This window comes from Thermosynechococcus sp. PP555, from assembly GCF_031583225.1.
Classification (GTDB): Bacteria; Cyanobacteriota; Cyanobacteriia; order Thermosynechococcales; family Thermosynechococcaceae; genus Thermosynechococcus.
Genome location: NZ_CP134168.1, coordinates 1,482,206 through 1,594,602 on the forward strand (window position 1 = coordinate 1,482,206; position 112,397 = coordinate 1,594,602).

Annotated in this window: 117 protein-coding genes, 1 tRNA gene, 3 pseudogenes and 1 riboswitch (2 of these 122 running past the window's edge); of the genes and pseudogenes, 60 read left to right on the plus strand and 61 right to left on the minus strand. The window is 53.8% G+C overall.

The features are described 5' to 3' along the window. The 4 genes in view from rimP to bioA are tightly spaced (at most 40 nt apart) and all read left to right on the plus strand, a layout consistent with a single transcriptional unit that may run on beyond the window. Positions 1 to 368 carry the 3' portion of a ribosome maturation factor RimP gene (gene rimP / locus RHH27_RS07200; RefSeq protein ID WP_302677906.1) on the plus strand. 94 nt of this gene lie to the left of the window's left edge, so the window shows 368 of its 462 coding nt (coding positions 95–462); its start codon lies beyond the left edge, outside the window; the stop codon is at positions 366 to 368. 40 nt (positions 369 to 408) lie between these two features. Next, on the plus strand, positions 409 to 1,596 hold the full coding sequence (gene nusA, locus RHH27_RS07205) for a transcription termination factor NusA (RefSeq protein WP_149818240.1): 1,188 nt from the start codon (positions 409 to 411) through the stop codon (positions 1,594 to 1,596). A gap of 2 nt (positions 1,597 to 1,598) precedes the next feature. Further along, the gene (locus RHH27_RS07210; protein WP_149818242.1) at positions 1,599 to 1,865 is read left to right on the plus strand and encodes a YlxR family protein; all 267 of its coding nucleotides are present in this window, start codon (positions 1,599 to 1,601) and stop codon (positions 1,863 to 1,865) included. Further along, positions 1,858 to 3,168 carry an adenosylmethionine--8-amino-7-oxononanoate transaminase gene (gene bioA / locus RHH27_RS07215; RefSeq protein ID WP_310742716.1) on the plus strand — a complete coding sequence of 437 codons (1,311 nt, stop codon included), beginning with the start codon at positions 1,858 to 1,860 and terminating at the stop codon, positions 3,166 to 3,168. The genes RHH27_RS07210 and bioA overlap by 8 nt, the downstream gene beginning before the upstream one ends. On the opposite strand, the gene RHH27_RS07220 is transcribed toward bioA, so the two are convergent. Beyond that, complete coding sequence (locus tag RHH27_RS07220; protein WP_206199574.1) at positions 3,144 to 3,536, minus strand: DUF1823 family protein; 393 nt, start codon at positions 3,534 to 3,536, stop codon at positions 3,144 to 3,146. The two genes, bioA and RHH27_RS07220, sit on opposite strands and share 25 nt — an antisense overlap. Positions 3,537 to 3,611: 75 nt before the next feature. Between RHH27_RS07220 and lepB the strand changes: the two genes are divergently transcribed. Further along, entirely contained in the window at positions 3,612 to 4,181 is a 570-nt protein-coding gene (gene lepB, locus RHH27_RS07225; protein ID WP_302677908.1) for a signal peptidase I, read from the plus strand. Here the strand turns inward: lepB and RHH27_RS07230 are convergent. Next, complete coding sequence (locus tag RHH27_RS07230; RefSeq protein ID WP_302677909.1) at positions 4,178 to 4,492, minus strand: hypothetical protein; 315 nt, start codon at positions 4,490 to 4,492, stop codon at positions 4,178 to 4,180. The two genes, lepB and RHH27_RS07230, sit on opposite strands and share 4 nt — an antisense overlap. A 405-nt stretch (positions 4,493 to 4,897) precedes the next feature. Here RHH27_RS07230 and RHH27_RS07235 point away from each other — a divergent pair. Further along, positions 4,898 to 5,672, plus strand: a pseudogene (locus RHH27_RS07235) (transposase). 303 nt (positions 5,673 to 5,975) lie between these two features. Here RHH27_RS07235 and RHH27_RS07240 read toward each other — a convergent pair. The 13 genes from RHH27_RS07240 to RHH27_RS07300 form a co-directional block, all read right to left on the minus strand. Continuing rightward, positions 5,976 to 6,092: a glycosyltransferase gene (locus tag RHH27_RS07240; protein WP_302677910.1), complete on the minus strand. Its 117-nt coding sequence runs from the start codon at positions 6,090 to 6,092 to the stop codon at positions 5,976 to 5,978. A gap of 4 nt (positions 6,093 to 6,096) precedes the next feature. Continuing rightward, complete coding sequence (locus RHH27_RS07245) at positions 6,097 to 6,867, minus strand: cephalosporin hydroxylase family protein (RefSeq protein ID WP_302677911.1); 771 nt, start codon at positions 6,865 to 6,867, stop codon at positions 6,097 to 6,099. Further along, positions 6,860 to 7,924, minus strand: a complete 1,065-nt coding sequence (locus RHH27_RS07250) for a class I SAM-dependent methyltransferase (RefSeq protein WP_302677912.1) — start codon at positions 7,922 to 7,924, stop codon at positions 6,860 to 6,862. Before RHH27_RS07250 ends, RHH27_RS07245 begins: the two co-directional genes overlap by 8 nt. Before the next feature lie 2 nt (positions 7,925 to 7,926). After that, complete coding sequence (locus RHH27_RS07255; protein WP_302677913.1) at positions 7,927 to 8,766, minus strand: NAD(P)-dependent oxidoreductase; 840 nt, start codon at positions 8,764 to 8,766, stop codon at positions 7,927 to 7,929. Beyond that, entirely contained in the window at positions 8,763 to 9,992 is a 1,230-nt protein-coding gene (locus tag RHH27_RS07260) for a class I SAM-dependent methyltransferase (RefSeq protein ID WP_315862883.1), read from the minus strand. The genes RHH27_RS07255 and RHH27_RS07260 overlap by 4 nt, the downstream gene beginning before the upstream one ends. After that, positions 9,989 to 10,549, minus strand: coding sequence for a dTDP-4-dehydrorhamnose 3,5-epimerase (gene rfbC / locus RHH27_RS07265; protein ID WP_302677915.1), 561 nt, complete (start codon positions 10,547 to 10,549; stop codon positions 9,989 to 9,991). Before rfbC ends, RHH27_RS07260 begins: the two co-directional genes overlap by 4 nt. Continuing rightward, positions 10,546 to 11,634, minus strand: a complete 1,089-nt coding sequence (gene rfbG / locus RHH27_RS07270) for a CDP-glucose 4,6-dehydratase (RefSeq protein ID WP_315862925.1) — start codon at positions 11,632 to 11,634, stop codon at positions 10,546 to 10,548. The genes rfbC and rfbG overlap by 4 nt, the downstream gene beginning before the upstream one ends. Then, on the minus strand, positions 11,634 to 12,404 hold the full coding sequence (gene rfbF, locus RHH27_RS07275; protein ID WP_302677917.1) for a glucose-1-phosphate cytidylyltransferase: 771 nt from the start codon (positions 12,402 to 12,404) through the stop codon (positions 11,634 to 11,636). The genes rfbG and rfbF overlap by 1 nt, the downstream gene beginning before the upstream one ends. Positions 12,405 to 13,157: 753 nt before the next feature. Continuing rightward, positions 13,158 to 13,523: an alpha-1,2-fucosyltransferase gene (locus RHH27_RS07280; RefSeq protein WP_302677918.1), complete on the minus strand. Its 366-nt coding sequence runs from the start codon at positions 13,521 to 13,523 to the stop codon at positions 13,158 to 13,160. Positions 13,524 to 13,592: 69 nt separating this feature from the next. Beyond that, on the minus strand, positions 13,593 to 13,805 hold the full coding sequence (locus RHH27_RS07285; RefSeq protein ID WP_302677919.1) for a hypothetical protein: 213 nt from the start codon (positions 13,803 to 13,805) through the stop codon (positions 13,593 to 13,595). Positions 13,806 to 13,980: 175 nt separating this feature from the next. Next, the gene (locus RHH27_RS07290) at positions 13,981 to 14,751 is read right to left on the minus strand and encodes an FkbM family methyltransferase (RefSeq protein ID WP_302677920.1); all 771 of its coding nucleotides are present in this window, start codon (positions 14,749 to 14,751) and stop codon (positions 13,981 to 13,983) included. Between the two features lie 231 nt (positions 14,752 to 14,982). Then, a complete protein-coding gene (locus tag RHH27_RS07295; protein WP_302677921.1) occupies positions 14,983 to 15,912 on the minus strand; it encodes a glycosyltransferase in 930 nt (309 codons plus the stop codon). Between the two features lie 41 nt (positions 15,913 to 15,953). Continuing rightward, entirely contained in the window at positions 15,954 to 16,100 is a 147-nt protein-coding gene (locus RHH27_RS07300; RefSeq protein ID WP_302677922.1) for a hypothetical protein, read from the minus strand. A 54-nt stretch (positions 16,101 to 16,154) separates the two neighbouring features. Between RHH27_RS07300 and RHH27_RS13375 the strand changes: the two genes are divergently transcribed. The 3 genes from RHH27_RS13375 (at position 16,155) to RHH27_RS07310 (ending at position 18,645) form a co-directional block, all read left to right on the plus strand. Next, on the plus strand, positions 16,155 to 16,238 hold the full coding sequence (locus tag RHH27_RS13375; protein WP_399373378.1) for a hypothetical protein: 84 nt from the start codon (positions 16,155 to 16,157) through the stop codon (positions 16,236 to 16,238). Between the two features lie 521 nt (positions 16,239 to 16,759). After that, on the plus strand, positions 16,760 to 17,200 hold the full coding sequence (locus RHH27_RS07305; protein WP_206199577.1) for a hypothetical protein: 441 nt from the start codon (positions 16,760 to 16,762) through the stop codon (positions 17,198 to 17,200). 56 nt (positions 17,201 to 17,256) lie between these two features. Then, the gene (locus RHH27_RS07310) at positions 17,257 to 18,645 is read left to right on the plus strand and encodes an NAD-dependent malic enzyme (protein ID WP_206199578.1); all 1,389 of its coding nucleotides are present in this window, start codon (positions 17,257 to 17,259) and stop codon (positions 18,643 to 18,645) included. Positions 18,646 to 18,648: 3 nt separating this feature from the next. On the opposite strand, the gene RHH27_RS07315 is transcribed toward RHH27_RS07310, so the two are convergent. The 6 genes from RHH27_RS07315 to RHH27_RS07340 form a co-directional block, all read right to left on the minus strand. Beyond that, entirely contained in the window at positions 18,649 to 20,007 is a 1,359-nt protein-coding gene (locus RHH27_RS07315) for an S-layer homology domain-containing protein (RefSeq protein WP_206199579.1), read from the minus strand. A 128-nt stretch (positions 20,008 to 20,135) separates the two neighbouring features. After that, positions 20,136 to 22,013, minus strand: a complete 1,878-nt coding sequence (locus RHH27_RS07320) for a sodium:proton antiporter (protein WP_302677923.1) — start codon at positions 22,011 to 22,013, stop codon at positions 20,136 to 20,138. 197 nt (positions 22,014 to 22,210) lie between these two features. Next, positions 22,211 to 22,513 (minus strand): DUF2499 domain-containing protein, encoded by a 303-nt coding sequence (locus tag RHH27_RS07325; protein WP_302677924.1) that lies wholly within the window; start codon positions 22,511 to 22,513, stop codon positions 22,211 to 22,213. Then, positions 22,483 to 23,565 carry a zinc-dependent dehydrogenase gene (locus tag RHH27_RS07330; protein WP_302677925.1) on the minus strand — a complete coding sequence of 361 codons (1,083 nt, stop codon included), beginning with the start codon at positions 23,563 to 23,565 and terminating at the stop codon, positions 22,483 to 22,485. Before RHH27_RS07330 ends, RHH27_RS07325 begins: the two co-directional genes overlap by 31 nt. An 80-nt stretch (positions 23,566 to 23,645) precedes the next feature. Further along, on the minus strand, positions 23,646 to 24,965 hold the full coding sequence (gene dcm / locus RHH27_RS07335; RefSeq protein ID WP_315862884.1) for a DNA (cytosine-5-)-methyltransferase: 1,320 nt from the start codon (positions 24,963 to 24,965) through the stop codon (positions 23,646 to 23,648). Then, on the minus strand, positions 24,931 to 25,698 hold the full coding sequence (locus RHH27_RS07340; RefSeq protein WP_310742717.1) for an Eco47II family restriction endonuclease: 768 nt from the start codon (positions 25,696 to 25,698) through the stop codon (positions 24,931 to 24,933). The genes dcm and RHH27_RS07340 overlap by 35 nt, the downstream gene beginning before the upstream one ends. A 251-nt stretch (positions 25,699 to 25,949) precedes the next feature. On the opposite strand from RHH27_RS07340, the gene RHH27_RS07345 reads away from it, so the two are divergent. The 3 genes from RHH27_RS07345 (at position 25,950) to pgsA (ending at position 29,970) form a co-directional block, all read left to right on the plus strand. Further along, complete coding sequence (locus tag RHH27_RS07345) at positions 25,950 to 28,184, plus strand: glycoside hydrolase (RefSeq protein ID WP_302677928.1); 2,235 nt, start codon at positions 25,950 to 25,952, stop codon at positions 28,182 to 28,184. A 165-nt stretch (positions 28,185 to 28,349) separates the two neighbouring features. Beyond that, positions 28,350 to 29,393 (plus strand): class II fructose-bisphosphatase, encoded by a 1,044-nt coding sequence (glpX, locus tag RHH27_RS07350; protein ID WP_206199585.1) that lies wholly within the window; start codon positions 28,350 to 28,352, stop codon positions 29,391 to 29,393. A 76-nt stretch (positions 29,394 to 29,469) separates the two neighbouring features. After that, a complete protein-coding gene (gene pgsA / locus RHH27_RS07355; RefSeq protein ID WP_315862926.1) occupies positions 29,470 to 29,970 on the plus strand; it encodes a CDP-diacylglycerol--glycerol-3-phosphate 3-phosphatidyltransferase in 501 nt (166 codons plus the stop codon). Here pgsA and RHH27_RS07360 read toward each other — a convergent pair. Continuing rightward, positions 29,955 to 31,613, minus strand: coding sequence for an alpha/beta hydrolase (locus RHH27_RS07360; RefSeq protein ID WP_206199587.1), 1,659 nt, complete (start codon positions 31,611 to 31,613; stop codon positions 29,955 to 29,957). The genes pgsA and RHH27_RS07360 overlap by 16 nt on opposite strands. Before the next feature lie 164 nt (positions 31,614 to 31,777). Between RHH27_RS07360 and rpiA the strand changes: the two genes are divergently transcribed. The 3 genes from rpiA (at position 31,778) to RHH27_RS07375 (ending at position 33,751) form a co-directional block, all read left to right on the plus strand. Further along, positions 31,778 to 32,485 carry a ribose-5-phosphate isomerase RpiA gene (gene rpiA / locus RHH27_RS07365; protein WP_206199588.1) on the plus strand — a complete coding sequence of 236 codons (708 nt, stop codon included), beginning with the start codon at positions 31,778 to 31,780 and terminating at the stop codon, positions 32,483 to 32,485. 135 nt (positions 32,486 to 32,620) lie between these two features. Continuing rightward, positions 32,621 to 33,055, plus strand: coding sequence for a hypothetical protein (locus RHH27_RS07370; protein ID WP_302676322.1), 435 nt, complete (start codon positions 32,621 to 32,623; stop codon positions 33,053 to 33,055). Between the two features lie 378 nt (positions 33,056 to 33,433). Continuing rightward, complete coding sequence (locus tag RHH27_RS07375) at positions 33,434 to 33,751, plus strand: hypothetical protein (protein ID WP_302676320.1); 318 nt, start codon at positions 33,434 to 33,436, stop codon at positions 33,749 to 33,751. A gap of 105 nt (positions 33,752 to 33,856) precedes the next feature. Here the strand turns inward: RHH27_RS07375 and RHH27_RS07380 are convergent, their stop codons facing one another. From RHH27_RS07380 to RHH27_RS07390, 3 genes are read right to left on the minus strand one after another with little or no spacing between them, the layout of a single operon-like run. Further along, the gene (locus RHH27_RS07380; protein ID WP_225901520.1) at positions 33,857 to 34,795 is read right to left on the minus strand and encodes a 5'-nucleotidase; all 939 of its coding nucleotides are present in this window, start codon (positions 34,793 to 34,795) and stop codon (positions 33,857 to 33,859) included. Continuing rightward, the gene (locus tag RHH27_RS07385) at positions 34,779 to 36,653 is read right to left on the minus strand and encodes a tetratricopeptide repeat protein (RefSeq protein WP_302677930.1); all 1,875 of its coding nucleotides are present in this window, start codon (positions 36,651 to 36,653) and stop codon (positions 34,779 to 34,781) included. Before RHH27_RS07385 ends, RHH27_RS07380 begins: the two co-directional genes overlap by 17 nt. A gap of 2 nt (positions 36,654 to 36,655) precedes the next feature. Beyond that, positions 36,656 to 37,750, minus strand: a complete 1,095-nt coding sequence (locus tag RHH27_RS07390; protein WP_302677931.1) for a glycosyl transferase — start codon at positions 37,748 to 37,750, stop codon at positions 36,656 to 36,658. Between the two features lie 303 nt (positions 37,751 to 38,053). Here RHH27_RS07390 and RHH27_RS07395 point away from each other — a divergent pair, with 303 nt between their 5' ends. Together RHH27_RS07395 and RHH27_RS07400 are read left to right on the plus strand one after the other, a co-directional pair. Next, entirely contained in the window at positions 38,054 to 38,551 is a 498-nt protein-coding gene (locus tag RHH27_RS07395; RefSeq protein ID WP_206199593.1) for an orange carotenoid protein N-terminal domain-containing protein, read from the plus strand. Between the two features lie 79 nt (positions 38,552 to 38,630). Continuing rightward, the gene (locus RHH27_RS07400) at positions 38,631 to 39,047 is read left to right on the plus strand and encodes a nuclear transport factor 2 family protein (protein WP_302677932.1); all 417 of its coding nucleotides are present in this window, start codon (positions 38,631 to 38,633) and stop codon (positions 39,045 to 39,047) included. Here the strand turns inward: RHH27_RS07400 and RHH27_RS07405 are convergent. The 3 genes from RHH27_RS07405 to RHH27_RS07415 form a co-directional block, all read right to left on the minus strand. Next, positions 39,016 to 39,390, minus strand: coding sequence for a hypothetical protein (locus tag RHH27_RS07405; RefSeq protein ID WP_286625667.1), 375 nt, complete (start codon positions 39,388 to 39,390; stop codon positions 39,016 to 39,018). The genes RHH27_RS07400 and RHH27_RS07405 overlap by 32 nt on opposite strands. A gap of 91 nt (positions 39,391 to 39,481) precedes the next feature. Further along, a complete protein-coding gene (gene sixA / locus RHH27_RS07410) occupies positions 39,482 to 40,000 on the minus strand; it encodes a phosphohistidine phosphatase SixA (RefSeq protein ID WP_206199596.1) in 519 nt (172 codons plus the stop codon). A 34-nt stretch (positions 40,001 to 40,034) separates the two neighbouring features. Continuing rightward, a complete protein-coding gene (locus RHH27_RS07415) occupies positions 40,035 to 41,294 on the minus strand; it encodes a bifunctional oligoribonuclease/PAP phosphatase NrnA (protein ID WP_206199597.1) in 1,260 nt (419 codons plus the stop codon). A 113-nt stretch (positions 41,295 to 41,407) separates the two neighbouring features. Here RHH27_RS07415 and RHH27_RS07420 point away from each other — a divergent pair, with 113 nt between their 5' ends. Then, positions 41,408 to 42,316 (plus strand): ChaN family lipoprotein, encoded by a 909-nt coding sequence (locus RHH27_RS07420; protein WP_302677933.1) that lies wholly within the window; start codon positions 41,408 to 41,410, stop codon positions 42,314 to 42,316. A 1-nt stretch (position 42,317) separates the two neighbouring features. On the opposite strand, the gene RHH27_RS07425 is transcribed toward RHH27_RS07420, so the two are convergent. Beyond that, complete coding sequence (locus RHH27_RS07425; protein ID WP_302677934.1) at positions 42,318 to 42,998, minus strand: response regulator transcription factor; 681 nt, start codon at positions 42,996 to 42,998, stop codon at positions 42,318 to 42,320. A gap of 145 nt (positions 42,999 to 43,143) precedes the next feature. On the opposite strand from RHH27_RS07425, the gene RHH27_RS07430 reads away from it, so the two are divergent. Continuing rightward, a complete protein-coding gene (locus RHH27_RS07430; RefSeq protein ID WP_302677935.1) occupies positions 43,144 to 43,875 on the plus strand; it encodes a hypothetical protein in 732 nt (243 codons plus the stop codon). Positions 43,876 to 43,898: 23 nt separating this feature from the next. On the opposite strand, the gene RHH27_RS07435 is transcribed toward RHH27_RS07430, so the two are convergent. Next, the gene (locus RHH27_RS07435; RefSeq protein ID WP_302677936.1) at positions 43,899 to 44,588 is read right to left on the minus strand and encodes a hypothetical protein; all 690 of its coding nucleotides are present in this window, start codon (positions 44,586 to 44,588) and stop codon (positions 43,899 to 43,901) included. Between the two features lie 465 nt (positions 44,589 to 45,053). On the opposite strand from RHH27_RS07435, the gene coaD reads away from it, so the two are divergent. Next, positions 45,054 to 45,560, plus strand: a complete 507-nt coding sequence (gene coaD / locus RHH27_RS07440; protein WP_302677937.1) for a pantetheine-phosphate adenylyltransferase — start codon at positions 45,054 to 45,056, stop codon at positions 45,558 to 45,560. After that, entirely contained in the window at positions 45,515 to 46,153 is a 639-nt protein-coding gene (locus tag RHH27_RS07445; RefSeq protein ID WP_206199603.1) for an ATP synthase F0 subunit B, read from the plus strand. Before coaD ends, RHH27_RS07445 begins: the two co-directional genes overlap by 46 nt. Positions 46,154 to 46,178: 25 nt before the next feature. Here RHH27_RS07445 and RHH27_RS07450 read toward each other — a convergent pair whose 3' ends face one another. Then, positions 46,179 to 47,138 (minus strand): alpha-E domain-containing protein, encoded by a 960-nt coding sequence (locus RHH27_RS07450; protein ID WP_302677938.1) that lies wholly within the window; start codon positions 47,136 to 47,138, stop codon positions 46,179 to 46,181. 57 nt (positions 47,139 to 47,195) lie between these two features. Here RHH27_RS07450 and RHH27_RS07455 point away from each other — a divergent pair, with 57 nt between their 5' ends. The 5 genes from RHH27_RS07455 (at position 47,196) to murQ (ending at position 50,917) form a co-directional block, all read left to right on the plus strand. Beyond that, complete coding sequence (locus tag RHH27_RS07455; RefSeq protein WP_206199605.1) at positions 47,196 to 47,528, plus strand: DUF565 domain-containing protein; 333 nt, start codon at positions 47,196 to 47,198, stop codon at positions 47,526 to 47,528. A gap of 27 nt (positions 47,529 to 47,555) precedes the next feature. After that, positions 47,556 to 47,798: a hypothetical protein gene (locus tag RHH27_RS07460; protein WP_302676312.1), complete on the plus strand. Its 243-nt coding sequence runs from the start codon at positions 47,556 to 47,558 to the stop codon at positions 47,796 to 47,798. A gap of 128 nt (positions 47,799 to 47,926) precedes the next feature. Next, on the plus strand, positions 47,927 to 48,955 hold the full coding sequence (gene pdhA / locus RHH27_RS07465; protein WP_206199607.1) for a pyruvate dehydrogenase (acetyl-transferring) E1 component subunit alpha: 1,029 nt from the start codon (positions 47,927 to 47,929) through the stop codon (positions 48,953 to 48,955). A 469-nt stretch (positions 48,956 to 49,424) separates the two neighbouring features. After that, complete coding sequence (locus RHH27_RS07470; RefSeq protein ID WP_206199608.1) at positions 49,425 to 49,994, plus strand: glyoxalase-like domain protein; 570 nt, start codon at positions 49,425 to 49,427, stop codon at positions 49,992 to 49,994. After that, complete coding sequence (gene murQ / locus RHH27_RS07475) at positions 49,991 to 50,917, plus strand: N-acetylmuramic acid 6-phosphate etherase (protein ID WP_302677939.1); 927 nt, start codon at positions 49,991 to 49,993, stop codon at positions 50,915 to 50,917. Before RHH27_RS07470 ends, murQ begins: the two co-directional genes overlap by 4 nt. Here the strand turns inward: murQ and RHH27_RS07480 are convergent. After that, entirely contained in the window at positions 50,914 to 51,210 is a 297-nt protein-coding gene (locus tag RHH27_RS07480; RefSeq protein WP_206199610.1) for a hypothetical protein, read from the minus strand. The genes murQ and RHH27_RS07480 overlap by 4 nt on opposite strands. A gap of 150 nt (positions 51,211 to 51,360) precedes the next feature. Continuing rightward, positions 51,361 to 51,445 (minus strand) — tRNA-Ser (locus RHH27_RS07485). Positions 51,446 to 51,481: 36 nt separating this feature from the next. On the opposite strand from RHH27_RS07485, the gene RHH27_RS07490 reads away from it, so the two are divergent. Next, positions 51,482 to 52,096 (plus strand): cobalt-precorrin-8X methylmutase, encoded by a 615-nt coding sequence (locus RHH27_RS07490; protein WP_302677940.1) that lies wholly within the window; start codon positions 51,482 to 51,484, stop codon positions 52,094 to 52,096. Further along, positions 52,093 to 53,340, plus strand: coding sequence for a precorrin-6y C5,15-methyltransferase (decarboxylating) subunit CbiE (gene cbiE, locus RHH27_RS07495; RefSeq protein ID WP_302677941.1), 1,248 nt, complete (start codon positions 52,093 to 52,095; stop codon positions 53,338 to 53,340). Before RHH27_RS07490 ends, cbiE begins: the two co-directional genes overlap by 4 nt. On the opposite strand, the gene RHH27_RS07500 is transcribed toward cbiE, so the two are convergent. Continuing rightward, positions 53,331 to 53,861, minus strand: a complete 531-nt coding sequence (locus RHH27_RS07500) for a pentapeptide repeat-containing protein (protein WP_206199613.1) — start codon at positions 53,859 to 53,861, stop codon at positions 53,331 to 53,333. The two genes, cbiE and RHH27_RS07500, sit on opposite strands and share 10 nt — an antisense overlap. A 121-nt stretch (positions 53,862 to 53,982) precedes the next feature. On the opposite strand from RHH27_RS07500, the gene RHH27_RS07505 reads away from it, so the two are divergent. The 6 genes from RHH27_RS07505 to RHH27_RS07530 all read left to right on the plus strand — a co-directional run bounded on the left by RHH27_RS07505 (position 53,983) and on the right by RHH27_RS07530 (position 57,897). Continuing rightward, the gene (locus tag RHH27_RS07505; protein ID WP_302677942.1) at positions 53,983 to 55,518 is read left to right on the plus strand and encodes a SagB/ThcOx family dehydrogenase; all 1,536 of its coding nucleotides are present in this window, start codon (positions 53,983 to 53,985) and stop codon (positions 55,516 to 55,518) included. Next, a complete protein-coding gene (locus RHH27_RS07510) occupies positions 55,515 to 55,961 on the plus strand; it encodes an Rrf2 family transcriptional regulator (RefSeq protein WP_302676304.1) in 447 nt (148 codons plus the stop codon). The genes RHH27_RS07505 and RHH27_RS07510 overlap by 4 nt, the downstream gene beginning before the upstream one ends. 42 nt (positions 55,962 to 56,003) lie before the next feature. Further along, positions 56,004 to 56,408, plus strand: coding sequence for an FHA domain-containing protein (locus RHH27_RS07515; protein WP_302677943.1), 405 nt, complete (start codon positions 56,004 to 56,006; stop codon positions 56,406 to 56,408). Between the two features lie 118 nt (positions 56,409 to 56,526). Continuing rightward, entirely contained in the window at positions 56,527 to 56,862 is a 336-nt protein-coding gene (gene rplU / locus RHH27_RS07520; protein ID WP_206199617.1) for a 50S ribosomal protein L21, read from the plus strand. A gap of 1 nt (position 56,863) precedes the next feature. After that, positions 56,864 to 57,127: a 50S ribosomal protein L27 gene (rpmA, locus tag RHH27_RS07525; RefSeq protein ID WP_206199618.1), complete on the plus strand. Its 264-nt coding sequence runs from the start codon at positions 56,864 to 56,866 to the stop codon at positions 57,125 to 57,127. 174 nt (positions 57,128 to 57,301) lie between these two features. Further along, positions 57,302 to 57,414: riboswitch (Glutamine riboswitch) on the plus strand. 39 nt (positions 57,415 to 57,453) lie between these two features. Further along, positions 57,454 to 57,897, plus strand: a complete 444-nt coding sequence (locus RHH27_RS07530; RefSeq protein WP_206199619.1) for a DUF4278 domain-containing protein — start codon at positions 57,454 to 57,456, stop codon at positions 57,895 to 57,897. A 93-nt stretch (positions 57,898 to 57,990) separates the two neighbouring features. On the opposite strand, the gene RHH27_RS07535 is transcribed toward RHH27_RS07530, so the two are convergent. Then, a complete protein-coding gene (locus RHH27_RS07535) occupies positions 57,991 to 59,325 on the minus strand; it encodes an alkaline phosphatase PhoX (RefSeq protein WP_206199620.1) in 1,335 nt (444 codons plus the stop codon). Between the two features lie 145 nt (positions 59,326 to 59,470). Between RHH27_RS07535 and RHH27_RS07540 the strand changes: the two genes are divergently transcribed. The 3 genes from RHH27_RS07540 (at position 59,471) to RHH27_RS07550 (ending at position 61,545) form a co-directional block, all read left to right on the plus strand. After that, positions 59,471 to 59,731, plus strand: coding sequence for a ParB N-terminal domain-containing protein (locus tag RHH27_RS07540; protein ID WP_206199621.1), 261 nt, complete (start codon positions 59,471 to 59,473; stop codon positions 59,729 to 59,731). Between the two features lie 63 nt (positions 59,732 to 59,794). Then, the gene (locus tag RHH27_RS07545; protein WP_302677944.1) at positions 59,795 to 60,967 is read left to right on the plus strand and encodes an ABC transporter ATP-binding protein; all 1,173 of its coding nucleotides are present in this window, start codon (positions 59,795 to 59,797) and stop codon (positions 60,965 to 60,967) included. Continuing rightward, positions 60,964 to 61,545, plus strand: coding sequence for a helix-turn-helix domain-containing protein (locus RHH27_RS07550; protein ID WP_302677945.1), 582 nt, complete (start codon positions 60,964 to 60,966; stop codon positions 61,543 to 61,545). Before RHH27_RS07545 ends, RHH27_RS07550 begins: the two co-directional genes overlap by 4 nt. Here RHH27_RS07550 and RHH27_RS07555 read toward each other — a convergent pair. Together RHH27_RS07555 and RHH27_RS07560 are read right to left on the minus strand one after the other, a co-directional pair. Beyond that, complete coding sequence (locus RHH27_RS07555) at positions 61,427 to 61,834, minus strand: ferredoxin (protein WP_149820658.1); 408 nt, start codon at positions 61,832 to 61,834, stop codon at positions 61,427 to 61,429. The two genes, RHH27_RS07550 and RHH27_RS07555, sit on opposite strands and share 119 nt — an antisense overlap. 12 nt (positions 61,835 to 61,846) lie before the next feature. Beyond that, a complete protein-coding gene (locus RHH27_RS07560) occupies positions 61,847 to 62,638 on the minus strand; it encodes a proteasome-type protease (protein WP_190278070.1) in 792 nt (263 codons plus the stop codon). A gap of 138 nt (positions 62,639 to 62,776) precedes the next feature. On the opposite strand from RHH27_RS07560, the gene RHH27_RS07565 reads away from it, so the two are divergent. From RHH27_RS07565 to RHH27_RS07575, 3 genes are read left to right on the plus strand one after another with little or no spacing between them, the layout of a single operon-like run. Continuing rightward, positions 62,777 to 64,390, plus strand: a complete 1,614-nt coding sequence (locus RHH27_RS07565) for a sodium:proton antiporter (RefSeq protein WP_302677946.1) — start codon at positions 62,777 to 62,779, stop codon at positions 64,388 to 64,390. Beyond that, complete coding sequence (crcB, locus tag RHH27_RS07570) at positions 64,387 to 64,818, plus strand: fluoride efflux transporter CrcB (RefSeq protein ID WP_302677947.1); 432 nt, start codon at positions 64,387 to 64,389, stop codon at positions 64,816 to 64,818. The genes RHH27_RS07565 and crcB overlap by 4 nt, the downstream gene beginning before the upstream one ends. Further along, on the plus strand, positions 64,805 to 65,182 hold the full coding sequence (locus RHH27_RS07575) for a CrcB family protein (RefSeq protein WP_302677948.1): 378 nt from the start codon (positions 64,805 to 64,807) through the stop codon (positions 65,180 to 65,182). Before crcB ends, RHH27_RS07575 begins: the two co-directional genes overlap by 14 nt. 8 nt (positions 65,183 to 65,190) lie before the next feature. Here RHH27_RS07575 and acnB read toward each other — a convergent pair whose 3' ends face one another. The 3 genes from acnB to pheS all read right to left on the minus strand — a co-directional run bounded on the left by acnB (position 65,191) and on the right by pheS (position 69,570). After that, positions 65,191 to 67,797: a bifunctional aconitate hydratase 2/2-methylisocitrate dehydratase gene (gene acnB, locus RHH27_RS07580; protein WP_206199626.1), complete on the minus strand. Its 2,607-nt coding sequence runs from the start codon at positions 67,795 to 67,797 to the stop codon at positions 65,191 to 65,193. A gap of 114 nt (positions 67,798 to 67,911) precedes the next feature. Next, the gene (locus RHH27_RS07585) at positions 67,912 to 68,547 is read right to left on the minus strand and encodes a ParA family protein (protein ID WP_190278069.1); all 636 of its coding nucleotides are present in this window, start codon (positions 68,545 to 68,547) and stop codon (positions 67,912 to 67,914) included. A 12-nt stretch (positions 68,548 to 68,559) separates the two neighbouring features. Next, a complete protein-coding gene (gene pheS, locus RHH27_RS07590; RefSeq protein WP_206199627.1) occupies positions 68,560 to 69,570 on the minus strand; it encodes a phenylalanine--tRNA ligase subunit alpha in 1,011 nt (336 codons plus the stop codon). 125 nt (positions 69,571 to 69,695) lie between these two features. Between pheS and RHH27_RS07595 the strand changes: the two genes are divergently transcribed. Then, positions 69,696 to 71,060 carry a CPBP family intramembrane glutamic endopeptidase gene (locus RHH27_RS07595; protein ID WP_206199628.1) on the plus strand — a complete coding sequence of 455 codons (1,365 nt, stop codon included), beginning with the start codon at positions 69,696 to 69,698 and terminating at the stop codon, positions 71,058 to 71,060. Here RHH27_RS07595 and RHH27_RS07600 read toward each other — a convergent pair. After that, positions 71,057 to 71,572, minus strand: a complete 516-nt coding sequence (locus tag RHH27_RS07600) for a L,D-transpeptidase (protein WP_225901523.1) — start codon at positions 71,570 to 71,572, stop codon at positions 71,057 to 71,059. The two genes, RHH27_RS07595 and RHH27_RS07600, sit on opposite strands and share 4 nt — an antisense overlap. A gap of 87 nt (positions 71,573 to 71,659) precedes the next feature. Between RHH27_RS07600 and RHH27_RS07605 the strand changes: the two genes are divergently transcribed. The 5 genes from RHH27_RS07605 to RHH27_RS07625 all read left to right on the plus strand — a co-directional run bounded on the left by RHH27_RS07605 (position 71,660) and on the right by RHH27_RS07625 (position 77,222). Then, entirely contained in the window at positions 71,660 to 72,301 is a 642-nt protein-coding gene (locus RHH27_RS07605; protein ID WP_302677949.1) for a cofactor assembly of complex C subunit B, read from the plus strand. Positions 72,302 to 72,364: 63 nt separating this feature from the next. Then, the gene (gene hemF, locus RHH27_RS07610; RefSeq protein ID WP_302677950.1) at positions 72,365 to 73,381 is read left to right on the plus strand and encodes an oxygen-dependent coproporphyrinogen oxidase; all 1,017 of its coding nucleotides are present in this window, start codon (positions 72,365 to 72,367) and stop codon (positions 73,379 to 73,381) included. Further along, complete coding sequence (locus RHH27_RS07615) at positions 73,382 to 74,716, plus strand: cytochrome c biogenesis protein (protein WP_302677951.1); 1,335 nt, start codon at positions 73,382 to 73,384, stop codon at positions 74,714 to 74,716. Positions 74,717 to 74,790: 74 nt separating this feature from the next. Continuing rightward, positions 74,791 to 74,985 carry a heavy-metal-associated domain-containing protein gene (locus RHH27_RS07620; protein ID WP_206199632.1) on the plus strand — a complete coding sequence of 65 codons (195 nt, stop codon included), beginning with the start codon at positions 74,791 to 74,793 and terminating at the stop codon, positions 74,983 to 74,985. Next, entirely contained in the window at positions 74,982 to 77,222 is a 2,241-nt protein-coding gene (locus RHH27_RS07625; protein WP_310742718.1) for a heavy metal translocating P-type ATPase, read from the plus strand. The genes RHH27_RS07620 and RHH27_RS07625 overlap by 4 nt, the downstream gene beginning before the upstream one ends. Before the next feature lie 10 nt (positions 77,223 to 77,232). On the opposite strand, the gene RHH27_RS07630 is transcribed toward RHH27_RS07625, so the two are convergent. The 18 genes and pseudogenes from RHH27_RS07630 to RHH27_RS07715 all read right to left on the minus strand — a co-directional run bounded on the left by RHH27_RS07630 (position 77,233) and on the right by RHH27_RS07715 (position 96,378). Then, positions 77,233 to 77,850 carry a prepilin-type N-terminal cleavage/methylation domain-containing protein gene (locus RHH27_RS07630; protein WP_310742719.1) on the minus strand — a complete coding sequence of 206 codons (618 nt, stop codon included), beginning with the start codon at positions 77,848 to 77,850 and terminating at the stop codon, positions 77,233 to 77,235. Between the two features lie 32 nt (positions 77,851 to 77,882). Next, positions 77,883 to 78,467, minus strand: coding sequence for a Tfp pilus assembly protein FimT/FimU (locus RHH27_RS07635; protein ID WP_302677954.1), 585 nt, complete (start codon positions 78,465 to 78,467; stop codon positions 77,883 to 77,885). A 32-nt stretch (positions 78,468 to 78,499) separates the two neighbouring features. Next, complete coding sequence (locus tag RHH27_RS07640; RefSeq protein WP_302677955.1) at positions 78,500 to 79,552, minus strand: type II secretion system protein J; 1,053 nt, start codon at positions 79,550 to 79,552, stop codon at positions 78,500 to 78,502. A 31-nt stretch (positions 79,553 to 79,583) separates the two neighbouring features. After that, a complete protein-coding gene (locus RHH27_RS07645; RefSeq protein WP_302677956.1) occupies positions 79,584 to 80,255 on the minus strand; it encodes a hypothetical protein in 672 nt (223 codons plus the stop codon). A gap of 17 nt (positions 80,256 to 80,272) precedes the next feature. After that, positions 80,273 to 84,664 carry a hormogonium polysaccharide biosynthesis protein HpsA gene (gene hpsA, locus RHH27_RS07650; RefSeq protein ID WP_302677957.1) on the minus strand — a complete coding sequence of 1,464 codons (4,392 nt, stop codon included), beginning with the start codon at positions 84,662 to 84,664 and terminating at the stop codon, positions 80,273 to 80,275. Between the two features lie 215 nt (positions 84,665 to 84,879). Then, a pseudogene (locus RHH27_RS07655) lies at positions 84,880 to 85,833 on the minus strand (Rpn family recombination-promoting nuclease/putative transposase). Positions 85,834 to 85,836: 3 nt separating this feature from the next. Then, positions 85,837 to 86,766 (minus strand): Rpn family recombination-promoting nuclease/putative transposase, encoded by a 930-nt coding sequence (locus tag RHH27_RS07660; protein ID WP_302677958.1) that lies wholly within the window; start codon positions 86,764 to 86,766, stop codon positions 85,837 to 85,839. Positions 86,767 to 86,769: 3 nt separating this feature from the next. Beyond that, complete coding sequence (locus RHH27_RS07665) at positions 86,770 to 87,675, minus strand: Rpn family recombination-promoting nuclease/putative transposase (protein ID WP_302677959.1); 906 nt, start codon at positions 87,673 to 87,675, stop codon at positions 86,770 to 86,772. A 3-nt stretch (positions 87,676 to 87,678) separates the two neighbouring features. Next, positions 87,679 to 88,560, minus strand: coding sequence for an Rpn family recombination-promoting nuclease/putative transposase (locus RHH27_RS07670; RefSeq protein WP_302677960.1), 882 nt, complete (start codon positions 88,558 to 88,560; stop codon positions 87,679 to 87,681). Positions 88,561 to 88,563: 3 nt separating this feature from the next. Continuing rightward, entirely contained in the window at positions 88,564 to 89,469 is a 906-nt protein-coding gene (locus RHH27_RS07675) for an Rpn family recombination-promoting nuclease/putative transposase (protein WP_302677961.1), read from the minus strand. 3 nt (positions 89,470 to 89,472) lie between these two features. Next, the gene (locus RHH27_RS07680) at positions 89,473 to 90,378 is read right to left on the minus strand and encodes an Rpn family recombination-promoting nuclease/putative transposase (RefSeq protein WP_302677962.1); all 906 of its coding nucleotides are present in this window, start codon (positions 90,376 to 90,378) and stop codon (positions 89,473 to 89,475) included. A 3-nt stretch (positions 90,379 to 90,381) separates the two neighbouring features. Beyond that, complete coding sequence (locus tag RHH27_RS07685; protein WP_302677963.1) at positions 90,382 to 91,299, minus strand: Rpn family recombination-promoting nuclease/putative transposase; 918 nt, start codon at positions 91,297 to 91,299, stop codon at positions 90,382 to 90,384. Positions 91,300 to 91,302: 3 nt separating this feature from the next. Further along, a complete protein-coding gene (locus RHH27_RS07690; RefSeq protein WP_302677964.1) occupies positions 91,303 to 92,208 on the minus strand; it encodes an Rpn family recombination-promoting nuclease/putative transposase in 906 nt (301 codons plus the stop codon). Between the two features lie 3 nt (positions 92,209 to 92,211). Further along, positions 92,212 to 93,153, minus strand: coding sequence for an Rpn family recombination-promoting nuclease/putative transposase (locus RHH27_RS07695; RefSeq protein WP_310742720.1), 942 nt, complete (start codon positions 93,151 to 93,153; stop codon positions 92,212 to 92,214). A gap of 3 nt (positions 93,154 to 93,156) precedes the next feature. Then, positions 93,157 to 94,074: an Rpn family recombination-promoting nuclease/putative transposase gene (locus RHH27_RS07700; RefSeq protein ID WP_302677963.1), complete on the minus strand. Its 918-nt coding sequence runs from the start codon at positions 94,072 to 94,074 to the stop codon at positions 93,157 to 93,159. A gap of 3 nt (positions 94,075 to 94,077) precedes the next feature. Beyond that, positions 94,078 to 95,031, minus strand: a complete 954-nt coding sequence (locus RHH27_RS07705; protein WP_302677966.1) for an Rpn family recombination-promoting nuclease/putative transposase — start codon at positions 95,029 to 95,031, stop codon at positions 94,078 to 94,080. A gap of 3 nt (positions 95,032 to 95,034) precedes the next feature. Then, entirely contained in the window at positions 95,035 to 95,964 is a 930-nt protein-coding gene (locus RHH27_RS07710) for an Rpn family recombination-promoting nuclease/putative transposase (protein ID WP_302677967.1), read from the minus strand. A gap of 3 nt (positions 95,965 to 95,967) precedes the next feature. Beyond that, positions 95,968 to 96,378 (minus strand): DUF4351 domain-containing protein, encoded by a 411-nt coding sequence (locus RHH27_RS07715; protein ID WP_302677968.1) that lies wholly within the window; start codon positions 96,376 to 96,378, stop codon positions 95,968 to 95,970. A gap of 258 nt (positions 96,379 to 96,636) precedes the next feature. Between RHH27_RS07715 and RHH27_RS07720 the strand changes: the two genes are divergently transcribed. The 8 genes from RHH27_RS07720 to cruF all read left to right on the plus strand — a co-directional run bounded on the left by RHH27_RS07720 (position 96,637) and on the right by cruF (position 102,559). Continuing rightward, on the plus strand, positions 96,637 to 97,470 hold the full coding sequence (locus RHH27_RS07720) for a DUF975 family protein (protein ID WP_206199651.1): 834 nt from the start codon (positions 96,637 to 96,639) through the stop codon (positions 97,468 to 97,470). Between the two features lie 4 nt (positions 97,471 to 97,474). Then, positions 97,475 to 98,800: an aspartate aminotransferase family protein gene (locus RHH27_RS07725; protein ID WP_302677969.1), complete on the plus strand. Its 1,326-nt coding sequence runs from the start codon at positions 97,475 to 97,477 to the stop codon at positions 98,798 to 98,800. Positions 98,801 to 98,848: 48 nt separating this feature from the next. Further along, on the plus strand, positions 98,849 to 99,163 hold the full coding sequence (locus RHH27_RS07730) for a hypothetical protein (protein ID WP_206199653.1): 315 nt from the start codon (positions 98,849 to 98,851) through the stop codon (positions 99,161 to 99,163). A gap of 109 nt (positions 99,164 to 99,272) precedes the next feature. After that, positions 99,273 to 99,740: a VOC family protein gene (locus tag RHH27_RS07735; RefSeq protein WP_206199654.1), complete on the plus strand. Its 468-nt coding sequence runs from the start codon at positions 99,273 to 99,275 to the stop codon at positions 99,738 to 99,740. After that, complete coding sequence (locus RHH27_RS07740; RefSeq protein WP_206199655.1) at positions 99,737 to 100,015, plus strand: glutaredoxin family protein; 279 nt, start codon at positions 99,737 to 99,739, stop codon at positions 100,013 to 100,015. The genes RHH27_RS07735 and RHH27_RS07740 overlap by 4 nt, the downstream gene beginning before the upstream one ends. A 139-nt stretch (positions 100,016 to 100,154) precedes the next feature. Next, positions 100,155 to 100,868, plus strand: a complete 714-nt coding sequence (locus tag RHH27_RS07745; RefSeq protein WP_302676254.1) for a TrkA family potassium uptake protein — start codon at positions 100,155 to 100,157, stop codon at positions 100,866 to 100,868. 10 nt (positions 100,869 to 100,878) lie between these two features. After that, positions 100,879 to 101,565 carry an energy-coupling factor transporter transmembrane protein EcfT gene (locus tag RHH27_RS07750; protein ID WP_302677970.1) on the plus strand — a complete coding sequence of 229 codons (687 nt, stop codon included), beginning with the start codon at positions 100,879 to 100,881 and terminating at the stop codon, positions 101,563 to 101,565. Between the two features lie 79 nt (positions 101,566 to 101,644). Further along, positions 101,645 to 102,559 (plus strand): gamma-carotene 1'-hydroxylase CruF, encoded by a 915-nt coding sequence (cruF, locus tag RHH27_RS07755; protein ID WP_302676252.1) that lies wholly within the window; start codon positions 101,645 to 101,647, stop codon positions 102,557 to 102,559. Here cruF and priA read toward each other — a convergent pair. Continuing rightward, positions 102,515 to 104,941: a primosomal protein N' gene (gene priA, locus RHH27_RS07760; protein ID WP_302677971.1), complete on the minus strand. Its 2,427-nt coding sequence runs from the start codon at positions 104,939 to 104,941 to the stop codon at positions 102,515 to 102,517. The two genes, cruF and priA, sit on opposite strands and share 45 nt — an antisense overlap. Before the next feature lie 134 nt (positions 104,942 to 105,075). On the opposite strand from priA, the gene RHH27_RS07765 reads away from it, so the two are divergent. From RHH27_RS07765 to RHH27_RS07780, 4 genes and pseudogenes are all read left to right on the plus strand, one after another. Continuing rightward, entirely contained in the window at positions 105,076 to 105,255 is a 180-nt protein-coding gene (locus RHH27_RS07765) for a hypothetical protein (RefSeq protein WP_206199660.1), read from the plus strand. A gap of 67 nt (positions 105,256 to 105,322) precedes the next feature. Next, positions 105,323 to 108,265, plus strand: coding sequence for an L-glutamate gamma-semialdehyde dehydrogenase (gene pruA, locus RHH27_RS07770; protein ID WP_302677972.1), 2,943 nt, complete (start codon positions 105,323 to 105,325; stop codon positions 108,263 to 108,265). Beyond that, the gene (locus RHH27_RS07775; protein ID WP_302677973.1) at positions 108,265 to 109,404 is read left to right on the plus strand and encodes a class I SAM-dependent methyltransferase; all 1,140 of its coding nucleotides are present in this window, start codon (positions 108,265 to 108,267) and stop codon (positions 109,402 to 109,404) included. The genes pruA and RHH27_RS07775 overlap by 1 nt, the downstream gene beginning before the upstream one ends. Before the next feature lie 75 nt (positions 109,405 to 109,479). Beyond that, a pseudogene (locus tag RHH27_RS07780) lies at positions 109,480 to 110,327 on the plus strand (IS630 family transposase). Between the two features lie 156 nt (positions 110,328 to 110,483). Here RHH27_RS07780 and RHH27_RS07785 read toward each other — a convergent pair. Continuing rightward, positions 110,484 to 111,623, minus strand: coding sequence for a glycosyltransferase family 1 protein (locus tag RHH27_RS07785; protein ID WP_302677974.1), 1,140 nt, complete (start codon positions 111,621 to 111,623; stop codon positions 110,484 to 110,486). A 105-nt stretch (positions 111,624 to 111,728) separates the two neighbouring features. Between RHH27_RS07785 and RHH27_RS07790 the strand changes: the two genes are divergently transcribed. Both RHH27_RS07790 and RHH27_RS07795 read left to right on the plus strand, forming a co-directional pair. Beyond that, positions 111,729 to 112,310, plus strand: coding sequence for a PAP/fibrillin family protein (locus RHH27_RS07790; protein ID WP_286649886.1), 582 nt, complete (start codon positions 111,729 to 111,731; stop codon positions 112,308 to 112,310). A gap of 59 nt (positions 112,311 to 112,369) precedes the next feature. After that, positions 112,370 to 112,397, plus strand: partial view of a hypothetical protein gene (locus RHH27_RS07795; RefSeq protein ID WP_302677975.1) — the 5' portion only. Its footprint extends 1,013 nt past the window's final position; only the first 28 of its 1,041 coding nucleotides appear in the window; the start codon lies at positions 112,370 to 112,372; its stop codon lies off the right edge, out of view.

Sequence of the window (112,397 nt, forward strand, 5' to 3'; positions counted from 1 at the left end):
CCCCGATTTTACGGGTGGAGGTGCGCCATCCTGAGAATGACACCAGCTTAGAGGATTGCGAACGGCTGAGTCGGGCACTGGAGATGGCTTTGGATGGGCTGCCAGAGTTGGAGTTTGTCTACGTTCTCGAGGTGTCGAGTCCGGGCCTGTCGGATTACTTGAGTAGCGATCGCGACTTTGATGCCTTTCGTGGCTTTCCTGTACGGGTCACGACCACCGCACCCCATCGGGGCAAAACCCTTTGGGAGGGCAACCTGATTCGCCGTGACGCGGTGAATGTCTATCTCAATCAACGGGGGCGATCGCTGGCGATTCCCCGCTCACTCATTGCCAGTGTCCAACTGTACACCCCCAGCAGTGAGCCTTAGCAGCAGTTGATCTACTAAATGAACGAGGTTGTAACGGACGATGACCATCTATCGCTTACCCGGCCTACGGGCCATGATCAATGAAATCAGCCAAGAGCGGAATTTGCCCAAGCACGCGGTACATCAAGCCCTCAAGGAAGCACTGCTCAAGGGATACGAACGCTATCGCCGCAGTCTGCGCCCGGATCATAGTCACTTTGAAGAAGACCACTTTGCCAACTTTGAAGTGGAACTAGACACCGAGCAGGAGGGCTTCCGCGTTTTGGCCACCAAAACGATTACGGAAACAGTGGCGAACCCCGATCGCGAAATTGCCCTTGCCGATGTGATTGAGGTGGTGCAGGATGCCCGTGTCGGCGATACGGTGCTGTTGGATGTCACCCCTGACCATCAGGAATTTGGCCGCATGGCCGCCATGCAAACCAAGCAAGTGCTGGCGCAGAAATTGCGAGATCAACAGCGTCGCCTCGTCCAAGAGGAATTCAAAGACCTCGAGGGCACCGTACTCATGGGGCGCGTCCTGCGGTTTGAGCGGCGATCGGTGATTATGGCTGTGCGCAGCGATGCTAGCCAACCGGAAGTGGAGGCCGAACTGCCGAAACGGGAACAACTTCCCAACGACAACTACCGCGCCAACTCCACATTCAAGGTGTATCTCAAGCGCGTCAAAGAGGGACCTCAGCGCGGCCCCCAATTGGAGGTTTCCCGTGCTGATGCTGGCTTGGTGGTCTATCTCTTTGCCAATGAGGTGCCAGAAATTGAGGATGAAGTGGTGCGGATTGTGGCCATTGCTCGCGAAGCCAATCCCCCGAATCATAAAGTCGGCCCCCGCACCAAAATTGCCGTGGATACCTTAGAGCGGGATGTCGATCCGGTGGGTGCCTGTATTGGGGCACGGGGATCCCGCATTCAAGCAGTGGTGAATGAACTGCGGGGGGAAAAAATTGATGTGATCCGCTGGTCGCCGGATCCAGCCACCTATATTGCCAATTCCCTCAGTCCCGCCCCGGTAGAGGATGTGCGGCTAATCAACCCCGAAGCCCGCATTGCCCATGTCCTTGTGGCACCGGATAAGGTCTCCCAAGCCATTGGTAAGGAAGGCCAAAATGTGCGCTTGGCAACTCGCCTAACGGGCTGGAAAATTGAGGTGCGCGATAGCTCCCAATACAACTATGAAGAGGAGGATCGCTTGGCCATGGCCGCCCTCGAAGAACAAGTTGCCAGTTAGGGATGATGGCTGTCCCCCAACGCCGCTGTGTGTCCTGTGGCCGCTTGGCCGATCGCTCGGAGTTTTGGCGAATCGTGCGCTGCTGGCCCGATCAAAAGGTGCAGTTGGATCGGGGGATGGGGCGATCGGCCTATCTGTGTCCCACTGCCGAGTGTCTCAAGGTGGCCAAACAAAAAAAACGCTTGGCGCGATCGCTCCGCTGTCCCATTCCCGAGGATATTTTTACGACCCTTGCTGCTCGCTTAGATGCCCATCGCAACTATGACTGACTCCCCCATTTGGCAGCCCTTTACACAAATGAAAACGGCGGCTCCGCCCCTGAAGGTGGTGCGTGCCCAAGGTGCTCGCCTTGAACTGAGCGATGGCCGTCAGATTATTGATGCCATTTCCAGTTGGTGGGTGACGCTCCATGGCCACAGCCATCCTGTGCTGGCTAAAGCGCTCTATGAGCAGGCACAAACCCTTGAGCACGTCATTTTTGCTGGCTTTACCCATGAGCCAGCGGAGCAGCTTGCCCAACTGCTGTGTGCCCACACGCCAGCGGGGTTACAACGGGTCTTTTTTTCCGACAATGGCTCAACCGCCGTGGAAGTGGCGCTGAAGATGGCCTACCAGTATTGGCAGCGGCGAGATCAACCCCAGCGATCGCGCTTCATTGGCTTTGCCGGCGGGTACCATGGCGATACCCTTGGGGCAATGACTGTCGGCCAAAGTTCCCCGTGGTGGCAACCCTTTCAACCGCTGCTCCCCCCCTTAACAATCCTGCCCTACCCAGCAACCTATGCGGGGGATCCAGAGGTGGAGACCAAGGAAGCACAGGCGATCGCTCAACTGGAGGATACCCTGAAGGCAGACCCCGATGCCTATGCCGCTCTCTTCATTGAGCCACTCGTACAGGGGGCAGGGGGAATGCGCATGTGTCGTCCCTCGTTTTTGCAAGCCCTTTCTGCAATTGCCAAGGCCTATGGGGTGTTAGTCGTCTATGACGAGGTGATGACGGGGTTTGGCCGCACAGGTGCCCTCTTTGCCTGTGAGAAAGCGGGGACACAACCCGATCTCCTTTGTCTCTCTAAGGGGTTATCGGGAGGCTGCTTGCCCATTGCCGTCACATTGGCCACTGAGGACATTTACCAAGCCTTTTATGCCGATGATCTGGCGCGCGCCTTTTTCCACAGCCATTCCTATACCGGCAATCCCTTGGCCTGTGCCGCGAGTGTGGCTTCATTTCAATTGCTGCTTGCCAAACCTGAAGCCTACCAAGGTCTAGAGGCGCGCCATTGGCAGTGTTACCAGCAGTATCTTGCCGATGTCAGCAATCTCAAGCAATTTCGCACCTGTGGCACGATCGCGGCCATGGAATTGGCGACGGCGGCCTCCTACTTTAGTGACCTTGTGCCCCAACTGCGCCGCCGCTTTATTGAGTTAGGTGTGCTGCTGCGACCTTTGGGCAATACGCTCTATATCCTGCCCCCCTACTGCATTAGTGATCAAGAACTGGCCGCAGTCTATCGCGCCATCCGCCAAGTGGCGATCGAGGTGGCCGCAGGTTATTTCACCGCAGTCTCTGCTTGAGTGGCCATATAACTCAGGAGCCAATTGACCGCAGTGGCACGGCGCGTACGGCGGGGGTTGAGTTCCTTGATTTCATAGCCAGCAAAGCCCAACTGTTCCTTGAGAAGTTGCTTGTGGGCAGGGGGAATAGAGCGGGTGAGCTTGACGATGGCGGGGCGGCTGCCAATGAAGTCTGGCGGTTGGGGATAGTCTTGTCGCCATTCTGGAGGCACGCGATCGCTCTGCCAAGTTTGGCTGTGGGCGTCATAGCGATAGCCCAAGCAGTGCCACAGGAGCTGATTGACCGTAGCATCATCCAATTCATCATTGAGAATTTGCCACAACGTGGCTTCTGTGAGAGGGGGGAGTGGCGAATCAGAGCTATCCATTCACACTCTTTGTAATCAGTCGGTCTACTGAAACCGGTACCATAAAAAGGGTGGTTTCTCTAAATCTGCCCTTATATGTCTGCTTCGGCAACGAATTCCCCTTCCCGCTGGCGATCGCTACGCAATAATGCCCTCCTGATTGGGGTGGCTGTGCTGATCACGCTACTGATTCGTATTTTTGTGGCGGAGTCGCGCTTTATTCCCTCAGAGTCTATGGAGCCAACGCTTTGGCCAGGCGATCGCATTGTGGTGGAAAAGATCACCTATCGCCAGCGATCGCCTCAAGCGGGGGATATTGTTGTCTTCTATACCCCACCCCTCTTGCAGGCCCTTGGTTATCGCGCCGATCAAGCCCTCATTAAACGAGTGATTGCCACCGCCGGGGACACGGTTGCCGTGCATGATGGTCAAGTTTGGGTCAACGATCGCCCCCTTGCAGAACCCTACATTGCTGAGCCACCCGTTTATACGCTCTCCCCAGTGACAGTGCCAGAGAATATGCTCTTTGTTATGGGAGATAACCGCAACCACAGCAATGACTCCCATATCTGGGGATTTTTGCCCCTTGAGAATGTCATTGGTCGGGCGATCGCCTGCTATTGGCCCCTCAACCATGCGGGTAAAATTTCGTCCCCGGCTGCCTAATAGGTGACTAGCCGCATCAGTGTGGGGTTAGCATCCTCCACCAGTCCCCATTCAACTGGTAACGGTACCACTTTTCCCACAGGAGTTGTTTGCGTTGCTTGGAGACAATCAGTCTGCAAACTGTAGTTGCCATTGCGCAGGCTTGGCGGTTGGGCAGGGCGGCTGACTTGACAGGTTTTAATGACCGTCGCTCCCACCTGTAGCGTGCTATGGGTTTGGCTGTGAGCCAAAGGTGTCCAAGAAAACACGGCTAACACACTCAAGGCGATCGTCGCGACAAGAGACTGCCGCCAAAACTGCATGCTGAACATAATTCCCCCGCCTTCTCTTTATCGAGAAGTCATTGATGAAATCACTCGTAACAGTTCCTTAGATTCCTTCCCCCGCTTTTGGAAACGTGAGGCTTTGAGTCTTGAACGGTGAATACTAAGGTATTAACTGCAAAAAAGTAATAAGAAAACGTGAGGAGCTGTTTAGAGTTGTAGGGGATTCAGTCGCCTTCCCTACACTTCTATTGTAGTCTTTATAGCCAAACCTAGTTACGATCCTGTACAAAAGTTCATGATTGAGTCTTATACCAATTCAATTTGAAGATATAGTCATTTCGAAAGAGAGTGAGATATTTTCAAGAGGGATAGGCTATACTCAAAGCGTCATGAATGTTACTCAAGAATATGAGCTATAGCTTGGACTGACGAGAGCGATTTGTCTCCTACATCCAGCAAGGTGGCAAAATTAGTGAAGCAACTCAAATCTTTCAGGTGAGCCGCGCCACTATCCATCGCTGGCTGAAGCGAGAGGACTTAGCGCCCACGGTTGTCCCCCGTCGTCCTTGGAAACTGGATTGGGCGGCCTTAGCAGCGGATGTTGCTGCCCATCCTGATGTCCGTTTAATCGACCGTGCCTAGCGATTTGGCGTACAAGTTTCCACGATTAGTTACGCCCTCGACCGAAGGGGCATCACTCGAAAAAAAACAGATGTGTTACCAAGAACGACAAGCGTATCAATGGGTAGAGATTCATGGAGAGGAAACACTGGTGTCTATCGATGAGACAGGGTTTGACTCTTGAGTGGAGTGTGAGTATGGGTGGTCAGCGCGAGGCCAACGAATTGATGGAGAGCGAGCGGGGAAGCATAAGAAAAGAGAGAGTTGAGTCGCAGGACGGTATAGATACCAGAAAGACTTCATCGCCCCAATGCTGTTTTCAGGATATTTGAATGCGTTAGGGTTTGTGAGCTGGCTGAGTCAGTACTGTTTGCCAGCGTTAAAGAGACCGTCGTTGTTGATGATGGATAATGCACCGATTCATCCAAAAGGGGCGATTCAGGAAGCGGTCAAAGCGGCGGGTCACGAGGTGTTATTTTTACCGAAATACTCTCCTGATTTGAATGTGATTGAGCACGACTTTAGTGCGTTGAAGCGAGCGCGGATGTATGCAGGGTCAAACAGTTCGATTGATGAGGTGATTCGCAAGTATTGTGCTGGATAATGTCTCATTCTTGATTGGAGTAGCTATATACTTCCTGTGCCCAGCATGTTCATCGCCAATATCACGCGTCAGGGTGCGCCCTTTGCCAAACTTGTGTTCACGTCGGACTGATCCGGTGTTTGAACCAGCGGCGATAAGTCCAAAGCATCCACCTAGGTGCTAACCTGTATAGGTGATGCATGATCCTCTGGGTATAGGCAATCAGAAATACCCGCTAGCGGCTGATCGGGCACCCAGCGATACGGCTTGCCCGCTGCGCCGCTTGAGCGCAGGCCCAAGACAAGCGGAGTTCGCAAGCGGGCTTCAGACGATGATTTCAATATTTTTACATGTCTGCCGCCGCAGCAGATCCAGCGCCTCATCCAGCAATGGCCCCCCATTGCGCACGGGTAAACCTATACTTACTAAAGGTTGCGCCATGCAACTATTTCCTCCTTTTCAAATACCCATCGGGTGCGACGGTGATGAGTAGCTTGTGCGGAATGCTCTTGTCGATTTCAAATTCCGGATGCTGCTTGAGATATTCCCACACCGCTGTTTTCGGGTTGTTGCCCTTGTCCCAGGGGCGGTCTGGAAAACTGCCCGGGGGCATGTCCTCGATGACGGTATCGAAAACCACGCAATAGCTGCCGACGCTCACCAGCGGCGCGTAGGCCTCGAGCTCGGCCAGCACATGAGCATGGGTATGATTGGAATCGAGACAAACCAACACCCGCTCATACTTACGTGCCACCTCATGCACCTGCCGGATGACCTCGGGCGCGATGCTGGAACCCTCGATCATTTGGATACGTGGGAACAGCGGGTGGGCCTCGATCGCCGCGCGGTTATGTGGTCGAATCTCGATATCGACTCCTAGCACCTTGCGCTTGGGGCGTCGCGGATCGAGCAATTCTCCTTTTTCGCTGGCCTCGCAGAGGTCGAGGAGCGCAAGCATGGAGGCGGAAAAGATCAGCGACCCCCCATGGGCAATGCCGGTTTCGATGATGAGGTCCGGCTTGATTTGCCAGATCAGCTCCTGCATCGCCACTATATCTTGCGGATACTGGATGATAGGGCGGCCGAGCCAGGAAAAATTATAAGAATACTTTGATTCCAAACTGGCCAGAAAAAATTGCCTTGCCATATCTGCAAGCGCCTGATGAGCACTGATGGACGCCATTCTACTCTTCACTTCCTGCTGATAATCACTCATGATCTGCCGTAAAGTAATTGAATTGGTGAGACGTCATATTACGCACTTCATCAAGGTAGTTGCCGTTCATCACATAAATATCTACTCCACGAAGACTCTTGGTAAGCAGTTCTGTAGGTGAAAGAACATATATTCCCGAGCTAGGCAGATACTTCCCTTGTTTTGCCGGATTGATATCAACAACAGCGTCTATTTTTACACCGGCCCGTTCCATGAAAACGCAGAAAATGACACCTTTGGACGCTCCGCCCCAAACTATTTTTTGATTGCGGCGTTTTTTTAACTGCGACGCCAGAATATCGATGGCTCTTGAGAAGTCGGACGGGAAATTAAGTGGTTGGATTGGGAATCTGGAAGGGTCGCGTAATGAGCCAAGATCTGCTACGACATACAAATACTGTCCTGAAAAGAAATGCCCTGCCTCATAAACCCTGCCAAAAATGCGCATGAAATCATCGAGTCTAAAATAATTTACATGTTCGTAATAAATGTCGAACCACGCACGTTTTTGCATAATCCATTCGAAACAAGGCACCTCAATATAGACGGTACCTCCCTTGTTGGATTCACGAAGTTCCTCCAAGAATACTAACGGTTCAGGTATATGCTCCAGTACATGGCGGAGTATTAGGCCGTCGGCGCGAATTCCCAGTGCCGGTGTAAAGCAAGCTTTGATAACGTAGGGGCTACTCCCTTGATAAGACGGGTCTACGCCTGTAACGGAAAACCCCGCTTTTCGCAAATGTTCAAGGAAATACCCCTTGCCGCAACCGATTTCAACGAGTTTGCACCCCGTGAAATGGCGTTGAATGATTTTCGTCACGACTTCTAAATGCAAACGAAAGGTGCCACTTACAGCCTGCTCGTTTTGATAGTTTACATCATACTGTAATAGCTTTGGCTGAAATGCACAATTGTACACAAGCCCAATATGCAGGTCTTGAACTAAGACAACATCTCCTTTTGGGCAATTACGCGCAGCGTCACTTGTTGGAAAAGTAACATTTTGCAAAACCGGTAGCTGCTCGGCGCGATAGAGCTCCCGCAAGTCTTTCATGCTCATGACACCCCCTTTAGAACAGAGTCTAGTTTCCTTCGGTCGCCCCAAAAAGCTAGAGGCTCGTATGCTGGGTAAGGATAGTAACCGAGGTTGAGTCTGATTTGCCAATTGTTATGGCGAAGCCACTCCTCTACGAGACGACGTACTGATATAGGCTGGCCAGAACAGACATTAACTACACCAACATCCTGACTGCTAAGAGCTAGGGCAACCAAGTATTCCGCTGCTTTTTCGACTGGGAGGTAATCACGTAGCTGTTCGCCACCTGACATGTTGAAAACCGTTGCTTCCTGATAGACAGCCGAGCGAAGCTGAGCATAGAGAGAGCTTTCTGCCTGACCTTCACCGTAAAGGTAGAACAAGCGCGCCCAGACGAGTGAGAAAGTCCTTTCAGATTTTAAGAATTCCAACTTTTGTCTCAGGGCATCTTTTGCAAATCCATAAGGTGTGCAAGGAGAAGTTGGCAAATCCTCACTTAGCATTCCTGATTGCAAACCATATTCAAAACATGTTCCTGTCACGATAACTTTTTTCGTTCCTGCTTCAATGAGGCTCTTAAGGAAGCGGTATTGAGCGGGAAGTTCTGTTTCAAAATGGTGAAGTGAAGAATAGTTTGGCAAGCCTTGCCATGCTAAATGAATCACAGTATCGGGCTTACCAAGATGATTGTAGGCATCTTCCACAATATGAATGTCCATCGGCACAACGTGGTGTTCACCGATGGGTGATTTAATAGTGCCAGAACGCGATGTCACCACAGCATGAATACCCCGGCGGCTCAGCTCGGTCAGAACCGCGCGGCCGACAAAACCCGAGGCTCCTGTTACGGCAATGGTCATGGCCAGACCTCCAACCTCGGCACTGCGGTGACGAAACGGGCACCCCACGTTCGGGCATAGTCGAGCTGGGCGGTGATTTCGTCCCGCAAATTCCACGGCAGAATGACAATGATGTCGGGTTTCTCCGCTTTGAGATGCTCCTCGCCCACGATCGGAATGCGGCTGCCGGGGAGGAATTTTCCCTGTTTCGCTGGATTGCGGTCCACGACGAAGGCAAGCAAATCCCGGCGCACGCCGGCGTAGTTGAGCAGCGTGTTGCCTTTGGCGGCCGCGCCATAGGCGGCTAGGCGTTTGCTGCTGCGTTTGGCATCGAGCAGATACGCGAGAAACTCATTCTTGAGGGCGTCCACCCTTGCTTGGAAGCGGGCGTAGGTATCGGCGCAAAAGAGCCCAGCCGCGGCTTCACGGTCAAGCAGTGCCGCGACGCGCGGGCTGCGGGGGTGGCGTCCGCTCTCAGCGTGTTGGGCAAAGACGCGCAGACTGCCGCCGTGGGTGGGGAGCTCCTCGACGTCAAAGACGGTAAGACCGGCGTGCGCAAAAATCTGGCTGACCGTGCCGAGCGAAAGATACGAGAAGTGCTCGTGGTACATGGTATCGAACTGGGTTTCTTCGATCAGCCGCAACAGGTGGGGAAACTCGAAGGTGGCCACGCCTTGGGGCTTGAGCAATACAGTGAAGCCAGCAACGAAGTCATTGATGTCGGGTACGTGCGCAAGCACGTTGTTGGCAGCGATCCAGTCGGCGGCTTGGCTCTCCGCCACGAGTTCCTCAGCTAGGGCACGCCCGAAGAAGGCTTGGATGACGGTATGCCCCTTGGCGCGGGCGGCGGCGGCGGTGCTGGCAGTGGGCTCGATGCCGGTGCAGGGGATGCCACGCTCTTGGACGTAGTCAAGCAGCGTGCCGTCGTTGGCTGCGACTTCGATCACGTAGCTGTGCGACCCTAGGCCAAAGCGCTCGGTCATCGCGGCGACCAACTGGCGGCAGTGGGCATGCCAAGCGGCGGAGAAGCCGCTGAAGTAGGCATAGTTGGCGGTGAAGAGTTCCTCAGCGCGGGCGAAATCCTCCGTCTGCACCAGCCAGCACCGTTCGCAGACACGCACCCGCAGCGGATACCATGACTCCGGCGCGTGCAGTTTCTCCGCGCTCAGGTAGGCATTCGATGGCGGCGCCGTGCCCAAGTCAACTAGGTCAAGCGTTACGGGCGCAGCGCAGTGACGGCATTTCATAAGGTAATCCCCGCAAAACAGTCATCCACAAAAGGGTGAGCCGCGTCGCGTGGAGACAGTTGCGCCACCGGTAGCGGCCAAGCGATTCCCAAACAGGGATCCTGAGGGTGCAGCCCCCCTTCGGCCGTCGGCTGATAGGGCGCAGTGTGGAAATAGAGGAGTTCGCACTCATCGCTCAACGTTTGGAAGCCGTGGGCAAAACCTTCGGGAATCGCGAGCGTTTTGCGGTTGGCGGCGCTCAACAGCTCGCCATGCCAAGCAAGAAAGGTCGGCGAGCCGTGCCGCAGATCCACCGCGACATCGAACACTTCGCCGCGTAGGCAGGAAACGAACTTGGTCTCCGCATGAGGCGGGTATTGGAAATGGAGCCCCCTTACCACGCCGCGATGCGCCGTATAGGAGTGGTTAATTTGCGCGATCGGTTTGCCGTTCAACACTTCCGCCAATTCCGTACAGCAAAACAAGCGTTCAAAATAGCCACGCGCATCTTCGACCGGGTGGCGTTCGATGAGCACAAGGTCTGCAAGGGGCAGCGGGGTAAACGAAAAACGCTTCACGATGACACTCCAGAAACTTTACCGCAGTGGGCTGGCTCATGGTCGAGGAACGCCGCGATTTCCTCGAAGCACAGTGCGCGTGCATCCCTCCCCTGATAAACGGCGCGATACCAAGCCATGGTGCGGGAAACCGCTTCGGCAAGCGACCATCTCGGCAGGAGGCCAAGCACCTCGCGGCTCTTGGCGGTCTCGAGCGTTAGGGTGCCTGTTTCACGGAGCCCATCAACGCCGGCTTCGGCGATGATCTCACCGGCGCCGTAGGCTTGGCGGGCGAGTTCCGCCACTTCCTGAACCGTTGCCACTTCATGGGGCAAGGGGCCAAAGTTATAGGCGTCAGCAAGCTCTGGCCGCTGCCACAGCCGCTCAGCAAGGGTGAGATAGCCGTAAAGGGGATCGAGGACATGCTGCCAAGGGCGGATAGCATTGGGGCAGCGTAGCCTAAGTGGCTGGCCGGCCTGCCAAGCGCGGATAGCATCGGGAATTAGCCGATCCTCCGCCCAGTCGCCGCCTCCGATCACATTGCCCGCGCGCGCTGAGGCAACCGCCACGCCTTGCGCTTCAAAAAAAGCTGCGCGATAGCTTGCGATGGCCAGTTCGCTCGCAGCTTTGCTGGCACTGTAGGGATCATGCCCGCCCAAGGGATCCTCCTCACGATAAGGATACGGCCACTCGCGGTTGCGATAGACCTTGTCGGTGGTGACGACCACCGCCACGCGCACCGAATCGACCTGCCGTAGCACATCCAGCAGGTGCACAGTGCCCATCAGGTTGCTCGCCCAGGTCGCAAGCGGCTCGCGGTAGCTGGCACGCACCAGAGGCTGGGCAGCAAGGTGAAAGACGATCTCAGGCGCAAAGCTGCCGATGCGGGCGGCAAGCGCAGCGGCATCACGGATGTCGGCAAAATAGCTTTCCATCCCCGCGCCGACTTGTGCGAGTTCAAACAGATTCGGCTGGGTCGCCGGTGGCAGTGCGATCCCACACAGCCGCGCGCCAAGATGCTCAAGCCAAAGCGTCAGCCAACCCCCCTTGAAACCAGTATGGCCAGTCACGAGCACCCGTTTGCCGCGCCAAAAGCGAGTGTCCATCACCACACCTTCCAAGGCGCCTTGCCAGATGTCCAAAGGGCTTCTAGGGCATTCTTGTCGCGCAGCGTATCCATGGGCTGCCAGAAGCCTTTATGTTCAAAGGCGCGCAATTGATCGGCGGCCGCAAGGCGGGGCAGCGTACCCGCTTCCCAACTGGTCTCGTCGCCCTCGATGTAATCCAGCACCTGCGGCGAGAGCACGAAGAAACCGCCGTTGATCCAGCCGCCATCCCCGCGCGGCTTTTCCAAAAACCCACACACCGCATCGCCCTCGCGTGCCAGCGCCCCGTATCGGCCCGGCGGCTGTACAGCAGCGACCGTCGCCAGCCGACCATGGGTACGGTGAAAGGTGATTTCGGCTTTGATGTCGATATCAGCTAGGCCGTCTCCATAGGTGAAACAGAAGGCTTCTTCCTCGGCAACATAGCCAGCCACCCGCTTCAGGCGCCCGCCGGTGAGGGTTTCTTCTCCGGTATCCACGAGCGTCACCCGCCAAGGCTCGGCCTTCTGCTCATGCACTTCCATCCGATTATGGATCATGTCGAAGGTGACGTCCGACATGTGAAGAAAGTAATTTGCAAAATACTCCTTGATCACGTAACCCTTATAGCCGCAGCAGATGACAAAGTCGTTTACCCCATGAGCCGAGTAGAGCTTCATGATATGCCACAGGATGGGCTTGCCACCGATCTCGACCATCGGCTTAGGCTTAAGATGTGTCTCTTCGGAGATGCGGGTTCCGAGCCCCCCAGCAAGGATGACGGCTTTCATAGATCGAACTGTTTTCTTCAGCGGTTGCCCTTGGTTAGTAGTACCCTAGCTTGAATCTGCATGGTTGTTTCCCTACACGATGCGATACACCCCTTTGGGTTTGTTGACCTCAATCTCGCGGTTATCGCGCATGCCCTGCCCCTTGATGCCCATAAAGCGCGGCCTTCTTCCTGCCACCAGCCCTCCGCGCTCAGCGGCAAGGCACCGCCTGTGTGGATATCGGAGCGATAGAAGTTGGGATAGCTGAAGCCGACCACAGGCAAGAGAATTTCACCCATCCCTAGGGCAAGCAACAGTGAGAGTGCAACAATCGACGTATTAGCAATTTTGATGTTCGATAGCCTCCAGAAGAGGAGCAGTGCGTGGATTCATAGCTCAATCCAGCTCAAAGCAGTTCTTGTAATCCGCCTTGACGGGGTCTTGGTTTTGCTTGCGTAACAAGCAGTTGCCCACGGCCAAGAGGTCAAGTTCGACGCCCATGAAACAGCGGAAGGCATCTTCTGGTAATTCTACACGATGGGCTCGCCGCGGATGCTGAAGCTGGTATCGATTCAATCACCTCGCCAACATAGGGTTCAGCATTAAACACAGGCATCAAAACCGACACAAACGGTTCTTTGCCTGACTTTTGCGAACTCATAACACAATCCATCTAGGACAATACAGATCGCGCGTATCGAAATAATCCACATTGAACCAACGCTTGGGCGCGATGACGATTTTGTGCGGCCGCGGATTCAACCACGCCCCCCACTAGCTGAAGGTGCTGTTGGCGATATCATCTGAAAAAACGAAAAAGTGCGGCTCTTCAACACGCTCGGCGATGTAGCGAATCGCCGCTTCGTAATAGGACAGCGGGCAGAGTCTGTGTACCGCCTTTGTCTTTGGATTCTTGGCGTAGTCACCCCGACGAACATGCAGGCTCACTGCATTGACTGCGCTGATCTCCTCAGCCAGTTCCTGATTGCGACCGGAGAGAGGTTGACGGAAAGTGAAATCATTGCGGATGATCTGCGTCACATCCGCAAAATAGAGCTCCGATTGCCAGTAGCCCATCAAATAAATTGGCAGCGGCACATTGCGGATACCCGGCCAATAATGGAAATGCGGCTCTATCACGAAATGGCGATTCCGCAAAAAACGCAGCGCTCGATGCGTGAATAATCAGCGAGCCAGCCTTGACAACTGCTAACCTAGCACGGCATGTACATCTTGTAGCTCCGCCAGCGTCACAGGACAAGAGAACACCCGCTCTAGCTCGAAACCTTGATGCAGGTCATAGCTGGTAAAACCGCCTATATCCAGACGCAACGGCACACCGCGAAGAATAGAAAGAGCACGCCCAGCAGCATATTGAAACATCTGGTTGCCAAGGCCGCCAATGATATGACTGATGATCAATGAAAAAACCTCGCTATCCGATTAACGCTTTTTCTAACACTGATACCCATGATCTGAAACAACACCTTAGTACTATTTCACTGTTACCTAACCACTCCTTACCCCCACCTACAGTAAAGAGCCCATAATTACGATAAATGAAGAATTATTCGGAACTCAGGTGCTCAGAAAACAGTTATCGAAAAATGAAATTATGCGTTTCAAGCTTTCTATGCCCCACAACAACTTCATCCACCATCGCCGGCGTAATCTCTAGCGCTGTCGAATCCGCAGTAAAAGCCCGATACCCACACTCGAAAAAAATACCAAAAGTCTCTTTAAAATGAGGGTTCATAGCAACACCTGCGGGCTGATGTTCTGCGAAGCATATCTCCATCATCCAGATGGGGCGCGGCTCATTCATCAAGGCTCTTTTTGCCCCTTGTAACATCATCCACTCAGCACCTTCTACATCCACCAGTATCAGCGCTGACTTGCCGCGCAGGGTGTCGCCAAGCACACGATCGAGGCTCAAAACCGGTACCTGCGTTACATATCTTTCAGGGGTCGCCGCCCAGCCCTTGATTAGGGATGCTCCTGTGCCCCCTCCCCACATCGGCAGAATGTCCGTCCCACTACCCATTGCGACCGGAAACACCTCGGCTTTCTTTTCCCAGCCGTTGTTTTTGATGTTTTTCAGCAGATAATGCAAGTTCCGTGTATTAGGCTCTACTGCGATGACCGACTTGCCCATACTTAGCGCATGGCAGCAGTAATAGCCCACATTGGCACCGACATTCACCAGCACATCCACATCCGCGAGCAACTTCCGAACAACCTTCGTTTCTTCCGGCTCGAAACTTCCCGCCGCCATAGCAGCGTGCCCAGCCAAAGAAAAGCCCCAAGGGGTTATGCGAGCCGAATAAGGAAAGAGCTCGACAATTGCTTTAATGAAATTTTTAATCATAGTGTTCCTTTGTACCTTCTTGAAACTCAGTCAGTTTTGCTAGCTTTAGTTCCGCCTCACCAGCGCCGACTTTGCTTCTCATTCATGCTTTCTTCACCGCTATACAGTGCCAGCCAAAGCATGCCAGTCGTCCGCTTTCTTATTAGCCCGAAGTTTGAAATAGGCCAAGCCGAGGAGCGCATATACATAGCCCAGCGGCCATGCCCAGTTGCCGAGCGAGGATCGCGGGATTCATTTTGCAGCGAATCGAAGTATATTCTTGATCTGCTCGGCTGTGCTGTATGCCGAACCAAGTGGCAACAATAAAAATGCAATGTAAACGGCTCGTTCAAAACTGGTGCTTAATGACCAGTAGTCTTTTAGATTTTGATATTGCGATACTACTGTTGAGCAAAAGAATGCCCATATTTTGTAGGCAAGATTTCTATTCTTGGTGCTTCTCCGAATACCACCGCCTAAGCAGTCATCATGGATGCGTTTATACAATAACACTTCTTGATTTGCTTTGATTTCAGTCTGCGCGAGCAATACATACATAAAAAGCATATCTGTGCCTGCCGTGTGTGTTTCAGGTGATGCTAGGATGTTAAGTATATCTGAATTTAAAAGATTCTTTGGATAAATACCATAAATTGGGTTTGCTTTACCCAAGAAGCCCGGCTCTAAGTAGTATTTCAATCTTCGACTGAGTATTGATCCTGTATAGCTGAAATTTCGTCTATTGGCAGGATGTCGGATTGGATTGCCACTGCTATCGATGGTTTGTAACGTGCCAAAAGCAATACATTGAGTGCGAGCAGAGATAGGCAAAAGTATCTCTATCCATTTGGGATCCCACTTATCATCTGCCGCTGCCCACATAAAATATTCTCCCCTCGCCTCATCCAACACATATTTGAAATTAGCCACGGCACCTAGGTTCTGCGCTTGCCGCACGTAGCGAATCCGTTTATCCTTAGCGGCATACTCCCGACAGATGGCTTCTGTTTCATCGGTTGAGGCGTTATCTGAAATGATCAATTCAAAGTCGGTGAAGGTTTGCGCTAATAATGAGTCAAGCGCCTCGCGGATGAATTTAGCACCATTGTAGACCGGCATACCAATACTAACCTTAGGTATTTGCTTTGTTACGATGGATGCCGATGTAGTGTGGTCAGTCATACAAAGTCCTACGATTGAATGCCTTTAAATCCTAAGCCAGACTAGATCAATAGCTCCGCACAAGTACGCGGTGCAGCAAAGGCAGAAGTAAAAAAGGTAATGGCACTGGCGAATAATGTCCAAGCAGCAGCGCTAGGGACAGTGGCGGCAGGCAAAAATTGCAGCACGTCTTGCCCATACTGTAGCATAGCGCGGCGTTACTGATCGACCGTGCTCAGCGATTTGGTGTCGAAGTTTCCACCATTAGTTACGCCCTCAACCGGATGGGCATCACCCGAAAAAAAAACAGATGTGTTACCAAGAACGACAAGCGTATCAATGGGTAGAGATTCATGGAGAGGAAACACTGGTGTCTATCGATGAGACGGGGTTTGACTCTCGAGTGGAGTGTGAGTAGGGTGGTCAGCGCGAGGCCAACGAATTGATGGAGAGCGAGCTTTGTGGGCGGCTGTGGACAAGTCCTTGCTTCAGCCAGTAGAGCATCTGCAAGCGTTCCTGCTGTCGGGCATCGGTTTCATGGTTGCAAAGAGCTGGTATAGGATATCGCTTCTTGTCGCTTGAACTCTGTTCATCCAGCGAACTCAAACAATCTGCCATCTTCTACTGCTCAGCAAATAATGGTATAAACTCCCTTCCCTTCAAGGCAGTGGACTAAATGGGAACGCTAGCAAGGACTATCCTCTTTAGGGGTCAATTTGTGCCTGTGCCACTACTGGCATAGTTCCAACGAAAAACGGCTATTCACCTGTCAGGATCGAAGTATCAGCGTAACGACACCGCCCTTCGCTACGGTTGACGCTTCAAAACGCTGGTTTAGGCCACTTCGCGTTTCAGGTAGGGAAATAGAATGATTTCGTTGGCACGTTTGGGTTGGTTACTTTCAGTTGTATTGGGAGTTGTTACCCTTGGGTTCACCAATGGGCTGGCGATCGCTCAACCGCTCTTGGCACGACAAAATCAATCTCCATTGGTCAATGGCCTGTATCTCCTTGGCGAGTCGCCCCAACCCCAACAGGTGGGTCATAGCTATATTGTCTTTGAAGTCAAAGATCAGAAGGTCTATGGGGCGTTTTACATGCCCAATTCCTCCTTTGATTGTTTTCGGGGTACCGTGGGCGATCGCCAGTTGCAGGTGACGGTTCTACCCACCTATGAGGAGGAACCCTACCAAGCAGAAATTGATTTACCCAGTTTCTATAGTTTGCGTCGTATTAGTGCTAGCGATCGCGCCATTTTGGCCGCCTGCAAAGCCGAGCCGCTGCCCATTGCCACCCAAACCGGAAGCTAGGCAGAGGTGCTATCATCAGACGGTACCTTTTGCCGTTAACTTTTGGTTAAGTCTGAATGGTTAAGTTGACCCCGACGCCTGCCTATAGTCTGACGCTGCGATTGAAGACTTCCTTAGATCCAACGGAATTGGGAACCGTTCTCCAGATCATTGGTGGGCAACAGGGGCAAGTGGGTTCCATCACCCTGATCGAGAAAACCGCTAATAAAATCCTACGGGAACTGGTGGTGGTGGCTGCCAGCCGCGATCATGCTGCGGCCATTGTCAATGCTGTGAAATCTGACACCCAAGCCACGGTGCTAGAGGTAAGCGATCGCACCTTTCGGCTCCATGAGGGGGGCAAAATCACCGTTAGAAGCAAGCATCCCCTTCAGGAATACGACGATCTGGCGATGGCCTATACGCCGGGTGTCGGTCGGGTATCCCAAGCGATCGCTGACGATCCTCAATTGGTGCACAAACTGACGATCAAAAGCCATACGGTGGCCATTGTCAGTGATGGCAGTGCAGTCTTGGGATTAGGCAATATCGGCCCAGAGGCTGCTCTACCGGTGATGGAGGGCAAGGCCATGCTCTTTCAGGAATTTGCCGGTCTGGACGCCTTTCCCATCTGCTTGAGCACACAGGAGGTGGATGAAATCGTCGCCACCGTCAAGCGCATCGCCCCCGTCTTTGGTGGCATCAATCTAGAGGATATTAGCGCCCCCCGCTGCTTTGAAATCGAAGCCCGTCTGCAAGCGGAATTGGATATCCCTGTGTTTCACGATGACCAGCACGGCACGGCCATTGTCACCCTTGCCGCCCTTAAAAATGCCCTGCAACTAGTGGCTAAATCCTTAGATACGGTGCGCATTGTCATTAACGGGGCGGGGGCAGCCGGCATCGCCGTGGCCAAGCTCCTGCGCAAAGCCGGCGCCCACCATCTAACCCTCTGCAACCGCCAAGGCATCCTCTCAAAAGACAAAGCACAAACACCAGCACAGCAGGAATTTGCCGTCGCTGAAACAGGAACGCTGGCTGATGCTCTAGAGGGTGCCGATGTCTTTATTGGCTTGAGTGCCCCCGGCGTCCTGACATTGGAAATGGTGCAGCGCATGGCTCCAAAAGCGATTGTTTTTGCAATGGCCAATCCCGTGCCGGAAATCCAACCCGAACTCATTTATGACCATGTGGCGGTGGTGGCCACTGGCCGCAGTGACTATCCCAATCAAATCAACAATGTGCTCGCTTTTCCGGGGGTGTTTAAGGGTACCCTTGCCTGTCGGGCACCCCGCATGACGGAGGAGATGTTCCTCGCGGCAGCAGCAGCGATCGCGGCCTTGGTCAGTCCCTCGGAACTGCACTCAGCCTATATTATCCCCTCAGTGTTTGATCCACGGGTGGCACCGGCAGTGGCCAAGGCTGTCGAGGACTGCGCGCGATCGCTGGGGTTAGCGCGTGCCTAGTCTCTATTGCGAGACAGTAAAGGGTTGAGTCAGGGTCAAGCCCAAATCCGTATTGGCATCAATCACCACTAGTCGCTGCACGGCTGGATCAATCGCACCACCAATGGTGGCACCGGCGGCTGCACCGGTAATCACTTTTTCGGGCGTAATCTTGCGATCGCCAATCACTGCAGAAGCACCCGTGGCCAAAGCAGCACCAATCAGCGTATCGCGAATAATGGAGGTGGCAGGCCGTCCTTGGTTGGTTTCAATCGCTGCCCCCGTCACTGTCCCCGTGAGCACTTTTAGGGGCGTAATCCTGCGGTCTCCCGCCAAGCCAGAAATCCCCGCAGCCACCGCCGAACCAATGGCCGCATTGCGGAAGACATTGCCAATGTTGGGATCACGGGCATCGCGAATCGTACGAATTACTTGGGAATTAGCAGCGATCGGGAGTTGGCGATTATTGATCACCACCGTATTGGCCACAAATTGAGACCCCCCTTGGGCGGGCTGGATCTGGCCAAAAATTTCACTGCCCACGGGAATCACAACACGACCTTGGCTATCGCGGACATCGGCAGCCGTCACCAAGCGGATCGCAACACTTTCATTGGGGCTAAGGACAATCCGCTCTGCATCGGGGAAACGAGCCGGAATTTGCTGACCGGCTGGGAGCGCAATAGGCGAGGTGGTAGCCACACCCGCAATGTACTGCGTCGGCACAAGGGCTTGGGCACCGGGGGCACGGGTCGCCTGACAGAGGAATGCGGCAATATCGGCACGGGTGGCCAGTTGATTTGGCGCAAAGAACTGCACATTGGGATAGTTCACCACCACTTGTTTAGCGGTGGCAGCGGCCACACCCGCACGTCCATAAGCGGGAATTGCTGCCGCATCATTGAACTGGCCTAAGACCCCCTCCACAGAAGGCGGTGTGGGATATTGCAAGCCACTGGCTAGAGCCACGATCGCCTGAACGCGAGGAATATTTTGATTGGGCTGAAACACATTGCCGGGGTAGCCACTCAAGAAGCCAGTACGGGTGGCATTTTGAATCGCACTCGCTGCCCAAAATGTGCTGGGGACATCGTTAAACATACTGGGGGCACGCACCACAGGCGCATTGGGAAACGCCTTCCCCAGCATGGCTGCATATTCAGCACGGGTGACGGGGGCAAAGGGGCGAAAGGTGCCATCGGGATAGCCGCTGATAATGTTGCGACTGGCCAAGTGGTCAATACAGGCCTGTGCCCAAATGCCTTGGGTATCGGTAAAACGGGATTGGGCTTGCACCGGAACAGCCGCTAGAAGGGCAAGGGTACCAGAACTCATTAAACCGCAGCTCAAAACAGCCAAGCTGCGCTGTGCGAGGCTCTGCATAGCAAATCTCTCCAAGTAAGAGGGTATTCAAGTTATCTGAGAGGGTTTTGGATTCCCCTCAGCAATTTTGATTGGGAAAACACGTCAATCGTTGACTCTGCTGATGCCTATGGACGCAGTGCCGGAGATTAGGTTCCCTTGGGGGTAGGGGCTTCACTGGGGACAAGAACCGATTCCACTTGGGTATTCATTTGCCAGCCCGAAATTAAGGCCGCCGGTAGGGTGTGGGGTTTGGGGCTGTGGAGCAGGTAAATGAGGCGATCGCCCACTTGCCACTCTTCATTGGCTCGCACCACCCGCAATCCCTCTGGCCGTTCCACAAGCAGGGGAAGCACTTTCCCAGAGCGGATCAAGGCGTCAAGGTGCTGGCGTTGCAATTGCGATCGCTCCTCCTCAATCACCAGTTCCCCTAGACGAACTGCCTCAGTATTGATATATTGATTCCATTTTTTGATCGACAGTTGTGGGGTAAAGGCTGGACTCAACCCCAAGGGACAATCCTCTACCTCAAGGGCGGCCAAGACCCGTGGCGGATGAAATTCTTCGAGGACGCGCTGTGCCAGCACCGCATTCACCTCAGTATTACTAGTCACAGCCAGATAGGTGCCCAATTGAGTAATACCAGCCTCCTGCAAAATATTCAGGTCAAGAGCACTACTGAGATAGACGGGCAGATGTTCACGGCGGGCTTGTTCAACGGCCTCAGGATCGGTGTCAATCATCACCACCTCTTCGCCGCGATCGCGCAAGATCCGCGCCAACAAACGACCCAAGGGCGTACAGCCAGCAATCATCACCCCTGAAGCCCCTTGGGCACGCACATTCAGTTGGGTTGCCACCCAGCGCGCCGTTAGGCCTTGGCCGAAAACCGTCATCAAAATCGTCAGGAACACTTGTCCTTTAATGGCATCCCCCCCACTAATTCCCGCATTGGTGAGGGTAATCGAAAATAGCGAAGCCACTGAAGCCGCAACAATTCCCCGCGGCGCAATCCAACTGAGGAAGGCTTTTTGTTGCCAACTGAGATCACTGCCCCACGTACATAGGACAACGCCGAGGGGACGAATCAGGAACATTAAGCACAACACCGTGAACACCCCCGACCAACCTAGCTCCAATAGACCAGCGATCGAGAGATCCGCAGCCAGCAGGACAAACAAGACCGAGATCGAGAGCGTACTCAGTTGACCCTTGAAACGCCGCAGTACCCGCCCCCCCGGCACATCCGACCAACGCAGTACCAGCCCCAGAACCACCGCCATCATCAAGCCGGATTCGCTCACCAGTTGATCCGAGAGCCAAAATAGCCCCCACAGCGCTGCCAGCACCAACAGGTTCCGCAAATCTTCCGCCAAAAACCAAGCGCGGTGCAGGAAGCGATTGAGACACCAGCCACCAATACCACCAATCAAGACCCCCACCGCCAAGCGTTGAATAATCCCGAGGGCGATCGCCCCCATGCCGAGGTCTTGATTGAGAACTACGTTCAGCACCATCACCGCCAAAATGGCACCAATGGGGTCAATGAGCACGCCTTCTCCCTCGAGAATGACCGCCAATTTGTGCTCTACACCCACCTGACGCAGCAGCGGCCCTACCACCGTAGGCCCGGTCACCACCACCACAGACGCATAGAGAAAGGCCAGTTGCCACGGAAACTCGCCAATCCAATGGGCGGCCATGGCGCCAGCCACAAACGTCACCAGTCCCCCCAGCGTCACTAACTTCCAGAGGCTACCCGTAATATCTTGGTCAGCGCGGCTCAGGTCTAAGCTCAAGCCCCCCTCAAAGAGAATCAAGGCCACACACAGGGGCACTAACACCTCTAGGCCTTCGCCTAAAACTTCCGGATGGACTAGCCCCAAGCCGCTCGGCCCTGAAAGAATACCCGCCAGTAACAACAGGACAATACTCGGCAGCCGTAGCCAATGGGCAGTCACTTGGGCACCAATGCCTAGGACAACGGTGATGACGAACAAGGCGGTGAGTTCGGCACTACTTTCCATCGCAGCCTCCACAGAGGTTTAGGCGTTTAGGGCTAGACTGACGGGCAAGCGTTCCTCCTTGTTCTACGTCAAAGTTCAGTATTGGACTGTTGCATTTGTCACACCCTATTGCGGGGGAACCTGATTACAGGATACTGGAAGTCCTTGAGCACTGCCAATTTCAATCAATCTTGTTAAGCTTTACTTCAAGAGGGCAGCTACAGTGCGCTTTGCGATCGCCACCACAGCCATGCTGCTGCACCACAGAGGGTACAGTTGCCAATGAACGTGAGCAGCGCTTGCAGATCCACCAACCAAGCCAGTGTCACTGCATTATCGAAGTAATGCCACGTACAGGCACACATGGCACTCACCAACGCTGGTAGCATTGCCCACGCCAACCACCGCCATCCCTGCTCCGGACAGCGGCGATCCAGTTGTGCCACAAACCAAATGGCGGCCATCCACTCCAGCACACTGGAAATGTGCACTATCCATGTGGAAATTGACAGGGCGTGCATTCGGCCTCCGGATAGATGAGGATTTTGTAAGTCTCAGGCGTGGGATGTACTGCCTGTTCCACCGCCTCGGCAAGTTTGGCCAAGGGATAGCGATCGCTGATCAGGGCTTTGACATCAATGCGGCGGTTAAAGATAATGTTGCAGGCTAAGGACTGTAAGCGGTAGGAGGAACTGTAGCTGCCCATGAGATCAATCTCACGGCGATAGAGAATGTTGGGATTGAGGGGAATCTCCACCTCATCGGGAAACTCGGCAAAGAAGAGAATTTTGCCCCCCTTGCGAGTACACTCTAGGGCTTGGAAAAAGGCCTTCTCACTGGGAACCGCCAAGAGACTGACATCCACCCCCAAGCCATGGGTCAGGGCTTGCACCTTGGCACTGAGATCGGGATCGCGGGCATCAAAGGCGGCAGCAGCGCCCACTTCTTTGGCTTTGGCAATTCGCGAGGGCAGTAAATCGGTGGCGATCGCCCGTGCCCCAAAGAGATTCACCAACATAATAAACATTAGGCCAATAGGCCCTGCCCCAGTGATCAGCACCGTTTGGCCGGGAGCAACACCTGCTTTCTTCACCGCCTTGAGGCAACAGTTGGTGGGTTCAACAAAGCTGGCTTCTTCATCACTAATGTGATCGGGAATGGGAATCAGACCGCCATGCTGCACAATGTGCCCCGGTACTTTCACATACTCAGCAAAACCACCGCCACTGGGAATAAAGCCCGCCGTGGTTGTAACGGTTTTATACACATGGCACATTGAATAGTTTTCATTCAAGCAGTAGGCGCAGTGCATACAGGGAATATGGTGCATGACCACCACCCGCTGACCCACCTGCCAACCCGTCACGGCCTCACCCACCGCCGCAATTTCACCCGCCGTTTCATGGCCAAAAATACGAGGCGGCTCATAGAGGGGATAGCGAATTTTTTTGATGTCCGATTGGCACAAGCCAACGACCTTAACGCGCACAAGGACTTCATCGGCAGCAATCTCAGGGATGGGAATGTCCTCGTAGCTGAGTTGGTTCACCCCTCGGAACACTTGGGCTTTCATTGAGACCTTTGCAAACTCGCCACCCCTAAGATAATTGTCCCTTGCACCGAGAGCAAGTCTGGATGATACCCCTTTGCAACTCAAGCAAAGGAAAACTCTAGTTGTTTTGCTGCTGACAGGCAAATCGTGGGCTGAGGTGATTGGATTTCAAGGGCATTCAATAGATTCACCAGCGATCGCCCCACCGCTGCCGCCAAATTCACGGGCACTGCATTGCCAATCTGCCGATACTGGCTTGAAAGAGAACCACAAAACTGCCAATCATCGGGGAACGTTTGGATACGCGCATATTCGCGCACGGTCAACGGTCGTGTTTCGGTGGGGTGGCAGCGTTCTGTTTGCTTTTGGGCAGGGGAGCAAGTCAATGTCAACGCAGGTTCATCCCATGCCAAGCGCCGTGCCATCCCCGTTTTGCCACCATCAAGACGAAAACTTCCCATCAGATAGGCCTGCTGCAGGTCTGGGGGCAAGTCGCGCCAACACCCCCCTTCGGGAACCTGTTGCAAAATCGCCGCTTTCTGCTCAGGGTAACGCTGACCCGCAGAGGGAGGCACATCGCTCTCATAGAGAACCCCAGCTTTGAGGGCATCCGCCAACGTCATAATTTGCGGACAAGGACTCGGCCAAGCAAATTGAGCATAGGGCACTAAATCATTGCGAATGCCCACCAAGAATAACCGCTGTCGCTTTTGGGGGACGCGATAAAACAGGGCATTGAGAACCTGTGGCGGCATCAGCGTATAACCAATTTCGGAAAGCACCGCTTCAATAGTTCTAATGGTGCGCTGGCGATCGTGGCTGAGCAAACCGCGCACATTTTCGCCTAAAAATACCTTCGGTTGGACTTCTTTGATGGCTCGCGCAAATTCAAAGAATAGCGTGCCACGGGTATCGGCAAAGCCCAACTTTTCCCCTGCATAGGAAAAGGCCTGACAGGGAAACCCACCCGTCAATAAATCAATTTCGGTTTCGATCAGATGTTCCCAGTTGAGGGTGCGAATATCCGCCTCAATCACTTGCCACTGGGGGCGATTTTGCCGCAGCGTTCCACAGGCATCTTTATCAATTTCATTCAGACAGACAACGTGCAACCCCGCCTGCTCGAGTCCCAAGGCCAGCCCTCCTGCCCCGGCAAACAATTCAAGGGTTTGGTAAGGCCGCAAAGGTTGGATGAATTGCTCTTGCTCCCAAGAACTAAAAACGAGTTCCCGAAATTTTGCAAACTGAAGCAGTTGTGCTACGGGATAGTAGCGTTTGCCCCGTTCATCCTCTTCACGACAGGTCAAAAGACCTTGGCGCTCCCACTTTTGTATGGTGGCTTTTGTCACACTGAGAATATCAGCGATGAGCTCAGCCGATAGAACATCATTGGTTTTGTGTAAAATCCTTAAATCCTTCATAGTTGGAAAATGCCAAATAATACAGAGCTCCTAAGAGATTGGGATGGACTTTCCTTAAACTTTCCCTGATATTTTTACTCTCAGATGAGAAACCAATTTCAACTCCTTCAGATTCAATAACATCTTGAATGATTTGTGGTAAGTGTTTGCACAATTTTGCAAATGCATCCTTGTCGCCTGTGGCAATCTCATAAAACTTATCAATTGAAATTATTCTTATTCTTTCATTTTTGACCACTTTATCATCTATTTTAACAGACCAAGGAAGATTTTTAGATTCTTTTGAAATCACTTCAATCAAAAAACAAATTGCTTTTGAGTCACTATCAATAGTTTGTTGCATTTTGCGGAAAATATTTTCTTTCGCATTACTATTCATAGTATTAAACTTGTTTTTAATTTCCGCATAGTAAGATTTCTTGCGATTGACTATGTCATAACCTGATTCAAGAACTTCCCAGTCTTGAATATATCGAAAAATGTTTTGATGAAAATAGCCAATGTGATTATTGTTAGATTTGTCAATTTGTCTTATGATTTCTCTTTCAATAAATTCCTCATCACTGAGATGATAAACAGCGATATCGAAAGTTGCTTTTATTGGATCAATTTTGAGCTTCTTAAATTCTGTGAAATCAATTGACAAGCGATACTTTAAGATTGTTTGTTTAACATGAGCACGCATATCTTCGTCGCTAATAAATCCTAAATGATACTGATTTTTAGGGAACATAATTGATTTTTGAAAACACAAAGGCTCTATAGAGCAGGGTACAGTCCTTTTTATAGGGATAGAATACCTTCAAAACAGTCAAAACTACTGCGCTGACAGCAGGCAGTGGGACAGGAGCATAACTCATACGTTAGAAAAGCAGTATATTATGATTTGTACTGCTTTTGACATCTTACGTAACAAAGTGGTGGTAAAAGAGACTCCCCTGAAATACTAGAGGAAGAGTTCTGAGTACTGGGGGCAAGTTTGTTGTGGCGTATCCCTTGCACGTTGCCTTCATTTGGCACCAGCACCAACCCCTCTACAAAAGTTGTCGCACCGGTCAATACCTGCTCCCTTGGGTACGGCTCCACGGCACGAAGGACTACTTAGATCTGATCTTAGTCCTCGCCAAATATCCCCGCCTCAAGCAAACCGTCAACCTTGTCCCCTCCCTGTTGCTGCAAATTCAGGATTATGTCAACGGTACGGCTCTTGATCCCTACCTCACAGCCACACTGACGCCGGTCGAGCAACTCACGGATCAACAGCGCTGGTTTATCATTGAGCATTTCTTTGATGCCCACCACCGCACAATGATTGACCCCCATCCCCGCTATCGCGAACTCTACGAGCAGCGGCAAACTCACGGCAAAACATGGTGTTGGCAAAATTGGCAGCCGCAAGATTATGGGGATTTGTTAGCGTGGCACAATTTAGCGTGGATTGATCCTCTCTATTGGGAGGAGCCAGAGATTGCCCAATGGCTATCCCAAGGGCGGGATTTTAGCCTCAGCGATCGCCAGCGGATCATTGCCAAACAGCGGGAAATTCTTGGCCAAATCATTCCCCAGCACCGCGCCCTTCAAGAGGCGGGTCAAATTGAAGTCACCACAACCCCCTATACCCACCCGATTTTGCCCCTCTTGGTGGATACCGATGCCGCCAAAGTAGCGGTTCCCAACATTGCCCTGCCCCAACAGCGGTTTCAATATCCCGAAGATGTTCCTCGGCATTTGCGGCGGGCGCGAGTTCTTTATGAACAATTCTTTGGGCGATCGCCCCGCGGACTGTGGCCGTCAGAGCAATCCGTGAGTCCAGCCATTCTTGAACCCATTGTCGAGCAGGGCTTTGAGTGGATTTGCTCCGATGAAGCCATCTTGGGCTGGACAACGGGAACCTATTTTTACCGCAACGAAGCAGGGGTTGTCCAACAGGCCAATGTTCTTTACCAACCCTACCGCCTGACCACGGCCAAAGGGGATCTCAACATTGTCTTTCGCGATCATCGCCTCTCGGATCTGATTGGTTTTACCTACAGTGCCATGGCTCCCGAAGCAGCGGCAGCGGATCTGCTCAAGCAGCTGGAGGGCATTCGCCAGCAACTCATTGCCCATGAAGGGACTGGTCAATCCAGTTTGGCGCAACCATGGCTTGTGACCATTGCCCTCGATGGTGAAAACTGCTGGGAGTACTATCCCCGCGACGGCCTGCCCTTCTTAGAAAGGCTTTACCAAGGCCTGAGCGAGAACGAGCACTTTGCCTGTGTTTCTGTGGCGGAGTATCTGCAACAATATCCCCCACGTGCGGTGATTTCGGGTTCTGCTCTTCACAGCGGCTCTTGGATTGATGGCAATTTCTGTACATGGATTGGCGATCCGGTAAAAAACAAAGCTTGGGACTATTTAGGGGCTGCCCGCCAAACCCTTGAACGCCACCCCGAAGCCACTGAAACGAAGAATCCGGCAGCATGGCAAGCTCTTTTGGCGGCTGAAGGCTCTGACTGGTTTTGGTGGTTTGGTGAAGGCCACTCCTCGAACCACGATGCCATGTTTGATCAGCTTTTCCGTGAGCATTTGATGGCGCTCTACACAGCATTGGGGGAGCCAATTCCTGAGGTTCTCAATGATCCCTTAGAAGTCCACGAAGCCAAGGATACCTACCCGCCCCAAGGCTTTATTCACCCTGAGATTGATGGGCGCGGTGATGAGCAGGACTGGAACTTTGCTGGCCGGATTCAAATCGGTGGCAGCCGCGGGACGATGCACCGCCAAACGCTGATCAGTCGCCTCTGGTATGGGGTGGATCACCTAAATATCTATCTGCGTCTTGATACTCCGAACCAGAAACAGCCCTTTGGGAATGACATCAGCACCCTGCACTTTTGCTGGTACTACCCCAACATGGTGACGTACAATAGCCCCCTCTCTGATCTGCGAGATTGCCCCGACGCAGCCCCCCTCAACTACCTGTACCACCATCAATTGGTGATTGACTTTGAAAAGCAACAGATTGCTTTCAAAGAGGCGATCGCCAACTACCAGTGGGAAGAGCGACCCAACCATGCCCGCTATGCCTTGGGCATCTGCCTAGAAGTGGCCATTCCTTGGGCAGATCTGCACCTGCATCCCGATTGTGGCCTGCATTTATTGATTGTGTTGGCACAGGATGGCTATTACTTGGATCATCTGCCCACAGAGCAACTGCTCTTTTTGACCACACCTTAGACCTTGAGGCGAAGCGTTAACAACAAGCGATCGCTCAGGCTTCGCAATGCAGCTACGGTTGAGGGCAAATAATTTGCAGCGAGAAATTATTTTCTGCGTACCAAAGTTCTGTAAGCTCAGATAGGAAACCTCTGCGGGATCAACTTGTGCAGTTAGGAGGGTTGTGTGGATAACGTCATCGGCTTAGAGATTATAGAAGTTGTCGAGCAAGCGGCGATCGCCTCAGCGCGGTGGATGGGCAAAGGTGACAAACACATGGCGGATCAGGTCGCCGTGGATGCCATGCGCAACCGCATGAATCAAATCCATATGCGCGGTCGTATTGTGATTGGCGAAGGGGAACGGGATGAAGCCCCCATGCTCTACATTGGCGAAGAAGTGGGCATTTGTACCCGTCCCGATGCTGCCCAATACTGTAACCCCGAAGAACTCATTGAAATTGACATTGCTGTTGACCCCTGTGAAGGGACAAACCTCTGCGCCTACGGCCAACCCGGCTCAATGGCAGTACTGGCCATTTCTGAAAAAGGGGGGCTGTTTGCGGCTCCCGACTTTTATATGAAGAAATTGGCGGCGCCCCCTGCTGCTAAGGGCAAAGTGGATATTCGCAACTCGGCGACAGAAAACCTGAAAATTCTCTCGGAATGCCTTGACCGCGCCATTGATGAGTTAGTGGTGGTGGTGATGAAGCGCGATCGCCACAATGACTTGATTCAAGAAATTCGCAATGCGGGTGCCCGTGTTCAACTGATCTCCGATGGCGATGTCTCCGCTGCTCTCTCCTGTGCTTTCTCTGGTACCAACATTCATGCGCTCATGGGTATTGGTGCTGCGCCTGAAGGAGTGATTTCCGCTGCTGCCATGCGTGCCTTGGGTGGGCACTTCCAGGGGCAACTGGTCTATGATCCCGCTGTGGTCATGACCAAGGAATGGGCGAATCGCACCCGCGAAGGCAACCTCGAAGAACTCAAAAAAGCTGGCATCACTGATCCCGACAAGGTCTATGAAGCAGAGGAATTGGCCTCTGGGGAAACGGTTCTCTTTGCCGCCTGTGGTATTACGCCCGGTATGCTCATGAAAGGGGTGCGCTTCTTCAAAGGTGGCGCCCGTACCCAATCTTTGGTCATTTCCACGCAGTCGAAAACGGCTCGCTTTGTCGATACCATTCACATGTTCGATAAACAGTTGAAGTCGCTGCAGTTGTACTAAGCGCTGCTCGGTGAAAGAAAATTAGCTCCCTCCCGGTGAGGGGGTTTTCTTTTTATCTTCGGGAATAGCGATGCCCTTGACTCTACCCACAGCAATTACCCTTGCGCGCCTGTTGATCGTGCCCGTGATAGTGGGTCTGCTCTCGTTGAATCACAGTGCCGTGTACCGTTGGTGGGGGGTGGGTTTATTTTTGGTGGCAGCCCTCACGGATTGGCTGGATGGCTACATTGCTCGCCGTCTCAATCAGGTGACGGATTTGGGCAAGGTGCTGGATCCGCTCGTGGATAAGTTGCTAATCTTGGTGCCCCTGTTGCTGTGCATTGAATGGGGAGAGGTGCCCGCATGGTCTGTGGCGTTGATCCTCTTTCGGGAACTAGGCATTGCTAGTTGGCGGGTTCAGCAATCTCAAATTCAGGGCGCCAATCTCTGGGGTAAAGCAAAAACCCTTAGCCAGATTATGGCCGTGGCATTGCTTCTCGCTCCCTTACCGCCTAGTTGGCAGGGGGGAATCCTCATTGTTTATGGGGGGGCGATCGCCCTCACACTGATTTCTGGGGCACTTTATCTTCGTGGTTGAGTGCCAATGCGCCCCGCGAGCACCTCCTGCAACTGCTGGGGATTGATGCGATCCACCCAATAGGCTTGAAAAGTGGGCTGGGTCACCTGATTGACAAAGGTTTGACTCAGGAATGGACGCAAGGACTCGTTTTTTTGATTAAAGACGCCAAAGAAAGCCCCCGCCAGTCCCTTGAAAAAGGGCTGTGCCAACTGTGGGTTCGGGCCAATGAGATCATTGGGAACCGGTAATACTCCCGCTTCACTGACCCCCACTGCCGAGAAGTGGGTACCGGGCACGAGCATGGCAAGGTACTTGGGCTGCGCCTGTAACCATGTAAAAGGCCAGATCTGCTCCTCTAAGGGTGGCGCAAAGACATCCCGACTACTGGAAACAATGAGTGTGGGCACCTTGATATTGGCCATGCCCCGTTCGCCAATGAGGATACTACTCACTGGATTGACGGCAATCACAGACCTGACCCGTGGATCCGCCGGTGTAGAGGGCACAGCGGCAAGACCGAGACTACGACATTGCAGGGGCACTGAGATATTAAAGATAAAGAGATCACGAGCGGCTGCTAGACAGCGTTGTTTGACGGCATTCCAGTCAACAGTCCCCCCTGCTGCCGCCAACACGGTAAAGCCCCCCATCGAGTGGCCAAATAGCCCCACATTATTGGTGTCAATTTTTAGGGCTGGATTTTTCTGAACTAACGCCGCGACAGCATCCACACCAAATTTCAAATCCAAGGGGCGCTGTGCCCAATCCTTTGGCAAGTTCTCGTAGTCGAGGGGTGCCCCGGAGAGAAAACTATTAATTCGGCTGGCATCCGAACCGGGGTGAGTGACTGCCAAAACTGCCAATCCATGACTGGCCAAGTGCTCTGCTAAGTAGGCAAACGTCGTGCGGTCTGAGGCTAAACCGTGGGAAATGACGATGAGGGGGGCTGGTGCGATCATCCCTATGGGGACATAGAGATCTGCGGGAATGAGGCCTGTGGTGCGATTGGGATTGGTGAATTCAAGTTTTTGCTTTTGCCACTGGAAGGGTCCTTTTTGGGCAGGATTAAGGCCACTGGCAGGCAGTGGCGTTCTTGGTTGGAGTTGCGCCAAGCGTTCGATAAAGTCTTGCGCCCGCTGTTCTTGATTCACTGCACGGGTAAAGGCACCCACTGCCTTCAGACCGAGTTCACCATTGACTTTAACACTCTTGCCGGGAAAGGCTTGTAGTACTGAGAGCAGGGTAATGCCTGCGGGGGAACTGGCGGCGGTTTTCAGGGCTTCCCCAAGGGCTGGGCCTCCATTGACATCATTATCTGCCCGAATAACTTGGCCAATGCGCTCTAAAAAGCTTTGACCAATGGGACTTTTGACAAACTGGCTAACGGTTGTTGGTTCTAAGTCCATGCGTGTGGTCAAGCCTTCGCGCAAGTTGGATTCTTGAGCGTTGGGAAGTAGCCGAATTAAAAATCTTAGCTCCGAACTCGCATTCCCCGTTTTGGCAAATGTGGCAAGGTCACTCACTTGGATGTTGAATGTGCCGAAGGGCGGATAAACAAGGCTAATTTGCTCGGCAGCCAGTCCCGCCTGTGCCCAAACGGTTGCTGCTGCGCCCAACAGAGAGAACCACTGCCATTTTTTCCGCGTGCGCGCGATCGCCATCCCTGAGATACCCTCACTTAATCACTAGCATTATCGTTGTTTGCAACGTCACCTGCAACTCCAAGGACTGGCAGCCTGAGGGCTAGGTTCCGACTCTCTGAAAAGGGCTGTAAAGGGCGGCCGCTATGGTATTGTGCTTTTGGAAAAAATGAGGGAATTTGCCCATGAGTGAGGATGCAGTCAAGCAAATGAAGCAGGCCGTTGCCAAAGCTGCTGCCGATCGCGTGCAGTCTGGAATGATTGTTGGCTTGGGCACTGGGTCAACCACGGCCTTTGTCATTCAATTTTTGGGCGATCGCCTGCGCAATGGGGAACTGAGCAACATCGCTGGTGTGCCCACCTCGTTTCAAGCCTCTGTCCTCGCCAAAAAGTATGGCATTCCCCTAGTCACCCTTGATGATGTGGAGAAATTAGACATCGCCATTGACGGTGCCGATGAAGTTGATCCCGCCAAAAACTTGATCAAAGGGGGTGGGGCGGCTCATACCCGTGAAAAAATTGTTGATTCCCTTGCGGATCAGTTCTTGGTGGTGGTGGACAGCAGTAAACTGGTGCAGAAATTGGGTTCTACCTTCCCTGTGCCCGTGGAAGTGTTACCCTTTGCCGTGGCTCCGGTGACTCGTGCCCTGAAAGCTCTTGGGGGGCAGCCTGAACTGCGCATGGGGGTGAAAAAAGATGGCCCAGTGGTGACGGATCAAGGCAACCTTGTCCTTGATGTCAAATTTGATGACATTTCTAACCCCGCCGAACTAGAGAAAACGATGAACAACATCCCCGGTGTTGTCGAAAATGGCCTGTTTGTCAACGTGGCCGATGTCATCCTCATTGGTGAGATTGTGGATGGCCAGCCCCGTGTGCGTGAAATGGCCTAGCAGTTTTTCCATTTCCTGCGAGGAAGCAACAGTTACTTTCCGGTGATCAATCTCTCAACCCATCAGTGATTGAGGTCTCAGGCGGCGACAGGATTGCCATCAATAATTGGGGTATCCACTCCATAGGAGCCTCCAATGTCTCTCCACTCCTTCACCCGTCGGTTGATCACCCTAAGCAGTATTGTGGTTTCAGGTGTTGTGGTTGCTACTACGGCAGCACAGGCAAACCCACCGATTATCGTCAACTGCAACAGCAGTGGCCAAGTTTGCGATCAAATGGCGCATTACAACTTCCGCTCTGAAAGTCCGTATTGGGATTATGCCCTCCAAGTCACTGCGCCTGCTACCCACTGCTCGGAAGTGAAATATTTCACCACCAATCGTCAGGGACAGCGGGTCGAAACGGAGTTCCTTGGCCCCAACCGTTCAGCCTTTTTGCCCATTGGTGGCAACTGGGAGCGGGGGAATCACACGATTCAAATTGGGGCGATTGGACGGCAAGGTGGCTGTAATGTAGGCACGCTCAGTTCATGGGGCATCCAAGTGCAGCCTGCCGTTGTTCCCCGCTAATGAGGAATAAACTCCTAGAAACTTAACTCATCTTCATCTATTCAAGGGTCGGTGGCAACGACACTGACCTTTTTTTGTGCTTATTTTTAGCGCACTTTACCAATTTTCATTTATTTTACTTCCGCGTTAGTATAGCCTCTCCCTGAGCGGATTGCAGCCCCCTGTTCCGAGGGATCCCCTGCGAGGGGTGTCAAATTATTTTCTACAAAGCTACTAAAAATACTCAAAGCCTCCTATAGAGAGACTCCGAGGGATTCAACGCCAAAATCAGACTTTAGGAAATTTGAATAGATCCGTCGGCAGAGAAAACTTAATTGAACTCTTGGGGGCGATCGCTCGTCAAATTATTGGGAAAAATTCTACTTGAGGATTTGTACCATGCGATTGCGTTGGTTGGTATTGGCATTAGGAGTGGCAGGAATGTTGAGCACAGGAGCGATCGCCAGCCGTGCTGGTAAGGAGGTGCCCGCCACGCTTACGGGTCGAATTACGGCGGTTGTTGATGATGATGAAGTCTTACTTGAGGCCAATAACCAACGCTACAAGCTCGATCTACCGGATGCCTGCAAACCTGCCCTGCGCAATGGCGTTCTTAGGGTGGGCGGCGTTGTTACTGCCAGTGGCAAACTTGAACTTGATGATCGCGAGCTAGATGTTTCCGTTGTTCAGATGAATGGGCGTCGGGTCTGCCCATAATAAATGCCGCCAGCGTACTGCACTGCCAATAGCACTGCTTGGTGGTACGGGGAATTGCGGTCAAGTTCCGATAGCGATATTGGAAGCCTTCACGATACCCTTGGGTTAGGGAGGGAGAATGTCACAATTGCGCACACCAAAGGGGACATGCACTGAGGGAATCGAACCCGCTGCTGATTCTAGATGGGTCAGTTGATCATCAAAGAAGATATGCGGTTTGAGTTGCTTGAGAACCCGTATTTTCTCCATACCGCCAAGGAAAAAGGTTTCATCCGGCATGACGCCCCAACTGTTGAGGGTGGTCACCACCCGTTCACTAGCAAGGATATTGCGTGCGGTCACAATCGCAATCCGTAACAGCCGCTGATAGCTGGCATCCTGCTGCTCTTTTGCCATTTCCAATTGTTGAAAGGCTGCCAGTTTCTTAAAAAGATCACTCAAGGGTCCCGGATTATGGGGAATGTTGGCCTTTTGCAGTTCATGGGCTTGAAATTGCTCGAGATCCCCTTGGCGAAAGACGGCTTCCGCTTCATCATCCGCTAGCACACCATCAAAGTCAAAGGCAATCCGTAACTCAGCATCGTCTTCGTGATCGGTGATGGGCGATCGAATCACCATGCCCGCTGGATACCCAGCCGCGATCGCCTGCTGCACGTCCTTGGCATTTGCCGAGAGAAACAGAGACACATTAAAGGCAGGAATGTAGGGATGGGGGGATTTGCCGCCCAAAAATGCGGCGCGGGTAATGTTCAGACCGTAGTGCTGAATTGAATAGAAGACCCGCTGACCAGTATCGGGATCGTTTCTGGAAAGGAGCACGACCTCCACGGGTTCTTGTTCGGGATAGGCACGGTTGAGATTCAAGAAGCGGCGAATAAAGGGAAATGCCACCCCCTTCGGCAAGACATCGTATTTCCTTTCCCGCTGAAATTGGCGGTACTTTTCGGTCCCCTCATTGCGAAAGACATCATCCGCCTCCCCCAAATCAAAGAGGGCACTGGAGGCCACCGCAATCACTAATTTCTTCTCAATTGGATACCCCATTGCTGAGCATCCGATAGTGGGATTCAAGAGCAGTCCGCAATTGGGCGATCGCCCCTTGCCAATCACCCCGCTGGGGCTGACGAATTAACTGCGCCGAAGGATACCAAGGCGATCGCGATCGCTGCCAGAGCCACCGCCAATCCGCCACACAGGGCAACAGGATCCACAGGGGCTTCCCTAGGGCACCCGCCAAGTGTGCCACAGCCGTATCAATTGTTACCACAGCATCCAACTGCTGGATCAACAGCGCCGTATCCAGAAAATCCCCCATGTAGGGCTGGCAGTCAATCACTCCCGCCTGCTGCAATTGTTCACCCTCGAGGCGCGATCGCTCCTTTTGCAGGCTATACCATTGGACATCAAATTCCCGCAGCAGAGGCAGGAAGTACTCAAGGGGACAAGACCGCTGCGCCGTGGTGCGCGTTTGACTATGGCTAGCCCAGACCAAACCAATCCGCGGTTTGGACACATGAAAAATACTGCGGGGCAGGGGGGTGGGTAACTGAAAATAGGGACTGAACTTGGGAAAGTGGTCTTTATCAATACCTAGGTAGCGCGGCAGACTCAGCAGGGGGGTATGGTAATCAAAGGGGGGAGGCGTCTCCTCGGTGCTTATCACTTCAATCCCCGGCAGTGTTTGACAAAGACGCACCAAGGGCGGGTAAGCAGCAAAAATCACCCGTTGGGCACGCCGCCCCATCAAGGGCAGTAAGCGCACAAACTGAATGCAATCCCCTAGCCCCTGCTCACTATAGACAAAGAGGGTTTTCCCCTCTAGGGATTGACCTTGCCAACGGGGTTGCGGATAGGTGCGTAATCCTCCAGTGGGTTGCTGCCAGCGCCATTCATATTCTTCCCATCCCTCTGGGAAATGTCCCAGCAGCAGCAGCACAAGGGCAAAGTTGAGGCGCACATCCACTGCATCGGGGTCTAAGGCAACGGCCTGGCGAAAGTGATGGAGAGCTGCTTGCGGATCCCCCGTTTCCAAGAGCGCTGTGGCCAACCCGGCATGAGCCGCACCATTGAGGGAGTCAAGACTCAGACAGCGTTGGTAGTAGCTGATTGCTCCCGTAAAATCCGCTTCGCTGAGGCAAATTTGACCCAGTTGCAATAGCGCCTGTTGGTGCTTGTTATCCCGCAGGAGCACTTCTTGGTAGCGATCGCGCGCCGCCGCGAGGTTACCCTGTAGATGCAAAGCGTACCCCAGATTGTAGTGGGCTGCCAACAGTTCTGGATTAGCACTCAAGGCGGCCTGAAACTGGCGAATCGCTGCCTCATAATTTTTCAGTTCAAGATAGACACTGCCCAGATTGTTGTGGACATCGGCTTGACCCGCTTCAAGGTACAGTGACTGTTCGTAGCAAGCACTCGCTTCTGTGAGTTTGCCTTGGGCGTGTAGGCAGAGGCCTAAGTTATACAGCGTTGTGGGCAAGTCGGGATTCAAGGATAGGGCTTTTTGGTAGCAGGCGATCGCCCGTTCAGTGTCCCCCAAGTCCAGATAGGCATTTCCTAAGTTGCTATGGGCTTCCACCCACTCCGGCTTCACCTCAAGGGCGCGTTGGTAGTGGGGTAGCGCAGCCGCCGGTTGGTGCAGCAAATCATGGAGAACAACTGCCAAGCGATAATGGGAAGGGGCATGCCACGGCTCAAGGGCAATAGCCTGCTCATAGGCTGCCTGTGCCTCAAGGGGCTGTGCCAGTTGTTCAGCAATTAACCCCAATAGGTAATAGGCCTCTGGCTGCGGGGTCTCTTCAATAACTTGACGTGCGCACTGTTGTGCTCCGCTCCAGTGCTGTTGTTGATACAGTTGCCAAGCCTTTTTTAGCAGCGAGGCGGTTCGCCATCTAAAGATACCCACGGCTATTGTGATGAGCAGTTATTCAAATAATAGGCAACAGCGGTGGCGATCATAGAATTGCCATTGAGATCCAAGGGGGTGGGGTCTTGGGGCGGCTGGGGTTCTGCGTGCAAAAAGTGCCAGTGACCACCAAAAAATTCTTCATGGGTGAGAATTTGATGGAAATGATGTGCCTGCAATCCCGCCACCAAAACAGGCCCTTCAGCAAAATCATCACGACGAATCGTTGCCACCGGTACCCCCAAGCGACAGGCCTCCGCGTAGGTGCCATAGCCGGGCTTGGACACGACTCGACCACAGAGAGGCATCACATCCACCGGCCGCAATTGACGGCCACAGAGCTTCCGTAGGTTCGGTAAGTCCTCAGGGGCACTGGTATCAAAGGTAAGGAACTGCCAATCGGGAAACCCCTTGAGGGTCTCATAGGGAATCGCTTGCAAGCTCAGGCCGCCAAAGGTTAAAAGAACTGTGCGATCGCGGGGAGTGGTGAGGCCAAGGCGCCGCCGCAACTCCTCTGGCTCAAAACGCGGTTCGGCTCCCGTCAGTCCCACGGATTCCTTGTGGGGAAAGGCATTGAGGGGTTCCGCAAAGGGCAGTTGAAACAAGCGATCGCACCCGCTATAAAGATTACTCACCCAATCCGCAATCTCGCTAAAGTCACCGCCAAAGGAGCGATAGATAAAATCCCAGCCAAAGTTACTAACCATCCAACAGGGCACCCCCGCTGCATGGGCGATCGCCACCGCCAAAGGGGGAATATCCGCTAGCACCAACTGTGCCCGATTTTGCTGAATAAACTCTGCCTCGGCGCGGATCAACTCAGGGGCTGCCGCCTGAAGTTCCAAGAGCTTGGCACGGGTTGCAGGCAAATCCATTTGCAAACTATCGGCTTGTACGACCCCCAGATCAAGGGCACGGGGACGATGAATAAACTCCCCCTCCAGATTCGCCTGCAACAACCAATAGGGAGCTGCCGTCACGATCAGTGGCAAGAGATCCGGCACTTGGCGGCGAATGGCATTCACCAGCGCCGTTGTCCGCGCCACATGACCAAAGCCATGGTTTGTGATTGCCACGTAGAGGGTCGGTCGAGCCACAGGTGTGTTCTTGCCAAAACCGATGCAATCTTAACATTTGTAACAACTCTCGATTGGTGTGCCAAACCGCTTTTTTCTGAAGAAGTGCGAACAGGCGGGGAACAGATGGCTCAAATCAGACCCGTCTCGCTCTGGGTGGCTATAATAGATTTATTTCATTCTATTCAAATGAAGCATAAGATAGATTTATTACTGGTATTTATAAACTTGTGTTGCTTTTTATGAAGATATGTAACATACTGTTGACTAGGAGGCAGAGATAAGCATAGCAACACGCTAGACGTTCAACATCTCTGAAGCTGTATGACCTATACCACCGATACTCGTTTCACTCCCTCGACACTGGCCACAGCCGTTCAAGAGGTTACCACTCTTTTCAACTGCCTGAGTGTGGATGACAAACTAGGACTTCTGTGGTTCATCTACACCGAAACGGGTCGTTCGATTACAGCCGCCGCTCCCGGTACGGCTCGCCTACAACTGGCGGAAGGGCTGCTCAATCAGGTCAAAGCACTCAGTTTCGATGATCAACTTCAATTCATGCGCGACTTGGTGGCCAATGTGGACACCCCTCTCACCCGTGCCTACGGTGTCTTTAGCCCCAACACCAAGCTCGCCTTCTGGTATCAACTGGCAGAACTGATGAAACAGGGGTTTGTGGTACCTGTGCCCCCCGGTTATACCCTCAGCCGCGATGCCGATCGCGTGTTTGCAGCCATCAAAGCCCTTGACTTTGGTCAACAGATTACTGTCCTGCGGAATGCAGTGGTCGCCATGGGGGTGGATCCACTTGCCGTCTAATTAAGATGCCATGGGTTACGCAAGGGGGCAATGTGCTCCCTTTTTTTGTCCAGATACAAACCACTGAGGAACTGAAACCATGACCCATCCTGTTCAAGGAAGTCCCATTCTCGGCATTGATGAGCCAACTATAACTGCCTATTTTGCTGCCCTCAATGAGGAACGCTACGAAGATGTGGCCGCCCTGTTTGCTGAAGAAGGAGTTCTCTATCCGCCCTTTGAGGATGCCGTGGTGGGTCGGGGGGCGATCGCCCATTATCTCCACCTTGAAGCCGTGGGTATGCGGGCAGAACCCCTTAAAGGAGAACTACTAAGCACAGAGGGCACAGAACGTCGCTACCGCCTTGTGGGTAAAGTTACACTCCGCCTTTTTAGCGTCAATGTGGCTTGGCAATTTGGCCTCAATGCTGAGGATCAAATCACATTTGTGAAAGTGGATTTGCTGGCAACCTTGGAGGAACTCCTCAACTATCAGCCTCTACGTCAGCAGCGCTAGGGCGACCGGGAAACACCTCGGACTCTAAGGCCTCCACGCGATCGCGCAAATTGTGGAGAATGCCCGAATGACTCAGGCGCACCGCTGCCAACTGTTCCCGTAGGCGATCGTAGTTTTCGGGCAGTTGTTGGCGCAGATGAATCACTTCACGGCTAAGGGCATTCACCCGTCGCTCTAGATCCGCCAGCCGTTCAGGCAAATGCTCCGCTTGAATATAAAACTTGCAGACAATGTCAACAATTGCCGCTTCAAGGCTAGTAAATTGATGCTCCCGCTGATAGGCATACAGCCAACTGAGAACATCGGGCGGTAAATGCTCCGTAATTTCCGACTCAGAATTCACGATTCTATCCTGTGGCAGGCTGTACTTCTATTGTGTCGCTTTAGGGAGAGCAGTGGCGAGAGGGTCGAAGCATCGGAATGGACACCTGTAGTCAGGCAAGGCCACTGCCATTGAGTAAAAACTTGGGAGGCGTCAGCCAAAAGAGTTGACTATTACCAAGGGGATCGGTTTCTGGAATCTGCAGGCCAATAATGCCGGCTTTCTTGAGCTGGAGGTGTCCCAAGGCTTTGCCACAGATGAGCAGTTCTGCCCAGTGACTAAGATTGGGTTCATGACCCACGGCAATCAGGGCTCCCTCATGGTCTTGACGCCAGTGGTTCAGCCACTGCAGCCAATCTGGCAAACGACCGCTTGGCGCCAACAGGTCAGAAATCATCAGATCGGGGGCAACCCCCACTTCAAGGAGAATTTCTGCGGTTTGCCGTGCCCGCACTAGTGGGGAGGAGAGAATCAGTTCTGCTTCAATGCCTAGATCCAATAACCGCCGCGCAATCTGCTGGGTTTTCTTTTCGCCTTTGGCCGTCAGGGGGCGATCGCTATCACTGCCTTCAAACACTTCCCGTTCGACCGCGATTCCGTGGCGGAAAAAAAAGACTGTTAGCTCCGTCATAAAGACCTAAAACTTGATTACTACAAACAGTGCCTTACTCCGTACCGTGGAGGACATTGTTCTTCGGATTGACGAGGTGGAGGAGCTTCTGCTTAATCTGCGTATCGTAAACGCTCCACTTGAGTTTAGCGTATTCTGGATTTTCATTGAGACCCGACAAGAAGCCCACGGGAATTTCAAAACCGCCGGCCTGGGAGCGACCGCCACCAAAGAAGCGTCCTTGGCGATCCTTACCAAAGGCCTCTTTGATAAATTCGTCGGGGTCAAGGGTAATTTTTGTTGTGCGCAGCGAACCGATAATCAGTTCCACTTCTTCATCTTCGTCGTGGACGAGGCCATAGACAACGGCAGTGTGGACGTTCTCTTCAGTCACAAGGAAATCCGCCGCTTGGGGAATGGCATCGCGGTCTTCGTAGCGGATATAGCCCACGCCAGAAATTGAGAAATTGTTGTGAATGGAGCGGTTTTTCAGCGATCGCTCGATCACATCCATCACCTGCTTCGAGCGGTGGGACTGCAAAATGGTGTTCAGCAGTTGATAATCAATAAAACGACTCAGGAAGGCGGCTGCGAGAAAGTCCTCTTCTTTGGCTTGTTTGAGGCAATCGGTGTCAGAGCGCAGGCCATGCATCAGAGCCGTGGCACATTTCACGTGAACTGGGTTACTACTGTCGAGGGTGAGTAGCCCCGCTTGCAGGTATTGGGTAAAGATGGTAGCCGTGGCGCGGGTCGTGGGTCGAATGTCTGTAAACTCGGCTTGAATGACTTCTTGGAGACTGTGGTGATCAATGATGGCGATCGCGGGCAGGCCTGCCTCCTGTACCATGGGCAGCAATTGACTGGTGGTGCCTTGGTTGTCAATGAGAACGTAGCCTTGGTAACAGGTACAATCCCGCTGATCTTTATTTTTCGTACCTTGCACCGCCCAGCGCACAAGGGGCATCCCCGTCAGCCGCACTAGGGTGATATTCTCCTGATGGCTCAGGGCACCGGCGTAGGCAATATCGCACTGAATCTCAAACTGCTCAGCAATAAGCTTATAGGTCCATGCCGAAGAGAGGGCATCGGGGTCAGGAAAATCTTGGAGAATAATCAACTGCCGCGTACCGCGATGGCGTTCCAACATTTGCCGCAGCGCTTCGGCACGAGGGTCACTCAAGCGAACTTCCGCCTTGGCCAATTCTGTAGAGGTCGTCTCCGATTTCACCAGTGCGTTACCATTCAGTTCAGGATGAGTAGAACCGACGTCACTGGCAGCAGGGTCACTGAGTTCAAGTGGATAGGGAGATTGCATAGTTGTTTCAGCGTTGGATAACAGGGTTGAACCCAATGGGGAACGCGCAGAAGATAATTGTCGTCACCATACCGTCAACGACTCTATCTCGATCTTGGCAGATATTTTATCGTTTGGCATCCCCCCTTGGACAGCGGTTGCGCCAGTGGCGATCGTCCCCTGCTTGGCAGCCTTTAGCTTTTACTTTAGCGATCGCGCTGTTTTTGGCGGGAACCCACAGTGTGAAAGCGCAGCAGGTGTGGCGAGGCAGTGAATTGGTATCCTTGCAGCGAGCCTACGATGAGTGGCAGCAGAAACACATCCTCTATTTGGGTGAAACCCATGACAGCGCTGCTGACCATCAGGCGCAACTGTTGATTTTGCAGGAATTGCAACGGCGGGGTCGCCCCCTAGCGATCGCCCTAGAAATGATGCAGCGCCCCTTTCAAAGCGCCCTCGATGCCTACATTGGCGGTGAAATTACGGAAATGGAATTGCTGGAGCAAACCCAATATGCTCAGCGCTGGGGCTTCCCTTGGTCGCTGTATGCACCGATTTTTCGCTTTGCCAAGGAGCAGCAGATTCCCCTAATTGCCCTAAATACGCCCACCGAAGTCACCCGCCAAGTGGCACGCCAAGGTCTCGAGAGCTTAGGGGAAGATGATTTTCGCTATATTCCACCCCTATCAGATATTGACTTGAGCAACACTGCCTATCGCGATCGCCTGCAGGAGATTTTTGTTGCTGCCCATCAAGGGATGAGCCACAGTATGAATTTTGACTTCTTTTACCAAGCTCAAGTCCTTTGGGATGAAACCATGGCCAAAGTCATTGCTAAACAGCATCAGCGGCATCCCGATCGCCTGATTGTGGTGCTGACAGGGCGGGGTCATGTTTATTTTGGCGATGGCATTCCCCAACGGGTACAGCGACGGCTCTCCCCCAACCTCCGCCAAGCAATTATCCTCCTCAACCCGACAGCAACGGAAAAAGCCAAACCCCGCATTGCCGACTGGTTCTGGCAAAATGATCCCTCTCTCTAACCTAATCAGCCAAGCCATGTTCAAGGGCAAAGCGCACGAGTTCTGTGCGGCTACTGGTACCGGTTTTCACAAAGAGGCGACTGACATACTTTTCAATATTGCGAACACTGGTATTCAGTTGGCTGGCAATTTCCTTATTCATCAGACCCTTGACCACCAGTTGCAGCACACTGGCTTCGCGGGGGGTGAGATCCAGTTGAATTGGGGGAGCCGTGGGATTGCGTTTGCCCTGTTGGACGAGCATTGCCCGCAGTTCGGCAATTTGTTGGGCTAGATTGGCCAGATTGGGTTCGGTCTCATCGCGAGCAGCCGCTTGCCGCCGCAGCAGATTTTTAATGATGGCCACCAGTTCATCGGGGTCAAAGGGTTTGGCTAGGTAGGCATCACAGCCAGCATCATACCCTTGGATGCGATCGCGCTTCATGCCCCGCGCTGTGAGGAAGATAACGGGAATATGGTTGAGATGGGGCTGTTGGCGCACTGTTTCCAAAAAAGCATAGCCATCCATCTGCGGCATCATAATATCCGTAATAATCAGGTCGGGCACATTGGTTTCTAGATACTCCAGAGCCGCTTGACCATTGGCCACTGCTGTCACCTCAAAGCCACTGTCCTCTAAATAGGCCGTTACCGCCTCGCGCACCCCCGGCTCATCATCCACCAGCAATAATTTTGCTGTCATTGGCTGTCTCCTATGCCCGTAGGACTTAATTTACAGCCCTTTTCACACGGATGGAATACGCTCAGCCAGTGCTCATCTGTGTACCCCAGAAAAGGACTGTATTTATGCTCTAACATAATTGGCAATACCTAGGTGGAATAATTGAATGGCGATTATTGCGCTGCGGGCATGGTACCTACCGCAGTATGAACCCCTCGAACACATCGAGCAACGTCCCCACGATCTACGGCTCAACAAAAGTAGCTTGCTGAAAACGGCATTGCGGGCAGATTTTCTCGATGACTTAGAAACGGTGCAGCGTTCGGAGTGGTTTCAACGCTATCGCCTTGGGGAAACGGTGGAATTTTATATTGAGGGCAGTGGCAGCTATACAATTGCCAACATTGATGTTCTCAGTCATGAAATCTATTTCATCAAGAGCGATCGCCTGAGTTACTTGGAACCAACCCTCTTTTTCAGTGCCGCCGATAGCCCCAGTAGTGACGAGATTCGCACCGCCCTCAAAGCATTTGTGACCAATACCCCTAGTCGCTTCCCCTTGGAACTGGTCGAAAGCCCACGCTCAGCCACGGCTCCTCTGCGTCTGGATAGTCCCGTGATCACCCAATTGCGTCGCTCACTGCTCTTTATTGCAGATGGGAGTGGGAATGAACAGTTGCATGCAATGGTTGCCCTCGAACTGGGCTATGCCCTAGCCAGTAAACGCCGCAATCAACTCCTTGTTATTCAGCAGGAGCACCCCAGCCAGCGGGCGCCTCTTCCCATTGAAGTTCCCAGTCGCCAGCGCCTCATCTATAGCGATCCCCCAGAGTTAAGGGAAAAGTTGCCCTTGGTGTTGCAAGGACTCCTAAAACCCTTTGAACTCTTTCGGGAATAGTTCAGGCAATTTAATTTCAAGCATTAATGAACCAGACTGCAGAGCAGGTGGGAAGGCACCCCCGCAGCCAATAGGAGCTGTGGTAGGTCTGGCACGATGCGGCAGCACTGCTGCATGAAATCGTGAATCCACTGTTGCAGCGTTTCTGCTTCATGATTTGTTAACAATCTGTCGGTGGCAGTAAATTGGCGGTTATGGAACTGCTCCACTTGAATTTGCACCAACCAACTTTCACGTGGCCGTGTCACTAACCAATAGTTTGTGACAATCCTTTTACCAAGGTAGCGCGCTGCCACTTCCGTAATTTGCTGGCAGTACCCATAGTAATCAGCAAGGGTTAGGGCTTCAGGGTTCGCGGAAGCCAGAGGCGGTCTATCTTTTGTTTCTTTTGTTTGAGCAAATTGGCTAAAGAAGGACGTCAAAACCGCTAAGGTGTTGGCAGAGACAGGGAGCTGGAGGCCAATGAGGTCAAAAATTTTCTGCTCAATGTATTGCAGCTGCAGTGTTTGATTAGGCTCACTCTGTTCTATTTTTTCATGTAACTCAATCAGAAATTCTAATTGGTTAAGCTGTGGGTATGTTAAGTTATCTAAATTAATGTAGCGGTCTAGGTATTCTTGCTCACTAGGGTCATCACCCCTATGGGACTGAACCGCAGGATGCTCCGCTAGCAGGTTTCGGAGCTTGTAACGAGTCACTGGAGAAACATTCATAGCAAATCCCCTTCAGGACTAAAATCAGGAAACAACATTAGGTTGAGTCGAAGAGTTCAGCTTCTGGAATTGTTAAATCCTAAGATTAGGAATCAAGATCTTAGGTTCCCAGCAGATGCAGTTGACAATTGTCTACTGTCAAAGGAAAGATGTAATTGCAGTTGCGTGAGATATACCATTCACTTATAAATCTAAGAATTTGAATTGTCAAGTATCTATTGATACAAGCAGCTTTTATTTACTGTTCTTTAGAATAACTGCTATATAAAGCTGCAAGTTTTAAGCAATAGTTTACATTCGTTTATATTGAACCCAAATTAGGTATCCCAGACTACATCTACGACAGCTGAGTGGCTTGCCGACCCTTATCAGGTAGGGCATGCACTGTCCCTAAAAATCAGGGATGATTGTTTTACAAGCATTTTTTCTCTGACTTTCAACTTCTGACCCTTTATTGAGCCGCCTATGCTTGCTGTTTATCCTGGAAGCTTTGATCCCATTACCCTAGGGCACTTGGACATTATTGAGCGGGGTGCTCGTCTCTTTAGTGAAGTGATTGTGGCGATCGCCCATAACCCTCAGAAAAAAGCCCTCTTTAGCGTGGCGCAGCGGATCAAACAAGTGCAGGCGGCAACTGTCCACTTAAAAAATGTGCGGGTGGATACCTTTGATGGCCTCACCGTTGAGTACGCGCGATCGCAACAGGCAACAGTTGTTCTGCGGGGGCTACGGGTTCTGTCGGACTTTGAATACGAGCTGCAGATGTCCCACACCAATAAAAGCCTCTGGCCAGAGATTGAGACCGTGTTCCTCACCACGTCCAATGAGTATAGTTTCTTAAGTAGTAGCTTAGTAAAAGAAATTGCCCGATTTGGCGGTAATGTTCGTCATCTAGTACCAGCCACTGTTGCAAAGGATTTAGAAGCATGCTTTACTCAAACGCCGATCGCATCTCAACGACCACTGGAGTAAATGAAGCGCTTGATGTCCCTTCCGTACCGCTGCAACTCCTGCAACAATTGGAAAAGCTAGAAGAACTCCTGATTCTCGAAGGGACGAAGATCCCGCTGACCGGCCGCAAACTCATTGATGAAGAGCAGATCCTAAACCAACTTGCCCACATTGAACAGGCGATCCCCGAATCAGTGAAGACAGCGCAGCGGATTCTCAATCAGCGGGATGAGATCATTAAACAGGCCCAGCACCGCGCCCAAGAAATTATCCGTGCCGCAGAGCAACGCGCTGCCCAAATTGCCGATGAACTGCGGATTCGCCAGCAGGCAGAACTCGAAGCCCAAAAAATTCGCCAGCAGGTGCAGCAAGAGGTGGAGTTTATGCGCCAGCGCGCGATCGAGGAAATCAATCTGCTACGGCAAAACACAGAAAAAGAACTAGCCCATCTGCGCCAAGTGACCCGCCATGAATGTCAAGAGCGGCAACAGGAAGCGGATGCCTATGCCGATCGCACCCTTGCGGAAATGGAACGCCAATTCAAGGAAATGCTAGCGGTGATTCAAAATGGGCGCCAATACCTCAAGCAGCACCAAGCCCACCGTCAACCCTAGGCAATACCCCAATTCAATTGTCATGCTAGCGGGCTTTCACAGGCTCTAGGGTAAAAAACGTTTGAAAAATTTGCGTATCCACCTCATTCATTTGCTGCTGCAAGTGATCGAGGAACTCGTGCATGCCTTGACCAATAATTTCATCAATCGTCAAATAGTCCAGTTGCGATCGCAGGCGTCCCAGTTGGCGTTCCACGGGCTGGTGCCAGCTCCCCAAGGGCGTCCCTGTAATTTTGTAGAGGGATTTTTCCACCTGCAACAGACAAAAGCGGATCGCGCGGGGAAACTCGGCATCGAGAATCAAAAACTCTGCGACCCCTGCGGGTGTAATCCGATGCGAACCCCGTTTACGATACATCTCATAGGCACTGGCGGACTTGAGGAGCGCAATCCAACCCAATTCATCAATGGGCGTGCCCACATCTTCCACTGAGGGCAACAGCAGATAGTATTTCACATCGAGAATCCGCGAGGTCTTATCGGCTCGCTCCAGTAGCCGCCCCATTTGACCAAAGTGCCACGCTTCATTGTGGCTCATCGTACTATCCATCACGCCGGCAAAAAGGTGACTGGCCTGTTTCACTTGCTCCAAAAAGCTGGCAATCTCCAATTGATCCGGGGCTTTAGCCGCCTCCCGCACCATTGTGTAGAAGGCATTCACCTGCTGCCACATTTCTGAGGAAATCACCTCGCGAATGGATGTGGCATTCTCCCGTGCCGTCCGCAGACAGGAGATGATCGAGTTGGGATAGGTGGTGTCAAAGGTGAGGAACTGAATCACATTTTCAGCCGTGGCCGTGCCATAGTGTTCCTGAAAAAAGGGCAAATCCCCCGTTGTTAGCACTAGGGGATCCCATTGACTTGAAAGACTCGTGGGCAGATCCAGCAGCATGTTCAAGTTGACATCAACAAAACGAGCAATATTCTCTGCCCGCTCAATGTAGCGATTTAACCAATAGACCGCATCGGCGACACGACTTAACATATACTGGCAAGCATTCACTCTCTGCCCACTCTAGCAACCTTTTCCCGTCCTGAGTATATGCAGCAAACCCGTCTTAATACCCTGCTTGATCGTTTAGGCGCCGGGATTCAGGAGCAGTTAAAAAATCCGTGGCGACGGCTAGCAACACTGAGTATTGCCTTTCTCTTTGGGGTGTTCTTGGGCTTAGCCATTTCCTCGAGTGCAGGTCAATTGGGCTATTTAGATATTGTGGCCTCGAGCATCGTAGCAATTATTGCTGAAGTGATTAGTGCTATGTTCTATAGCGATCGCTGGAAACTGCGGCAAACTCTCTTTGGCGAAATTCTCAATGCCTTGAAGTTCGGTCTCCTCTATGGTTTGTTCCTCGTTGCCTTCCTTCTGGGAAGTTAGTTGCTAATTCAATTGGAAACCTCATGAATGAGTATTGCGGCAATTTTAATCGCCATTCCCGACAATGAACCGCCAGCAGACCTTGAAGCACTCATCGCAGCCGCAGAGGAAGGAGACTTACCCAGTTGCATCCTAGAAACTGCATGGCACGGTCTGCAAACGACCCTAGCAAAACGTTTTGACCAGAGGCAATGGCTGCTGCCCACATCTATCCTGCTTCTCTTTTTAGCAAACCAGCAAGGGGCAGGAATACTCATTTACTGTGATTAGCCGAGGCTGGCATTCCCTTGTTACTCTCATATTTAAGAAAAGGGCTGTAATTTGAGTACAATAGTGTGATGCCAACGGCGGCTTGCCCTGTTGGTACGGCGTTTACCCTAAGTTGATCACTGCCTGCTATGGTTCAAGAGCGTAGTCTGCCCTCTTTGTCCATTCCCCAAACCACGATTACTCGTGAGCAGGGGTTAATGCTCTATGAAGATATGGTACTGGGGCGCACCTTTGAAGATAAGTGTGCCGAAATGTACTACCGGGGGCGGATGTTTGGCTTTGTCCACCTCTACAACGGTCAAGAGGCAGTCTCTACAGGTGTAATCAAGGCGATGCGTCCCGATGATTACGTGTGCAGTACCTATCGCGATCACGTTCATGCCCTGAGCGCCGGTGTTCCTGCCCGTGAAGTAATGGCTGAACTCTTTGGCAAGGCGACGGGGTGTAGCAAAGGCCGGGGCGGCTCAATGCACCTCTTTTCTGCTAAGCATAATCTCTTGGGGGGCTTTGCCTTTGTCGCTGAGGGGATTCCAGTCGCAACGGGGGCAGCCTTTCAGACGATGTACCGCCGTCAGGTGATGGGCGATGCCAAGGCCGATCAGGTCACCGCTTGCTTCTTTGGTGATGGTGCCAGCAATAATGGCCAGTTCTTTGAGTGCTTGAATATGGCAGCCCTCTGGAAATTACCCATTCTTTTCGTGGTGGAAAATAACAAGTGGGCGATCGGTATGGCCCATGAGCGTGCCAGTTCCGAAACAGAAATCTACAAGAAGGCCAAGGTCTTTGGCATGGTGGGTGAGGAAGTAGATGGCATGGATGTGCTGGCGGTGCGTACAGTGGCTGAGGCAGCGATCGCCCGCGCCCGTGCCGGTGAAGGCCCCACCCTAATTGAAGCTTTGACCTACCGTTTCCGGGGGCACTCCCTTGCCGATCCCGATGAACTGCGCTCCAAAGAAGAGAAAGAATTTTGGCTGAAGCGCGATCCGATCAAAAAGCTGGGTGCCTACCTCGTGGAGCAGGAACTGGCCACTAGCGAAGACCTGCGTGCCATTGAGCAAAAAGTACAAGCGATTGTGGATGATGCTGTGGCCTTTGCCGAGGAAAGTCCTGAGCCTAAGCCCGAAGAACTCTACGACTACATCTTTGCGGATGAATAGGTTGGGCCGCTGCCAGCAACGGGGGCATTGCCCGAAAAATAGGACAATTTTGCAACAGGAGCAAACTCACGCGGTAAAACGGTTCGGACAATCTCGGACAAAGCAATATCCCACTGTTGGCCAAGTCCACCGAACACTAGGAAACAATGCCTAAGAAGCAACCGCAAACACAAATAAGTGGAATTTGGCATGTTGCAGGGGGCTGGGGTGTTGTCTTTTGGTAAACACTCGTCTGGCGAAATGCGCTGAGGGGCATAGCTCACAACGACAGTTCTAGGGGAAACTCGTGTTTAAGAGAACATTATTTACAGATTAAGGGATTATAACCTAGCCCCACCCCCCTACAGCCCTTGGCTGATCCCAGTCTCAGCAACGTCAAGAATATATTTTTATCAATGAATAAACCATTGCTGGGTTTGTTGACTAGGATAGTCACTAGAATAAAAGGAGCTTTCCCTAGAACATTGGCATGTTGTTGACTCCTCCTTTGTTTGCTTGGCTGGATGGTCTCTGGGATGGGGTATTCTCCACCCAAGGGATCATGATCATGCTGCTGATGGGCTACGCAGGGGCGATGTGGCTCTTTTTGTCCAGTGCCCCCAAGGTCTATACGATCATGGTCTCGGATTTGGAGCACGCGCGGCAGTTCTACGAGCAGGAGTTGCATTTGCCGATCGCTGATGTACCGCTGCACTACTACTACAACTATGAGCAAACCCTTGGCGTGGCTTCGATGGATCCGCTCTATGTGCCCTCGGCCTTGAGCTACAGCAGCCCCAAGCGCCCCAGCCCTAGTGATGGGTTGTGGTACCAACTCAAGAAAAATACGCAACTGCATGTCATTAGTGGTGCCAGCAAGGGGGAACGCCACCGTCAGCGCCATGTCTGCTTTGACCGTGAGTGCCTCGAACTCCTATTACTGCGGATTCAACGGCGGCAGTTGCGCTACAAAATGCGCAGCGATCGCCCCCTCAATTTCCTTGTCAAGGACTACGACGGCACCGTGATTGAAATGGCAGAAATTTCGGCGCGGCCATGACAGACCTCCAAGAACTCCCTAGTCGTGGTCATCTCTTGACGGAGCAGATCAATCCCGCCAGCCAGAATCTGGATCAGCTCACTCCCTTGGAACTAGTTGATCTGTTTAATCAGGAAGATGCCCAAACGCTGCGGGCGATCGCCCAAGCCCGCGAGGCCTTAGCCCAAACCATTACCGCCACAGCAGTCCGCCTCCGCCAAGGGGGACGCCTCTTCTACGTTGGTGCCGGCACCAGTGGTCGCTTGGGGGTTTTGGATGCTGCGGAATGTCCACCCACCTTTTGTACACCGCCCCATTTGGTTCAAGGCATTCTGGCCGGCGGTGAGGCTGCCCTTGTGCGCAGTTCCGAAGGCCTTGAGGATCGCTACGAAGATGGCGCCGCCGTGGTGGGCGATCGCCAGATTACTGCCCAAGATGTGGTGATGGGTATTACCGCTGGCGGAACCACTCCCTATGTTCATGGGGCACTGGATGCAGCGCAAGCAGTAGGGGCACTTACGGTCTTTATGGCCTGTGTTCCCTCGGATCAGGTACAGCGGGCTGCCGACATTGACATTCGCCTACTGGTGGGGCCTGAACTCCTTGCTGGATCCACCCGTTTGAAAGCCGGTACTGCCACAAAAATGGCACTGAATATCATTTCCACGGGGGTGATGGTGCAGTTGGGCAAAGTCTATGGCAACCGCATGGTGGATGTGGCGGTCACCAATCGTAAGCTCTTGGATCGTGCCCTGCGGATTCTCACGGATCTCACGGGGATTGATCGCGCAGCAGCAGCAGCTCTCCTCGAACGCAGTGGCTACCAAGTGAAGCGTGCCCTGCTCATGTACTGGACAGGACTGGATGCCCTTGCCGCTCAAGCTCTACTCGATCAACACAATGGCCAACTGCACGCGGCCAAAAGTGCTGCCCTGAACCCCTAAATGCCCACTTTGAAGCCAAGACCGCGATTATTGCGGGGTTCCTCAAACTGCCTGTACACCTTTGGATCGGGGCGAGTAGGCACAGGCGAAATCTCTAGGCTGTTTTCAATCTCTGCCATATTACTCGCAGGTGGGACAGCATTGGGGTTTGCCGCAGGATCGGGGGCTGATTGCAGTGCCGATCGCAACTCGGGGCTAACTTGAATCGTGCCAATGGCAGCGGAATTAGCAAAGACAGGTACAGCAGGCAGCATACTGGCAATTACTATCCAAGGGATTGAGGAGAAACGCATAGTAAAGAATCCTCAAGGGGGTTAGAAATTAAGCACTTAAGAACCCCTAACTGCGTTGGGAGTATTCTCTATGTTTTCTATTTTAGGGCAGCCACCTCTCCCTTGGTTGCAGCAAAGGATACCCCCTGTAGTGGCAAGATAACAATAGGACGGAGAGAGAGGGATTCGAACCCTCGGTGAGTTGCCCCACACAGCATTTCCAGTGCTGCGCCTTCGACCACTCGGCCATCTCTCCACGTTTAGGCAGTTCTACTATCCTATCAGAAGTCCTGTGTCTCTGCTGCATCCCATTGCCCAAGCCAGTTTTGCCATCATTGATCGCGAGATCGGTCCTCACCCCTTTGATGCCCCAAGCTATGCGATTTTGCGGCGAATTATCCACAGCACGGCAGATTTTGAGTTTAAGAACCTGCTGGAGATTTCGCCGGGGGCGATCGCCCACATGACACAAGCCCTGCGCTCAGGTGTGCCGATTATTACCGATGTGGCCATGGTCAGGGTCGGCATTCAAACCATGGTCAGCCGTACCTTTCAGAATCCGATCATTACCGCCCTCGACGATGGCAGCCACACTGCCCCCGGTCAAACCCGCAGCGAAGCAGGGATGATCCGCGCTTGGCAACAGTGGCCCGATGCCCTGTTTGTGGTTGGGAATGCGCCAACGGCGCTCCTTGCCCTGTGCGATCGCCTGCAACAAACCCGTGTACCGCCGGCGGGCGTCATTGGTGTCCCGGTTGGCTTTGTCAATGTTGTAGAGTCAAAAGCAGCCCTTGCCCAACTGCCCGTGCCTCAAATTCGTGTTGCCGGTCGCAAGGGGGGATCGCCTGTGGCGGCAGCGATTGTGAATGCCCTGCTGGAGTTGGCCGATAGCAAGGAGTCAGTGTGACCCCGATTCATGTGGTGGGCATTGGCCTAGAGGGGCTGGCAGGGTTGGGAGAAACAGTTCAGGAAATTATTCGCACAGCGACGCTTTTGGTGGGGAGCGATCGCCATCTTCAGTTGATTCCCCATGGAGACGCCCGCCGCTTGTCTCTACGGGACTTTAACGCCAGTTTCAAGGCGATTCAAACCCACTTGGCAACAACCCCGAACCCCCAAGTGGTCATTCTCACCAGTGGCGATCCCCTGTTTTACGGGCTGGGACGCTGGCTGCTCGAAGTCTTTACTCCCGATCAGTTGACGTTTCATCCCCACCTCAGTGCGGTGCAGTTGGCCTTTAGTCGGCTCAAGCTCCCTTGGCAGGATGCCGTGATCTACAGTGCCCATGGTCGCGATTTAGCGGGGTTGGTGCCGCTGTTGCAGCGGGGGGTGGAGAAAATTGCCATCTATACCGATGGTGAGGCTAATATTGCTGCCATTAGCCGCTTATACCAAGCATTGCACCTGCCTGTGTCCTATCGGGCGTGGGTGTGTCAGGCCTTGGGTAGTGCAGACGAAGCCATTCTGCCGTGGGACTTAGCCCAACCAGTGACAATGCTTCCGCCGGTACATCCGCTGAATTTGGTGGTGCTCCTGCGTCAACCCCAGCACCTACCCCCTCGGGAACAGCCCGTTTTTGGCCTAGGGGATGATCAATTTTTCACCTTTGGCGATCGCCCCAGCTTGATGACAAAGCGGGAAGTGCGGGTATTGGCCTTGGCGGAACTTGCCCTCACCGGCACTATCGAAACCGTTTGGGATGTGGGCGCCGGCACCGGCAGTGTCGCTGTGGAAATCGCCCGCCTTGCCCCCCAAGCCACCATCTATGCGATCGAGAAAACGGCGATTGGCTTTCAACTGATTGAGCGCAACCGCAAGGCTTTTGGTTTGACCAATCTGATCCCAATCCAAGGAGCAGCACCCCAGAGCCTCAGTGGCTTGCCGCAACCGGATCGCGTGTTTATTGGCGGCAGTGGTGCCCAATTACTGGCCAATCTCGACTATTGTTGGTCACACTTGAAAGCTGGCGGCCGGTTGGTGCTGGCGATCGCCACCCTCGAACACCAAGGCCAAGTTCTCCACTGGTGTCAAACCCAGCAAATCAGCCCGCAAGTGCTACACGTGCAACTCAGCCGCTCCATTCCCTTGGGTCAAGGCCACCGCCTCCATCCCCTCAATCCAGTCACCCTCATCACCCTGAGTCAGGGGTAAAAATAGCCATCGGGATAAACCGTGGTGCGATCGCACACCGCAGCCGACAGATCAACACCCGTTGCCCGAAAAAAATTACACCGCTGTACCTGGGCTGCCGTTAAATCTGCCTGCTCTAAATTGGCCTGTTGCAGGTTGGCCCCTTGGAGATTCGCTTGTCGCAAATTGGCATAGCGCAGATCCGCCCCCTGAAGATTAGCGCCTTGCAGGTTTGCCCGTTCCAAATTGGCCGATCGCAGGTTGGTGCGGACAAGGTTGGCTCCTTCAAGATCTGCTGCCGCAAGGTTCGCTTGATACAACTGAGCATCCCCTAATTCACTGTGGCGTAGATTGGTGGCAATCGCTTGAATTCGATTCAACTGGCAATAGGGCAAATAGGCATTTTCCAAATTACTCTCACTGAAATCGGCATCACTGAGGTTGGTGTCAAAAAGGCTCAGACCCGTCAGATCGCTGCCCCGAAAATCTCGTTCCCCCGCTGCATAGGCTGCCAATAGTTCCTCATTGCTGAATTTGGCCATAATGGTATAAAGAGCGTTGTACTGTGACTAAGTATTTCTACCTAAACCTTTTTGACTGTAGGGGGATTTATTGAGGAAGTTCATTTTATTTAATGGTTTCTTAACTTGGTGAGGCACCACAATGGGGTTTCAACCGCTTTCCTTGGCACAGCATTACCACGAACGCACCAAGTACGCCCCTGAGACCTTAGCCCAACAGGCAGCACCGCTCGATTTTAGTCGCCAGCCCAGTCCCTGCAAAACCTATCCTCTTGGTCAGTCCTTCTCCCTCAAGCCGTTTTTAGAACTTGAGCAGGGGGCAGCCCACCCCCACTGGCAGCGACTCTCACGGTTGTTGTACTGTACCTATGGCATTACTGGGGTGGTTCCCTATCCCGATCAGCCCTTTTATATGCGGGCAGCACCTTCTGCCGGGGGGCTATATCCAGCGGAAATCTATCTCCTCACTCGCAACGACACCGCCGTTCCCGCTGGCATTTATAACTACCAAGTGAAAGACCATGCCCTTGTGCAGGTGTGGCAAAGCTATTCTTGGTCAGCCCTACAGGCCGCTTGTCTTTGGCATCCAGCACTAGAAAGGACGCACATTGCGCTGATCGTGACAGCCGTCTTTTACCGTTCCGCTTGGCGTTATGGCGATCGCGCCTATCGCCGCATTTGCCTCGACATTGGGCACCTCTTGGGGAATGTGGAACTGGCCGCCAATATCAATGACTTTCGCGCTCACTTCATTGGTGGTTTTGTGGATGCCCAAATGAATGAACTGCTTTACCTTGATCCAGAACAGGAGGGGGTGTTGGCGGTGGTTGCCCTTGCCAATTTACTCGAAGTGGGTGAAAACTTGTCCACGTTCCCCGCAGTGTTGGCCTCCGCCACCTGCTATGACTATGGGGCGATCGCCAGTGGCGAGCTACTGAAAGCTTACCATTGTGCCAGTGCCCTCACCAATAGTGACATTATCTACGGCATGGCCAAAGAGACTCCCAGCCCCCCTGCCAAGGAGCCTACTGAACCCCCTGCTAGTAAATACAACTTTCCCTTTGGTCTGCGGGTGAGTCTCAGCAAAACCATCATTGACTGGGAAACCAATCTAGCCGCTCTCCAGCAAACCATTCTGCAGCGGCGCTCGACCCGTCAGTACAGTGGCCAAGGGATTGAAGTGGATCAACTGGCTGCCCTGCTCACCTTTGCCTACCATCCTCAGGACTACCGCGATCAAGGCCTAGATGAAGCCCCTAGTTTCTTTGACCCGACATTGGTGGAAACCTTTATTGCCGTGACGCGGGTCAAGGATCTAGAGGAGGGCTGCTACTACTATGCTGTGGCCGAGCATGAGTTACGCCAAATTCGCTTCAAGAACTTTCAAGAGCAGTTGCATTTCCTCTGCCTCAATCAAGACCTCGGTCGCGATGCCGCTGTGGTGATTTTCCATACCGCCAATCTGGAGCGGGCGATCGCTCGCTATGGGGAACGGGCTTATCGCTACCTCCACATGGATGCTGGCCACCTTGGACAGCGGATCAATTTGGCTGCCACCGCTTTGGGGCTAGGGGTCAGTGGCATTGGCGGTTTCTTTGATGATCAGGTCAACGATCTCTTGGGCATTCCCCCGCAAGAAGCGGTTCTGTACATTACCACCGTTGGCAAAGCAGCGTGACCCTCACCACCCGTGGCCACTACAGTATCAAGGCTCTATTGGACTTGAGTTTGTTACCCAACTATGGGCCTGCCTCCGTGCGCGCCATTGCTGAGCGGCAAAAGATTCCTGCCCCCTATCTGGAAAAACTCTTGATTGAATTGCGGCGGGCTGGCTTGGTGCGATCGCTGCGAGGCGTCTATGGGGGCTATCAACTGGCCCGTCCCCCGGCCGCCATTTCCCTGCGGGATATCCTTACTGCCGTTGGTGAATCGCCGACCCCCCTGTTTTTGCATCCTCCCCAACCGGAAGATGGCACAGCGGATTGGGTGACCTTGAGTCTCTGGCAACGACTCCACCAAAAACTTCAGGATGCCTTGGCCAGTATCTCCCTTGAGGATTTATACTTTGATGCCCGTAGTTGGCAAGCGGCTCAAGGGGATGGGGCAACGTTTGTCGTCTAGGCGATCTAGGCTAAGGGCATCCCAGAGTGGGGGGAGACACCCATGTCAGCACCAACCTACCCCAAAGCATGGCTGATCATTCGCGAACGTGGTTTGCCGAAACGGGAAGTTATTCTCAGTCCCGATCGCCAGTGGACGATTGGTCGCCAACTGGATTGCAATATTCTCCTCAAAGATACCTACGTCTCGCGAGTGCATGCCGTCATCAACGCCTTTCTCTTTAAGGGGCAGCCCCTCTATTTCATTAGTGATTACCACAGTCGCAATGGCACGCTCCTCAATGGCCTGCCAATTCAGCACAGCACCCTCCTCCACCATGAAGATGTCATTTGTGTGGGTACCACCCTCATTGTTTTTTACTATCCAGACATGTTTAAGGAGATTTCCCTCGATGAGCGCCCCAAACTGAGCAAACGTTCAACCGGCAGTCTGCCTTGGGTTGGCTAGGGGTTTGACAGCCACAGGGGATAAACTTTATGATGAAAAATTGTTGAGTTTGCACGGAACAGGTTTTCCAAGAGGCACGCATCCCCTCACCTGCACGGCAAGGAGTTTTTTAGTTTCTATGGCATACGCAATCATTGAGACCGGTGGCAAGCAACTGCGCGTTGAAGCCGGGCGCTTTTACGATGTGGAGCGGCTCCCCGTCGAGCCAGAGGGCACAATTGATCTAGAACGGGTGTTGCTGGTGCAAACCGATAGCCAAGTCCACGTGGGTCAACCCTACGTTAGTGGTGCGGTTGTCTCTGGTACGGTGATGGGGCACCGTCGCGGCCCCAAGGTGATTGTCTATAAGATGCGCCCGAAAAAGAAAACCCGCAAAAAACAAGGCCATCGCCAAGAACTGACCCGCATCATGATCAACGAGATTCGTCTTAACGGTGAATCCCTAGGAGGTTAACATGGCACACAAGAAAGGAACAGGTAGTACCCGCAACGGTCGTGACTCCAATGCCCAGCGTCTGGGTGTCAAGCGCTTTGGTGGTGAAGTGGTTAAGGCCGGTCACATTCTTGTACGGCAGCGGGGGACAAAGTTTCACCCCGGCGCCAATGTCGGTCGTGGCAGTGACGATACTCTTTTTGCCACGATCGCGGGTGTGGTCACCTTTGAGCGCTATGGCAAAAATCGCAAGCGCGTGAGTGTCTATCCCCTAGCCGAGGGCTAAAACCACTCCTCGATAAACATTCAAAAATCATCTAATTGGGTCAATCCTCGGGGTTGGCCTTTTTTGTTGTCTTAGTCAATGACTCTCCTAAGGAAGTGTTGACCCGATTATTGTAAATTTCTATGAACAGCTTGCTTTAAGGTCGAGAAATTGTTAAATTAGATACAGAAATAAATCGTTCATCTCTCGCAGGACATCAGTAAACGCTTTTCAGACCGAGTTTAATTGTCAGCGTTTTACCTTCGCGAGGGACGGAAGTAGGGAAACAGATCCCGAAGGAACGCGCCTCAGCCAGTCCACCTTGTAATAAAAATGGGGCGAAAATTATGACGACTCTTACTTATCGCGGCGTTCAATACAACTACGTTCCTCCAGCGATCAACACCCAAGCAACGGATGTCGTGGCCAAGTATCGCGGTAGCACCTATCGTGTGGCTGCTCCGACAAATCCACCGGAAGACTCCTTAAAAATCATGACCTATCGGGGTGTCAAGTATCAAAAAGGTAAACAGCCCGCTGGTGTTCCCGCTGCGCGCTTGGCCGATAATGTGGCTTCTGTGCCCATGACAGCAACGGTTAACGAAATGGCTCGCTCCTTGGCGATGGCACATCATGTGATGATTAAAAGCCGTGAACAAACCCTCCTTGCCCGGATGGCAGAAGCAATCGGCATGCCGGTGACGGCAGCCCACTACTGGAACCAAATCCAAGGGAAAATTAACCCCGTCTTTGGTGCCACCTACGATCGCTCCCCTGTGGCGCTGAGCTAAGGCAGCAATGACACTGGGTTGAAGTGTTGAGTTGAGTCAGTAGGAAAATAACGAGGGAGTCAGGTCATTCTTGGCTCCCTTTTGCTGTGGGCATTAACCCCGCCGATCCCAGGGCCCCCAAATGGCAAAGGTCATCCCCGGATGGTAGAGATTGACAAACATGGTTTGGCCGTCGGGTGAGAAGCAAACCCCCGCCAGTTCTTGATCATTGAGGGCATTGCGCGCAAAGGTGTATAGCTCTCCTTGGGGGGTGATACCAATGAGGCGATTAATGGCATCGTCGCCATCTTCGCAGCAAATGAGGTCTCCCCAAGGGGCCATCGTCAAGTTATCGGGATAATCAAGAACCTCTTTGCCGGGGGACTCGACAAACAGCTCAATCGTGCCACCATCTGCTGCGGTGCGACCGGGGCGGTATCGCCAGATTTGGCCTAGCCGCTTTTCACCACCACTGGTGGCTGTAAAGTAAAATTCGCCATTGTGGTAGCAGAGGCCTTCACCGCGTACAAATTGGGCTGCCCCTTTGTCGTAGCCCTCATAGCGCACGGTGTCGAGGGGGGGGTCAGGCTGGGTGATATTTACCCATTCCACTTCAAAGGGTTTGCGCAGGGGAAAATCCTGACCGGTGTTAATTTTCGGGTAGCGTTTGATTTTCAAGGCTTGGAGTTGGCCGCCAGCAGCAAGGTTGGTGGGTTCCTTGGGAATAAAGCGATAAAAGAGACTATCGCCGCGATCCTCTGTTTGATAGACGATATGCGTTTGCGGGTCGATGGCGATCGCCTCATGTTGAAAGCGCCCCATTGCCTTGAGGGGAACTGGCGTCACGGGGCCTTGGGCACTGATCGGTACTTCAAAGTTGTAGCCGTGGCGTTTTTGCACCGGACCGCGGTTGGCAGGATGTTCGGGCGTGGAAATGGTTTCCTCGCAGCTAATCCAACTGCCCCAAAGGGTTTTGCCGCCACCACAATTGCGCGAGGTACCGGCCAAAGAAACGTAATGCTTGAGGAGTTGCCGATCTTTGCTCACCACGAGTGTAGTGGTGCCGCCGGGGGCAATGGGGTCATACATCCGCTCCTTGGGAGCCACCACCCCCTGAAAGGCACGGGGTAGCCCCGGATACATCTCATGGTTGCGCACAAGGATGGTCGTGCCATCGGGGCCGGGGAAGGCGGCCATGCCATCATGGAGCGTCGGGACGGGGGTACCATCACTCAGGCGATCGCCCAGCTTGGAAAATACCCGATACTGAAAGCCTGCCGGCAAATCCAACAGGCCATTGGGATCCTGCACCAAGGGGCCAAATCCGCGTGTGGTCAGCAGTTCACCTTGGGCGGCTCGTTGATAGAGAAGCTGTAATCCTTGGGGAAACAGTGCTGCCCCCATACCGGCGGCGGCAAGGGTGAGGAAGCGACGACGTTGCAAACCCATAAAAAACCCATGTAAACTGCACAACCAACGGCTAAAAGCCGACCCCTATTGTCTTACTGCAAACTTAGGAAGTTATTCAAGGGCATTTTGTGGCCGATTGCAGATCGCTTGCTAAAATAAAGTCATAATGAGTTTGGATAAGTCAATGCGAGTGATCGATTTGCCCCTCAATGCCATTCGTCGTCCCCTGATTCGGCAAACGGATCCTGCAAAAGTCGCAGCGTTGATGGCCTCCATTGCGGAAATTGGCCAGCAGGAACCCATTGATGTCCTTGAAGTCGAAGGGCAGTACTATGGCTTTTCGGGGTGTCATCGCTACGAAGCCTGTCAACGGCTCGGACTGCCGACGATTCGGGCACGAGTCCGCCGGGCGCCCCGTTCGGTACTGAAGCTGCACCTTGCCTAGGCATCTTGTCAGATTCGCCTCAGTGTGGGATTCTAGCCAATTAGCCCCTCTAGGATAGCGATCGTGACCGGTGTACGCCTTGAACAACTGACCAAGGTCTATCGCGACCCCCAGCGCGGGCATGATGTCACGGTGCTGCAAGGGATTGATCTGAGGGTCGGTGCGGGCGAGTTTTTGGTGCTGGTGGGGCCTTCGGGGTGTGGCAAAAGTACCCTGCTGCGGCTCATTGCGGGTTTGGATGAACCAACCACGGGCACAATTTGGGTGGGCGATCGCGTGGTCAATGGTTTACCGCCCAAAGCGCGGGACATTGCCATGGTTTTTCAAAGCTATGCTCTTTATCCCCACTTGACGGTCTATGACAACTTGGCCTTTGGCTTGCGCCGTAACGCCCAGATGAATGGCCTCCTCCCCGCCCCCATTGAAGCAACTTTGACGCGCTGGACGCGATCGCTCCCCAAGGGGATGCAACTGTCTTTTCCCCGCGAACGCATGATTCACCAGCGGGTGATGCAGATTGCGCAGATGTTGCAAATTGGTCACTTGCTCTATCGCTATCCCAAACAACTGTCCGGTGGTCAGAAGCAGCGGGTGGCCCTCGGACGAGCCATGGCCCGCAATCCCCAAGTGTTTTTGATGGATGAACCGCTTTCAAACCTTGATGCCAAGCTGCGCACCGAAACCCGCGCTCAAATTGTCCAACTGCAGCAGCAATTGGGCATCACAACCATTTATGTGACCCATGATCAAACGGAAGCAATGACGATGGGCGATCGCATTGTGGTGCTGCACCAAGGTCAAATCCAACAAATTGCCAGCCCCCTCGACCTGTATCAACGCCCTGCCAATCGCTTTGTCGCTGAGTTTATTGGCTCACCGCCAATGAATTTCTTAGCCGTGACCCTCAACCAAGGGAAGATTCAGTACCACCATTGGCAGTTGTCCTTGAACCCGCCCTTCCCCTCGACAGCGAAGGCATGGTTAGGGATTCGTCCAGAACATTTCGCGCTGGCCACCGCTGAAGAGACCGATGTCCTGCCCGTTCAAGTGGATCTCGTGGAAGCCCTTGGCCATGAAACGGGCTTGACGGTTCACCTCTGTGCGACAGGAGAAACGTTGCGGGTGCGCTTACCAGGACAACAGCCGATTCAGCGGGGCGATCGCCTGTATTTGCGTCCTGATCCCCAGCATTTCCACTTCTTTGATGAGCAAACGGGGCAGCGACTAGAACCATGAGCCAACGCCTGCAAGCCCGCCTCGCCATGGCCGGCATTACCCGCAAGAGTCAACTACGCCGTAAAGGATTTACCCGCCACCAAGCCAATGCCATTTGGTCAGGGGAGCTGCGTCGCTTGCGCCTAGAGACCCTCGAACACCTTGCCCAGGTTCTGGGGGTGACGCCCTTGGAGTTTTGGCAGTGGTTTTATGGTGAAGCGTCCCCTGAGGCTGCCCTGCAACACCAAGCTCTTCAGATTCTGGAGCCATTTCTGCGTTTCTGGCCCACTGCCGCCTACGCCGCTAGCCAAAACCCCACTGCCCCCGCCCAGAGAATTTTGCCCCTTGTGAAGCCGGTGTTTCAACTCCTCGAGCAGTGGGGGATTCGGTTGATTGGTGAGGTTGGAGCCTGTGTTCCCTTTGATCCGCACCAGCACCAGAGCGATCGCGTGCCCTTAGAGGAAGGCACCCCTGTGCGCATTACCCATGCGGGCTATTGGTGGGGCGATCGCCTGCTCTTTCGGGCGGTGGTGACGCCAGTAGATACTCTTGGACAATCTGCCCCCTCAGCACATGCTCCTGAATCACCCGCTCAATAACTGCTGGCGTTGCCGAGTGATACCAGACGCCATCGGGATAGACCACTAAAATGGGGCCCTGTTGACACACCCGTAGGCAATTGGCCTTTGTGCGAAAAATACAGCCCTCTGGGCGCGGTTGATCCAAGCCCAATTCCTTGAGGCGTTTTTTCAAATACTCCCATGCTTCTAAACCCACTGCCTTGTCACAGCACAGGGGTTTGGTTTGATCAGCACATAGGAATAGATGCCGCTGAATGTGATCAATGCCGAGAGCTGCTACTTGCTGCGCTAACGAAGGAGATGTCATAGTTGGCTTTTTCTAATCTGCAACAAGGGTTTCTGGTGTTGGTAGCACCATTGAGGACGTGGGGGAGGGTTGACGCCGATTCCATTCAATGTCGGGCATTTCCTCAAAAGCTCGCCGCAGGGAGGCCTCCCAGAACTGCCGCACCTTCGACAAAAAAGGATCACCCAAGACAAATTCGGCGCGGTGACAGATCTGAAAGCTATCGGTGCGGTACATGATCAGGTCAAGGGGGGGGCCGACGGAGATATTGGATTTCATCGTTGAATCAAGGGAGAGCAGTGCATACTTTGCCGCCGCATCTACCGGCGTATCGAAGCGCAACGTGCGGTCTAAAATCGGCTTGCCATATTTTGTTTCACCAATTTGAAGAAAGGGAGTTTCGGGGGTCGCTTGCAGAAAGTTGCCCTGACTGTAGATCAGGTAGAGGTAGGGTTCCTCGCCACGAATTTGCCCCCCCACCAGAAATGTGCATTGGTAGTCAATGTTATCTTTGGCCAACCAAGGGCGATGACTATCGGTGACCTCCCGCAGCTTACCACCGACATAGCGGGCTACCTCGTACATATTGGGCAGCGAGTTGAGACTGTGCTCCAACTGACCCTTGAGATCACGACGAATGAGCGTGAGCACTTCCTGAGTAATTGAAAGGTTACCAGCGGTACAAATGACAATCACCCGCTCCCCCGGCACCGAAAAATCAAAGAGTTTCTGATAGGTGGAAATGTAATCCACCCCCGCATTGGTGCGAGAGTCTGCCGCCATCACCAGACCCGACGTGGTGAGAATTCCCAAGCAATATGTCATTTTGCCTATGCTCCGCCAATAACCAAGCACTATAGAGTGTATAAGGGATTTGCAGCGATCGCTACGGACGCTGGGCATTGGAAATTGACCTGATCATCCGATAGGGTAGGGTTCGGTGTCACAGCGAAGTTTGCAGCGATGTCAGCCATTCTAGAAACCCTTGCCCTGATTCTCCTGCTGGGATTCTTTGGGGGTCAGTTGGCACGGCGACTAGGGGCACCGGCCTTGATCGGCATGATTCTCGTGGGGATTGTCCTCGGGCCTGCAGCCTTGAATCTGTTGCAAACCGATGTCCTAACGGCAGCCCCCACCTTCCGTACTGTTGCGGTGATGGTGATTTTGATGAAGGCGGGGCTGGGCTTGGATCGTCAGAAGTTGGCACAACAGGGCACGGTGGCGCTACGCCTCGGTGTATTACCCGCACTGTGTGAAATGGTCGTTGTGGCTGGGGTGGCGATGCTGCTACTGGGATTTGATTTGCGCCAAGGGCTATTGTTGGGGGCGATCGTGGCACCGGAGTCCCCGGCTGTCATTGTGCCGGGCATGCTACGGCTAAAAAGTTTGGGCTGGGGCGTGGACAAGGGGATTAGTGATGCGATTCTCTCGGGCAGTGCTATTTCCGATGTAGTCATACTGCTGCTGTTTAGTCTGCTGATGGGGTCTGAGCATGAGGGAGGATTCCTAGGGGCTTTGCCGCCCGCCTTGGGGGTGAGTGTGCAGGCACTCCTTGAAATTGGTGGTGGCTTGATCGTGGGCTATGGCTTGGCCTGGGCGCTGGTCTTTTTGTTGGTCAAGCAAAACTGGAGTCAAAATCGGGTGCAAACAACCCTCGTGGCAGCAGCAGTGGCCTTGGGAGCGGTGGGCTTGGCCGATCGCCTGCCGTTGTTTTCCGGCTACCTTGCGGTGATGAGTGCCGGCTTCTTCTTGATTGAGATGGATGCCCCCCTAGCGCGGCAATTGCGGGGCGGCTTTGATGTGCTGTGGCAGGTGGCAGAGATTTTTCTCTTCGTGCTGTTGGGTGCCAGTGTCCAGTTAGGGGTGTTGCAAAGTTCCCTCGGTGTGGGTTTGGTGATTTTGGCGGTGGGTACCTTGATTGGGCGGGGCATCGGTTGGTATCTTTCCACCCTTGGCAGTCATTGGACACTCTCCGAACGCCTCTTTTTGCTGCCGGGGAATTCCGCAAAGGCAACGGTGCAAGCGGCGATCGGTGCTTTACCCTTATCCGCTGGGGTGGCGGGGGGTGAAACGATGCTGGCGATCGCGGTTCTCTCGATCCTGATTACGGCTCCCTTGGGGGCATGGGCAATTCCCACGTTTGCACCAAAGCTCCTGCAAAAGGGCGAGGTGGATGCCACCAAAGTTCTGCTGCAACCACGGGTTGTGCTCTTAGCACCGGTGGATGTTTCGAGTGTCACCCCCTACGTTCTCCAAAAGACGGCGGAATTAGCGCGGCGTGCTGATGCGGAAGTGATTGTGCTCCATGTGCAGGATGTTCCTGATCCCAAGGCAGTGGCCACACTCGAAGCCCAAGTCAAGCAGTACCTCGCAGACATTCGCTATCGTTTCATTGTGACCGCTGGCCCAATTCCCCAAGCCATTTTGGATACGGCAACCCTCTACAACGTGACCGAAATTATCCTTGGCAAACATGGTCAAGGGGGTCTGAAGCGCGTGCTCATGGGATCTGTGTGCCAGAGTATTCTTGAGACCTCAACCCGACCCGTGCTGATTGTGGAGGAACCCCGCTCGTGATCCCTATACATCCCCGATTGCGACCGGCCTTAGCTGTCAGTTTGGGTGCGATTCCGGGGGCCTTAAGCCGCTTTTTACTAGAGGCCTATTTGGAACCCTATCTTACGGGTAATGTGCCCTTTGCTACGCTCGTCGTCAATGTCACGGGTTGCTTTCTGCTGGGGGTGATTGCTCCCCTTGCCTTTGCCCGCACCTTTGTCCTGCATCCCGATTTGCGCTTGCTATTGACAACGGGGTTTATTGGTTCCTACACAACCTTTTCATCCTACGAGTTGGATAACGACAAGCTCTTGGGAATCACAGATGCGGCAGTCGAGGGTTTTTACTGGCTCGGCAGTACAGGGCTGGGATTATTAGCACTGGAGTTGGGCAGCCGCCTAACGCTGCGGAGTCTAGCCCATTGGGAGAAGTGGGATGATCGCACCTGAGAGTGTATTGGCCATTGCCATTGGAGCGGTGCCCGGTGCCTTGGCCAGATATTATGTGGGTCTGTGGAGCGATCGCCGCTTTGGCACCCTTGTCTTCGGTACCCTGAGCGTGAATCTCATGGGTGCCTTTCTTATGGGCTTTTTGAGCCCTGTTTTAGCCCGTTGGGGGGCACCGCTGTGGCTCAGCCATGGCATCACTGTCGGTTTTTTGGGGTCTTTGACCACCTTTTCTACGTTTACCCTCGAGGTATCGAACCTGCGCCGTGAAGGCTACCCCCGCATTGCGTGGCTGTACTGGCTGAGTACGCCTATCCTCGGGTTTCTTTTTGTGGAAGCCGGCATTGGCCTCTCCCATTGGATGTAGATCAACGGCTAGCCGCCAATACTGGCCAGTAGCTTCGCTTCCTCCTCCTTGGAAATGAGGCGGCCTTGGTTTTCGTAGTCGGGAATTTGGTCAAAGTAGAGGTAGCGATAGAGATCCGCTGCAAAGGGATCAATTTTCCGCGTCACAATCTCTAGGTACTCCTCGCGGGTGGGAATGCGCCCCAGTAGGGCACAAACTGCTGCTAGCTCTGCGGATCCCAGATAGACCCGTGCCCCTTTGCCCATGCGGTTATTAAAGTTCCGTGTGGAGGTGGAGAAAACCGTGGTGTGATCAGCAACGCGGGCTTGGTTGCCCATGCACAGGGAGCAGCCCGGCATCTCCATGCGTGCCCCAGCAGCAGCAAAAATACCGTAGTAGCCCTCTTCGCGCAACTGCTGCTCATCCATGCGGGTGGGGGGTGCAATCCAGAGGCGCACCTTCACCGCCCCCTCTCCTTCCAGTACCTTGGCAGCGGCACGGTAGTGGCCAATATTGGTCATACAGGAGCCAATAAAGACCTCCTGCACTGGATCGCCGGCACATTCGGAGAGGGTTTTGATATTGTCGGGGTCATTGGGGGCAGCCACAAGGGGTTCCTTGATTTGATCTAGATCCACCTCAATCACATCGGCATACTCGGCATCCGCATCCGCCGAGAGGAGACTGGGATTGGCCAGCCATGCCTCCATCTTTTTCACCCGCCGTAGAATCGTACGCGCATCGCCGTAGCCACGGGCCACCATATTTTTCAGGAGGGCTACATTCGATCGCAGGTAGGTCGCCACAGTGTCTTCACTGAGTTTAATCGTGCACCCTGCGGCCGATCGCTCCGCTGTGGCATCGGTGAGTTCAAAGGCCTGCTCCAGTTGCAAGTGCGGCAGCCCCTCCATTTCCATGATCCGTCCGGAGAAAACATTCTTTTTATTCTCCTTGGCAACGGTGAGCTTACCCTGCTGAATGGCCACATAGGGAATGGCATTGACAATGTCCCGCAGCGTCACCCCCGGTTGCAACGCACCTTTGAAGCGCACGAGCACCGACTCCGGCATATCCAAAGGCATCACCCCCAAGGCCGCTGCAAAGGCGACCAAGCCAGAACCTGCTGGGAACGAAATGCCCAAGGGAAAACGGGTATGGGAATCGCCCCCCGTGCCCACGGTATCCGGCAGCAGCATGCGGTTGAGCCAAGAGTGAATAATGCCATCTCCCGGTCGTAGCGAGACGCCCCCTCGCGAGGTCATAAAGTCCGGCAGTTCTTTGTGGGTTTTGATGTCAACGGGCTTGGGATAAGCCGCCGTATGGCAGAAACTTTGCAATACCAAATCCGCACCAAAGCCAAGGCAGGCCAGCTCCTTGAGTTCATCGCGGGTCATTGGGCCTGTCGTATCTTGGGAGCCAACCGTTGTCATGACCGGTTCACAGTAGGTGCCGGGGCGGACGCCGGGGAGACCACAGGCTTTACCGACAATCTTTTGTGCCAAGGTATAGCCCTTACTGCTCTCAACGGGGGGCTTGGGACGAGTAAAGAGGGGACTGGGTTCTCGGCCAAGGGCAGCCCGTGCTTTGTCGGTGAGGGTACGCCCAATGAGAAGGGGAATGCGCCCCCCCGCTCGCACTTCATCCAAGAGGGTCTCGGGTTTGAGGGTAAAGGTACTGATGACCTCCCCCGCTGCATTGGTGATTTCGCCGCGGTAGGGGTAGATCGTGATCACATCCCCCATATTCATGCGGGTAACATCGCACTCAATGGGCAGGGCGCCGGAGTCCTCCATGGTGTTGAAGAAAATGGGCGCAATTTTGCCACCGAGACAGACGCCCCCTGTGCGCTTATTGGGAACGTAGGGAATGTCGCGACCAATGTGCCAAATCACAGAGTTGGTGGCGGACTTGCGGGAGGAACCGGTGCCAACCACATCCCCCACATAGGCAAGGGGGTAGCCCTTTTGCTTCAGTTCGGCAATGATTTGCAGTGCCCCCGGCAAGCGGCTTTCCAGCATCACCGTAGCGTGCAGCGGAATATCGGGGCGGGTGGTGGCATGGGGGGCAGGGGAAAGATCATCGGTATTGGTTTCACCGGCGACCTTAAAAACGGTGACAGTAATGGCCTCCGGCAGCGGATCACGGCAGGTAAACCAATCCCCATTGGCCCAGGATTCCATCACCTGACGGGCGTAGGGGTTGCCTTGGTGCATCAGGTCTTGGACATCGTGAAAGGCGTCATAGACCAAGAGGGTATGACTGAGGGCAGTGGCCGCCGCACGGGCAAGTTCTGGGTTTTCATGGCGCAGCAGCTCAATGAGGGATTGAACGTTGTAGCCCCCCAGCATTGTCCCTAGGAGTTCCACCGCTGCAACGGGAGTGATGAGGGGACTGGTGAGTTCTCCTTTGGCGATCGCCGTCAAAAAGCCGGCTTTAATGTAGGCCGCTTCATCGACACCGGGGGGCACGCGATCGCGAATCAGGTGCAGTAGGTAGTCTTCTTCGCCCGCTGGGGGGTGTTGCAGTAGATCACAAACCGCCGAGGTTTCTGCCGCCGTCAGGGGCAAGGGGGGAATGCCCAAGGCAGCACGTTCTTGGGTTTGCTGACGGTATTGGCTGAGTACGGTTGTGTCCACGCGCTGTTGACCTCAATTCGGATACAAGGGAGAACAAAATCATTTAAGTGCGGATCTAGATTTTAGAGTACAGATTCCCCTTTGGGGGTTTGGTTGCCTTTGCTACCCTTGCCCCTATCGCCAGTCCCGCTGTAACTCTTCAGCAACGCGGCGGTAATCCGCTTGAGCTTCCTTCGCCTGCTTGCCCTTCCATTGGGTAATGGGTACGCCGTCGAGAGCCGCCCGTTCGTGGGCTTTGTAGGCGCGGATAAAGGAGTGACAGGCTGCTACCCCCAACTGCAAGAGCGTATTTTGGGCTTCGAGGGCTTCATTGACACAGCGGGGATCAACGCGGGTGAGCAGGACGCGGTGGGGAACGTTAGACGGTTGCACCACTTGCTTCACTGTTTCAATGAGGGCGGCAAGGTCAATGGGGGCGGGGGGGGTGGGCAGCACCAGATAGTCGGCGATCGGTACCACCGCTGCTAGGGCACTGGAGGCTAAGGCCGGCGGCGTATCGACAACAATCAGGTCATAGCCAGAAAGCTGGCGTACCCTGCTGAGGAGTTTGGGGTTAAGCTCCTGGGCGAGATCGAAGCCCATGGATTGGCCACTGCGCTGAAACCACCACGTGGCTGAGGCTTGGGGATCCGTATCCACCAACAACACCCTGTACTGCTCGGCATAGGTGGCTGCTAGGTTGATTGCCGTTGTGGTTTTACCAACGCCTCCCTTGCCATTGAGGACCGCCAGCAGACGGGGTTCAGCCAAGGCCCTATCCTCCTAAAACTGCCGCAGAAAGCGCAAATCGCTGGTGTAAAAGCGGCGAATATCATCAATTTGATGCAGCACCATGGCAAACCGCTCCACACCGAATCCGGCGGCAAAGCCCGTGTAGACCTCTGGATCGTAGCCGACATTTTTGAGCACAGCAGGATCCACCATGCCACAGCCCATCACCTCTAACCAGCGTCCCTGCCACTGCACATCCACCTCCGCCGAGGGTTCGGTAAAGGGGAAATAGCTGGCTCGGAAACGAATGGGAACATCACCAAAGAGTGCCGCTAGAAACGTCGTGACGGTACCCTTGAGGTCGGTAAAGGTCAGCCCCTCATCCACTGCCAAAATCTCAATCTGATGGAACACAGCCGCGTGGGTGGCATCCTCCGTATCCCGCCGATAACAACGGCCGGGAGCAACAATGCGAATGGGCGGATCATTGAGTTCCATGTAGCGAATCTGCACCGAGGAGGTGTGGGTGCGCAGCAGATTGCCATCGGGCAGGTAGAAGGTGTCCTGCATGTCGCGAGCCGGGTGATCTGCAGGTGTATTCAGCGCCTCAAAGTTGTAGTAGTCAGTTTCCATTTCGGGGCCATTGGCAACGGTATAGCCGAGACCCACAAAAATATCGAGGATGCGGTCAATGGTGCTATTGAGGGGATGAATGTGCCCTTGGGGACGATAGACGCCCGGCAGGGTGACATCAAGGCTTTCAGCCGCCAGTTGCGCAGCAATTTTTTCGGCTTGCAGGGTTTCGCGGCGGGCTTCTAGTTCTTGGAGCAGTTTTTCCTTGAGGGTGTTGGCGAGGGCACCAATGGTGGGGCGATCGCTAGGGGGCAGTTTGCCCATAAGGGCGAGAATTTGTGAGAGTTCGCCTTTTTTGCCCAAGTAAGCCACGCGCAGTTGCTCTAGGGTATCGAGGGTGCGAGCTGCAGCGATCGCCTGTAGGGCTTTGGCTTCTAAATCTTTGAGTTGTTGGCTGAGCCGATCACGATCAAGGGTGGGGGTCGTCATGGCAAAATGCAGTTGCGGGGTGCACAAATGGCAACAATTTCGGTCAAGATAAAGCATTCCCACCTGTTGGGAATAAGCCTTGATTATAACGCTATGCCCGCAGTTGCGATCGCGATGGTTCTCGAATGCCGATTCCCAACCTCACCAGCCAGCCTAAACAGACGGTCAGTCAGTGGCTAGCCAGCGCACCCCAAGCCTTTCTCCGTTCACCGCGGTTTTCTGCGAACCGCGAGCAACAGATGGCGATCGCTGCCTGTGGGCTGTGGTTTTGGGCACAACTCCTTTACCTGCACGATTTGTCTGCAACCCCTTGGCCGTGGCTCGAAAGTGTGGTGGAGGCCGCCGCCGTCGTGATCATTGGTGGTTTTCCAGTGCTATGGTGGGCAAGTGGCCAGCGGGATTTTAATAAGATGACCCAACGCTGGCCGGGGCGGTTACTCCTCAGTTTGGCACTGTACATTGCCATTGGCTTGATTCTCCCCCAAGCAGGCCGCTTTCCTTGGCAGCGGGTTCTCACCAATTTAATCTTTGCTGATCAGCCGTGGCTGAACTTGCTGATCTTTCTCGGAGGCGTCTGGGCCATGGTGCGCGTCCCTGTCCTCTTGCGGCAGCAAACCACACCGACACCAGTGTTGTGGGCTTGGATCAGTGGAGCAGCACTTTATTTGTTGCTCAGCCACAGTGGGTTGATTTCGCCAGCCTTCCCCAAAGCGTACACGGAAGGATTCATCATTACCCCTATCTATTTGCTCCTATGTGCTTGGGGCGATTGGCAGCGGCGACACCCGCCACGGGCGACCCCCACGGGATTGGGACTACACGACATTCCCCTAATTGCGGTCTCGCTTTTTAGCCTCTACTGGTTCTCGACCCCCTACTTTCGCTTTGGCCCTTTTGTGGCACTGCAACTGTTTATTTTGGTGATCATTTTTGGCAGGGGGCTGGGGCGATCGCACTTTGGCTATAGTTTTGAACCCCGCTGGTGCGATGCTCGTTTATTGGCGGCAATGTTCTTGGCGGCTTTGGTAACCATGGTGCCCTTGGGGAGTCTATTGGGCTTTTTGCCCTTGGCGAAATTTAACTTGACGCCTTCGCCTTTGGCGGTGTTTGTCTATGTCAGCCTCTTTGCAATGCGGGTGGGCATTTTTGAGGAGGTGCTCTTTCGCAGTGGTTTGATGATTTTCGTGCGGGATCTGTGGCAGCACTATGGGGGCGATCGCCAGCGGCCGGTGGTCATTGCTTGGGGTGCCATTCTCATTTGTTCGCTGCTTTTTGGTATTCTCCATGTAGGCAATGAGCCGAATGCCGATATTCAACTGCCCCTCATGGCCTACCGAGCGGTGTATATCGTCATGGCAACCTTGGCCTCCCTCTTTTACTGCCTCACCTTTGCCTGTACCCAGCGCCTCTGGGCGGGCGTTCTCCTGCATGGTCTGGTGGATGCGATCGCCGTCGTCTTTTTTGGCGCTGCCCTTGTTGCCCCTTTCTAGCGCACCACAATCACAGGCACACCCGGCTTGACTTTCTCAAAAAGCTCCTCAATGTCGCGGTTGTACATCCGCACGCAACCGTGGGAAACCGCATGACCAATGGAATCCGGATGGGGGGTACCGTGCAACCCAACCCAATTGGTGCCATCACTCCAAAAGCCAATCCAACGCCGCCCCAAGGGGTTGCGGGGATGTCCACCAGCAATCACTGCCCCGGTAAAGGGATTTTTCCAAGCGGGATCGCGAATCATCTCCCGCACTTGAAATTGACCTGTGGGGGTTTCCCACCCCGGACGACCTACGGCCACGGGATACCGGCGCAGGGGAGTTTGTCCTTGATAGAGGGTCAATTGGCGCCGTGATAGGCTGATTTCTAGACGTAGGGGAGCGGTGACCGCCGGTGGAGGAGCAGTAGCAAGGGCAAAGGGGAGACGACCCCAAAGACTCAAACTCACCCATCCAATAACCGCGATCGCTCGCTGGCCAGCTTTTAGGAAGCCTTGTGCTTTCATTCCGCAATTCACTCCTACCACTGTGAGATTGGCATTGGGGAATAATAGATAGTTACGTTGCTACTGAAAAATTTTTCAAAATTCTAGATGAATGACCAAGTTCTCCGCTATTTACCCCTTGCAACGGGGGTTTTGGGGGGCACACTTCTCCTCATCAATCGCCTCTTGACCCCCCTGCTGACCCCTTCCCAAGCCCGTGCCGATGTCGTGGGGGTGATCCTTGCGGCGGTCTTGATTTTGACGACGCTGATTTGGCAGCGGGTGCAGCCCCGTCCTGCGGAAGCGGTGATCCTTGAAGGGGAAGAGGGATTTGAACTTGCCGATGATCTGGATGCTGCCCTGAAAACAGAGCTGGCGTGGCTGTCCTATACCTTGCTGAAGAATACGCCGACAAAGTCCATTGTCATTTGGCGCGCCGATCGCCCCCTCCTGCGGCGCGGTATTCTGGGGCCCAAACCAATGACGGCCACGGGTGCCATTGTGCAGCGCGCCCTGCAAACCCAACGCCCCATCTATTTAGTGAATTTAGCCCTTTACCCCGGACGCATTGAATTTGACTATTTGCCCCCCAATACCCAAGGGGTGATCTGCCAACCGGTGGATGCGCAAACGGTGATGATTCTCGGCACTAATGCCCCCCGCCGCTATACCAAACAGGATGAACAGTGGGTAGCTGCCCTTGCCGCCAAGCTCGCCCAGTTGCTGGCAGAACAGTACAATAAAGCCTAGACACGCTTTGAAGCGACTTTTTTTTGACACTGAAGACCGTTTATTAGGATTTCGATATTTACTATGACTGTTGCCACTTCTGCTACCCCTGCTGTGCCCAGCGACTCGCGTCAACGGGCAGCGACTTTTTTGAAAGACCTCCAGGATCAGATTTGTCAGGCTCTAGAGGCAGCCGATGGCGGTGCCCAGTTTCAAGAGGACAGTTGGCAACGTCCCGAAGGGGGCGGTGGTCGCTCGCGGGTGATGAAAAATGGTCAGCTCTTAGAGCAGGGGGGCGTTAATTTCTCAGAGGTGTGGGGGGAGCAATTGCCGCCCTCAATCTTGGCGCAGCGGCCAGAGGCAGCGGGTCATGGCTTCTATGCCACGGGTACCTCCATGGTGCTCCATCCCCGCAATCCCTATGTGCCAACGGTGCATTTGAACTACCGCTACTTTGAAGCAGGTCCTGTGTGGTGGTTTGGCGGTGGCGCAGATTTGACCCCCTACTACCCCTTTGCTGAGGATGCGAAACACTTTCATCAGGTGCATAAGGCTGCCTGCGATCGCCACCACAGCGAGTACTACCCTGTGTTCAAACGCTGGTGTGATGAATACTTCTACCTCAAGCATCGTGGCGAGACCCGTGGCGTGGGCGGCATTTTCTTTGACTACCAAGATGGCAGCGATCGCGAGCTTTACCGCGGCCCTGATCCCCATGGCGAAGCTGCTCGCTACAGTCAAAAGGTCGGTTCCATCGGCAATCGTTCGTGGGAAGACCTGTTTGCCTTTATTCAAAGCTGTGGCCAAGCCTTTCTAGAAGCCTACCTACCGATTGTGGAACGGCGGCGTCACCTCGAGTATGGCGATCGCCAGCGGCAATTTCAGCTCTATCGGCGCGGCCGCTATGTGGAATTCAACCTAGTCTATGACCGCGGCACCATCTTCGGCCTACAAACCAATGGCCGCACCGAGTCTATTTTGATGTCTCTGCCCCCCCTTGTCCGCTGGGAATACGGCTATACCCCGGAACCCAACAGCCGCGAAGCGGAACTGTACACCACCTTTCTCAAGCCCCAAGACTGGGTGAATTGGCCAAGCTAAATGAGGATCAGTGCCCCTGTGTTGCGCCGTGTGCTTGCCCTCCTAGGTGATCTGCGCCTAGCGATTCTCCTGCTGCTGGTGATTGCGATCGCCAGTATCGCTGGCACTGTGATTGAGCAGGGGCAATCCCTCAGCTTCTACCAAGAAAACTATCCCGCAGACCCTGCCCTGTTTGGTTTTCTCAGTTGGCGGGTGCTGCTGGCCCTAGGGCTAGATCATGTCTATCGCACCCCTTGGTATCTCACTCTGTTGGTGCTCTTTGGGGCGAGTTTAACGGCCTGTACCTTCACTCGGCAGGTGCCTGCCCTCACCACCGCCCAACGCTGGCAGTACTACTCCCAACCGCGTCAATTCACCAAACTGGCCCTGAGCACCACGATTTCCCAAGGCTCCCTCAAGGAACTGGCCGCTGCCTTGACTCAGAGAGGCTACCGCGTCTGGCAAACCGATAATCAACTCTATGCCCGCAAAGGCATTGTTGGTCGCATAGGCCCGATTGTGGTTCATGCCAGTATGATTCTGATTTTGCTGGGGGGGATTTTGGGGGCGCTGACGGGCTTTATGGCGCAGGAACTGATTCCCAGTGGTGAAACCTTTCATCTTCAGCACATTGTGCAGGCGGGGCCACTGGCGCGCATCCCCCAACACTGGTCGGTCAAGGTGAATCGCTTTTGGATTGATTACACTGATGCGGGTGACATTGACCAATTCTACTCGGATCTCTCGGTACTGGATGCCGACGGTCAGGAGGTGAAGCGGGGCACAATCCATGTCAACCAGCCCTTGAAGTATGGCGGGGTCACCCTCTATCAGGCGGACTGGAGTATTGCCGCCATTCGCTTTCGCCTAAACAACAGTCCCGTGCTGCAACTGCCAATGGCCCAGCTGGACACAGAAGGCAAAGGTCGTCTTTGGGGCACATGGCTGCCCACGAAACCGGATCTCTCGGAGGGGATTTCCCTGATTGCGCGGGATCTCCAAGGCACGGTGCTCATCTACAGCCCCAAGGGCGAGTTTCTCACCAGCTTGCGCACCGGCATGAGTACAGAGATTAACGGTGTGACGCTGACGTTGATTGAACTTGTGGGCAGTACAGGGCTACAAATTAAAGCCGATCCGGGGATTCCCCTGTTTTATGCGGGCTTTGCCCTGTTGATGGCGGGGGTGATCATGAGCTATGTGTCCCACTCCCAGGTGTGGGGGCTGCAGGAGAATGATCTCCTCTATGTGGGTGGCCGCACCAATCGCGCCCAGTTGGCCTTTGAGCAGGAATTGGTGGCGATCGCCAATGCCTTAAACCGCCAAGACCAGCCCCTAGCCGTTGAACAAAATTAGCCGGACTCCCCCTTGACTCTCTCGTTCACTGGAGACTTCACGATGAATCGCAGGAGTGTCAGGGGAAGATCACCATGGTTCTCAAGCTGCGCGTGCCCGACATGGCCTGTGGCGCCTGTCGTGATGCCATTATCCAAGCGATTCAAGCGGTTGACACCCGTGCGACTGTTACCGCCCATCTCGCAACCAAAGAGCTAGCCATTGAGACCCAAGCCGCAGCGGCAGACATCCGCAGTGCCATTCGCCAAGCCGGTTATACGCCCCAATGATCACCCAGCTCAGCTTCAAGGTGCAGGGGATGCAGTGCGCCGCTTGCGCCAATGTCATTGAAACTGCCCTGCGATCGCTACCGGGCGTCAGGGACTGTGAAATTTATTTTGCCGCCGCTCAGGCCACGGTCACCTACGATCCCCAGCAAGTGACCTGGTCAGATCTACAGGGGGCGATCGCCAAAGCGGGCTATCACGCAGAGCGACTGCCTGAAGAAGGCTTGGTAACTGACACCGCCACCGCAGAATTGACCTATCGGGCTGAGCTGCAGCGTCTCAAACGCCGCCTCCTCTTTGCGGGTGGCGCCACCCTACTACTGCTAGTGGGGAATCTACCCATGATGACGGGCTGGCATCTCCCTTGGATCCCCCCATGGCTGCACCATCCTTGGCTGCAACTGTTGCTGACAGCGCCAATTCAGTTTTGGAGTGGCGAATCCTTTTATGAGGGCGCCTGGCGGGCACTGCGCTATCGCACAGCAACGATGGACACCCTAGTGGCTCTGGGCACCAGTGTCGCCTTTTTCTACTCGCTCTTTGGGACGCTCTTTCCCCAAGCCTTCCATGGCCACATGCCAGAGGTCTATTACGAAGTCTCAGCCGTCGTCATTACCCTGATTCTCTTGGGACGCTTTCTCGAAAGTCGCGCCAAACGGGAAACTGCTGCCGCTATTGGCAAACTCCTCGCCCTGCAACCGAAAACGGCACGGGTGATTCGTAACGGGGAAGCCGTGGAGGTGCCCCTGATTGAAGTGCAAGTGGGGGATCGATTGCTGGTGCGTCCCGGCGAGAAAATTCCCGTGGATGGTGAGATTGTGGCTGGGGCTTCGACGGTGGATGAATCCATGGTGACCGGGGAGAGCCTAGCGGTGGAAAAACGCGAGGGGGATGAGGTCATTGGTGCCACCCTCAATCAAACGGGCAGCCTACAAATGCGTGCTACACGGGTGGGACAGCAAACCTTTTTGGCACAAATGATTCGACTAGTGCAGCAGGCCCAGGCCTCAAAAGCCCCCATTCAAAAACTGGCGGATCGCATCACGGCTTGGTTTGTACCGACGGTGCTGGCGATCGCTCTGCTGACGGGGCTGCTGTGGCTGACCATTGGCCGCAATCCCACCCTAGCCCTGTTGACCACCATTGGCGTTTTGATCATTGCCTGTCCCTGTGCCCTTGGCTTGGCCACCCCCACCTCAATCATGGTGGCCACCGGCAAAGCAGCGGAGTATGGCATTTTGATTAAAGATGCCCGCAGTCTCCAGCTGGCCGATCGGGTGCAAACTGTGGTTCTCGACAAAACAGGCACCCTCACCCAAGGCCATCCCAGCGTCACCGATTTTTATCCTCAGGCGGATGCCACAACCCTTTTGCGGCTGGCCGCCAGTGTGGAATGGCACTCGGAACATCCCTTGGCTGCCGCTGTGGTCGAGTATGCCCAAGGGCAGGGGGTATCGCCGCAAGCGGTTCGCGACTTTGTGGCCACGATTGGTCAAGGGGTACAGGGCATGGTTGAGGATCAATGGGTGCTCATTGGTACGCCAGCCTTTCTAGCAGGCCACAAGATTGACATCACCCCTTGGCAGCCTCAAGCTCAAACCCTTGCACAGCAGGGGAAAACGGTCATCTGGATAGCGGTGGATGCCCAAGTCAGGGGGCTGATCGCCCTTGCCGACACGCTGAAACCCGAAGCCCCAGCGGTAGTGGCTGCCCTGAAGCGCATGGGATTAGAGGTGATTCTCCTCACGGGCGATCAGGCCGTAACAGCTGCGGCCATTGCCCAGCAAGTGGGAATTGAGCATTACGTTGCCAGTGTCCGCCCCAATCAAAAGGCAGCGATCATTGCTGAACTGCAACGGCAAGGGAAGTGCGTGGCCATGGTGGGGGATGGCATTAATGATGCCCCGGCCCTCGCTCAAGCCGATGTGGGCATTGCTCTGGGCACGGGTACCGATGTAGCGATCGCCAGCAGTGACATCACCCTCATTGCCGGTCATCTTCAGGGCATTGTCATCGCCCTACAACTCAGCCGCGCCACCATCCAAAATATTCGCCAGAATCTCTTTTTCGCCTTCATCTATAATGTGGCTGGCATTCCCATTGCCGCTGGTATCCTTTACCCCCTGAGCGGCTGGCTCCTCAATCCCATGGTGGCCGGTGCAGCAATGGCCTTTAGTTCCTTCTCCGTGGTGATGAATGCTCTGCGCCTGCGCTCTTTTCGACGATCGTCGACATTCTAACCCCCTAAAATTACTCCGTTGTCTGAATTGGAAAATACTTGACTGGGTCATTAGAACCTTCTGGCTGATCTTCCCAACAATCCCCAGGGGGTGCTGCCGTTTTTCCCTCCTTCACCGAAGCACTCGTGACCCCAAAATCCCCCGGCTTCGCCCAGACACAGCCCGACACCCCCTTGCCTGCTGGATCAATGGCTTGGGCATGCACAGCGGCATACCACGGATTACCGCCACCATGGAGGATGCGGCCAGTATTTTCCTCCTTCACTTGGTCATAGGTGAGCGTCAAGGGATAGTAGCCATCCACCCTATAGCCCCCCCCTTGGGTGTTATAGAGACCCAGATAGGCAATTTTGGTGGCAAAAATTTTGTGGCGCACCCGGTAGGCCTCCTGGGCACGGTTAACTGCCCCCACCGCTGATTTGGCCCCCGCCAGTTGTGCCTTGAGCCGTTGGTTTAGCAGCGAAGGCAAGGCAATTAGGGCAATCACCCCTAAAATCACCATCACCACCAGCACCTCCGGAAACGTCAATCCGCCATTGGCTCCCCACCGCCGCCGCTCCTGCAGAAAAAACAGCAGCTTCAGATATACACTGTCCCTACCCCTGTCCCCATGTTCTGTCATAGCCATCTCTAACTCTTCAACACTGCTCTACCGACACCTTACTCACGATACACGCCACAGGATGTTCCCTGCTCAATGCGCATCCCCCCCAAAATGGTTGGTATTCGCACGCACTGGAGGTACTCGTCTTCATAGGCATAGATGCTAAAGGCAATCCGCCGGGGCGTCACCGGCGTGATCACCCGCCCCTGATGGTCAAAGGCCAACTCACACTGTTGGACTGCCGCCGATCGCGCCTGGGGCTGCCAGCATTCCAAAATTCGATTCCCCTCCCCCACCTCTGTGGAGTTAAAGTCAGTGGCGTACATGACCATCACCAACTGCTCATCGTCATCCACTAGGGGCTGCCACTGCCAGTCCCTCCTATCCCGGTTGACGGGATTGGTCGACCACTGCGGGCCAAAATCGGTATTGCGAAATGCCGCTATCCAAGGCAGCTTTTCCCTTTTGGCATTGGCCTGGGCAAGGCGCAGTACATTGCGGGCAGTATTCACAGCGGCGCGCACCCGTTGCCGTTGCAGCAGTGGAAACAGGGTCATGGTGCCAATGCCCACAAGAATGGCAATCAGGACAATGACCACCAGTATCTCGGTCATGGTGTAGCCCCGTTGGCGGCTGTTCATGGCTGCGGCGCTCCTTTTCCTTAGGCGGTTAGCTAAAAATTGGGAACTTTTCCTTGCACCGAACGGCTCAGCACCGTGGTGGTCAGCACGGGCCGATTTTGTATATCTTCTTCACGGATCCCCGGCAAGCCCTGGGGATTGCCCCGCAGATAAACAAAGGTGGCGGCATTAAAGCTTGAGCCGCGCTCTTGCACACAGGCAAAAAAGCCTGCCGGTGCCGGCGCATCACTGGTGTCTCGGGGAGTGCGAATTGTCCCCGTTGGGCAGTCTGGCCTTGGCATACTGGTGTCAGTATCAATAAAGTCTGTGACCACCGTCAAATCGGTGACCCGTAGATAGCCCTCAATGTTTTTGACAGGGCGACTAGATTGCAGATTGGCACCAGTTTGCACATCAATTGGCCAGCGGGCAAAGTTGGTCTTTCCTGTAGGGTCAACATACCCCTGGTTAATCCCCAGCCAGTCGTAGTTAGCATCACTAGCCCTCGCCGCTTCCTTATATTTGCGCAGTTGGTAGCGCACGAGTCGTGCCTGCCCCTGCCAATCCGATTCCGGTGACCAAAAGGACTGGCGAGCGGTATCAATGTAATACACCACCAAGGTATAACTGCGGCGGCCACTTCTCAGCTCTTCGCAGTGTGCTTTCGCATTTGCCTGATCTGTTGACCATACCCTTGAGCAATCCCGCGGCATGACGAATCGGGCATACCCCAGTTGGTTTTGGTAGTAGGGAAAGGGCTCCAAAATCCACATCGCCAACACCGGCCGCATGGTACTTGGAAAGTCAGGCAGGTAGTTTGTCAGGGGCTCGGGGCGGGAGGTATCGCCACAGGAGCCGCTGCCAGCTAAGCAGTTGCCGTTATAGACAAACACCGCCTGGGACAGATCCGTACTGATCACATCCAGCGTCGCCTTGAGGTCTTGGCGCAGCTGATTCAAAGCAGCCTCGCGGCTTTCGGTTTGGATCATGTCGATTAAAATTGAGCCTAAGGAGGCGGTGATCACCCCAGCAATGACCAAGGAAACCAGAATCTCGGTAATCGTAAAGCCCTTGGATCGCCGCCGCCACCAACCCAGCAGTTTCATTGCAACCTCTCCTCTTTGCGACAACAACACCTTATGAACCAGAACCTGAACCGCCATCTCCCTCCGGCACAGCCATCAGCGGCAGGGTTTCAGCGGAGTCACTGCGCAGCAGCACCGTTGTCAACACCGCCAAGGGCCGTCTTTCGGCACCCACAATGCTGCTGGTCATCATCACCGCTTCTGGCTCAATAGGGTCGGGGTTGCTCTCTGGCTCCATCGGCAAGGCTGCAGCGCTATAGACCCGCACCTGCACTGGGTAAGCCAAGACCCTGCGGGCAGCGTCGGTAATCATGGTACCGCGATAGATTTGCACCCCAAAGCGGGCATTGTTCAGCTGCCGCTCGCAGGCCGTGGTGGCATTGTTGGGCAAGTTGCAGCTTGTCAGACTGGTGGGCGGGGCTTGCCTAGAGAGGACTGAAGGATTACTCACGGAGGCGCCAACAGTGCTTGCAGGAGGCAGCAGGCCACTGTCTTCGCGAATGTCGATGCCCTGCTCCATCATCACCCGCAGCCGATCCAACTCGCCACGGGCAATCTCTGTGGCTTGGTTAATGCGATCGTTGCGCAAGCGGGTAGCCGCCACCAACAGCAGCGGTGCGGCCAACATGGCCACAGAGAGGTTCACCACCAGAATGGCAATCAAACACTCCACCAAGGTCAGCCCCCCATTGGCTGGCTGCAGCCGCTGCAATTGCCGAATCATCGAACTCACCTCCATCGTTAGGCAGAACAATTAGACACCGTTGGATCAACTCGTCCACTACCGTCAGGACGTTGGGCACAGCGTAGGCGTAGGATATAGGGATCGTCGGCACGCAGCTCAGTGTAGAATTCATTGCGTTGCCGCCCTGGGGTAATAAATCGCCGTGCCACTGGCCCTGCCGGTGCCAGCTGCAGACCCACGTCATAGCCCCAACGCCGAGTCGGCGCTCCGTAGTACTGAATTAACTCTACAGATTGCGCTGGACAATTGAAGGCGGTGTTGACATCGCGGCAGCGAGAATCAGAATCGTTGGAAATTTCCCACTGGTCTTGGTCAAAGGGGGCGGTGGCTTGGGTCGAGAAGTTGAGTTGAATAAAGGATCCCTGAATGGTAAGGTTACCCCATCCCTCCAGAAAACGCGGGAAGTTGTGCATGCCGCCATAGGATTGGGTCGGTCGCGAAGGCACCGTGCCACTGATGATTACCGCATTGACTTGGGTAGCTTGAGCACTGTTGCGAGAGCGAGGATCGTTAAACGTATAGAAGTTGCCGTTGTAGGGTTCCGGTTGAGAGTTCTGGATGACCCGAGGCGTGCCATTACCATCCACATAAATCGGTGAACTGGGATCAAAGGGACTTTCCCGCAGCCAAACTGTATTGCTAGGTAAGTCCTCACTAGGACGGTTGGCATTCAAGAAAGAGGTGCGCAGGTTTGCATTGTTGGCGTTGGCACAGGTCAGGTAGATTTGGCCAGGATTGTTGCCGTTGTTAACCCGTGCGTCACTTCCAGTGTTTTGCACATAGTTTGTGGCGAGGTTTTCAGGGGAGTTGTTGTCAAGCCTTTGAATATCATCGTTGTAAGCCTGAGCAAAATAATCATTGGCAGAGCCATTGCAGAAACTGTCAGAGAGAATCGTCACCGCATCCCCGAGGATTTCTGCGGGTCGCCAAGTGTCGGAGTTAGGCCGAGCAAAGCGATTATCGAGCGTATTACGGCTATAGAAGTTGCTCCAGTTTGCGTCTAGGGTTGTGGTAAATTCCTCCAGATTGTTTGTTGTGCCGTTGGTACTGTGGAGGTTAAAGTTCCCCTGAATATACACGGGGTTATCGCTGATAAAGGAGAGACCAGCGATATTCTTCTCGGCAGGAATTCCTTGGCGGTCAAGGCGCCGGCCATTCCACAATCGAAAGCCATTGGGTCGCCGCATTGGATCCGCAAAGAAATCCACTGGTTTTGTCGAAATGCCGTTGGCGGCTCGGATGGGATCATGAGGATTGCTGGGATTAGTATTCATCCAGTTTTGACCTGTAATGGCAGGTCGGGCAATGCCATCTTCGCGCACTGCATCCTCCCGGAAGGCATAGACAATGCCCCCCATCGGCAGCCATGTATCCCCACCAATAGTCCTGCGCCGCAGCAGGTCAAGGTCAATATCCATTTCCCGCACCGCCATCTCTTCACGACCATTGAAGAGGGTGTTATCAAGGAAAGCGACATTGCGAGCATTGCCGTCAAAGCCAATGATTTGATTCAGGCGGCTGGGATAGCGGATATTATTCACTAGAGTCCCAGTAGCTGGCTCGGTAGGGGTAAGGAAATCTGTTGGATTCATACGTGGGTTTGCTTTAATATCACCCGGAGTTACAGACGGCCTCCCCTGCGGCGGGTTGAAGATCTTCCGCAACGCTGGATATCGCTGGTATTCTGCGCAAAAAGCCTCCCGCAAGTTGCTATACCCATTAGGAATTCCACACGTGTACCCTTCTTGTGGATTAAGGTCATATTTCACCTGCTCCGTGAGGGCAATCAGGCGTGCTAAGCGTGCTAGTTTATCATCATCATTATTAGGGTCTTCTGGCAGCGGGCGCTGATTCCAGTTGTTAACTAGGGCGGTGATGTAGGCATCTGACTTCAGATAGTCCTCCCCATCTTTCAAGCGATACCTCAATGGGTAATCAGGGTTAACGCCCTTGCGATAGACCTCGATGGTAGAACTATTGAAAATCACTTCACCATTGTCTCGATTCCCGTCACGCAAATTGCCGATCGCATTATTCAGATCACTCAGGTTGAGGTTTTGGTAATTTAGATTTTCAAGGGTATTCACGCTATGAGCCAGCATTCCCAACATACAGCCTGCGGTGTGGATTGTACTTTGATCGGCCAAGCTTAGAGCGCTCAAGCTGCCTCTTTGCTCTAGGAGTTGAAGCGCGCGGGCAAGGTTCGAGAAATTCCCAGCACGGGTCTTGGCAGGATTGGGGTGAATTGTGGTTCCCCCTATTTCCTGTTTGGGCGGAAACGCCCCATCCACACCATCACTCGCATAGGCCACGAGGTTCCGCATCGCTTGTTGCATCTCTGGACTGTTGAAATTAGGAGGCTGAAACTCCCAACCATTGGTGCCGCGCCCGGTAAAGAAGTCAAAGAAGCGGAAGTTAGGGGGCAAGCCCTGAATGCCATCGTACTGGTTGAACATGATGCTGCGCAGGGCAGTTTGCGGTGTGCCGTGGTGGTGAGTAGTCGCCAAGCAGGCGATCGGCTCATAGCCCCCTGTGTTTTGCCCCGGATAAGGCTCCGTAAACGGATCGGGAATAGTGGAGTCAACCGTTGTTCCCCTCGCTTTGTAGTGATAAATGGCTGTGGCCTGCACGGCCGCCAAATCATCCCGCAGCGTGCGGTGCTGATAAAACTCGTTGCGGCGACTGTTACTAGCGGTATTACCCGCAGGTGGATAAAGAGGTTCGCCCAGTTCCAAGCGTTCTCCCACAATGATTCGTAGGCCTTCTTGGCGTGCCCGCCGCTCCCAGTAGCCATCCAGTCCCAAATCCTCCCGTTTATTTTGGCTGTCGGAGGGGGCAACATTACGAGTCAGCAGATCGCGCCCCTCAATCGGGTCGCCCACCTTAGCGCCTGGCGGAATTTGCCGCAGCGGATCAGAAGCAGGCATCTTGACGTCATACACGGGCTTAGGGCCATAGCGGTCATCAGCGCGGTACGTATCATCCACGTAGGGCTTAGGTTGGGTTTTATTGTCAAAGCGCCCCTGCTGCACATAAAACTGATTCGACCAGTAGTTAGTATCAGTATCATTCTGTGCAGTATCCCGTACCGTCACATTGGTTGGATCACTCCCGCGCGCCCGACTGCGGTCTTCGGTCACAATAGCCACTGGGTTGAGAGCGACATCCGCGGGGTTCAGACCATCCTTTACAGAGTCCCGCTCCGCCGTAAACCTGACGTTTTGAGCAGGTGGATTCGCATCCTCAGTGGTGTAGGGGGCACTGGGCGGCTCGCGGTAAGAGTGAATGTAAACATTTGGCGCATTGGTGTTGTTATCCCGCAAGCTCCCCGCCATAAATTGGCCTTGGAATTCAATCTCATTGGTTTCTGGGTTGCGGATTTCCGTTGCCGTAATCTCTGAAGCCGCGCGGGTATAAACACAGGACTTCGGCGCGCTAATCAGATAGGCGGTGAAACCAGTACCACCCGTCAAAAAGACACTCCCCTCGGTGTGCAGTGCCCCATTCCAGCGAAACACCGGCCCCGGAAAAATCTCCAAATCATTGCGGAACCATGCCCCCCATTTATTGCCCCGCTCCATTTGGCGTTCCTGCACAAACTCAATCGTCGACAGCGCCTGACCACCATTGCGGTTTTCATAAACAAAGGCATTAATTTGAAAGTTCTTGCGCAAAATAGCACTGCCCACTTCATCCCAGCCCACTTCCACCTGTTGGCCTGCGGCGCCGCCCAGATCACTACACTGATTCCCCAGTTCAGTAATCCCCATTGGCCGACTGCGGGTGATCAATTGACCAGCTTTTTGCGCATCCGATTGATCGAGTTGCGCATTGCTCGGTCGCCGCATCAAGATCGAGTAGGCCACGATCGAGTCACTAGTGGGTTGAAACACCCAAGCATTATCCACCTGCCCATCGCCATTAATATCAATCCGCTGCTCGTCAGCCATCGTATAGGGGTCGGGGTTGCGGGTGGTCTCTAGCCGATTGCCAATAATCTGTTCAATGGTTTCTTCCCCCGGCACCCCATTCGGACGCAGCGGATCTTGGTTAAAGAAGTACTCTAGCTTGGCACGTGCCCTATCAATGGCCGGTGCAGTGGCATTCAAAACTTGGATGGTCTGCCGTTGCCCCCCCACCTCTGCGGTGCGATTCAGCGTGCGGATCATCAGTGCTGCCACCGTTAATGTCAGCACCACCAACACAATCACCGCCGTCGGCAACACAAACCCCCGGCGCCCAAACTGCAGTTGCCGCCCCCCTCTCCCTAGGGGTGCCAGCCGTCGCCGTATCCAGAGGCGCAGCTGGTAAAGCAAATGACGAATTGCTTGGGTCAATTTGCGATACTGCCGTTTTGAGAGGCCAAAGCGTCGGTCATTCTTTTTCATAGGGGCACCTAGTCAACGCACGGGAGCAGTAACCTACCACTAGTTATATCGATAGATCTGAAGATCTGAAATAGGCTAGTAATTAGTATGGTTTTTCCTTAGTAAAAAATTTCAGCCTCCAGACAATTTTGCGGATTGTTGCGCACAGCAATCATACTTAAAGATCAAAAACACAATTTTTCAACTGTTCCAACCAGCGATTTATGATGCCTAGGCTAGCTGGAGCGCTCTAGCCACGCAAACACTTCCTCTAGGGCAGTGAAGTCCAAGAGAGCCTCTGCCAATGCTTCGATTTGAGGGGGAGAGAGCTGGCGAATGCGCTCCTCAAGGCCAGCTGGTAACTCGCCAAACCGCCGCCTTAACTGCCGCAACACAACGAGGGTCTCTCCCTGTTGCAACCCTTCCTGCCGCCCTTCCTGTCGCCCTTCCTGTCGACCTTCTTCCCGTGCCTCAGCATAGACCTCTTCCCGTACCTCAGCATAGACCTCTTCCCGTACCTCAGCATAGACCTCTTCCCGTACCTCAGCATAGACGTCCCGATAAAACCGCGTCCGCTTCAACTCTTCCGTCGTAAACCCCAGCATGCGCAGCACCTCCTCGCGACTCAGCTCCGTAAACTTGTACAGCACAATGGTGGTGATTAACTCTATTATGGCTTCTGGCCTTGGAACCGCCTCTGTGCGAGTCCGCTCTGCCAGCAACCGTGCTGCTGTCGGCATCTCTGCTTCGGGTAACACTGTGAGCTGCATCAGCGCTAGGCTCAATGGCAACGCCTCAAGCGACCCCAATTCATTCAGATAGACCCGATGCAGGCGATGACTATTCACCAACACCTCATAGGGTTCAAAGGACACTTGTTCCACTTGACGATGGGGATAAATGACCACCGCTTGCCAGTCAGAGAAGGTCTGGCGATACAGCCGCAGATAAAGAAAGATTTCCGCAAAGAAGCGCTCGTAGAAGCTGTTATCGCGCTGAAACTGCACCTCACAGAAATAGACGGTTCCTGAGGGGTCAGGGGGGAGAAAGACGCCATCCATGCGAAAGGCCGTTTACTTCAGCTCCACGGAGTCAAAGCGATACCCCTGCGGTGTGTCTCTGCCCAAGAGGTCGAAGAGGGTCTGGGGCAGCTGGGCAAAGAGTTGATAAAAAAGGGAGTCACGGCGCATGGGCTAGGGGGAGCGCTCTAGCCATGCAAACACTTCCTCTAGGGCAGTGAAGTCCAAGAGAGCCTCTGCCAAGGCTTCAATCTCATGGGCAGGGAGCTGGCGAATGCGCTCCTCAAGGCCAGCTGGTAACTCGCCAAACCGCCGCCTTAACTGCCGCAACACAACGAGGGTCTCTCCCTGTTGCAACCCTTCCTGCCGCCCTTCCTGTCGCCCTTCCTGTCGACCTTCTTCCCGTGCCTCAGCATAGACCTCTTCCCGTACCTCAGCATAGACCTCTTCCCGTACCTCAGCATAGACGTCCCGATAAAACCGCGTCCGCTTCAACTCTTCCGTCGTAAACCCCAGCATGCGCAGCACCTCCTCCCGACTCAGCTCCGTAAACTTGTACAGCACAATGGTGGTGATTAACTCTATTATGGCTTCTGGCCTTGGAACCGCCTCTGTGCGAGTCCGCTCTGCCAGCAACCGTGCTGCTGTCGGCATCTCTGCTTCGGGTAACACTGTGAGCTGCATCAGCGCTAGGCTCAATGGCAATGCCTCAAGCGACCCGAGTTCATTCAGATAGACCCGATGCAGGCGATGACTATTCACCAACATCTCATAGGGTTCAAAGGACACTTGTTCAGCTTGGCGATGGGGATAAATAACCACCGCTTGCCAATCAGAGAAGGTTTGGCGATACAGACGCAAGTAGAGAAAGATTTCTGCAAAGAAGCGCTCGTAGAAGCTGTTATCGCGCTGAAACTGCACCTCACAGAAATAGACGGTTCCTGAGGGGTCAGGGGGCAGAAAGACACCATCAATGCGAAAGACCGTTTGCTTCAGCTCCACGGAGTCAAAGCGATACCCCTGCGGTGTGTCTCTGCCCAAAAGGTCGAAGAGGGTCTGGGGCAGCTGGGCAAAGAGTTGATAAAAAAGGGAGTCACGGCGCATCGGCTAGCTGGAGCGCTCTAGCCATGCAAACACTTCCTCTAGGGCAGTGAAGTCCAAGAGAGCCTCTGCCAATGCTTCGATTTGAGGGGGAGAGAGCTGGCGAATGCGCTCCTCAAGGCCAGCTGGTAACTCGCCAAACCGCCGTCTTAGGAGGCGTAAAACAACAAGGGTCTCTCCCTGTTGCAATCCCTGTTGCAATCCCTGCTGTAATCCCTGCTGCAATACCTCTTCCCGTACCTCAGCATAGACCTCTTCCCGTACCTCAGCATAGACGTCCCGATAAAACCGCGTCCGCTTCAGTTCCTCAGTAGTAAACCCCAGCATGTGCAGCACCTCCTCCCGACTCAGCTCCGTAAACTTGTACAACACAATGGTGGTGATTAACTCTATTATGGCTTCTGGCCTTGGAACCGCCTCTATGCGAGTGCGCTCTGCCAGCAACCGTGCTGCTGTCGGCATCTCTGCTTCGGGTAACACGGTGAGTTGCATCAGCGCTAGGCTCAATGGCAATGCCTCAAGTGACCCGAGTTCATTCAGATAGACCCGATGCAGGCGATGACTATTCACCAACATCTCATAGGGTTCAAAGGACACTTGTTCAGCTTGGCGATGGGGATAAATGACCACCGCTTGCCAATCAGAGAAGGTCTGGCGATACAGACGCAAGTAGAGAAAGATTTCTGCAAAGAAGCGTTCGTAGAAGCTGTTATCGCGCTGAAACTGCACCTCACAGAAATAGACCGTTCCTGAGGGGTCAGGGGGCACGAAGACGCCATCCATGCGAAAGGCCGTTTGCTTCAGCTCCACGGAGTCAAAGCGATACCCCTGCGGTGTGTCTCTGCCCAAAAGGTCGAAGAGGGTCTGGGGCAGCTGGGCAAAGAGTTGATAAAAAAGGGAGTCACGGCGCATCGGCTAGCTGGAGCGTTCTAGCCATGCAAACACTTCCTCTAGGGCAGTGAAGTCCAAGAGAGCCTCTGCCAAGGCTTCAATCTCATGGGCAGGGAGCTGGCGAATACGCTCCTCAAGGCCAGCTGGTAACTCGCCAAACCGCCGTCTTAGGAGGCGTAAAACAACAAGGGTCTCTCCCTGCTGTAATCCCTGTTGTAATCCCTGCTGCAATCCCTGTTGCAACCCTTCCTCTCGTGCCTCAGCATAGACGTCCCGATAAAACCGCGTCCGCTTCAACTCTTCCGTCGTAAACCCCAGCATGCGCAGCACCTCCTCCCGACTCAGCTCCGTAAACTTGTACAACACAATGGTGGTGATTAACTCTATTATGGCTTCTGGCCTTGGAACCGCCTCTATGCGAGTGCGCTCTGCCAGCAACCGCGCTGCTGTCGGCATTTCTACTTCGGGTAACATGGTGAGCTGCATCAGAGCTAGGCTCAATGGCAATGCCTCAAGTGACCCAAGTTCATTCAAATAGACCCGCCGCAGGCGATGACTATTCACCAACACCTCATAGGGTTCAAAGGACACTTGTTCCACTTGACGATGGGGATAAATGACCACCGCTTGCCAGTCAGAGAAGGTCTGGCGATACAGCCGCAGATAAAGAAAGATTTCCGCAAAGAAGCGCTCGTAGAAGCTGTTATCGCGCTGAAACTGCACCTCACAGAAATAGACGGTTCCTGAGGGGTCAGGGGGCACGAAGACGCCATCCATGCGAAAGGCCGTTTGCTTCAGCTCCACGGACTCAAAACGATACCCCTGAGGCGTGTCTCTGCCCAAGAGGTCAAAGAGGGTCTGGGGTAGTTGGGCAAACAGTTGGTAAAAAAGAGAGTCACGGCGCATCGGCTAGCTGGAGCGCTCTAGCCAAGCAGAGACTTGCTCAAGAGTCGTAAAGTCCAAGAGGGCTTCTGCCAGAGCTTCGATTTGAGGGGAAGAGAGCTGGCGAATGCGCTCTTCAAGACTAGTTGGTAAATCGCCAAACCGCCGTCTTAACTGCCGCAAGACAACGAGGGTCTCTCCCTGCTGTAATCCCTGCTGCAATACCTCTTCCCGTACCTCAGCATAGGCCTCTTCCCGTGCCTCAGCATAAACCTCTTCCCGTGCCTCAGCATAGACGTCCCGATAAAACCGCGTCCGCTTCAGTTCCTCAGTAGTAAACCCCAGCATGCGCAGCACCTCCTCGCGACTCAGCTCCGTAAACTTGTACAACACAATGGTGGTGATTAACTCCATTATGGCTTCTGGCCTTGGCACTGCCTCTGTGCGAGTCCGCTCTGCCAGCAACCGTGCTGCTGTCGGCATTTCTGCTTCAGGTACCACCATCAACTGCATCAGCGCTAGGCTCAATGGCAATGCCTCAAGTGACCCCAATTCATTCAGATACACCCGCCGCAGGCGATGACTATTCACCAACATCTCATAGGGTTCAAAGGACACTTGTTCAGCTTGGCGATGGGGATAAATGACCACCGCTTGCCAATCAGAGAAGGTCTGGCGATACAGACGCAAGTAGAGAAAGATTTCTGCAAAGAAGCGCTCGTAGAAGCTGTTATCGCGCTGAAACTGCACCTCACAGAAATAGACGGTTCCTGAGGGGTCAGGGGGCACGAAGACGCCATCCATGCGAAAGGCCGTTTGCTTCAGCTCCACGGACTCAAAACGATACCCCTGAGGCGTGTCTATGCCCAAAAGGTCAAAGAGGGTCTGGGGTAGTTGGGCAAACAGTTGGTAAAAAAGAGAGTCACGGCGCATCGGCTAGCTGGAGCGCTCTAGCCATGCAAACACTTCCTCTAGGGCAGTGAAGTCCAAGAGAGCCTCTGCCAATGCTTCGATTTGAGGGGGAGAGAGCTGGCGAATGCGCTCCTCAAGGCCAGCTGGTAACTCGCCAAACCGCCGTCTTAGGAGGCGCAACACAACGAGGGTCTCTCCCTGCTGTAATCCCTGCTGCAATACCTCTTCCCGTACCTCAGCATAGGCCTCTTCCCGTGCCTCAGCATAAACCTCTTCCCGTGCCTCAGCATAGACGTCCCGATAAAACCGCGTCCGCTTCAGTTCCTCAGTAGTAAACCCCAGCATGCGCAGCACCTCCTCGCGACTCAGCTCCGTAAACTTGTACAACACAATGGTGGTGATTAACTCCATTATGACTTCTGGCCTTGGCACTGCCTCTGTGCGAGTCCGCTCTGCCAGCAACCGTGCTGCTGTCGGCATCTCTGCTTCGGGTAACACGGTGAGTTGCATCAGCGCTAGGCTCAATGGCAATGCCTCAAGTGACCCCAATTCATTCAGATAGACCCGATGCAGGCGATCGCTATTCACTAACAATTGATACGGCTCAAAACACTCTTGTTCTGCTTGGCGATTGGGATAAATAACCACCGCTTGCCAATCAGAGAAGGTCTGGCGATACAGACGCAAGTAGAGAAAGATTTCTGCAAAGAAGCGTTCGTAGAAGCTGTTATCGCGCTGAAACTGCACCTCACAGAAATAGACGGTTCCTGAGGGGTCAGGGGGCACGAAGACGCCATCTATGCGAAAGGCCGTTTGCTTCAGCTCCACGGACTCAAAACGATACCCCTGAAGCGTGTCTCTGCCCAAGAGATCAAAGAGGGTCTGGGGCAGCTGGGCAAAGAGTTGGTAAAAAAGGGAGTCACGGCGCATGGGCTAGCTGGAGCGCTCTAGCCACGCAAACACTTCCTCTAGGGCAGTGAAGTCCAAGAGAGCCTCTGCCAAGGCTTCAATCTCATAGGCAGGGAGCTGGCGAATGCGCTCCTCAAGGCCAGCTGGTAACTCGCCAAACCGCCGTCTTAGGAGGCGTAAAACAACAAGGGTCTCTCCCTGTTGCAATCCTTCCTGTCGTCCTTCTTCTAGCCCTTGTGCTCGCCCCTCTTGTAAGCCCTCTTCCCGTGCCTCAGCATAGACCTCTTCCCGTACCTCAGCATAGACCTCCCGATAAAACCGCGTCCGCTTCAACTCTTCCGTGGTAAACCCCAGCATACGCAGCACCTCCTCCCGACTCAGCTCCGTAAACTTGTACAACACAATGGTGGTGATTAACTCCATTATGACTTCTGGCCTTGGCACTGCCTCTGTGCGAGTGCGTTCTGCCAGCAACCGTGCTGCTGTCGGCATCTCTGCTTCGGGTAACACGGTGAGTTGCATCAGCGCTAGGCTCAATGGCAATGCCTCAAGTGACCCGAGTTCATTCAGATAGACCCGATGCAGGCGATGACTATTCACCAACACCTCATAGGGTTCAAAGGACACTTGTTCCACTTGGCGATTGGGATAAATAACCACCGCTTGCCAATCAGAGAAGGTCTGGCGATACAGCCGCAAGTAGAGAAAGATTTCTGCAAAGAAGCGCTCGTAGAAGGTGTTATCGCGCTGAAACTGCACCTCACAGAAATAGACTATTCCCGAGGGGTCAGGGGGTACGAAGACGCCATCAATGCGAAAAGCCGTTTGCTTCAGCTCCACGGACTCAAAACGATACCCCTGCGGTGTGTCTATGCCCAAAAGGTCAAAGAGGGTCTGGGGCAGCTGGGCAAACAGTTGGTAAAAAAGAGAGTCACGGCGCATGGGCTAGGTGGAGCGCTCTAGCCAAGCAGAGACTTGCTCAAGGGTCGTAAAGTCCAAGAGGGCTTCTGCCAGAGCTTCAATTTGATGAAGCGAAAGCTGGCGAATGCGCTCCTCAAGGCCAGCTGGTAACTCGCCAAACCGCCGCTTTAGGAGGCGTAAAACAACAAGAGTCTCTCCCTGCTGTAATCCCTGCTGCAATACCTCTTCCCGTACCTCAGCATAGGCCTCTTCCCGTGCCTCAGCATAAACCTCTTCCCGTGCCTCAGCATAGACGTCCCGATAAAACCGCGTCCGCTTCAGTTCCTCAGTAGTAAACCCCAGCATGCGCAGCACCTCCTCCCGACTCAGCTCCGTAAACTTGTACAACACAATGGTGGTGATTAACTCCATTATGACTTCTGGCCTTGGCACTGCCTCTGTGCGAGTGCGTTCTGCCAGCAACCGTGCTGCTGTCGGCATCTCTGCTTCGGGTAACACGGTGAGTTGCATCAGCGCTAGGCTCAATGGCAATGCCTCAAGTGACCCCAATTCATTCAGATAGACCCGATGCAGGCGATCGCTATTCACTAACAATTGATACGGCTCAAAACACTCTTGTTCTGCTTGGCGATTGGGATAAATAACCACCGCTTGCCAATCAGAGAAGGTCTGGCGATACAGACGCAAGTAGAGAAAGATTTCTGCAAAGAAGCGTTCGTAGAAGCTGTTATCGCGCTGAAACTGCACCTCACAGAAATAGACGGTTCCTGAGGGGTCAGGGGGCACGAAGACGCCATCTATGCGAAAGGCCGTTTGCTTCAGCTCCACGGACTCAAAACGATACCCCTGAAGCGTGTCTCTGCCCAAGAGATCAAAGAGGGTCTGGGGCAGCTGGGCAAAGAGTTGGTAAAAAAGGGAGTCACGGCGCATCGGCTAGCTGGAGCGCTCTAGCCACGCAAACACTTCCTCTAGGGCAGTGAAGTCCAAGAGAGCCTCTGCCAAGGCTTCAATCTCATAGGCAGGGAGCTGGCGAATGCGCTCCTCAAGGCCAGCTGGTAACTCGCCAAACCGCCGTCTTAGGAGGCGTAAAACAACAAGGGTCTCTCCCTGTTGCAATCCCTGCTCCAATCCTTCCTGCCGACCTTCCTGTCGTCCTTCTTCTAGCCCTTGTGCTCGCCCCTCTTGTAAGCCCTCTTCCCGTGCCTCAGCATAGACCTCTTCCCGTACCTCAGCATAGACCTCCCGATAAAACCGCGTCCGCTTCAGTTCCTCAGTAGTAAACCCCAGCATGCGCAGCACCTCCTCGCGACTCAGCTCCGTAAACTTGTACAACACAATGGTGGTGATTAACTCCATTATGACTTCTGGCCTTGGCACTGCCTCTGTGCGAGTGCGTTCTGCCAGCAACCGTGCTGCTGTCGGCATCTCTGCTTCGGGTAACACGGTGAGTTGCATCAGCGCTAGGCTCAATGGCAATGCCTCAAGTGACCCCAATTCATTCAGATAGACCCGATGCAGGCGATGACTATTCACCAACACCTCATAGGGTTCAAAGGACACTTGTTCCACTTGGCGATTGGGATAAATAACCACCGCTTGCCAATCAGAGAAGGTCTGGCGATACAGCCGCAAGTAGAGAAAGATTTCTGCAAAGAAGCGCTCGTAGAAGGTGTTATCGCGCTGAAACTGCACCTCACAGAAATAGACTATTCCCGAGGGGTCAGGGGGTACGAAGACGCCATCAATGCGAAAAGCCGTTTGCTTCAGCTCCACGGACTCAAAACGATACCCCTGAAGCGTGTCTCTGCCCAAGAGATCAAAGAGGGTCTGGGGCAGCTGGGCAAAGAGTTGGTAAAAAAGGGAGTCACGGCGCATGGGCTAGCTGGAGCGCTCTAGCCACGCAAACACTTCCTCTAGGGCAGTGAAGTCCAAGAGAGCCTCTGCCAAGGCTTCAATCTCATAGGCAGGGAGCTGGCGAATGCGCTCCTCAAGGCCAGCTGGTAACTCGCCAAACCGCCGTCTTAGGAGGCGTAAAACAACAAGGGTCTCTCCCTGTTGCAATCCTTCCTGTCGTCCTTCTTCTAGCCCTTGTGCTCGCCCCTCTTGTAAGCCCTCTTCCCGTGCCTCAGCATAGACCTCTTCCCGTACCTCAGCATAGACCTCCCGATAAAACCGCGTCCGCTTCAACTCTTCCGTGGTAAACCCCAGCATACGCAGCACCTCCTCCCGACTCAGCTCCGTAAACTTGTACAACACAATGGTGGTGATTAACTCCATTATGACTTCTGGCCTTGGCACTGCCTCTGTGCGAGTGCGTTCTGCCAGCAACCGTGCTGCTGTCGGCATCTCTGCTTCGGGTAACACGGTGAGTTGCATCAGCGCTAGGCTCAATGGCAATGCCTCAAGTGACCCGAGTTCATTCAGATAGACCCGATGCAGGCGATGACTATTCACCAACACCTCATAGGGTTCAAAGGACACTTGTTCCACTTGGCGATTGGGATAAATAACCACCGCTTGCCAATCAGAGAAGGTCTGGCGATACAGCCGCAAGTAGAGAAAGATTTCTGCAAAGAAGCGCTCGTAGAAGGTGTTATCGCGCTGAAACTGCACCTCACAGAAATAGACTATTCCCGAGGGGTCAGGGGGTACGAAGACGCCATCAATGCGAAAAGCCGTTTGCTTCAGCTCCACGGACTCAAAACGATACCCCTGCGGTGTGTCTATGCCCAAAAGGTCAAAGAGGGTCTGGGGCAGCTGGGCAAACAGTTGGTAAAAAAGAGAGTCACGGCGCATGGGCTAGGTGGAGCGCTCTAGCCAAGCAGAGACTTGCTCAAGGGTCGTAAAGTCCAAGAGGGCTTCTGCCAGAGCTTCAATTTGATGAAGCGAAAGCTGGCGAATGCGCTCCTCAAGGCCAGCTGGTAACTCGCCAAACCGCCGCTTTAGGAGGCGTAAAACAACAAGAGTCTCTCCCTGCCGTAATCCCTGTTGTAATCCCTGCTGCAATCCCTGTTGCAGCCCTTGTTGCAATCCCTGTTGTAATCCTTGCTGCAGTCCCTGCTGTAATACCTCTTCCCGTACCTCAGCGTAGACCTCTTCCCGTACCTCAGCATAGACGTCCCGATAAAACCGCGTCCGCTTCAACTCTTCCGTGGTAAACCCCAGCATACGCAGCACCTCCTCCCGACTCAGCTCCGTAAACTTGTACAACACAATGGTGGTGATTAACTCCATTATGACTTCTGGCCTTGGCACTGCCTCTGTGCGAGTGCGTTCTGCCAGCAACCGTGCTGCTGTCGGCATCTCTGCTTCGGGTAACACGGTGAGTTGCATCAGCGCTAGGCTCAATGGCAATGCCTCAAGTGACCCCAATTCATTCAGATAGACCCGATGCAGGCGATCGCTATTCACTAACAATTGATACGGCTCAAAACACTCTTGTTCTGCTTGGCGATTGGGATAAATAACCACCGCTTGCCAATCAGAGAAGGTCTGGCGATACAGCCGCAAGTAGAGAAAGATTTCTGCAAAGAAGCGCTCGTAGAAGCTGTTATCGCGCTGAAACTGCACCTCACAGAAATAGACTATTCCCGAGGGGTCAGGGGGTACGAAGACGCCATCTATGCGAAAGGCCGTTTGCTTCAGCTCCACGGAGTCAAAACGATACCCCTGAGGCGTGTCTCTGCCCAAAAGGTCAAAGAGAGTTTGGGGCAGCTGGGCAAAGAGTTGGTAAAAAAGAGAGTCACGGCGCATCGGCTAGCTGGAGCGCTCTAGCCACGCAAACACTTCCTCTAGGGCAGTGAAGTCCAAGAGAGCCTCTGCCAGAGCTTCGATTTGAAGGGGAGAGAGCTGGCGAATGCGCTCCTCAAGGCCAGCTGGCAACTCGCCAAACCGCCGTCTTAGGAGGCGTAAAACAACAAGGGTCTCTCCCTGCTGCAATCCCTGCTGCAATCCCTGCTGCAATCCTTCCTGCCGACCTTCCTGTCGTCCTTCTTCTAGCCCTTGTGCTCGCCCCTCTTGTAACCCCTCTTCCCGTGCCTCAGCATAGACGTCCCGATAAAACCGCGTCCGCTTCAACTCTTCCGTGGTAAACCCCAGCATGTGCAACACCTCCTCGCGACTCAGCTCCGTAAACTTGTACAACACAATGGTGGTGATTAACTCTATTATGGCTTCTGGCCTTGGAACCGCCTCTGTGCGAGTCCGCTCTGCCAGCAACCGTGCTGCTGTCGGCATCTCTGCTTCGGGTAACACGGTGAGCTGCATCAGCGCTAGGCTCAATGGCAATGCCTCAAGTGACCCGAGTTCATTCAGATAGACCCGATGCAGGCGATGACTATTCACCAACACCTCATAGGGTTCAAAGGACACTTGTTCCACTTGACGATGGGGATAAATGACCACCGCTTGCCAATCAGAGAAGGTCTGGCGATACAGACGCAAGTAGAGAAAGATTTCTGCAAAGAAGCGCTCGTAGAAGGTGTTATCGCGCTGAAACTGCACCTCACAGAAATAGACTATTCCTGAGGGGTCAGGGGGCACGAAGACGCCATCCATGCGAAAGGCCGTTTGCTTCAGCTCCACGGAGTCAAAACGATACCCCTGCGGTGTGTCTCTGCCCAAAAGGTCAAAGAGGGTCTGGGGCAGCTGGGCAAACAGTTGGTAAAAAAGAGAGTCACGGCGCATGGGCTAGGTGGAGCGCTCTAGCCATGCAAACACTTCCTCTAGGGCAGTGAAGTCCAAGAGAGCCTCTGCCAATGCTTCGATTTGAGGGGGAGGGAGCTGGCGAATGCGCTCCTCAAGGCCAGCTGGTAACTGGCCAAACCGCCGTCTTAGGATGATGCGGGCGGCTCCGGGGGGCGTCTTGACTGCCAATAACTGCTGGAGTCCTCGTTGGCGATAGGCGTTCAGCCAGCGAGTAATGGTGGACTCGTTGCAATGGAGCAATTGGGCAATTTGTGGGCGGCTGTGGACAAGTCCTTGCTTCAGCCAGTAGAGCATCTGCAAGCGTTCCTGCTGTCGAGCATCGGTTTCATGTTGTAGGCGTCGCTGCAGTTCTTCAGAGCTTTCTGTAATTGTGAGGACAAGCAGGCGAGCCATGAAGGTCTCCTACTGAGATGACTTCAGTTTTAGGATAGACAGTTCCCTCGTTTAAGACCTATTTATTAAGCTCAATGTTACAAAGAGCTGGTATTAAATACAAGTCTTGTCCCATGGATTGGATTGAACACACTCAACATTATGGCTACAGGAAAGACTTATATCCGATGTTTTAGAAAGGTGAAGAAGTGACACATTGACAATTGGCGCAACCCGAAGCGATCGCTAGGCTAGAGGCAACCCCTTGGAACCGCCATTATGTACAGTGAGTCAGAACATACTCCCCAAGCGATCGCCAACCGCCCCTATCAAGTACGGATTGGTCAATACCTCAATGAGGGCTGGCAAATTTTCAGCACTCAACCCGCTGCCTACATTGGTTTTCTCATTCTGGCAATGATTATCAATGGTGTGCTCAACAACATTCCGGGGGCTGGCCCGATTGTTAGCACGATTTTGGCAGGCCTCTTCGCCGCAGGCTACTACTTTTTCAGCTTTCGCATTGCCCGCAACCAAAGACCCGAATTTAGCGACTTTTTTAATGCGTTCAAAAACAACTACTTTTTGCCAATTTTTCTGACGAACTTGATCATCGGTTTGATTACGAATGTGTTTGTGATTAGTGCCAGCATTCTATTCATGATTGCGGGGTTGCCCTTCTGGCAAAGCATATTAAGGCGGGCGGCGGCTGAAGCAGCGGAACCCGATGCCGACTTAGAACAACTGCTAGCGTTACTGGAGCAGCTTCCCGCTGTGCCGGATGCCCTGACCCCCGTTTTCATCTTGGTGGGTGCCATCCTGCTGCTGCCGGGGGTTTACTTTGGGGTAGCCTATATGTTTGCTGTGCCTTTGGTGGTGGAACACCGGTTTGATGTGTGGCCGGCACTAGAAACCAGCCGCCGCTTAGTTTCCCGCGATTGGTGGAGCTTCTTTTTTCTCAGCGTGTCAATCATTTTCTTCAATATCTTGGGCTTTTGCCTCTGCTGTGTGGGGATGCTGGTGACTATTCCTTGGAGTAGTTGTGTCATTGTGGCGGCCTACCGCGATATTATTGGGCTCATGCCCACGACGGATAATACGAACCAGTTTTAGTCTGATGACGCTGCCCACCCTTGCGGATCTCAACCTCGACCCCTTCTGGATGCCCTTTACGGCCAACCGCCAGTTCAAGCAAAGCCCTCGGCTCCTTGTTTCGGCAGCCGGGATGTACTACAGGAGCATTGATGGCCGTGAGATTCTCGATGGCACCGCCGGGTTGTGGTGTGTCAATGCCGGCCACTGCCGTCCAGAAATTGTCAGCGCGATCGCCCAACAGGCAGCAACACTGGATTTTGCCCCCACATTTCAGATGGGACATCCGGGGCCATTTCAGGTGGCCGATCGCCTGCGTGCCATTACCCCTGATCCCCTCAACCATGTCTTTTTTGCCAACTCTGGCTCTGAGGCCGTGGATACAGCCTTGAAAATTGCTCTTGCCTACCATCGGCTGCGGGGAGAAGGGACACGACAACGGCTCATTGGGCGTGAGCGGGGCTATCACGGGGTCGGCTTTGGTGGAATTTCAGTGGGGGGAATTGCGCCCAATCGCAAGTTCTTTGGTTCTCTCTTGGCAGGAGTGGATCATCTGCCCCACACCCACAACCTTGAGCACAATGCCTTCAGCAAGGGGCAACCCGCTTGGGGAGCACATTTAGCCGATGAGCTAGAACGCTTAGTGGCGCTGCATGATGCCTCGACGATTGCGGCAGTGATTGTTGAACCCCTCGCTGGCTCTACGGGGGTATTGATTCCGCCCCAAGGATACTTGGAACGCCTGCGTGCCATTTGCGATCGCCATGGTATCCTGCTCATCTTCGACGAAGTAATTACTGGCTTTGGGCGGTTGGGTGCTCCCTTTGCCAGTCAGTACTTTGGTGTGACTCCAGACCTCATCACGGTTGCCAAGGGTCTAACCAATGCCGCTGTACCCATGGGAGCGGTGATTGTCCGCGATGAGATTTACGACACCTTCATGCAAGGCCCCGCGGGGCAAATTGAGTTTTTCCATGGCTACACCTATTCGGGACATCCCCTTGCCTGTGCGGCCGCCTTGGCAACCCTAGAGATCTACGAGAAAGAAGCCCTATTTGAGCGGGCGGCTTCCCTGGCGCCCTATTGGCAGGAGGCCATCCACAGCCTACGGGGTCTGCCCCATGTCATTGATATTCGCAACTTGGGCTTGGTGGCAGGGATTGAATTGGCGCCACGGGAGGGGCAAGGAGGGGCACGGGGCTATGATGCCCTCTGTCGTGCCTTTGAAGCGGGACTACTGATTCGTGTCACGGGGGATATTATTGCCCTCTCACCACCGCTGATTGTGGAGCGATCGCACATTGATCAAATGGTGGATATTTTGAGTCGTGTTCTACGGGAACTTCCCTAGGCACCGCCACGTCAGAATCAGCGGATCACTCTCTCCTTGGAGGCATCTATGTTACGCTTCCTGCCGTTGGCCATCAGTAGCTTAGCTACGCTGGTGGCGATCGCTCCCCCCAGTCGTGCCGCCTATCCCCTCTTTCCTAATCAGCCGGGGGTTGATGTCTTTTTCCCAGGGCTAGAGTCCTTTGGGCGGCCACGGACACCGCAGTACAGTCCCTACAATCCCGTCATTTACCGTCCGCCGCAGCAATCTCAAACCTACATTATTGTGCCAGTGCCCTATCCGCCTCGCCCCGTAATTTACCCGCCCCCCTATTCACCCGTTTATTACCCCTATTACCCCTGTTATCCATTCCGTTGCCGATAAACAACAATACTGGGGATTGATACTTGACTCGACTTGGGAAGCAGACCGAAAGCCGGTTCTCCTGCTAAAATAGCGGCTAATTTAGCCATTTTCAGTTCGAGAGAAATCTATGGCTCAGTTGGCGATCGCTCCCGTTTTATTTCACCTTGCCTTTCCTGTCAGTAATTTGGCGGACACCAAGGCCTACTACATTGATGGGTTGGGCTGTGAACCGGGGCGCGAAAATCCCCACTGCCTGATCATGAAGCTCTATGGCCATCAACTGGTGGCTCACGTCACGGATGAACCCTTAACCCCACCCAAGAGCATTTATCCGCGCCACTTTGGCTTGATTTTCTTGGCACGAGCCGACTGGCAAAACCTCTGCGATCGCGTGATCAAGAAGGGACTTGACTTTTACCAGCCACCGCGTACCCGCTTTGCCAATACCCCCCTAGAGCACCAAACGTTCTTTCTCGCAGACCCCTTCCACAACCTGATTGAAATGAAGCACTACCGCCATGTAGAAGCCATTTTTGGCCTGCGGGATCACCGTCATATTGGCGATACCCCCCTCGTTTCTGCGCCGCAACCGTGACCCATCTGATTCTCTATAGCAAGCCCGGCTGTCACCTCTGTGAAGGACTACAAGAGAAGCTGGCCACTCTGAAGGAATTTACCCTTGAGGTACGCGACATCACCAGCCGCGAGGATTGGTGGCAAGCCTATCAATACGAGATTCCTGTTCTCTACCTAGTGATTGGAACGCAAGTGCTTCCCGTACCGCGCTTTTCTCCCCGTGCCAGTGCTGCACACATTCGTCAGCGACTCCAAGAACTGACCCATTCAGGCGGCTCAGCGTCCACTCCTTAAGGGCATGATCAATTACAGCCCTTTTCACAGCGATCGAATACGGCCAAAAATTTAATTGCTAGATTGCATCCCCCCTATGTATCCCATATGTTAGAAAAGGGTCATCATCGGCATCGCAAAGCCAATAGGAAACTCAGGAATGGTGGATTTTGGAGCAATGCTCTTTCGCGGGCGGGGGGTCAAGATCTCGCAGCAGTATGCGGTGATTGGCCTAGGGCGGTTTGGCCGGGGGGTGTGCGAGACCCTGCACAGCATGGGCTATGAGGTGCTCGGCAGTGATAACCAAGAGCGATTGGTGAATCAAGTGCTTCAGGATCACATTGTGGATCATGCGATTCAACTGGATTCCACGGATCCCCAAGCCCTCAAGGAGGCGGGTCTGTTTGAGTTTGAAACGGTAATTGTGGCCATTGGCAACCATCTCGACGCCAGTATTATCACGACATTGAACCTAAAGGAGGCAGGCGTGCCCAATGTCATTGCCAAGGCTTCCTCAGAGATTCATAAAAAACTCTTAGAGCGAGTGGGGGCAGATCGGGTGGTCTTTCCAGAGTATGAGGCGGGTTGTGAACTGGCGCGATCGCTCACCCGCCCAGCGATTCTCGATTGGTTTGACCTTGACCCCGAAAAAAGTATTGTCGAAGTCAAAGTGCCTGAGGCATTTCACAATCGCACAGTTGCCGAGGTGGAACTCCGTAGTCGCTATGGCCTCAACCTCATTGCCCTGCGCTTTGATGATAAGTTTGAGATCAATCCCAGTCCCAACCAAAAGCTCAATAAAGGGGACATTATGGTGGTGATTGGTGCCAATAACGATATTGATCGCTTTTTGCGTAGTCAACACATTAATTAGGGCATAACCCTTGAGCTTTCGCTACTGGTCGCCGCCGGCACGGGTGATGGCGATTCTCCTGTGGATTTTTTGCATTAGTAGTTTGCGGCGGTTAGACAGTCTGGCGATCGCGACCTTGCTTGTGGCGCTCCTCTATCTCCTGAGCCATGTCCCTTGGCAGCGCTTGGGCAAACGTCTGCAGCAGATGGGGCTCTTTTTTCTGGGACTGTGGTTACTGTTGGCGGTTACGGCGTGGCCGATCGCACTGCTCCTCACATGGCGCTTGGTCTTGTGTCTTGCCCTTGGCGTGGTGTTGCTAGAAAGCTTGACGTTTAGTGAATGGGTGCGGGTCTGTCGCTGGTGGGGGCTCCCCCCCCTGTTGGTGGATACGCTGGCTTTGACCTATCGCTATCTCTTTGAGCTAGAGAGTCAGTTGACACAAATGCAGCAGGCACTCTTTCTGCGGGGATTTCGCTTGAGTTGGCGCCGCCTTCGCCCGTGGGCACAGGTGATTGGTATCTTTCTCATTCGCGCCGAGGAACGGGCACAGCAGATCTATCTGGCAATGCGGCTGCGGGGCTATGGGCAAGTGCTTCAGCGTCGTCCGCAATTTTCTGAAGGGGCGGTTTGGAGTTGGGGGCTAACGCTGAGTGCTAGCTTGGGGGCAGGATTGTTGGCAATCTATGATGCCCTTGGCGAAATCCAACTGCCTTTTTGAGGTGGATAGACGACAGTGGGAACAGTGGTACATTAACATATTAACATTTGTAAACGATTGCCCCTTTGAGATTGCCCCTATGAAACCCAAGAACGCGCTTTTCGTTGCGGAGCAGGTGTGCCTAGTTGGTCATATTGTGGCGATGGCCTTTGGCTTAGCGGGGTTGCTCCTCGTCGTTCCCCATCCCGAGTTTATTCTGGCGTTGCCCGCCTGGGGTCAGCAGCTTTTTCAATGGAGTATGGGGAGTGGGGGTGTCGTTTATATTGTCCTCGGCGCACTGGCGATCGCCCTTCACACCTATCGCAACTTTGGCCTTGGCAAACTGCTTGGCTTTTTGCTGCCAGCGGTGGGCATTTCCCTTACCAGTGAACTGTTGGGGACGAGTACCGGCTTTCCCTTTGGCCATTATGGTTACCTCAGTGGTTTGGGGCACAAAATTGCTGGACTGGTGCCCTTCACCATTCCCCTCTCTTGGTTTTATATGGGGCTAGTCACGTTTCTTTTGGCCTACAGTGGCTTCATCAGTCGTCCGCTGCGGGAAGGCAAGGGCGTGGGCTTGGGGGCAGCCCTGATCACCGTGGGCTTGGGAGCAATCTTTTTAACCGCTTGGGATTTTGTCCTTGATCCGGCCATGAGTCAAACTGCCATTCCTTTTTGGCAATTTCAGGATGTCGGTGAATTCTTTGGGATGCCTTACCGCAACATTCTGGGATGGACGGGCACAGGAGCCGTATTTATGGGGCTGGCGATGATCACTTGGTGGCCAAAGCCAATGGTGGTGAACCGTGGGCAACTCATTACCCCCTTGGTGGTGTATCTGGTGAATTTTGCCTTTGGGGCGATGATTACCCTCACGTCCTTGGATCAACGTTTTTGGATTCCGGCAACGCTGGGATTTGTTTTGGGGGTCGTGCCGGTCACAGCACTGTGGTGGTTTACTGAAGCCCCCCTAGAGAAAGTTCAGGGGGTCAACATCAATACTGAGGCGGGTTGAGCGGGGACACTGCTCCTTGAGGTGCATGAGGGCTGGGCTGAGGTTAGAAACTCGTTCTAGTTTGCCCTTGAGTAAAATTTGCCAGCGGTAGCGGCCAGCAATTTTGGCGATCGCGGCCGGGGCGGGGCCAAGTACTTCCCATTCTCCCTGAGAAACTGGGGCTAACGTTTGGAGCTGTTGGGCGATCGCCTGAGCCGTTGCGGCCACCTCCTCAGCATCGGGACTACTCAAGCGCAGAAGGATTAGTTGGGCATAGGGGGGATAGCCCAAGGGGGCACGGCTACTTAGCTCCTGGGTAGCAAAGGTGTCCCAGTCATAGGCTTTGACCGCTGTAATCACTGGATGCTGCGGCACATAGGTTTGGAGAATGACTTTACCGGGGTGTGTCCCCCGGCCCGATCGCCCCGCCACTTGGGTGAGGATTTGAAACGTGCGTTCTGCCGCCTGATAATCAGGCAAGTGCAGGAGACTATCGGCAGCCAAAATTCCCACGAGGGCGACCTGCGGCAGATCAATGCCCTTCGTCAGCATTTGTGTCCCCACCATCACATCAGCTTCGCCGGCGGCAAACTGAGCCAGTAACCGGCGATGGGCACCCTTGCGTTGGGTCGTATCACTGTCAAAGCGCAGAACTCGCAACTGCGGCAAGAGGCGATTCAGTTCACTCACCACCCGCTGCGTCCCGCCACCAAAGGGCTTGAGATAGGGGGAGGCACAACTGGGACAACGCTGCGGTACGGCTTGGCTATAGTTGCAATAGTGACAGCGCAGCACTTCCATCTCCTCGCCAAAGAGGTGTCCAGTGAGAGAGACGCTGCAATGGGGACAGTAGATCACTGTGCCACAACTGCGACAGGAGACAAAGGTACTGTGACCCCGCCGCGGTACAAAGAGAATTGCCTGCTGTCCCTGAAGATTCCCTAGAGCGTCTTGCAGCGGACGACTGAGCATGGAACGGTTGCCACGGTGCAATTCTTGGCGCATATCCACGACGGTGATGGGGGGTAGGGGGGTGGCGTGGATACGCTGGGGAAGGGAAAGGATCTGAATCTGGCCGGTTTGGACAGCCTGCCAAGTGCTGAGGGCAGGGGTAGCGGTTCCTAAAATCAGGGGACACTGTTGCTGGCGCGATCGCCACTGGGCAACGGTACGGGCATGGTAGCAGGGCTGAGGTTGATCCTGTTTGTAGCCGCTGTCGTGCTCTTCATCCAGAATGATCAAACCCAAGCCCACCAAGGGCAGCAGAACCGCCGATCGCGTGCCAATGATTACCCGTGGCTGCGGCATCAGCGTCAACCGCCAAGTATCGTAGCGCTCCCCCTCACTGAGACCACTGTGATAGACCAACAGGCGTTCACCAAAGCGAGCACGCACGCGATCCGTCAGTTGAGGCGTCAAGCCAATCTCCGGCACTAGCAGCAAGGCCGATCGCCCTCGCCCTAGGCACTCAGCTATTGCTTGCAGATAGACTTCCGTTTTGCCCGACCCCGTCACCCCGTGCAGGAGAAAGGTTTGGGCACAGTCTAGGTGTGCTGAAATGGCTTGCAGGGCAGTGGCTTGGGCAGGGGTGAGGGCTTTTGGCCGATCCGGTGTCACCGCTACCCCCTGTTCAATGCGGCAGTGCTGCTGCTCGACAATGGCAATGTATCCTTTGGCGGCAAGGCGATGGAGCGTTTGGGCGGTGGTGCCGGTGGCCTTGACCACCTCTTGTAGCCAGCAATCGCGACCCTGCTGCTGCAAATAGCGGAGGATTTGGCGCTGCCGCTGCGTTAAGGTCTCGCCTTCACTATTGAGGAGGATCACTGCCTGCTGCTGTTTTGGCTGTTGACTAGCGGGTGCCGCTAAGTAGGTTTCCACCAAGCCAAGGCGTTCGAGTTCTGCGAGGGCACGCTCAACCTTGGGAAGCTGTTGCTGGAGGTAGCGCACACTGTAGTCCCCATTACCCTTGGTCTGGAGAAAGCGCAGCAGATGTTGCCCCTGTTCTGACAGGGGGGGAATCCCCTGTTGGCGCCGCAGGCGCACCCGCCGTTGCGATCGCCCCAAGACCCCCGGCGGCAGAGCAGTGCGCACCACTTGAATTAAAGGCGTGCAGTAGTACGTGGCAATTTGTTCTAACAACGCCCAATAGTCCTTGGGAAAAAGCTGCTGGTCAACCACTTCAAGGAGCGATCGCAAGCGCTGTGGATCGACGGATGGGGCTACAGTTTCTAGTACCTCGAGGACAATCCCCCGCACCACTTGGGAGCCAAAGGGTACTTCCACCACCTCGCCCCCTTGGAGACACCAACCCGCAGGAACTTGGTAAGTGTAAGCCTCGCTTGCCGCCGGACAGTCCACAAGCACACTGGCGTAGAGAGAGGGTTGTTGAGGTGCTAAGGCCATCAGATGGTTTGATTGGTTTTCACTCAGACAGGCAGATAAACAACGTCCCCAACCACTGTACATACTTCTCTATTTCTTTAGATTTTCGCTATTCCACAACGCAGATTTGCTCCCTAGGCTGGGAGCTGGCGATTATGCGCTGGCCGGTGGTGCACCGCTTTCCCACAGGCACTGTTTTAAGAGCCAATATCACACCCGCAGGCTTTGCCACGATTACCGATAGTCGAGGATTGCCTTGGTTCAAGGTGTCCATTGGTGAGGAGAATCACATTTGCTTGGTGCGAGCTAACCACCGATTGATTCGTCCCTGCTAAGAATTTGGTTGTTTGCTTTAGAGGACATGGGAAAATAGGAAAGGCTGCTCCTCACCCAAGATTCTCCGTGACTGGTCTTTACGAAGCACAAACGATCGCGATCGCCCGTCAACTGTGGGCGGCTAGTCAAGAGTCCCGCAACTTTTTCAGTCAACTGCGGGAGCAAATGCGCATTGAAGATAAACTCCTCGGCTGGGCGATGGAACATCCGGGGCTACGGGTGCAACTCTTTCGCCTCATTGACTGCCTGCCGAGTCTGCGCAGTAAAGCCGAGGTGGCACGCCACTTGCAGGAGTACCTCAGTGACCCCAGTGTGGAGTTGCCGGAAGGCCTAAAAAAACTCTTGAACTTTGCTCAGCCGGATTCCCTGCCCGCCCAAGCAGCGGCAACCACCTTCACAACAGCGGTTCAAGCCCTTGCCCACAAGTACATTGCTGGTGAAACCACCGAGCAGGTGCTGAAAACCATTGGCCGCCTACGCAAGCAGGGCATGCTGGTGACGATGGATATTCTTGGGGAAGCGGTGATTACGGAGGCAGAGGCGCAGCAGTATTGCGATCGCTACCTTGACTTGATGCAGCAACTCAGCCCCTTGGGTCAGCGGGAAGGGGTGAATCCAGTCCAAGTCTCCGTGAAGCTGACGGCCTTCTACTCGCAGTTTGATCCTTTGGATGTGTCTGGCTGCCGTGCCAAGGTGGGGGAACCGATTCGGCGGCTGTTGCATCGTGCCCAAGAATTGGGGGTAGCGGTGCACTTTGACATGGAGCAGTATGCCTACAAAGACATTACCCTTGCAATCCTCAAGGACATTTTGCTAGAGCCAGAGTTTCGCGATCGCGCTGATGTCGGGCTGACCCTGCAAGCCTATTTGCGGGATAGTTACCAAGATGCCCAAGACCTGATTACTTGGGTGCAACAGCGGGGGACACCAATCACCGTGCGGGTGGTCAAGGGCGCCTACTGGGATCAAGAACTGATTAAGGCGGTACAAAATGACTGGCCATTGCCCGTCTATCAACACAAGCAAGATACCGACGCCAACTTTGAGCGGGTGATTGAACTGCTCCTGAGTCACCACACGCTTTTGCGCACAGCAGTTGCGAGTCATAATGTGCGTTCCCAAGCGCGGGCGATCGCGATCGCCCAACATCAGCACATTCCGCCCACGGCCATGGAATGCCAAGTTCTCTATGGTATGGCCGATAAACTTGCCAAGGCTCTTGTGGAAGCGGGGCAGACGGTGCGGGTCTATTGTCCCTACGGTGAGCTGATTCCGGGGATGGCCTACCTGATTCGGCGGCTCTTGGAAAATACGGCCAATAGTTCCTTTTTGCGCCAACAATTGGGAGCGGTAAATATTGACGCACTCTTGGCACCGCCAGAACCAACGGCAGACTTTAGGGCAGTGAACGTTCATCTGACCACCGGCAAGACCTCAACCTTTGTCAATGCCGCCAATAGCGACTATGCCCGCGCCAGCCAGCGGGAAGCGATTCAAGCGGCCTTAATTCATGTCCATCGCCAACTAGGGCAAACCTATACCCCCATCATCAATGGCGATCGCGTCAATACCCTCGAATACAGTGAGTCCCTCAACCCCTCACAGCCAGAGGAAATCGTGGGTCGCGTTGGCTTGGCCACCATTGAGGATGCCGATCATGCAATCCGGGCTGCCAAAGCCGCTCAAGCGCAGTGGCAACAGACTCCCGTAGCCGAACGGGCCATCCTGCTACGGCGGGCAGCGGATCTCCTCGAGGCACAACGCCATGAACTGGTGGCTTGGATGTGCTATGAAGTGGGCAAGGTGGTGGCGGAAGGGGATGCCGAAGTCTCCGAAGCCGTTGATTTTTGCCGCTACTACGCCGATGAAATGGAGCGCCTCAGCAGCGGCTATGACCGCAACTTTCCCGGTGAAACCAACCATTACCACTACCAAGGTCGCGGCATTGCAGTCGTCATTTCCCCTTGGAACTTTCCCCTAGCGATTCCCACCGGTATGACCGTGGCCGCCTTAGTCACAGGCAACTGTACCATCCTCAAGCCCGCGGATCCGGCGGCTGTGGTTGCAGCGAAGCTGGCTGAAATTCTCATTGCCGCTGGTTTTCCCCGCGGGGTATTTCAGTTTCTGCCGGGGCGAGGATCGGTGATTGGCCCCTATTTGACAAAACACCCCGATGTGCATCTCATTGCCTTTACTGGCTCCCAAGAGGTGGGTTGCCGCATTATTGCTGAGGCAGCGGTGTTGCAGCGGGGACAAACCCACATCAAACGGGTGATTGCTGAGATGGGGGGCAAAAACGCCATTATCATTGACGAAAGTGCCGACTTAGATCAGGCAGTGGCGGGGGTGGTACAATCGGCCTTTGGCTACAGCGGCCAAAAATGCTCCGCCTGTTCGCGGGTGATTGTCCTCGAGTCCATCTATCAACCCTTTGTGCAGCGCTTAGTGGAGGCCACCAAGTCCCTCAATATTGGGCCTGCCCATTTGCCCAGTACCCGTGTTGGACCGGTGGTGACCGCAGCCGCCCGCGATCGCATTCAGGAATACATTGCCAAGGGACAGCGGGAAGCGGAACTGACCTTGAGTGTACCGGTACCGGAGGTGGGGTATTTTGTCTCCCCTACCATCTTTACCAACGTCCCCCCCACCGCCACGCTCGCCCAAGAGGAAATTTTTGGCCCGGTGCTAGCGGTACTGCGGGCAGAAACCTTCAGCCAAGCCCTTGAAATTGCCAATGCCACGGCCTATGCCCTGACGGGGGGGCTCTATTCGCGGACACCGTCCCATATTCAGCAGGCCAAAGCCCAATTTGCCGTAGGGAACCTGTACATCAACCGTGGGATTACGGGGGCGATCGTGGATCGGCAGCCCTTTGGTGGCTTTAAGCTCTCAGGGATCGGTTCCAAAGCGGGTGGCCGCGATTACCTACTGCAATTTCTGGAACCGCGTGTCATTACCGAGAATGTGCAGCGCCAAGGGTTTGCCCCCATTGCCGGAGTGGATGATTGATGCCAAAGGGCACTCAGCTATTGGCCGACCTTCAGGAGCGCATCAGGGCAGCGGGCGCCATTTCCTTCTGTGAGTTTATGGCCTTGGCTCTCTATGCACCGCAGTGGGGCTACTACAACCGTCCCCAAATACAAATTGGTCGGCGCGGCGACTTTATCACGTCCAGTAGTCTGACGAGGGATTTTGCGGAACTGCTCACTGAGGCTTTTGTGCAGATGTGGCACGCCTTGGAGCGACCGCAGCAGTTTACCCTGTTGGAGATGGGGGCGGGTGAAGGCCAATTTGCGGCTGGGGTCTTGGGCTATAGCCAAGCGACCTACCCCGATTTCTTTACCGCCCTGGAGTACCAGATTCAAGAGCAGTCCCCCACTTTACGGGAACGCCAACGGCAACGCTTGGCTCCTTGGGGCGATCGCCTGCACTGGCTGGATTCTAGCACAGCGGCTGAACCCATCGTTGGCTGTATTTTTAGCAATGAACTCGTGGATGCATTCCCAGTGCATCGGCTGCAATGGCAGGGGAGCAATTGGCAGGAAATTTACGTCAGCCTCAATGCCCAAGGGGAGTTTCAAGAGGTTTTGCGTCCCTTGAGTGGCGATCGCATTCACAAGTACTTTGCCACCGTTGGCATTAATCCGCAGCAGCAGGGCTACAGCGACGGCTACCGTACCGAGGTTAATTTGAACCTCATCCCCTGGCTCAAGGATCTGAGTCAGCACCTAGAGCGGGGCTTTGTTCTCACCATTGACTATGGTTATCCCGCCCAGCAATACTATCATCCTGCCCGCTGTGAGGGTACCTTGCAGTGCTACTATCAACACCGCTACCACGACAATCCCTACTGTTTTGTGGGCCAGCAGGACATTACGGCTCATGTGGATGTGACCGCCTTGACGCGCTATGGTGAGCACTTTGGCCTTGAAACCCTCTATGTCACCCGCCAGAGTTTATTTCTCATGGCCTTGGGTTTGGGCGATCGCCTACTAGCACAACAACAGAGGAATGGCAATCTCCTCCAAGCTCTCAACCGCCATCAATCACTGCACCAACTCATTGACCCCCTTGGCCTCGGTGGCTTTTACGTCGTCCTCCAAGGCAAGCAAGCCACCCTCGATCTGCCGCTATTAGGCGAACTATAGCCATTTCGAAAGGAGATGAGATATTTTCAAGAGGGATAGGCTATACTCAAAGCGTCATGAATGTTACTCAAGAATATGAGCTATAGCTTGGACTTACGAGAGCGGGTTGTCTCCTATATCAAGCAAGGTGGCAAAATCAGTGAAGCGACTCAAATTTTTCAGGTGAGCCGCGCCACTATCCATCGCTGGCTGAAGCGAGACGACTTAGCCCCCACAGTTGTCCCCCGTCGTCCTTGGAAGCTGGATTGGGCGGCCTTAGCAGCCGATGTTGCTGCCCATCCCGATGACCGTTTAATCGACCGTGCCCAGCGATTTGGCGTCCAAGTTTCCACCATTAGTTACGCCCTCAACCGGATGGGCATCACTCGAAAGAAAAACAGATACGCTACCAAGAAGGGTGTGAGGCAGAGCGGCAAGCGTATCAACAACAGCTCGACACATGGGTAGAGAGCCATGGGGAGGAAACGGTAGTCTATATCGATGAGACGGGGTTTGACTCTCGAGTAGAGTGTGAGTATGGGTGGTCAGCGCGAGGTGAACGAATTTATGGAGAGCGAGCGGGGAAGCGTCAGAAAAGAGAGAGTTGAGTCGCAGGACGGTATAGACACCAGAAAGACTTCATCGCCCCAATGCTGTTTTGCGGATACTTGAATGCGGTAGGGTTTGTGAGCTGGCTGAGTCAGTACTGTTTGCCGGCATTAAAGAGACCTTCGTTGTTGATTATGGATAATGCACCGATTCATCCGAAAGGGGCGATTCAGGAAGCGGTCAAAGCGGCGGGTCACGAGGTGTTATTTTTACCGAAATACTCTCCTGATTTGAATGTAATTGAGCACGACTTCAGTGCGCTGAAGCGAGCGCGGATGTATGCAGGGTCAAACAGTTCGATTGATGAGGTGATTCGCAAGTATTGTGCTGGATGATATCTCATTTTTTATTGGAATAGCTATAAATTTCAAGGAATAATATGCATAAATTTTAGAAATCTTTACTTGCGATCATCAAGTGTATTGCATGGCTTAGGGACTGTGATCGCCCCCTATAAAGGAAATTAGCTATGCCAGCAATATTTACCGCATTTAGCAAGTTAAAACTGTATCCTGATGTTTGGTTGGCAAAACTGACTGGTAGTACTGCTCTAGTTGCTGGGTGGCCGCCGCCCAACTCCAGCGTTCAGCTTCTTGGCGGGCATTTTGGCGTAGGGTCTCGCGATCGCTCGGAGAGTCAAAGAGGCGCTGACAAGCCGTAATCGCTCCTGTAGAATCCGCTGGGTCAAACAAAAACCCATTCACCCCATCAGTGACAATATCCGGAATCCCCCCACTGTTGGCAGCCACCACAGGACAGCCTGCGGCCATCGCTTCTAAAAGAACCAAGCCAAGGGTTTCCGTGCGCGAGGGAAAGACAAAGACATCCGCCGAGGCAAAAGCTGCTGCCAAGCGTTCACCGCGCAGATAGCCCACAAAATGCGTGGGGGTACCGGCAAAGTGTTTTTCAAGTGCCTCCCGATGCGGACCATTGCCCACGAGTGCCAGTCGCGCCTGAGGAATCTGCTCCAGAATGGGCTTAATCTGCTCAATTTCCTTTTCCGCGGAGAGGCGGCCAACGTAGAGCAATAGGGGGGCTTCTGGATACCCTTGGCTGAGAAAGGAGCGCATTTCTTGACTTTGGCGCTGCGGATGAAACAACTCCACATCTACCCCCCGCTGCCAGAGATCCAGATGGCGAATGCCGTGCGCTTTCAGTTCTGCCACCATTGCCGTTGAGGTACACAAGTTGAGTTGAGCACGGTTATGGGCCAACCGCAGCAGCGACCAGAGCACCTCTTCAAGAAACCCCAAGCCATAGTACTTCAGGTATTGCGGCAAATGGGTGTGGTAGGAAGCGACCAAAGGCAAGTGGAATTTCTGCGCATAGTACAGACCCGCTACCCCCAAGACCGCTGGGTTCGCCACATGGATCAGATCGGGTGCAAAGGCCTCTAGGGCTTGACCAATGGCGGGTCGTGGCAGGGCGAGTTTGAGTTCAGGATACAATGGGAGGGGAAAACCGGAGACACCGTAGATCTGCGCGCCTTCGTAATAATCCAGCCCGCCCTCGGGAGCCACCACCAACACCTGATGGCCATTCCGTTGCAGATGTCGGACGGTTTGACACAAACGGGTCACAATGCCATCAATCTTGGGAAGAAAGGTCTCGGTAAATAGCGCGATCCGCATTTCGCTAACCTGAATGGGAGGGAGGTTTTTCCCATTCTCGAATTAGGGGGGTCTTGACGCAACCCATAGGGGCAAAAAAGTTGCTTGTACTAGGAGGGGTGAACTGTGGCAAAGACAGAGTTACTGATGGCGATCGCTGGCCTGAATCGAGGCATTCTAGCCACACCGCGCGATCGCAAACAGGTGGCCGCCCTTGCCGCTTCCCTTGAAACCATGAATCCCACCCCCGATCCCCTCAATGCCCTCGAAAAACTTGCCGGGGATTGGCGACTCATCTACACCAGTAGTCAGGCGCTGCTTGCTCTAGATCGCTCCCCAATTGTCAAGCTTGGGCAAATTTATCAGTGCATTCGTCCGCAGCAGCAGCGCATCTACAATATCGCTGAACTCTACGGCTTGCCCTTCCTAGAGGGGATTATCAGTGTCTTGGCGCGGTTTGAACCCTTGACCCAACAGCGGGTACAGGTGTACTTTGAACGCTCCATTGTTGGGTTGCGTCAGTGGCTCAATTACTATTCTCCCTCCCAGTTCATTCCCCAACTCCACAGCCGTCAGCCGCTGATTGCCCTAGATGTCCCCCTCAACAGCAATGATCAACAGGGCTGGCTCGATATCACTTACCTTGATGAGGATTTGCGAATTGCCCGCGGCAATGAGGGGAGCCTTTTTGTCTTGAGCCGGGTTTAGGGACAATTCCCTGTACCGTTAAACTAGGGAAGAGTGGCACGATTCTCACCCCTGCTGCAATGGAAGCACAGCTGCCCCAGCAACTCA

Coding starts and splice junctions, on each gene's coding strand:
- nusA (WP_149818240.1), top strand. CDS start 409: ATGACCATCTATCGCTTACCCGGCCTACGGGCCATGATCAATGAAATC.
- RHH27_RS07210 (WP_149818242.1), top strand. CDS start 1,599: ATGATGGCTGTCCCCCAACGCCGCTGTGTGTCCTGTGGCCGCTTGGCC.
- bioA (WP_310742716.1), top strand. CDS start 1,858: ATGACTGACTCCCCCATTTGGCAGCCCTTTACACAAATGAAAACGGCG.
- RHH27_RS07220 (WP_206199574.1), bottom strand. CDS start 3,536: ATGGATAGCTCTGATTCGCCACTCCCCCCTCTCACAGAAGCCACGTTG.
- lepB (WP_302677908.1), top strand. CDS start 3,612: ATGTCTGCTTCGGCAACGAATTCCCCTTCCCGCTGGCGATCGCTACGC.
- RHH27_RS07230 (WP_302677909.1), bottom strand. CDS start 4,492: ATGTTCAGCATGCAGTTTTGGCGGCAGTCTCTTGTCGCGACGATCGCC.
- RHH27_RS07240 (WP_302677910.1), bottom strand. CDS start 6,092: ATGGCGCAACCTTTAGTAAGTATAGGTTTACCCGTGCGCAATGGGGGG.
- RHH27_RS07245 (WP_302677911.1), bottom strand. CDS start 6,867: ATGAGTGATTATCAGCAGGAAGTGAAGAGTAGAATGGCGTCCATCAGT.
- RHH27_RS07250 (WP_302677912.1), bottom strand. CDS start 7,924: ATGAAAGACTTGCGGGAGCTCTATCGCGCCGAGCAGCTACCGGTTTTG.
- RHH27_RS07255 (WP_302677913.1), bottom strand. CDS start 8,766: ATGACCATTGCCGTAACAGGAGCCTCGGGTTTTGTCGGCCGCGCGGTT.
- RHH27_RS07260 (WP_315862883.1), bottom strand. CDS start 9,992: ATGAAATGCCGTCACTGCGCTGCGCCCGTAACGCTTGACCTAGTTGAC.
- rfbG (WP_315862925.1), bottom strand. CDS start 11,634: ATGGACACTCGCTTTTGGCGCGGCAAACGGGTGCTCGTGACTGGCCAT.
- rfbF (WP_302677917.1), bottom strand. CDS start 12,404: ATGAAAGCCGTCATCCTTGCTGGGGGGCTCGGAACCCGCATCTCCGAA.
- RHH27_RS07290 (WP_302677920.1), bottom strand. CDS start 14,751: ATGATTAAAAATTTCATTAAAGCAATTGTCGAGCTCTTTCCTTATTCG.
- RHH27_RS07295 (WP_302677921.1), bottom strand. CDS start 15,912: ATGACTGACCACACTACATCGGCATCCATCGTAACAAAGCAAATACCT.
- RHH27_RS07300 (WP_302677922.1), bottom strand. CDS start 16,100: ATGCTACAGTATGGGCAAGACGTGCTGCAATTTTTGCCTGCCGCCACT.
- RHH27_RS07305 (WP_206199577.1), top strand. CDS start 16,760: ATGATTTCGTTGGCACGTTTGGGTTGGTTACTTTCAGTTGTATTGGGA.
- RHH27_RS07310 (WP_206199578.1), top strand. CDS start 17,257: ATGGTTAAGTTGACCCCGACGCCTGCCTATAGTCTGACGCTGCGATTG.
- RHH27_RS07315 (WP_206199579.1), bottom strand. CDS start 20,007: ATGCAGAGCCTCGCACAGCGCAGCTTGGCTGTTTTGAGCTGCGGTTTA.
- RHH27_RS07320 (WP_302677923.1), bottom strand. CDS start 22,013: ATGGAAAGTAGTGCCGAACTCACCGCCTTGTTCGTCATCACCGTTGTC.
- RHH27_RS07325 (WP_302677924.1), bottom strand. CDS start 22,513: ATGCACGCCCTGTCAATTTCCACATGGATAGTGCACATTTCCAGTGTG.
- RHH27_RS07330 (WP_302677925.1), bottom strand. CDS start 23,565: ATGAAAGCCCAAGTGTTCCGAGGGGTGAACCAACTCAGCTACGAGGAC.
- dcm (WP_315862884.1), bottom strand. CDS start 24,965: ATGAAGGATTTAAGGATTTTACACAAAACCAATGATGTTCTATCGGCT.
- RHH27_RS07340 (WP_310742717.1), bottom strand. CDS start 25,698: ATGTTCCCTAAAAATCAGTATCATTTAGGATTTATTAGCGACGAAGAT.
- RHH27_RS07360 (WP_206199587.1), bottom strand. CDS start 31,613: ATGGCGATCGCGCGCACGCGGAAAAAATGGCAGTGGTTCTCTCTGTTG.
- rpiA (WP_206199588.1), top strand. CDS start 31,778: ATGAGTGAGGATGCAGTCAAGCAAATGAAGCAGGCCGTTGCCAAAGCT.
- RHH27_RS07370 (WP_302676322.1), top strand. CDS start 32,621: ATGTCTCTCCACTCCTTCACCCGTCGGTTGATCACCCTAAGCAGTATT.
- RHH27_RS07375 (WP_302676320.1), top strand. CDS start 33,434: ATGCGATTGCGTTGGTTGGTATTGGCATTAGGAGTGGCAGGAATGTTG.
- RHH27_RS07380 (WP_225901520.1), bottom strand. CDS start 34,795: ATGGGGTATCCAATTGAGAAGAAATTAGTGATTGCGGTGGCCTCCAGT.
- RHH27_RS07395 (WP_206199593.1), top strand. CDS start 38,054: ATGACCTATACCACCGATACTCGTTTCACTCCCTCGACACTGGCCACA.
- RHH27_RS07400 (WP_302677932.1), top strand. CDS start 38,631: ATGACCCATCCTGTTCAAGGAAGTCCCATTCTCGGCATTGATGAGCCA.
- sixA (WP_206199596.1), bottom strand. CDS start 40,000: ATGACGGAGCTAACAGTCTTTTTTTTCCGCCACGGAATCGCGGTCGAA.
- RHH27_RS07415 (WP_206199597.1), bottom strand. CDS start 41,294: ATGCAATCTCCCTATCCACTTGAACTCAGTGACCCTGCTGCCAGTGAC.
- RHH27_RS07425 (WP_302677934.1), bottom strand. CDS start 42,998: ATGACAGCAAAATTATTGCTGGTGGATGATGAGCCGGGGGTGCGCGAG.
- RHH27_RS07430 (WP_302677935.1), top strand. CDS start 43,144: ATGGCGATTATTGCGCTGCGGGCATGGTACCTACCGCAGTATGAACCC.
- RHH27_RS07435 (WP_302677936.1), bottom strand. CDS start 44,588: ATGAATGTTTCTCCAGTGACTCGTTACAAGCTCCGAAACCTGCTAGCG.
- coaD (WP_302677937.1), top strand. CDS start 45,054: ATGCTTGCTGTTTATCCTGGAAGCTTTGATCCCATTACCCTAGGGCAC.
- RHH27_RS07445 (WP_206199603.1), top strand. CDS start 45,515: ATGCTTTACTCAAACGCCGATCGCATCTCAACGACCACTGGAGTAAAT.
- RHH27_RS07450 (WP_302677938.1), bottom strand. CDS start 47,138: ATGTTAAGTCGTGTCGCCGATGCGGTCTATTGGTTAAATCGCTACATT.
- RHH27_RS07455 (WP_206199605.1), top strand. CDS start 47,196: ATGCAGCAAACCCGTCTTAATACCCTGCTTGATCGTTTAGGCGCCGGG.
- RHH27_RS07460 (WP_302676312.1), top strand. CDS start 47,556: ATGAGTATTGCGGCAATTTTAATCGCCATTCCCGACAATGAACCGCCA.
- pdhA (WP_206199607.1), top strand. CDS start 47,927: ATGGTTCAAGAGCGTAGTCTGCCCTCTTTGTCCATTCCCCAAACCACG.
- RHH27_RS07470 (WP_206199608.1), top strand. CDS start 49,425: ATGTTGTTGACTCCTCCTTTGTTTGCTTGGCTGGATGGTCTCTGGGAT.
- murQ (WP_302677939.1), top strand. CDS start 49,991: ATGACAGACCTCCAAGAACTCCCTAGTCGTGGTCATCTCTTGACGGAG.
- RHH27_RS07480 (WP_206199610.1), bottom strand. CDS start 51,210: ATGCGTTTCTCCTCAATCCCTTGGATAGTAATTGCCAGTATGCTGCCT.
- RHH27_RS07500 (WP_206199613.1), bottom strand. CDS start 53,861: ATGGCCAAATTCAGCAATGAGGAACTATTGGCAGCCTATGCAGCGGGG.
- RHH27_RS07505 (WP_302677942.1), top strand. CDS start 53,983: ATGGGGTTTCAACCGCTTTCCTTGGCACAGCATTACCACGAACGCACC.
- RHH27_RS07515 (WP_302677943.1), top strand. CDS start 56,004: ATGTCAGCACCAACCTACCCCAAAGCATGGCTGATCATTCGCGAACGT.
- rplU (WP_206199617.1), top strand. CDS start 56,527: ATGGCATACGCAATCATTGAGACCGGTGGCAAGCAACTGCGCGTTGAA.
- rpmA (WP_206199618.1), top strand. CDS start 56,864: ATGGCACACAAGAAAGGAACAGGTAGTACCCGCAACGGTCGTGACTCC.
- RHH27_RS07530 (WP_206199619.1), top strand. CDS start 57,454: ATGACGACTCTTACTTATCGCGGCGTTCAATACAACTACGTTCCTCCA.
- RHH27_RS07535 (WP_206199620.1), bottom strand. CDS start 59,325: ATGGGTTTGCAACGTCGTCGCTTCCTCACCCTTGCCGCCGCCGGTATG.
- RHH27_RS07540 (WP_206199621.1), top strand. CDS start 59,471: ATGCGAGTGATCGATTTGCCCCTCAATGCCATTCGTCGTCCCCTGATT.
- RHH27_RS07550 (WP_302677945.1), top strand. CDS start 60,964: ATGAGCCAACGCCTGCAAGCCCGCCTCGCCATGGCCGGCATTACCCGC.
- RHH27_RS07555 (WP_149820658.1), bottom strand. CDS start 61,834: ATGACATCTCCTTCGTTAGCGCAGCAAGTAGCAGCTCTCGGCATTGAT.
- RHH27_RS07560 (WP_190278070.1), bottom strand. CDS start 62,638: ATGACATATTGCTTGGGAATTCTCACCACGTCGGGTCTGGTGATGGCG.
- RHH27_RS07565 (WP_302677946.1), top strand. CDS start 62,777: ATGTCAGCCATTCTAGAAACCCTTGCCCTGATTCTCCTGCTGGGATTC.
- RHH27_RS07575 (WP_302677948.1), top strand. CDS start 64,805: ATGATCGCACCTGAGAGTGTATTGGCCATTGCCATTGGAGCGGTGCCC.
- pheS (WP_206199627.1), bottom strand. CDS start 69,570: ATGACGACCCCCACCCTTGATCGTGATCGGCTCAGCCAACAACTCAAA.
- RHH27_RS07595 (WP_206199628.1), top strand. CDS start 69,696: ATGCCGATTCCCAACCTCACCAGCCAGCCTAAACAGACGGTCAGTCAG.
- RHH27_RS07600 (WP_225901523.1), bottom strand. CDS start 71,572: ATGAAAGCACAAGGCTTCCTAAAAGCTGGCCAGCGAGCGATCGCGGTT.
- RHH27_RS07605 (WP_302677949.1), top strand. CDS start 71,660: ATGAATGACCAAGTTCTCCGCTATTTACCCCTTGCAACGGGGGTTTTG.
- hemF (WP_302677950.1), top strand. CDS start 72,365: ATGACTGTTGCCACTTCTGCTACCCCTGCTGTGCCCAGCGACTCGCGT.
- RHH27_RS07615 (WP_302677951.1), top strand. CDS start 73,382: ATGAGGATCAGTGCCCCTGTGTTGCGCCGTGTGCTTGCCCTCCTAGGT.
- RHH27_RS07620 (WP_206199632.1), top strand. CDS start 74,791: ATGGTTCTCAAGCTGCGCGTGCCCGACATGGCCTGTGGCGCCTGTCGT.
- RHH27_RS07625 (WP_310742718.1), top strand. CDS start 74,982: ATGATCACCCAGCTCAGCTTCAAGGTGCAGGGGATGCAGTGCGCCGCT.
- RHH27_RS07630 (WP_310742719.1), bottom strand. CDS start 77,850: ATGGCTATGACAGAACATGGGGACAGGGGTAGGGACAGTGTATATCTG.
- RHH27_RS07635 (WP_302677954.1), bottom strand. CDS start 78,467: ATGAACAGCCGCCAACGGGGCTACACCATGACCGAGATACTGGTGGTC.
- RHH27_RS07640 (WP_302677955.1), bottom strand. CDS start 79,552: ATGAAACTGCTGGGTTGGTGGCGGCGGCGATCCAAGGGCTTTACGATT.
- RHH27_RS07645 (WP_302677956.1), bottom strand. CDS start 80,255: ATGATTCGGCAATTGCAGCGGCTGCAGCCAGCCAATGGGGGGCTGACC.
- hpsA (WP_302677957.1), bottom strand. CDS start 84,664: ATGAAAAAGAATGACCGACGCTTTGGCCTCTCAAAACGGCAGTATCGC.
- RHH27_RS07660 (WP_302677958.1), bottom strand. CDS start 86,766: ATGCGCCGTGACTCCCTTTTTTATCAACTCTTTGCCCAGCTGCCCCAG.
- RHH27_RS07665 (WP_302677959.1), bottom strand. CDS start 87,675: ATGCGCCGTGACTCCCTTTTTTATCAACTCTTTGCCCAGCTGCCCCAG.
- RHH27_RS07670 (WP_302677960.1), bottom strand. CDS start 88,560: ATGCGCCGTGACTCTCTTTTTTACCAACTGTTTGCCCAACTACCCCAG.
- RHH27_RS07675 (WP_302677961.1), bottom strand. CDS start 89,469: ATGCGCCGTGACTCTCTTTTTTACCAACTGTTTGCCCAACTACCCCAG.
- RHH27_RS07680 (WP_302677962.1), bottom strand. CDS start 90,378: ATGCGCCGTGACTCCCTTTTTTACCAACTCTTTGCCCAGCTGCCCCAG.
- RHH27_RS07685 (WP_302677963.1), bottom strand. CDS start 91,299: ATGCGCCGTGACTCTCTTTTTTACCAACTGTTTGCCCAGCTGCCCCAG.
- RHH27_RS07690 (WP_302677964.1), bottom strand. CDS start 92,208: ATGCGCCGTGACTCCCTTTTTTACCAACTCTTTGCCCAGCTGCCCCAG.
- RHH27_RS07695 (WP_310742720.1), bottom strand. CDS start 93,153: ATGCGCCGTGACTCCCTTTTTTACCAACTCTTTGCCCAGCTGCCCCAG.
- RHH27_RS07700 (WP_302677963.1), bottom strand. CDS start 94,074: ATGCGCCGTGACTCTCTTTTTTACCAACTGTTTGCCCAGCTGCCCCAG.
- RHH27_RS07705 (WP_302677966.1), bottom strand. CDS start 95,031: ATGCGCCGTGACTCTCTTTTTTACCAACTCTTTGCCCAGCTGCCCCAA.
- RHH27_RS07710 (WP_302677967.1), bottom strand. CDS start 95,964: ATGCGCCGTGACTCTCTTTTTTACCAACTGTTTGCCCAGCTGCCCCAG.
- RHH27_RS07715 (WP_302677968.1), bottom strand. CDS start 96,378: ATGGCTCGCCTGCTTGTCCTCACAATTACAGAAAGCTCTGAAGAACTG.
- RHH27_RS07720 (WP_206199651.1), top strand. CDS start 96,637: ATGTACAGTGAGTCAGAACATACTCCCCAAGCGATCGCCAACCGCCCC.
- RHH27_RS07725 (WP_302677969.1), top strand. CDS start 97,475: ATGACGCTGCCCACCCTTGCGGATCTCAACCTCGACCCCTTCTGGATG.
- RHH27_RS07730 (WP_206199653.1), top strand. CDS start 98,849: ATGTTACGCTTCCTGCCGTTGGCCATCAGTAGCTTAGCTACGCTGGTG.
- RHH27_RS07735 (WP_206199654.1), top strand. CDS start 99,273: ATGGCTCAGTTGGCGATCGCTCCCGTTTTATTTCACCTTGCCTTTCCT.
- RHH27_RS07745 (WP_302676254.1), top strand. CDS start 100,155: ATGGTGGATTTTGGAGCAATGCTCTTTCGCGGGCGGGGGGTCAAGATC.
- cruF (WP_302676252.1), top strand. CDS start 101,645: ATGAAACCCAAGAACGCGCTTTTCGTTGCGGAGCAGGTGTGCCTAGTT.
- priA (WP_302677971.1), bottom strand. CDS start 104,941: ATGGCCTTAGCACCTCAACAACCCTCTCTCTACGCCAGTGTGCTTGTG.
- RHH27_RS07765 (WP_206199660.1), top strand. CDS start 105,076: ATGCGCTGGCCGGTGGTGCACCGCTTTCCCACAGGCACTGTTTTAAGA.
- RHH27_RS07775 (WP_302677973.1), top strand. CDS start 108,265: ATGCCAAAGGGCACTCAGCTATTGGCCGACCTTCAGGAGCGCATCAGG.
- RHH27_RS07785 (WP_302677974.1), bottom strand. CDS start 111,623: ATGCGGATCGCGCTATTTACCGAGACCTTTCTTCCCAAGATTGATGGC.